At 74.9% G+C, this 99,923-nt stretch carries 79 protein-coding genes and 3 pseudogenes; 45 read left to right on the top strand and 37 right to left on the bottom strand.

All coding sequences use genetic code 11. The features are described from left to right. Positions 1–150 precede the first annotated feature (150 nt). A complete protein-coding gene (locus ABZ920_RS21845) occupies positions 151–552 on the bottom strand; it encodes a DUF5997 family protein (RefSeq protein ID WP_361507396.1) in 402 nt (133 codons plus the stop codon). Between the two features lie 58 nt (positions 553–610). Between ABZ920_RS21845 and ABZ920_RS21840 the strand changes: the two genes are divergently transcribed. Next, positions 611–1,381, top strand: a complete 771-nt coding sequence (locus ABZ920_RS21840; RefSeq protein WP_361507393.1) for a LysR family transcriptional regulator substrate-binding protein — start codon at positions 611–613, stop codon at positions 1,379–1,381. 334 nt (positions 1,382–1,715) lie between these two features. On the opposite strand, the gene ABZ920_RS21835 is transcribed toward ABZ920_RS21840, so the two are convergent. Beyond that, positions 1,716–2,192 carry an Lrp/AsnC family transcriptional regulator gene (locus ABZ920_RS21835; protein ID WP_361507414.1) on the bottom strand — a complete coding sequence of 159 codons (477 nt, stop codon included), beginning with the start codon at positions 2,190–2,192 and terminating at the stop codon, positions 1,716–1,718. 258 nt (positions 2,193–2,450) lie between these two features. Between ABZ920_RS21835 and ABZ920_RS21830 the strand changes: the two genes are divergently transcribed. Both ABZ920_RS21830 and ABZ920_RS21825 read left to right on the top strand, forming a co-directional pair. Then, positions 2,451–3,950 (top strand): FUSC family protein, encoded by a 1,500-nt coding sequence (locus tag ABZ920_RS21830; RefSeq protein ID WP_361507390.1) that lies wholly within the window; start codon positions 2,451–2,453, stop codon positions 3,948–3,950. 88 nt (positions 3,951–4,038) lie between these two features. Then, positions 4,039–5,079: a lactonase family protein gene (locus ABZ920_RS21825; RefSeq protein WP_361507387.1), complete on the top strand. Its 1,041-nt coding sequence runs from the start codon at positions 4,039–4,041 to the stop codon at positions 5,077–5,079. A gap of 89 nt (positions 5,080–5,168) precedes the next feature. On the opposite strand, the gene ABZ920_RS21820 is transcribed toward ABZ920_RS21825, so the two are convergent. The 4 genes from ABZ920_RS21820 to ABZ920_RS21805 all read right to left on the bottom strand — a co-directional run bounded on the left by ABZ920_RS21820 (position 5,169) and on the right by ABZ920_RS21805 (position 9,184). After that, the gene (locus ABZ920_RS21820) at positions 5,169–6,092 is read right to left on the bottom strand and encodes a hypothetical protein (RefSeq protein ID WP_361507384.1); all 924 of its coding nucleotides are present in this window, start codon (positions 6,090–6,092) and stop codon (positions 5,169–5,171) included. Positions 6,093–6,276: 184 nt separating this feature from the next. Then, the gene (locus tag ABZ920_RS21815; protein WP_361507411.1) at positions 6,277–7,227 is read right to left on the bottom strand and encodes a BadF/BadG/BcrA/BcrD ATPase family protein; all 951 of its coding nucleotides are present in this window, start codon (positions 7,225–7,227) and stop codon (positions 6,277–6,279) included. Between the two features lie 74 nt (positions 7,228–7,301). Next, on the bottom strand, positions 7,302–7,979 hold the full coding sequence (locus tag ABZ920_RS21810) for a uracil-DNA glycosylase (protein WP_361507382.1): 678 nt from the start codon (positions 7,977–7,979) through the stop codon (positions 7,302–7,304). A 119-nt stretch (positions 7,980–8,098) separates the two neighbouring features. Further along, positions 8,099–9,184, bottom strand: coding sequence for an exo-alpha-sialidase (locus ABZ920_RS21805; protein WP_361507379.1), 1,086 nt, complete (start codon positions 9,182–9,184; stop codon positions 8,099–8,101). Positions 9,185–9,478: 294 nt separating this feature from the next. On the opposite strand from ABZ920_RS21805, the gene ABZ920_RS21800 reads away from it, so the two are divergent. After that, entirely contained in the window at positions 9,479–10,066 is a 588-nt protein-coding gene (locus ABZ920_RS21800; protein WP_361507376.1) for a hypothetical protein, read from the top strand. Between the two features lie 654 nt (positions 10,067–10,720). Here ABZ920_RS21800 and ABZ920_RS21795 read toward each other — a convergent pair. Continuing rightward, positions 10,721–12,490, bottom strand: coding sequence for an acyl-CoA dehydrogenase family protein (locus ABZ920_RS21795; RefSeq protein WP_361507373.1), 1,770 nt, complete (start codon positions 12,488–12,490; stop codon positions 10,721–10,723). Between the two features lie 73 nt (positions 12,491–12,563). On the opposite strand from ABZ920_RS21795, the gene ABZ920_RS21790 reads away from it, so the two are divergent. The 3 genes from ABZ920_RS21790 to ABZ920_RS21780 all read left to right on the top strand — a co-directional run bounded on the left by ABZ920_RS21790 (position 12,564) and on the right by ABZ920_RS21780 (position 18,907). Further along, positions 12,564–13,313: a PaaX family transcriptional regulator C-terminal domain-containing protein gene (locus tag ABZ920_RS21790; protein WP_361507370.1), complete on the top strand. Its 750-nt coding sequence runs from the start codon at positions 12,564–12,566 to the stop codon at positions 13,311–13,313. Between the two features lie 626 nt (positions 13,314–13,939). After that, complete coding sequence (locus ABZ920_RS21785; RefSeq protein WP_361507367.1) at positions 13,940–14,584, top strand: hypothetical protein; 645 nt, start codon at positions 13,940–13,942, stop codon at positions 14,582–14,584. A gap of 12 nt (positions 14,585–14,596) precedes the next feature. Further along, positions 14,597–18,907 (top strand): cation-translocating P-type ATPase, encoded by a 4,311-nt coding sequence (locus ABZ920_RS21780; RefSeq protein WP_361507364.1) that lies wholly within the window; start codon positions 14,597–14,599, stop codon positions 18,905–18,907. Positions 18,908–19,290: 383 nt separating this feature from the next. Here the strand turns inward: ABZ920_RS21780 and ABZ920_RS21775 are convergent, their stop codons facing one another. Continuing rightward, positions 19,291–20,370, bottom strand: coding sequence for an NADH:flavin oxidoreductase/NADH oxidase (locus tag ABZ920_RS21775; protein WP_361507361.1), 1,080 nt, complete (start codon positions 20,368–20,370; stop codon positions 19,291–19,293). Positions 20,371–20,491: 121 nt separating this feature from the next. Here ABZ920_RS21775 and ABZ920_RS21770 point away from each other — a divergent pair, with 121 nt between their 5' ends. Then, complete coding sequence (locus ABZ920_RS21770) at positions 20,492–20,857, top strand: helix-turn-helix transcriptional regulator (protein ID WP_361507358.1); 366 nt, start codon at positions 20,492–20,494, stop codon at positions 20,855–20,857. Between the two features lie 116 nt (positions 20,858–20,973). On the opposite strand, the gene ABZ920_RS21765 is transcribed toward ABZ920_RS21770, so the two are convergent. Both ABZ920_RS21765 and ABZ920_RS21760 read right to left on the bottom strand, forming a co-directional pair. Continuing rightward, positions 20,974–22,323 (bottom strand): FAD-dependent oxidoreductase, encoded by a 1,350-nt coding sequence (locus ABZ920_RS21765; protein ID WP_361507355.1) that lies wholly within the window; start codon positions 22,321–22,323, stop codon positions 20,974–20,976. Between the two features lie 786 nt (positions 22,324–23,109). Further along, entirely contained in the window at positions 23,110–23,766 is a 657-nt protein-coding gene (locus ABZ920_RS21760) for a DUF305 domain-containing protein (protein WP_361507352.1), read from the bottom strand. 191 nt (positions 23,767–23,957) lie between these two features. Here ABZ920_RS21760 and ABZ920_RS21755 point away from each other — a divergent pair, with 191 nt between their 5' ends. Next, a complete protein-coding gene (locus ABZ920_RS21755; protein WP_361507350.1) occupies positions 23,958–25,475 on the top strand; it encodes a hypothetical protein in 1,518 nt (505 codons plus the stop codon). Here ABZ920_RS21755 and ABZ920_RS21750 read toward each other — a convergent pair. After that, positions 25,448–26,122, bottom strand: a complete 675-nt coding sequence (locus ABZ920_RS21750) for a helix-turn-helix domain-containing protein (RefSeq protein ID WP_361507347.1) — start codon at positions 26,120–26,122, stop codon at positions 25,448–25,450. The genes ABZ920_RS21755 and ABZ920_RS21750 overlap by 28 nt on opposite strands. Before the next feature lie 390 nt (positions 26,123–26,512). Here ABZ920_RS21750 and ABZ920_RS21745 point away from each other — a divergent pair, with 390 nt between their 5' ends. Next, the gene (locus tag ABZ920_RS21745) at positions 26,513–26,770 is read left to right on the top strand and encodes a DUF2630 family protein (protein ID WP_361507344.1); all 258 of its coding nucleotides are present in this window, start codon (positions 26,513–26,515) and stop codon (positions 26,768–26,770) included. Between the two features lie 393 nt (positions 26,771–27,163). Here ABZ920_RS21745 and ABZ920_RS21740 read toward each other — a convergent pair whose 3' ends face one another. Together ABZ920_RS21740 and ABZ920_RS21735 are read right to left on the bottom strand one after the other, a co-directional pair. After that, complete coding sequence (locus ABZ920_RS21740; protein WP_361507341.1) at positions 27,164–27,835, bottom strand: phosphatase PAP2 family protein; 672 nt, start codon at positions 27,833–27,835, stop codon at positions 27,164–27,166. 218 nt (positions 27,836–28,053) lie between these two features. Beyond that, positions 28,054–28,629, bottom strand: coding sequence for a DUF5134 domain-containing protein (locus ABZ920_RS21735; protein ID WP_361507339.1), 576 nt, complete (start codon positions 28,627–28,629; stop codon positions 28,054–28,056). Positions 28,630–28,830: 201 nt separating this feature from the next. Here ABZ920_RS21735 and ABZ920_RS21730 point away from each other — a divergent pair, with 201 nt between their 5' ends. Continuing rightward, entirely contained in the window at positions 28,831–30,513 is a 1,683-nt protein-coding gene (locus ABZ920_RS21730; RefSeq protein WP_361507336.1) for an FUSC family protein, read from the top strand. Beyond that, positions 30,510–31,121 carry a MarR family transcriptional regulator gene (locus tag ABZ920_RS21725; RefSeq protein WP_361507333.1) on the top strand — a complete coding sequence of 204 codons (612 nt, stop codon included), beginning with the start codon at positions 30,510–30,512 and terminating at the stop codon, positions 31,119–31,121. Before ABZ920_RS21730 ends, ABZ920_RS21725 begins: the two co-directional genes overlap by 4 nt. A gap of 50 nt (positions 31,122–31,171) precedes the next feature. Here the strand turns inward: ABZ920_RS21725 and ABZ920_RS21720 are convergent, their stop codons facing one another. Then, positions 31,172–31,936 carry a VOC family protein gene (locus ABZ920_RS21720; RefSeq protein ID WP_361507330.1) on the bottom strand — a complete coding sequence of 255 codons (765 nt, stop codon included), beginning with the start codon at positions 31,934–31,936 and terminating at the stop codon, positions 31,172–31,174. A gap of 317 nt (positions 31,937–32,253) precedes the next feature. Then, positions 32,254–32,646 (bottom strand): VOC family protein, encoded by a 393-nt coding sequence (locus tag ABZ920_RS21715; RefSeq protein WP_361507328.1) that lies wholly within the window; start codon positions 32,644–32,646, stop codon positions 32,254–32,256. 72 nt (positions 32,647–32,718) lie between these two features. Between ABZ920_RS21715 and ABZ920_RS21710 the strand changes: the two genes are divergently transcribed. Then, entirely contained in the window at positions 32,719–33,258 is a 540-nt protein-coding gene (locus ABZ920_RS21710; protein WP_361507325.1) for a GNAT family N-acetyltransferase, read from the top strand. 43 nt (positions 33,259–33,301) lie between these two features. On the opposite strand, the gene ABZ920_RS21705 is transcribed toward ABZ920_RS21710, so the two are convergent. Further along, a complete protein-coding gene (locus ABZ920_RS21705; protein ID WP_361507323.1) occupies positions 33,302–33,985 on the bottom strand; it encodes a glycerophosphodiester phosphodiesterase family protein in 684 nt (227 codons plus the stop codon). A gap of 467 nt (positions 33,986–34,452) precedes the next feature. On the opposite strand from ABZ920_RS21705, the gene ABZ920_RS21700 reads away from it, so the two are divergent. The 4 genes from ABZ920_RS21700 (at position 34,453) to ABZ920_RS21685 (ending at position 38,882) form a co-directional block, all read left to right on the top strand. Continuing rightward, positions 34,453–35,850 (top strand): DUF6421 family protein, encoded by a 1,398-nt coding sequence (locus tag ABZ920_RS21700; RefSeq protein ID WP_361507315.1) that lies wholly within the window; start codon positions 34,453–34,455, stop codon positions 35,848–35,850. 77 nt (positions 35,851–35,927) lie between these two features. Beyond that, a complete protein-coding gene (locus ABZ920_RS21695) occupies positions 35,928–36,680 on the top strand; it encodes an SDR family oxidoreductase (protein ID WP_361507408.1) in 753 nt (250 codons plus the stop codon). Next, entirely contained in the window at positions 36,677–37,747 is a 1,071-nt protein-coding gene (locus ABZ920_RS21690) for a low specificity L-threonine aldolase (protein WP_361507313.1), read from the top strand. The genes ABZ920_RS21695 and ABZ920_RS21690 overlap by 4 nt, the downstream gene beginning before the upstream one ends. Before the next feature lie 439 nt (positions 37,748–38,186). Further along, on the top strand, positions 38,187–38,882 hold the full coding sequence (locus tag ABZ920_RS21685) for a phenylalanine--tRNA ligase beta subunit-related protein (RefSeq protein ID WP_361507310.1): 696 nt from the start codon (positions 38,187–38,189) through the stop codon (positions 38,880–38,882). A gap of 66 nt (positions 38,883–38,948) precedes the next feature. Here ABZ920_RS21685 and ABZ920_RS21680 read toward each other — a convergent pair whose 3' ends face one another. Further along, on the bottom strand, positions 38,949–39,668 hold the full coding sequence (locus ABZ920_RS21680) for a lysophospholipid acyltransferase family protein (RefSeq protein WP_361507307.1): 720 nt from the start codon (positions 39,666–39,668) through the stop codon (positions 38,949–38,951). Between the two features lie 338 nt (positions 39,669–40,006). On the opposite strand from ABZ920_RS21680, the gene ABZ920_RS21675 reads away from it, so the two are divergent. The 5 genes from ABZ920_RS21675 (at position 40,007) to ABZ920_RS21655 (ending at position 44,595) form a co-directional block, all read left to right on the top strand. Next, positions 40,007–40,348 (top strand): thioredoxin family protein, encoded by a 342-nt coding sequence (locus tag ABZ920_RS21675; protein ID WP_361507304.1) that lies wholly within the window; start codon positions 40,007–40,009, stop codon positions 40,346–40,348. A gap of 223 nt (positions 40,349–40,571) precedes the next feature. Next, a complete protein-coding gene (locus ABZ920_RS21670) occupies positions 40,572–41,081 on the top strand; it encodes a flavin reductase family protein (RefSeq protein ID WP_361507405.1) in 510 nt (169 codons plus the stop codon). A gap of 242 nt (positions 41,082–41,323) precedes the next feature. Continuing rightward, entirely contained in the window at positions 41,324–42,109 is a 786-nt protein-coding gene (locus ABZ920_RS21665; RefSeq protein ID WP_361507301.1) for an electron transfer flavoprotein subunit beta/FixA family protein, read from the top strand. A gap of 56 nt (positions 42,110–42,165) precedes the next feature. Next, positions 42,166–43,128 carry an electron transfer flavoprotein subunit alpha/FixB family protein gene (locus tag ABZ920_RS21660; protein WP_361507298.1) on the top strand — a complete coding sequence of 321 codons (963 nt, stop codon included), beginning with the start codon at positions 42,166–42,168 and terminating at the stop codon, positions 43,126–43,128. Between the two features lie 162 nt (positions 43,129–43,290). After that, entirely contained in the window at positions 43,291–44,595 is a 1,305-nt protein-coding gene (locus ABZ920_RS21655; protein ID WP_361507295.1) for an aldolase/citrate lyase family protein, read from the top strand. Positions 44,596–44,618: 23 nt separating this feature from the next. On the opposite strand, the gene ABZ920_RS21650 is transcribed toward ABZ920_RS21655, so the two are convergent. Beyond that, positions 44,619–45,668, bottom strand: a complete 1,050-nt coding sequence (locus ABZ920_RS21650; protein WP_361507293.1) for a LacI family DNA-binding transcriptional regulator — start codon at positions 45,666–45,668, stop codon at positions 44,619–44,621. Between the two features lie 203 nt (positions 45,669–45,871). Between ABZ920_RS21650 and ABZ920_RS21645 the strand changes: the two genes are divergently transcribed. From ABZ920_RS21645 to ABZ920_RS21625, 5 genes are all read left to right on the top strand, one after another. Then, positions 45,872–46,822, top strand: coding sequence for an ROK family protein (locus tag ABZ920_RS21645; protein WP_361507290.1), 951 nt, complete (start codon positions 45,872–45,874; stop codon positions 46,820–46,822). Positions 46,823–47,140: 318 nt separating this feature from the next. Continuing rightward, positions 47,141–47,344, top strand: coding sequence for a hypothetical protein (locus ABZ920_RS21640; protein ID WP_361507287.1), 204 nt, complete (start codon positions 47,141–47,143; stop codon positions 47,342–47,344). Positions 47,345–47,517: 173 nt separating this feature from the next. Then, the gene (locus ABZ920_RS21635; protein ID WP_361507284.1) at positions 47,518–47,712 is read left to right on the top strand and encodes a hypothetical protein; all 195 of its coding nucleotides are present in this window, start codon (positions 47,518–47,520) and stop codon (positions 47,710–47,712) included. A 208-nt stretch (positions 47,713–47,920) separates the two neighbouring features. Beyond that, the gene (locus tag ABZ920_RS21630) at positions 47,921–48,961 is read left to right on the top strand and encodes an NUDIX domain-containing protein (protein ID WP_361507281.1); all 1,041 of its coding nucleotides are present in this window, start codon (positions 47,921–47,923) and stop codon (positions 48,959–48,961) included. A gap of 467 nt (positions 48,962–49,428) precedes the next feature. After that, positions 49,429–50,811, top strand: a complete 1,383-nt coding sequence (locus tag ABZ920_RS21625; RefSeq protein ID WP_361507278.1) for an APC family permease — start codon at positions 49,429–49,431, stop codon at positions 50,809–50,811. 195 nt (positions 50,812–51,006) lie between these two features. Here ABZ920_RS21625 and ABZ920_RS21620 read toward each other — a convergent pair whose 3' ends face one another. Further along, positions 51,007–52,362: a dipeptidase gene (locus tag ABZ920_RS21620; RefSeq protein WP_361507275.1), complete on the bottom strand. Its 1,356-nt coding sequence runs from the start codon at positions 52,360–52,362 to the stop codon at positions 51,007–51,009. Positions 52,363–52,574: 212 nt separating this feature from the next. Between ABZ920_RS21620 and ABZ920_RS21615 the strand changes: the two genes are divergently transcribed. Next, the gene (locus ABZ920_RS21615; RefSeq protein ID WP_361507272.1) at positions 52,575–53,819 is read left to right on the top strand and encodes a geranylgeranyl reductase family protein; all 1,245 of its coding nucleotides are present in this window, start codon (positions 52,575–52,577) and stop codon (positions 53,817–53,819) included. Here ABZ920_RS21615 and ABZ920_RS21610 read toward each other — a convergent pair. Beyond that, positions 53,809–54,084: pseudogene (locus tag ABZ920_RS21610) on the bottom strand (nitroreductase/quinone reductase family protein); the annotation flags it as partial. The gene ABZ920_RS21615 and the pseudogene ABZ920_RS21610 overlap by 11 nt on opposite strands. A gap of 8 nt (positions 54,085–54,092) precedes the next feature. Here ABZ920_RS21610 and ABZ920_RS21605 point away from each other — a divergent pair. Next, a pseudogene (locus ABZ920_RS21605) lies at positions 54,093–54,338 on the top strand (WHG domain-containing protein); the annotation flags it as partial. Between the two features lie 885 nt (positions 54,339–55,223). Beyond that, positions 55,224–55,775, top strand: coding sequence for a hypothetical protein (locus ABZ920_RS21600; RefSeq protein ID WP_361507269.1), 552 nt, complete (start codon positions 55,224–55,226; stop codon positions 55,773–55,775). Between the two features lie 604 nt (positions 55,776–56,379). On the opposite strand, the gene ABZ920_RS21595 is transcribed toward ABZ920_RS21600, so the two are convergent. Then, positions 56,380–57,534, bottom strand: coding sequence for an MFS transporter (locus ABZ920_RS21595; protein WP_361507402.1), 1,155 nt, complete (start codon positions 57,532–57,534; stop codon positions 56,380–56,382). A 177-nt stretch (positions 57,535–57,711) separates the two neighbouring features. Here ABZ920_RS21595 and htpG point away from each other — a divergent pair, with 177 nt between their 5' ends. Next, a complete protein-coding gene (gene htpG, locus ABZ920_RS21590) occupies positions 57,712–59,640 on the top strand; it encodes a molecular chaperone HtpG (RefSeq protein ID WP_361507266.1) in 1,929 nt (642 codons plus the stop codon). A gap of 222 nt (positions 59,641–59,862) precedes the next feature. Here the strand turns inward: htpG and ABZ920_RS21585 are convergent, their stop codons facing one another. Beyond that, a complete protein-coding gene (locus ABZ920_RS21585) occupies positions 59,863–60,642 on the bottom strand; it encodes a DeoR/GlpR family DNA-binding transcription regulator (protein ID WP_361507264.1) in 780 nt (259 codons plus the stop codon). A 118-nt stretch (positions 60,643–60,760) separates the two neighbouring features. Here ABZ920_RS21585 and ABZ920_RS21580 point away from each other — a divergent pair, with 118 nt between their 5' ends. Both ABZ920_RS21580 and ABZ920_RS21575 read left to right on the top strand, forming a co-directional pair. Then, entirely contained in the window at positions 60,761–61,642 is an 882-nt protein-coding gene (locus ABZ920_RS21580) for an SIS domain-containing protein (RefSeq protein ID WP_361507261.1), read from the top strand. A 58-nt stretch (positions 61,643–61,700) separates the two neighbouring features. Then, the gene (locus tag ABZ920_RS21575; protein ID WP_361507258.1) at positions 61,701–62,558 is read left to right on the top strand and encodes a ketose-bisphosphate aldolase; all 858 of its coding nucleotides are present in this window, start codon (positions 61,701–61,703) and stop codon (positions 62,556–62,558) included. A gap of 129 nt (positions 62,559–62,687) precedes the next feature. On the opposite strand, the gene ABZ920_RS21570 is transcribed toward ABZ920_RS21575, so the two are convergent. After that, positions 62,688–63,821 (bottom strand): methyltransferase, encoded by a 1,134-nt coding sequence (locus ABZ920_RS21570; protein WP_361507255.1) that lies wholly within the window; start codon positions 63,819–63,821, stop codon positions 62,688–62,690. Between the two features lie 280 nt (positions 63,822–64,101). Here ABZ920_RS21570 and ABZ920_RS21565 point away from each other — a divergent pair, with 280 nt between their 5' ends. Together ABZ920_RS21565 and ABZ920_RS21560 are read left to right on the top strand one after the other, a co-directional pair. Beyond that, entirely contained in the window at positions 64,102–64,752 is a 651-nt protein-coding gene (locus ABZ920_RS21565; RefSeq protein ID WP_361507399.1) for an alpha-ketoglutarate-dependent dioxygenase AlkB, read from the top strand. 284 nt (positions 64,753–65,036) lie between these two features. Then, positions 65,037–66,275 (top strand): ROK family protein, encoded by a 1,239-nt coding sequence (locus ABZ920_RS21560; RefSeq protein ID WP_361507251.1) that lies wholly within the window; start codon positions 65,037–65,039, stop codon positions 66,273–66,275. A 226-nt stretch (positions 66,276–66,501) separates the two neighbouring features. On the opposite strand, the gene ABZ920_RS21555 is transcribed toward ABZ920_RS21560, so the two are convergent. From ABZ920_RS21555 to ABZ920_RS21540, 4 genes are all read right to left on the bottom strand, one after another. After that, positions 66,502–67,086 (bottom strand): DUF4865 family protein, encoded by a 585-nt coding sequence (locus tag ABZ920_RS21555; RefSeq protein ID WP_361507248.1) that lies wholly within the window; start codon positions 67,084–67,086, stop codon positions 66,502–66,504. 78 nt (positions 67,087–67,164) lie between these two features. Continuing rightward, positions 67,165–67,734, bottom strand: a complete 570-nt coding sequence (locus tag ABZ920_RS21550; protein WP_361507246.1) for a TetR/AcrR family transcriptional regulator — start codon at positions 67,732–67,734, stop codon at positions 67,165–67,167. Positions 67,735–68,005: 271 nt separating this feature from the next. Then, positions 68,006–68,542, bottom strand: a complete 537-nt coding sequence (locus tag ABZ920_RS21545) for an ATP-binding protein (protein WP_361507243.1) — start codon at positions 68,540–68,542, stop codon at positions 68,006–68,008. A 185-nt stretch (positions 68,543–68,727) separates the two neighbouring features. Further along, entirely contained in the window at positions 68,728–69,051 is a 324-nt protein-coding gene (locus ABZ920_RS21540) for a hypothetical protein (protein ID WP_361507240.1), read from the bottom strand. A gap of 290 nt (positions 69,052–69,341) precedes the next feature. Between ABZ920_RS21540 and ABZ920_RS21535 the strand changes: the two genes are divergently transcribed. Then, positions 69,342–70,466, top strand: a complete 1,125-nt coding sequence (locus tag ABZ920_RS21535; RefSeq protein ID WP_361507237.1) for a PLP-dependent cysteine synthase family protein — start codon at positions 69,342–69,344, stop codon at positions 70,464–70,466. Positions 70,467–70,578: 112 nt separating this feature from the next. Here ABZ920_RS21535 and ABZ920_RS21530 read toward each other — a convergent pair whose 3' ends face one another. Further along, positions 70,579–71,424 (bottom strand): DeoR/GlpR family DNA-binding transcription regulator, encoded by an 846-nt coding sequence (locus ABZ920_RS21530; RefSeq protein ID WP_361507234.1) that lies wholly within the window; start codon positions 71,422–71,424, stop codon positions 70,579–70,581. A gap of 926 nt (positions 71,425–72,350) precedes the next feature. Between ABZ920_RS21530 and ABZ920_RS21525 the strand changes: the two genes are divergently transcribed. Continuing rightward, the gene (locus ABZ920_RS21525) at positions 72,351–74,636 is read left to right on the top strand and encodes a hypothetical protein (protein WP_361507232.1); all 2,286 of its coding nucleotides are present in this window, start codon (positions 72,351–72,353) and stop codon (positions 74,634–74,636) included. Here ABZ920_RS21525 and ABZ920_RS21520 read toward each other — a convergent pair. From ABZ920_RS21520 to ABZ920_RS21505, 4 genes are all read right to left on the bottom strand, one after another. Beyond that, positions 74,606–77,041 carry a right-handed parallel beta-helix repeat-containing protein gene (locus tag ABZ920_RS21520; RefSeq protein ID WP_361507230.1) on the bottom strand — a complete coding sequence of 812 codons (2,436 nt, stop codon included), beginning with the start codon at positions 77,039–77,041 and terminating at the stop codon, positions 74,606–74,608. The genes ABZ920_RS21525 and ABZ920_RS21520 overlap by 31 nt on opposite strands. Before the next feature lie 107 nt (positions 77,042–77,148). Beyond that, the gene (locus ABZ920_RS21515; protein ID WP_361507227.1) at positions 77,149–77,754 is read right to left on the bottom strand and encodes a hypothetical protein; all 606 of its coding nucleotides are present in this window, start codon (positions 77,752–77,754) and stop codon (positions 77,149–77,151) included. A 163-nt stretch (positions 77,755–77,917) separates the two neighbouring features. After that, positions 77,918–78,742: an MOSC N-terminal beta barrel domain-containing protein gene (locus ABZ920_RS21510; RefSeq protein ID WP_361507224.1), complete on the bottom strand. Its 825-nt coding sequence runs from the start codon at positions 78,740–78,742 to the stop codon at positions 77,918–77,920. Between the two features lie 40 nt (positions 78,743–78,782). Then, complete coding sequence (locus ABZ920_RS21505) at positions 78,783–79,214, bottom strand: DUF6643 family protein (protein WP_361507221.1); 432 nt, start codon at positions 79,212–79,214, stop codon at positions 78,783–78,785. Between the two features lie 244 nt (positions 79,215–79,458). Here ABZ920_RS21505 and ABZ920_RS21500 point away from each other — a divergent pair. After that, positions 79,459–79,899 (top strand): annotated as a pseudogene (locus ABZ920_RS21500) (Tellurium resistance); the annotation flags it as partial. Positions 79,900–80,089: 190 nt separating this feature from the next. On the opposite strand, the gene ABZ920_RS21495 reads toward ABZ920_RS21500, so the two are convergent. Then, positions 80,090–81,295: a glycosyltransferase gene (locus ABZ920_RS21495; RefSeq protein ID WP_361507218.1), complete on the bottom strand. Its 1,206-nt coding sequence runs from the start codon at positions 81,293–81,295 to the stop codon at positions 80,090–80,092. A 57-nt stretch (positions 81,296–81,352) separates the two neighbouring features. Here ABZ920_RS21495 and ABZ920_RS21490 point away from each other — a divergent pair, with 57 nt between their 5' ends. Continuing rightward, positions 81,353–82,138, top strand: coding sequence for an aspartate/glutamate racemase family protein (locus ABZ920_RS21490; RefSeq protein WP_361507215.1), 786 nt, complete (start codon positions 81,353–81,355; stop codon positions 82,136–82,138). Positions 82,139–82,255: 117 nt separating this feature from the next. After that, positions 82,256–82,798, top strand: coding sequence for a hypothetical protein (locus tag ABZ920_RS21485; RefSeq protein WP_361507212.1), 543 nt, complete (start codon positions 82,256–82,258; stop codon positions 82,796–82,798). A gap of 217 nt (positions 82,799–83,015) precedes the next feature. Here ABZ920_RS21485 and ABZ920_RS21480 read toward each other — a convergent pair whose 3' ends face one another. After that, the gene (locus ABZ920_RS21480; protein ID WP_361507210.1) at positions 83,016–84,086 is read right to left on the bottom strand and encodes a hypothetical protein; all 1,071 of its coding nucleotides are present in this window, start codon (positions 84,084–84,086) and stop codon (positions 83,016–83,018) included. A 416-nt stretch (positions 84,087–84,502) separates the two neighbouring features. On the opposite strand from ABZ920_RS21480, the gene lnt reads away from it, so the two are divergent. From lnt to ABZ920_RS21460, 4 genes are all read left to right on the top strand, one after another. Next, entirely contained in the window at positions 84,503–86,113 is a 1,611-nt protein-coding gene (gene lnt / locus ABZ920_RS21475) for an apolipoprotein N-acyltransferase (protein ID WP_361507207.1), read from the top strand. A 188-nt stretch (positions 86,114–86,301) separates the two neighbouring features. Beyond that, positions 86,302–86,781 (top strand): NUDIX domain-containing protein, encoded by a 480-nt coding sequence (locus ABZ920_RS21470; RefSeq protein ID WP_361507204.1) that lies wholly within the window; start codon positions 86,302–86,304, stop codon positions 86,779–86,781. A gap of 54 nt (positions 86,782–86,835) precedes the next feature. Continuing rightward, positions 86,836–87,636 (top strand): 3-hydroxybutyrate dehydrogenase, encoded by an 801-nt coding sequence (locus ABZ920_RS21465; RefSeq protein ID WP_361507201.1) that lies wholly within the window; start codon positions 86,836–86,838, stop codon positions 87,634–87,636. A gap of 77 nt (positions 87,637–87,713) precedes the next feature. Next, a complete protein-coding gene (locus tag ABZ920_RS21460) occupies positions 87,714–89,699 on the top strand; it encodes a helix-turn-helix domain-containing protein (protein ID WP_361507198.1) in 1,986 nt (661 codons plus the stop codon). Positions 89,700–89,744: 45 nt separating this feature from the next. Here ABZ920_RS21460 and ABZ920_RS21455 read toward each other — a convergent pair whose 3' ends face one another. Continuing rightward, complete coding sequence (locus ABZ920_RS21455; protein WP_361507195.1) at positions 89,745–91,145, bottom strand: MFS transporter; 1,401 nt, start codon at positions 91,143–91,145, stop codon at positions 89,745–89,747. Positions 91,146–91,669: 524 nt separating this feature from the next. Here ABZ920_RS21455 and ABZ920_RS21450 point away from each other — a divergent pair. Further along, positions 91,670–92,890, top strand: coding sequence for a cytochrome P450 (locus ABZ920_RS21450; protein WP_361507192.1), 1,221 nt, complete (start codon positions 91,670–91,672; stop codon positions 92,888–92,890). 54 nt (positions 92,891–92,944) lie between these two features. On the opposite strand, the gene ABZ920_RS21445 is transcribed toward ABZ920_RS21450, so the two are convergent. Then, positions 92,945–96,022, bottom strand: a complete 3,078-nt coding sequence (locus ABZ920_RS21445) for a beta-ketoacyl synthase N-terminal-like domain-containing protein (protein WP_361507190.1) — start codon at positions 96,020–96,022, stop codon at positions 92,945–92,947. Between the two features lie 58 nt (positions 96,023–96,080). After that, on the bottom strand, positions 96,081–99,923 hold a 3,843-nt coding region (locus ABZ920_RS21440; RefSeq protein WP_361507187.1), incomplete at its 5' end, for an SDR family NAD(P)-dependent oxidoreductase.

Here is a 99,923-nt window from a genome sequence, read left to right as displayed (position 1 = left end):
TCCCGCTGTCACGGCTGATCCGCGAGGATCTCCAGGCCGTCCTCGACCGCGACCCGTCCTGCTCCGGCCGCCTGGAGGCGCTGCTGCCTCCCCGGGCGCGAGGGCGAGGGCGGGGCCGCGTTCCGGGGCGAGCCACGGCCGCCGCGCCGGTCAGGACCGCCGGTCGCCCTGCTCGGCGCGCTCGGCGTCCCGCTTCTTCAGCCGAGCCGCCTCCTTGCGGGCCTCGGCCTGCGTGGCGCGCTCCTTCCGCAGCCACTCGGGGGAGTCGTTCTTCAGGGCCTCGATCTGCTCCGTGGTGAGCGGCTCGGTGACCCCGCCCCGGGCCAGGCCCGCGATGGAGACGCCCAGCTTGGCCGCGACCACCGGGCGGGGGTGCGGGCCGTTGCGCCGCAGCTCCCGCAGCCACTCGGGCGGATTCGCCTGGAGCTCGTCGAGCTCGGCACGCGAGACGACGCCCTCCTGGAACTCGGCGGGCGTGGCGGGGAGGTACACACCCAGCTTCTTCGCCGCGGTGGCGGGCTTCATCGTCTGGGTGGTCCGGTGCGACTTCATGGTGTCCAGACTATCGACCGCGCGCGGGGGCTCCGACCACGCCGGGTAACCTGGCGGGGTGACAGGCTCGGAAGCATCCCCTACGTTCCGGCTCGCGTACGTCCCCGGGGTGATGCCCGCCAAGTGGGTGCGGATCTGGAACGAACGCCTGCCCGACGTCCCCCTGGACCTGATGCAGGTCGCGGCCGCCGACGCGTCCGGGGTGCTGCGCCGCGGCGAGGCGGACGCGGCGATCGTACGGCTGCCCGTGGACCGTTCGTACTTCCACGCGATCCCCCTCTACACCGAGACGACGGTGGTCGTGGTGCCCAAGGACCACCTGGTGACGGCGGCGGAGGAAGTGTCGCTGAACGATCTCGCCGACGAGGTCGTCCTCCACCCCCTGGACGACGTCCTCGGCTGGGAGCGGCCGCCGGGCCTGCCCGCCTTCGAGCGTCCCGCCACGACCGCGGACGCCATCGAGCTCGTGGCCGCCGGCGTGGGAGTGCTCGTCGTCCCCCAGTCCCTCGCCCGTCTGCACCACCGCAGGGACCTCACCTACCGGCCGGTCGTGGACGCCCCGCAGTCCGGTGTGGCGCTGTCGTGGCCCGAGGAGGCGACCACCGACCTGGTGGAGGACTTCATCGGCGTCGTCCGTGGCCGGACGGTCAACAGCACCCGGGGGCGGAGCCGGCCCCAGCAGCCCGAGGCGGAGCCTGTGCGCAAGCGCTCCGACGCGGCCGGCGCCCGGCGCCAGCCCGCGGCGGGTGGGACGGCGGGCCGCAAGGCGCGCGGCGGCTCCGACACCGCCAAAGCCGGCCGGCGCGGACGCCCCCGCCGCCGGTCGTGACCGCTCCTGAAGGTGGACGCTCCCGCCGCCGGTCGTGACCGCTCCCGAAGGTGGACGCTCCCGAAGGCAGGCGGCGTCTTCCGGGCCGTCCCGCGCGTCGCGGGCCGGCGGTCCCGCGCCGGGCGAGGCCCCGCTGCGCCGGTTCGCCGACGCGCCCCCACCCGCACAGGGGCCCTGTCGCGTCGGTGATCCGCCGAGTCGGCGGGCGCGCACCGGGAGACCCCGGCCCGGTAGCGGTTCGGTGACGTGGCGGACCGGCAGGGCGCTCACCCGCGGTTCCGGCACCGCGCGCGCCCTCCGCGCGGCCGGGCGGCTGCCACCGGCGCCGGGCGGGTCACCTGCCAGCCGTACGCCCGACCGACTCCACCAGCGGCAGCAACCGGTGCGGGACGCGCTCGCGCAGCGCCACCTCCGTGCGGGTGCGCACCACGCCCGGCAGTCTGATGAGCTTCTGGATGACGTCCTCCAGATGGGCGTTGTCCCGTGCGACGACCCGCGTCAGCAGGTCCCCGCCCCCGGTGATGGAGAACGCCTCGACGATCTCGGGCACCGCGGCCAGCGCGTCGCCCACGTCGTCCAGGTGGCCCTGGGTGACCTCGATGTGCACGAACGCGAGCACCGGGTGGCCCAGCGCGGCGGGGGAGAGGCTCGGGCCCGTGCCGGTGATCACACCGTCCCGTTCGAGGCGGTCGAGCCGCGCCTGGAGGGTGCCGCGGGCGACACCGAGGATGCGGGCGTACTCGCGCACACTCGTGCGTGGCTGCTCCAGCAGCAGCCGCAGGATGCGCGTGTCGAGCTCGTCCACGGCCATGGCGGTACCGGCCTCCTCGTCGGTCGTGATCACCACGACAGTACCAATGGCTCATGCGGGCCCGATTCGGATGAGCCACGCCCGGCGTTCCATTGGCCTGTCGTCGGCCACTCGGGGTGGTCGTTCACTGTGCCAATGGCCCACTCGTGAACGAAGCACTTGAGCCATGGCCCGCCGTGATGCTGTGATGGACGCGTCGATGGCGCTGCGGATCCCGCGGCGCCTTTTTCGTGCCGTGGGTGAAGGGGGCAGTGCGCCGTGCTGAAGAGGGTGTTCGTGGCTCCGGACCCGGGGCGGGCGCGGCTGCGCTTCGCCGCCCGGGCCGTCCTCGGCATCGGCCTGGCGGTCGTGGTCTGCGGCCTGGCGGGGTTCTCGCTCCAGGGCGTCGTCACCGGCGGGCTCGCCGCGCTGCTGGCCCTGTTCACCGTCGCCGACCCCACGGTCCGGGCCCAGGCCGTCACCACCGCGCTGCTGCCCGTCGTCGGGCTGCCCGTCCTGGCCGCCGCCGCGGAGCTGCACGCCCATCCGGTGGCGCGGGACCTGGTCCTCCTCGCCGTGGTGGGCGCGGGCGTCCACGCGCGCCGCTGGGGACCGCGCGGACACAGCCTCGGCGTCTTCGCCTTCATGACCTTCTTCGTGGTGCAGTTCCTGCACGCCACGGCCGAGCGGCTGCCCGAGCTGTCCGCGGCCGTCGTCCTGTCGGTGCTCAGCGCGGCGGCCGTCCGGTTCGGGCTGTGGTGCTACGAGCGCCGGCTGCCCCCGGCCGCCGCACCGGCCCCGCCCGGCGGGACGGGGCTGGCCCGCGTGACCACCCGGCAGGCCGTGCAGGCGGTCGCCGGCTCCGCCTTCGCGCTCGCCGCCGGCCAGCTGGTGTCGGGGCAGCGCTGGTACTGGGCCGTCGGCGCCACCTGGTGGATCTTCGTCAACACCGTCTCCCGCGGGGAGACCCTGGTGCGCGGCTTCCGCCGGGTGCTCGGCACGCTGATCGGAATCGGCCTCGGCGTCCTGGTCGCCGTCCCGCTGCACGGGGCCGCGGCGCCCACCGCCGTCCTGGCCGCGGTGTGCGTCTTCGGCATCTTCTACACGGCCGCCGTGTCGTACACCTGGATGATGCTCTGGGTGACGCTCCTCGCGGAGTCGCTCTACGGCCTCCTCGGCGTGCTGAGCCCCGGGCTGCTCGCGCTGCGGCTCGCGGAGACCGGCGTCGGTGCGCTCGGCGCGGCGCTGGCGGTCCTCCTCGTCCTGCCGGTGACCACCCATGCCGTCACCGACGCGTGGATCCAGCGCGCCCTGCGCTGCGTCCACGCGTGCACCGCCGAGGCGGCCGCCCGGCTGGCGGGCGTCCCGGACGCCGACCCGGCACCGCGCGTGGCCGAACTGGAGCAGCTGCTCGGCCGGGTGCGGCTGTCCGTCGCCCCGCTCGTGCACCCGCTCAACCCGCTGCTCGGCCGCAAGCGGCGCGCCCGGCGGGTGCTCGGCCTGCTCGACGACTGCGCCCGCGAGATCCGCGGCCTGGTGGCCGTCGCCGCCGACCCCGAGGCCTCCCACGACGCCCGCCTGGCCGCCGCCTGCTGGCGGGTGGAGGCCGCGGTGGAGGCGCTCACCGCCGGCCGCCCCGAGCACATGGCGACGGCCGCCGCCCACCCGCCGGCGGCGACGGAACCCGCGCTCGCCCACCTGCACGGCCTGGAGCGGGCCCTGGCGGACCTCGCCGGGCCCCTGCGCGCGCCCTCGCGGTCGCCGCTGGTCGGCGCCTGACACGCGCGCTGCCGTACGCCGCTTGGTCTAGACCTGGCCTGATCGGCTGCTACCGTCGCCCGGACGGCACGACCGAGAGGGGACTGCGGTGGCAGACGGCGGCGGACGGCGGGAGCGGGCGTTCATCGGATCGTTCACGGCGGCGGGAGGGCCCGGCATCGTCACCGCGGCCGTCGCCGCGGACGGTGGCGCGCTGACCGTGCTCAGCGGCGCCGGCCAGCTCCGCGACCCGTCCTACCTGGCCCTGTCACCCGACGGCGGCACGCTCTACGCGGTGAGCGAGACGTCCGAGGGCGCGGTGGCCGCCTACCGTGTGAAGGACGGCACCCTCGAACCTGCCGGTCCGCCCGTGCGGGTCGGCGGCAGCGGCCCCACCCACCTGAGCCTGTTCGACGGGCACGTGCTCACCGCCAACTACGGCTCGGGCAGCGTCACGGCCGTCCCCGTCGGCCCCGACGGGCTCCTCGACCATGCCCCGTCCGACGTGCTCCGGCACACCGGTTCCGGCCCGCACGAGCGCCGCCAGCGCGGCCCGCACGCCCACCAGGTGCAGCCCGACCCGAGCGGCCGCTGGGCCGTCAGTGTCGACCTGGGAACGGACTCGGTGCGGGTGTGCACCCTGACGGACGGCCGTCTCCTGCTGCACCGCGAGATCGCCCTGCGCCCCGGCTCCGGGCCCCGGCACCTGGCCTTCCACCCCGGCGGCGAGCACGCCTACGTCGTCAACGAGCTCACCCCCTCCGTCACCGTCTGCCGCTGGGATCCGGCGGCCGGCGCGCTGGAGCCGCTGACCGAGACCCCCGTGCTGCCCGACGCGCCGGCCGGGGACGCCTACCCCTCCGGCGTCGTCGTCGCTCCCGACGGCCGCTTCCTGTGGACCGCGACGCGCGGCGAGGACGTCCTGTCCGTCTTCGCGGTCGAGGGGCACAGGGAGCGGCTGCGCCTGCTGGGGACCGTCTCGTGCGGGGGCCACTGGCCGCGCGCGCTCACCCTCTTCGACGGCCGCCTCTACGTGGCCAACGAGCGCTCCGGGGACGTGACCTGGTTCGCCGTGGACCCGGAGACCGGGCTGCCGCACCGTACGGGCGCCGTCGGCGTGCCCGCGGCCTCCTGCGTGGTGTTCGGCTGAGTCTGCGCCACGCACCCCGCGCGGCGGTGTACGAAGGGCCCGCTCCGGCATACGGAGCGGGCCCTTGGGCGTGCGGGTGACGCGGAGGCTCAGCGCACCGGGATGCCCTGCGCCTGCTGCGGGGCGATGCCCAGCGCCGTCGTGTACTTGGCCAGGGCGAGCTTGCCGATGGCCGGGTAGGGGCCGAGCGCCTCGGCGGCGGCGCAGCCCACCTCCTCGGCGGCCGCGGCGACCAGCCCGGCGTCGATCTCCGGGCCGATCAGGTACGGCGCCAGGGCCAGCTGCTGGGAACCGGAGGCACGCAGCTGCTCGGCGACGTTCGCGATCGAGCCCTCCTGGTCCAGGGCGGCCGCCATGACCGGGACGGCGAGGCGTGCGGCCAGCAGCATGCCGGTGATCCCGGCGGCCTGCACGGCCTCGTCGCCGCCCACGGAGGCGAGGATGATGCCGTCGGCGGCGGTCGCCACCGTGAACAGGCGGGCACGGTCCGCGCGGGCCAGGCCCGCCTCGGACAGCCGCACGTGCAGCGCCTCGGCGAGCAGCGGGTGCGGGCCGAGGACGTCGGTCAGCTCGGCGGCGACCCGGCTGTCCATGACGGCCTGGCGCACCTGGCGCAGCAGGGCGCTGTCAGGACCGGCCAGCAGCGGCACCACGACGGCGACGGGGCCCTCGGGCGCCCTGGTCTCCACGCCGGCGGCCAGCGCCTGCTCGTAGCGGGCGGTGCGCTCCTCGGCAGCGCGCGAGAGCACGGACTGCAGCGTGGGGTGGTCGGCGTCGTCCCCGTCCAGGTACCCGATCCGCGCGTCGAGGCCGGGGAGTTCGGAGCGTGCGATGCTCACGACCTCCTCGGCGAGGCTGCGCGTGGCGGCGCCGGGCGTGCCCGGCACCGCGAGGACGAGCGCGGGCGCGCCCTCGGGAGCCGCCAGCGGTTCCGGTCGGCGGTGCCGTCCGGGCTGGCGGGGGCGCGGCATTCGTACTGGCAGGCCGGACGCGGGCCCAGTGGGGGAGCTCATGGCGCCGCATGTTACTGGCTTTCGGGGTTCTCCTGTTCGGGGAGGGTGCAGGTGAGCGGTTTCCGTCCCCTTTTGTCTGATGAGTTACGTACGGGTCCGTGTCGATCAGTGCCCGGAACGGGACGCGCTGTGACAACTCGCGCGGCACATGGGGTACTTGTCCGGCACGTGCGGATCGCGGGGATCAGTCCGCCCCGGGCGTCGTGACGTGCAGCATCTTCTCGTCGGCCGGCAGGGCGAGGGTGCCGCCTGCCAGGTCGGCGGCGATCCGCACCGAGCCGTGCAGCGGGTCGCCCTGGGCGGGCACCCGCAGCGCGTGCGGCAGCCGCCGGGCCAGCTCCTCCTCCAGCGAGAGCAGCAGGGGGTCGCCCATCGTGAACAGGCCGCCGGTCAGGGCGATCCGGGGCTCGCCGGAGGGCGGGCAGACGGCGGCGGCCGACTCGGCCATGTGCCGCGCCGCCGCGCGCAGGATGCCCGCGGCGACCCGATCGCCCCCGGCGCTGGCGGCGACCCGGGGCGCGAAGGAGGCCAGGACGGCGGCGCGGTCGGAGCGCGGGTAGAGCTTGCCGGGCAGCGCGGACATCGGCCCGAACTCCTCCTGGGCCGCGGCCAGCAGAGCCGTCGAACCGCCGTCCCGCCCGTCGTGGGCGCGCAGCGCGGCCTCCAGGCCGGCCCGCCCGATCCACGCCCCACTGCCGCAGTCGCCGAGCAGGTGACCCCACCCGTCCGCGCGGCGCCAGCCCGTCAGATCGGTGCCGATCGCGATCAGGCCGGTGCCGGCCGCGACCACGGCACCGGGCCGCGCGCCCAGGGCGCCGGCGTAGGCGGTGACGGCGTCGGCGGCGAGCGCGACCGTCCGCACGCCGAACTCCCGCGCCAGGGCCCCGGGCAGTTCGGCCCGCAGCGCGTCCCCCAGGGTGGCGAACCCGGCGGCGCCGACGACCGCCGTGGCCGGGCGCCGAACCCCTGTCTCCTCCGTCAGCGCCCTGAGGATGGGCACCAGTTGCTCCATCAGGTGCCCCGGGTCGATTCCCCGGGCACCGGTGCGCACGGGCTCCCTGCAGTCCCGCCGCGCCAGTGGTCCGCGCCCGGCCGTGCCGACGACCACGCGCAGACCGGAGCCGCCGGAGTCCACGGCGAGGAAGCCGGACGCCTCGGCGGCGTCCCACTGGCCTGCCGCCGCCTCGTCCCGGGTGCCCTGGTGGGAGGTCACGGCAGGCGCCAGTCCACGGGCTGTCCGCCCAGCCCGGTCAGCAGGTCGTTGGCGCGGCTGAACGGACGGGAGCCGAAGAAGCCGCGATCGGCCGACATGGGGGAGGGGTGGGCGGACTCGACCGAGGGCAGGTCGCCGAGGAGCGGGCGCAGATTGCGGGCGTCCCGCCCCCACAGGATCGACACCAGCGGCTTGCCGCGCGCCGCCAGGGCGCGTATGGCCTGCTCGGTGACCTCCTCCCAGCCCTTGCCGCGGTGGGCGCCGGGCCGGCGGGGCGCGGTGGTCAGAGCCCTGTTGAGCAGCAGCACCCCCTGTCGCGTCCACGGCGTCAGGTCGCCGTTGGAGGGCTGGGGCAGCCCCAGGTCGCTGTTCAGCTCGCGGAAGATGTTGATCAGGCTGCCCGGCAGCGGGCGCACGTCGGGCGCCACCGAGAACGACAGCCCCACCGCGTGCCCGGGGGTCGGGTACGGGTCCTGCCCGACGATCAGGACGCGTACCTCGTCGAACGGCTGCTGGAACGCGCGCAGGACGTTCTGCCCGGCGGGGAGGTAGGTGCGCCCGGCGGTGATCTCCGCGCGCAGGAAGTCGCCCATTTCGGCGATCCTTCCGGCGACGGGTTCGAGGGCCTTCGCCCAGCCCGGTTCGACGATCTCATGCAAGGGTCGTGGTGCCACGGCCGTCACCCTACTGCCGCGCGCGGGGCGCCGATCAAGCGGTGGCCCGAGCCCGGCCGGTGACGGCCGGGGCCCGGGCGCCTCGTGAACGGGCCCCGCGGCGCGGTGCGTTGCCCTGCTCAACCGATCACCGCCGCCCGCACGCACAGCACGTCCGGCAGGTGGGAGGCGAGCTGCTGCCAGCTGTCGCCGTCGTCCGCCGACGCGTACACCTCGCCGTTGCGGTTGCCGAAGTACACGCCCGCCGGGTCGGCGTCGTCGGTGCACAGCGCGTCCCGCAGCACGGTGCCGTAGTGGTCCTCCTGCGGCAGGCCGGCCGCGAGCGGCTCCCAGCTCTTGCCGGCGTCCGCCGTCCGGAAGACCCGGCACCGGTGTCCCGCGGGCACCCGGTCGGCGTCGGCGTTGATCGGGAAGACGTACGCCGTGTCGCCGCGGTGCGGGTGGGCGGCCACCGCGAAGCCGAACGTCGACGGCAGGCCCTCGCCGATGTCGGTCCAGTGCGCCCCCGCGTCGTCGCTGCGGTACACGCCCCAGTGATTCTGCAGGTACAGCCGGTCGGGGTTCGCCGCGTCCCGCGCGACCTTGTGCACGCATTGGCCGAACTCGGGCTGGGGATCCGGCAGGAACACGGCGGACACCCCGGAGTTGGAGGGGGTCCAGCTGGCTCCGCCGTCGGAGGTGCGGAACACCCCCGCGGTGGAGACGGCGACCGTGACGGCCCGGGGGTCCCGGTGGTCGGTCAGCACCGTGTGCAGGCCCTCACCGCCGCCGCCGGGCACCCAGGAGGACCGGGTGGGGTGCTCCCACAGCGGCCGGACCAGCTCGAAGCTCTCGCCGCGGTCCTCGGAGCGGTACAGCGCGGCCGGTTCCGTGCCCGCGTAGACCACGTCCGGCTCGGCCGCCGCCGGGTGCAGCTGCCACACCCGCTCCAGCGAGGCGCCCGTGTCCTTGGGGAACCGCACGGCCGGCTGCGCCGGTTCCGTCCAGGTGCGGCCCAGGTCGTCGGAGTGGAAGACGGACGGGCCCCAGTGCGAGCTGTCCCCGCCCGCCAGCAGCCGCGGGGTGGCGCCGCGCGTGTCGAGGGCGACCGAGTAGACCGCCTGGGCGTTGAAGTGGGGACTGTCGTCGAACTTCCACGATCCGCCTCGCCGCCGGCCGATGAACAGGCCTTTTCGTGTGCCCACGGCGAGCAGTACCTCGGTCATGCCGATCACCTCCGCGACGTCTTCGTCGACGTCTTCGTCTCGGACATGGGTCAGTCTGCACCCCGGCACCGACAGTCACCTCCGATACGGCGTCGGTGCAGGCCGGCGCTGTGGTGTCTGGCGCCGCAGGGGGGCGAGTGGCCCGCTCGCGCGCGGGGCGCCGGACACCGCCGCGCGGGGCCGGACGGCCATGGGCCCGCGACGCCGGGGAAGACGACGTGAGCATCGGGGAGGCGTCTCCCGTATGGGAGGGCGGTCCGGCATGTCCGTGCGCTCGTGAGGAAGGTGCCTGCGATGGCGTTCCGTGGTCCGGAGGTGTGGCTGTGGCGGTGGCGCCGCAATCCGCTCAAGCGCCGCGCCGACACGGTCGAGGCGTGGATCGTGCTCGCCGCCTGGATGCTCACCGTTCTCGCCGGGCTGTCGGGCGGTACGGCGACGATGCGGGCGGTGGAACACGAACTGGCCCGCGAGCGTGCCGAATGGCGGCCCACGGCGGCCGTCGTGGAGGCCCCCGGCCCGCCGTCCGCGGACAAGGGCAACGGCCGGGGCTCCGACGCCTCACGGGGCTGGGGCAGGGTGCGCTGGACCGCGGCGGACGGCACCTCGCACACCGGGCAGGTCCCGGTGCGGCCGGGCAGCCCGGCCGGTGCCCGGGTCACCGTCTGGACCGACGCCCGGGGCCGGCTGGTGACCCGGCCGGCCACGGCCGTCCAGGCCCGCACGCGTGCCGCCGTGGTCGGCGCCCTGGTGGGGCTGAGCACCGCGGCCGTCCCCTTCGTCGCCGGCCGCCTGCTGCGCGACCGCCTGGAACGGGGCCGCATGCGGCAGTGGGACGCCGAATGGGCCCGCTTCGGCCCGCGGTGGAGCCGCGAGACCTGGTGACCCGCCCCGGCGTGCCGTCGTGCATGAGCCCCTCGGCCGCTCCTCGGCCCCGCGGGTGACGGCCGGCCGGCCGCCCCGAGGCGTGGGTGACGCCCCGCCCGGCGCGCCGCGCCGGGGGTGCGCCCCGACCGCCGGCGGGCCGTGGGGTTGTGCGCTCCGCCGACCACCCTGCGGCGGGTGACGCCCCGCCGGCCGCGTGCGCTGAGGCTGTGCCTGCCGGTCGCCCCATGGCGCGGCTGACGACGCGCCAGGCGTGCCCATGGCGCTGGTGACGCTCCGCAGGCCCGCACCGGGGCTGCGCCCGGCTGTTGGCCCGCACCGGGGTTGTGCCTGGCTGTTGGCCCGCGCCGGGGTTGTGCCCGGCCGTCGGCCCGCGCGTGCCCGGCCGTCGGCCCGCGCCGGGGCTGCGTGCCCCGCCGGCCGCCGTGCGGAGCGGGTGATGACCGGTCAGCCGTCACACAGCTGACGACCCGCCGGCTGCCTGCACCGGGCTGCGCCCTGTCGCCCGCCCCGTGACGCGCCCGACGACCCGCCGGGCGCGTCGCACTGCGGCCGGCGCCCCGCCGGCGCCCGCCACGCGGTGGCGCCCCGCCAGTCCCGCGGGCGCGCCGAGGCGGGCGTCGGGCGCGGCACCCCGCGCCCGACGTCCGCCGGTCAGGCCGTCGGCAGCGCCCGCTCCAGGATCGCGTCGACGTCGGCTGCCGCGGGCAGCGTGCCGAAGGCGTGACCCCAGTCGCCGCCGAGGCGGGTCCCGCAGAAGGCGTCCGCGACGGCGGACGGGGCGTGGCGGACCAGGAGGGAGCCCTGGAGGGTCAGCGCCATGAGTTCCACCAGGCGGCGCGCGCCCGCCGGTGAGCCCTCGGCCAGGCATCCCTTGAGGCGGGTCACGGCCGCGTCCAGCCGCGCGTCGGCGCCCTGCGCGAGCGCCAGTTCGGCGAAGAGCGCCTCCGCCGTGCCGGGGTCGCGACTCAGGGCCCGCAGCACGTCCAGGGCGTTGACGTTGCCCGAGCCCTCCCAGATCGACAGCAACGGGGCCTCGCGGTAGTGCCGGGGCATGCCCGACTCCTCGACGTAGCCGTTGCCGCCGAGGCACTCCAGGGCCTCCGCGGTGAAGGCCGGCCCCCGCTTGGTGACCCAGTACTTGCCGACGGCCGTGGCGATCCGCCGGAAGGCCGCCTCCGTGCCCGCGTCGTCGTCGCCGCGCACCGCCCGGTCGGCGGCGCCGGCCAGCCGCAGCGTGAGCGTGGTCGCGGCCTCCGACTCCAGGGCGAGGTCGGCCAGCACGTTGCGCATCAGCGGCTGGTCCACCAGCGCGGCGCCGAAGGCCCGGCGATGGCGTACGTGGTGCCCCGCCTCGACGAGGGTCTTGCGCATCAGCGTCGCGGACGACATCACGCAGTCGAGACGCGTGCAGTTGACCATCTCGATGATCGTCTTGACGCCCTGGCCCTCGGGGCCGACCAGCCAGGCCACGGTCCCGTCGAACTCGGGCTCGGACGAGGCGTTGGACCGGTTGCCCAGCTTGTCCTTCAGCCGCTGGATACGGAAGGTGTTGCGGCTGCCGTCGGGCAGCACGCGCGGCACCAGGAAGCAGGACAGCCCGCCGGGGGCCTGCGCGAGCACCAGGAACACGTCGCACATGGGCGCCGACGTGAACCACTTGTGCCCGCGCAGCGTGTACACGCCGGACTCGGCGGTGGGCGCGGCCGTCGTCGTGTTGGTCCGCACGTCGGAGCCGCCCTGCTTCTCGGTCATCCCCATGCCCGCGAGCAGACCCGGCTTCTCGGCCGGCACCCGCAGGCCCGGCTCGTAGACCCGGCTGGTCAGCAACGGCTCGTACACGGCCGCCAGTTCGGGCTGCCTGCGCAGCGCGGGGACGGCCGCGTACGTCATCGACGTCGGGCAGCCGTGACCGGCCTCGGTGTGCCCCCACACCAGCCCGCCCGCGGTGCGCGCGACATGGGCGCCGGGCCGGTCGTCCGCCCACGCTGCGCCGGCCAGCCCCTCGGCGACCGCGACCCGCATCAGGTGGTGCCAGCTGGGGTGGAAGTCGACCTCGTCGACGCGGTTGCCGTACCGGTCGTGGGTGCGCAGCTCCGGCTCGTGCCGGTTGGCCAGTTCGCCCCACTCCTGCGCCTGCGCGCTGCCGGCCCGCAGCCCGAGCCGCCGGACGTCGTCCTCGGCCCATCCGGCGCCCTCGCGGCGCAGGCCCTCCAGCAGGGCCGCGTCCTCGGAGGCGTCGTAGGGGGCCAGGGGAGGGGGCTGGTTGATGACGTCGTGCGTGGCGTACGGCCGCGGCGGCTCCTGCTCCCACGGTCGCTCGGGGCGTGGCCGGTCCCGCCCCTCCTGCGGTGCGTGCCCGTCCTGCTGCGGTGCCTGCCGCTCCTGCGGTGCCTGCTGGTCGTGCGCGAGTGTCGAGGCCATGCGGCGCAGTGTTGCACTTTCCCTGCGGCCGCAGCAATAGTGCAACAACGGGGTGTCCGTACAGTACGTGACCATGAACGTTCCCGGGGAGCCCGTCGCGGTCGGCCTGCGCCCGCTGTCCGCGCGGTCGGTCGTCCTGAGTCTGCTGCTGGGCACGCACCCGCCCGAGCTGCCGGTCAGGGACCTGGTGCGCGCCGTCGAGCCGTTCGGAGTCGGTGGCTCCGCCCTGCGGGCCGCGCTGAGCCGGATGGTGGCCGCGGGGGACCTGCGCCGCTCGGACTCCGTCTACCGGCTCAGCGAGCGGCTGCTGGAGCGGCAGCGGCGCCAGGACGCGGCCGTGCACCCCGAGACCGCACCCTGGAACGGCGAGTGGGAGATGGCCGTCGTGACGGCGACCGGCCGCGGTCCGGCCCAGCGCGCCGATCTGCGGGCCCGGCTCACCGCCCTGCGGCTCGCCGAACTGCGTGAGGGTGTCTGGCTGCGCCCCGCCAACCTGAACCGGCCCTGGCCCGGGGACCTCGACGGAGTGGTTCAGCGCTTCACCGCCCGCCCCGCTGAGCCGGCCCATGACCTGGCCGCGGGCCTGTGGCCGCTTCCCGCGTGGGCGCGCACGGCCCGGGCCCTGCTCGCCCACGTGGCGCGGGCGGAGCGGCCGGCCGACCACTTCACCGCGCTGGCGGCGGTGGTCCGGCACCTGCTGGCCGACCCCGTACTGCCCGACGAGCTCCTGCCCGCCGACTGGCCCGGGACGGCCCTGCGCACCCTCTACACGGACCACCGGCGGCAGTTGACGGAGCGGACCCTGGGGCACGCCGGGCGATGAGGGACGGCCGCCGTCCCGCGGCCCGTCAGGTCCCGTCGGGCGGCCACCCGACGGGACCTGACGAGCGGCCGCCGTCCCTCGGTCGCGTCAGCGGTAGGTGATGTCCGACGCCGCGTACATGCAGTAGGTGCCGTCCGGACCGGTGCCGTGCTGGGTCGGCTCCGCATCCGGTCAACGCCTCGCACAGGCGACATCCGGCCACTCCGCGACCGGGAGCGGCCTGTCCCGCCCCGGCGGGGGAGCGCTGTCCTTCCGCGGGGGTGCGCCCCGGCCGCAGCGGCGTCCATGCGCCCTGAGCGCGCTGTGTCCCCGCGCTCGCCTTTGAGCGTCGGTGTCTCCTCCGGCCCCCCGCCCCCCGCCCTCCCCGACCCTCCGGCCCGGCGGGCACGGCCGCGCCCGGCCCGGAGGGCCGGCCGATCGCCCGCGAGCCCGGATCCGCCGTCGGAAAAGGCCCGCCCGTGGAGACCCCTCTCCGGCCGGGGGCCGCCCCGCCGCGCCGGCCGCGCGGGACGTGTCCGGGTGGCGGGGGCGCGCTCCGTGCCGTTCCCTGGGAGGGATGGGGTGACCGGCGCGGACGTGGGCACCCGGCGGTCGGGAAAGCGATTCCACCGAAGGCGAGGAGCGTCATGGCTGAGCAGAAGTCGTCGGGTCTTGCGGCGCCGCTGCACAGCGCGGCCTCGGTGCTGCGGAAGGTGCCCGGCGCCGGCACGGTGGGCAGGGCCGCGCAGGGAACGCTGGACAAGGTCGGTGCCATGTCACCCCGCGGCCGGCGGCTCGCGGTGTACACGGGCGCGGGAGTGCTGGGCGTCACGGGCGTGGTCGAGTGGCCCGTCGCCGTGACCGGCGCGGCCGTGGCCTGGCTCACCCGGCCCCGGCCCGAGCACACCGGGAACGGCGGGCAGCGGGTACCGGCCCAGGACACCACCGAGGCGCGCCGGATCCCCGTGGAGGACGCCGGCACGGCGAGCCGGGACGCCGGGCCGGACTTGACCGGCGCACCCGCACAGGACGCCACGGGCGCGCCGGCGCAGGACACCACCGGCGCGAGCCGGGACGTCGGAACGGCCACCGCGGCGGAGCACGCGGCCGCGGAACCGGCCGGGACGCACCCGGCGGAGAGGACGGAACCGGGCAGGACGCAGGAGGCGAAGGAGACGGGAACGGCACAGGCGCACGAGACGTCCGCGGAAGGGAAGGGCAGGCCACCGACGAGCAGAGCGTCCACGGGACCGCTCGGCCCGACGGCGCGACCCGGCCGCACCACCCTCTGAGGACGCCCCGTGGTGTCCGGACTGCTCACGGCCCCGGCGGCCGCCGCCCGGCTCCTGCCGGCCGCCCCCCGGCTGCTCGCCCGGGCGGCCGCTCCGGTGGCCGGGGCGGTGGCCGGAGCGGCGGCGGGCACGGCGCGCGCCGGAGTACGCGGCGCGGACAGCGCGGTGCGGGTGGCACGGGTCGCCCGCACCGCGCTCCCCGGTGGGCAGGGCCACTGGCGGTCCGGCGTCCGGGCGCACCTCGCGCTGCGGCCGGCCGACCTGGAACGGGTACGGCACGCGGGGGGCCGGGAACACCTGGCGCGGCGGGTTGCCGCCGCACTCGCCGAGCACCCGGACGTCGTCTTCGCCTACTGGGACGACGGACTCGCCCGACTGATCGTGACGGTGGTCGAGGAGGAGGCCGCCGACCGGGTGGTGGACCACGCGGCCGGCCTCGCCGAACGCGAGGGACTGGTCCTGGCGGGCGGCGTCCCGGAGGAGACCGTCCATCCGGCCGATCCGGCGGGCGTGCGCGCCGCCGCCGCGACGCTCGCCGCCGACGTCTTCGGCATCGCCGTCGCCGTCACCGCGAACAGCCTGCGTCTGCCGCCGTCGCCCCGGATGGTGACCGCGGTCGTGACGCTGCTGCGCGAGAACCCCCGGGTCCGGGCCCGGCTGCGCGCCCGGCTGGGCGACAGCGGGATGGACCTGCTGCTGGCCTGGGCCAACGCGGCCGTGCACGGCGCCGGCCAGAACCCCACCGCGCTGGTGCTGGACGGGGCACTGCGGCTGTGCCGGCTGGTCGAGACGGTGGCCCGCGTGACCGCGTTCGACCGGATGCACGACGAGCTGTGCGCACCCCACCGCCTCAGCGTGGCGGCGGACGACGCGCCCCGCCCGCCCCTGCGCGTCTCCCCGGCCCAGGAGTACGCCACCCACGCCTCCGCCGGCAGCCTGCTGGGCGCGGCGGCGACGCTGCTGGTCAAGCACAACGGGGCCGAGGCGGCCGAAGCGGTGCTCGCCGGCTCGCCGAAGGCCGCGCGGTACGGGCCCGCCGCCTTCCACGCCGTGCTCGGCGCCGGGCTGGCCCAGACCGGCGTGCTGGTGCGGGACCCGGATCGGCTGCGGCAGCTGGAGATGGCGGGCACGGTCGTCCTGCACCCGAGCGCGCTGTGCACCCGCAGCGGTGAGGCGGACCCCTGGACCGAGCCGGTGCTGGACGCCGCACGCCGGGCCGGGCTGCGGGTCGTGGTGGTGGACGACCCGGCCCTGGAGGACTTCACCGCCCTCGCCGACCAGGTGGTGGACGCCCGCCGTCCGCTGGACGACGTGGTCTACGGGCTGCGGGACGAGCCGGGCGCCGTCGTCACGGTCGCCCGGATGCGCTCCGTCGAGGACCAGGAGGTGCTCGCCGGACTGCGCGCCAGTGACGTCGCCGTCGCCCTCACCGACCGGGAGGGCGCCGTGGTGTGGGGCGCCGACATCCTGGCCCTGCACGGCCTGCCCGACGTGTGGCGGCTGCTGGCCGCGGTGCCGGCCGCCCGCGCGATCGGCCACCGCGCCCAGATCCTGGCCCGGTCCGGCGCCGCCCTCTCCGGCCTTCTCGTGGCCGTGGGCGAGGCCGGGGGCGGCCGGGGCCGCCGCGCCATGCTGCCCGGTCTGCGGCACGCACCGGTCGACGCCGCCGCGGCGGCGGCCCTGCTGTCCGGGACACGGGCGGCCCTCGCCGTCGTGCTGGCCCGAGCCCCGCACCCGCACCCGCGGGTGCACTGGCACGAACTGGACGTGGCGGAGGCGCGGGAGCGGCTGGAGCACCTGCCCGCCGCCGAGGATGAGGACACCTTCGTCGGGCAGACCGCAGGGCGCGCGCGCAGGGCGGCCGCGGCCGCCCTGCGGCTGCCCGCCCTGGCGCCGGCGCGATGGACGCTGCAGCTCGGCCGGGCCGTGCGCGACGAACTGGACGACCCTCTCACCCCGGTCCTGGCGGTGGGTTCGGCCGCGTCGGCGATCCTCGGTTCCATGGTGGACGCCCTGCTCGTCGTCGGCGCGCTGGACCTCAACGCGCTGGTCGGCGGCATCCAGCGGCTGCGTGCCGAACGGGCGCTGTCCGGGCTGGTCGCGGGCCAGAAGCAGATGGCGCGGGTCCGGCCCCGCGAGGCGGCGGGGCAGGGCGCGCCCAGGACCGTGGAGGCCGGAGAGCTGCGGCCCGGCGACGTGATCGAGCTCCAGGCGGACGACGTGGTCCCCGCCGACGCCCGCGTGCTGTGGGAGGACGGCCTGGAGGTCGACGAGTCGGCGCTCACCGGGGAGTCCCTGCCGGTGCAGAAGCAGATCGCCCCGACCCCGCACGCCCCGGTCGCCGACCGGCGCTGCATGGTGTTCGAGGGCACGACCGTGGTGGCCGGGCACGCCCGGGCCGTAGTCGTCGACACCGGCGACCGTACCGAGGCCGCCCGGGCCGTCCACCTCGCCGCCCGGACGCCCGCGGCCGCGGGCGTGCAGGCGCGGCTGCAGGAGCTCACCGGCAAGGCGATGCCGCTGACGCTCGCGGGCGGCGCCGCGGTGACGGGGCTGGCGTTGCTGCGTGGCACCCCCATCCACGAGGCGGTCAGCGGGGGCGTGGCCGTCGCGGTGGCCGCCGTGCCCGAGGGCCTGCCGCTGGTGGCGACGGTGGCGCAGCTGGCCGCCGCGCGGCGGCTGAGCCGCGGCGGCGTCCTCGTCCGCACCCCGCGCACCCTCGAGGCGCTGGGCCGGATGGACACCATCTGCTTCGACAAGACCGGCACCCTCACCGAGAACCGGCTGCGCCTGGTGCGGGTGTCCGACGCCGCCGGAACGGTCCGTGGGGTGGGCGACGCCGGCTCCGCGGACACGCTGCGGACGGCGGCCCGGGCCTGCCCGCGGCTGAACGGCTCCTCCGACCGCCCGGTGCACGCCACCGACGAGGCCGTCCTCGACGCGGCCGGCCCCGATCCGGACTGGGTGCAGCTGGAGGGGCTGTCGTTCGAGGCCGCCCGCGGCTACGCCGCCGCCGTCGGCCGGGCCGGGGAAGAACCCGCGGTCCTCGTTATCAAGGGCGCGCCGGAGACCGTCCTGCCCGCCTGCGCGGGCCTCGCCTCCGACGCCCTGGACGCGGCGCACGCGCTGGCCGGCGGCGGGCTGCGGGTCCTGGCGGTGGCCGAGCGACGGCTCGGCAGCGGCGAGAACCCCGCGGACGTGATCGAACAGCCCCTCGGAAGGCTGGAGTTCACCGGCCTGCTGGCCCTGTCGGACGTGCCGCGGGAGACGTCCACGGCCCTCGTCGGCGGCCTGTACGAGGAGGGCGTGCGGCCGGTCATGCTCACCGGCGACCATCCGCAGACCGCCCGGGCCATCGCCACCGAACTGGGCTGGCCCGAGGACACGATCGTGGTCACCGGGGACGAGCTCGCCGCCGCGGACCGGTCGGCCAGGGCCCGGATGCTCCGGGACGCCGGTGTCGTGGCCCGGGTCGCGCCCGAGCAGAAGCTCCAGGTCGTCGAGGCGCTGCGGGACGCCGGCCGGGTGGTCGGCATGGTGGGCGACGGCGCCAACGACGCCGCGGCGATCCGCGCCGCCGACATCGGCGTGGGCATCAGCGCCCGGGGATCGGCGGCCGCGCGCAACGCCGCCGACATCGTGCTGACGGCCGACGACCTGACCGTGCTGATCGACGCGATCGCCGAGGGCCGCGCCCTGTGGCACAGCGTCGCCGACGCCATCGCCATCCTGATCGGCGGCAACGCCGGCGAGGTCGGCTTCGGCATCCTGGGCACCCTGATGTCGGGAACCGCCCCGCTGTCCACCCGTCAGATGCTCCTGGTGAACCTGTTCACGGACCTGTTCCCGGCCATGGCCGTCGCGGTGACGCCGAGGGAGGACACGGAGCAGGCCAGGGCGGGCTCACCCGAGGACGTGGCCGGCGGCGTCCTGGGGGCGCCCCTGATCCAGCAGATCCGGCACCGGGCGCTGACCACCTGCCTGGGCGCCGTCGTGGCCTGGCTGATCGGCCGGTTCACCCCGGGCACCGCCCGCCGCTCCAGCACGATGGCCCTGTGCAGCGTGGTGGGCACCCAGCTCGCCCAGACCCTGCTGGACCGCCGCGGCAGTCCGCTGGTCCGGGTCACGGCCGTGGGTTCCGCCGTCGCGCTGGTCGCCCTGGTCCAGAGCCCGGCGGTCAGCCGCGCCCTGGGCTGCACCCCGCTCGGCCCGGTCGCCTGGGCGGGCGTGACCGTGGCGATCGCCCTGGCCCTGGCCGGCCAGCGGGCCCTGCCCCACCTGGAGGAGACCGTCACCCGGCTGGTGCCGACCGGACGGTCCTGACCCCCGGGAACGCCCCGACGGCCGCCGGTCCGGACCGGGGCCCCGGACGAGGCCGTGACGCGCGGGGCGGGGCGTCCCCGCGATGACCGGGCGGGCGGAACCGTGAGCCCGGTGGTCCGGGAGAGCCGCTGACATGCGGGACGGGCGACAGGCCGTCCCCGGCGTCCGGCCGTCCGGTCCGTCCCGCCGGACGGACCGGACGGCGCGGGTCGGGCGGGGGAGCGTCGCCGCCATCGATCGGGCAGGCGTCCGGCCGGCCGGCCGGACGTGCGGGCCCGGCGGGAGAGCCTCGCCCCCGGCCCGCGACGGACATCCGCCGCGTCCGGCCCGGGACGGACCGGCCCGCGCCGCAGGCTCGGCGCGGGCCGGTGCGGCCTCCGTGCTCAGACGGACCGGTGGTACTGCTGCGGCACGTGCACCGGAGCGCCCAGCTCCCGAGCGGCGCGCTGGGCCCAGGACGGGTTGCGCAGCAGCTCGCGGCCCAGCAGGACCGCGTCCGCCTCGCCGTTGGCGACGATCTTCTCGGCCTGCTCGGCCTCGGTGATGAGGCCGACGGCCGCCACCGGCATCGGCGTCTCCGCCTTCACCCGGGCCGCGAACGGCACCTGGTAGCCGGGGCCGGTCGGGATGCGCACGCCCGAGGCGTTGCCGCCGGTGGAGACGTCGAGCAGGTCGACGCCGTGCGCGTGCAGCTCGGCGGCGAACCGTACCGTGTCGTCGGCCGTCCAGCCCCCGTCCTGAAGCCAGTCGGTGGCCGAGATGCGGAAGAACAGCGGCTTGTCCTGCGGCCAGACCGCCCGCACCGCGTCGACGACCTCGAGCGCGAAGCGGACGCGGTTGTCGTAGGAACCCCCGTAGGCGTCGGTGCGGTGGTTGGAGTGGGGGGAGAGGAACTCGTTGATCAGGTAGCCGTGGGCGCCGTGGATCTCGGCGACCTCGAAGCCGGCGGCCAGGGCGCGCCGCGCCGCGTCCGCGAACTGGGCGACGACCTCCTGGATCTGCTCGGCCGTCAGCTCGTCCGGCACGGGGTGGCGGTCGTCGAAGGCGACCGGGCTCGGGGCCACCGGCTGCCAGCCGTGGGCGTCCGGCCCGACCGGCCCGCCGCCCTTCCACGTGCGGTCGGTCGAGGCCTTGCGGCCGCTGTGGGCGAGCTGCACGCCGGGGACGGTGTCCTGGCTCTTCAGGAAGCGGGTGATCCTGCGGAACGCCTCCACCTGGGTGTCGTTCCAGATGCCGAGGTCGTACGGGGAGATCCGGCCCTCCGGCGACACGGCCGTGGCCTCCACGATGATCAGTCCCGTGCCGCCCGCCGCACGCGCCGCGTAGTGGGCGAAGTGCCAGTCGTTCGGGGCGCCCGTGGACGGGCCCTCGGGGTCGGCCGAGTACTGGCACATAGGAGGCATCCAGACGCGGTTGGGGATCGTCAGCTCACGCAGGGTGTAGGGCTCGAAGAGCGCACTCACGGCGGACTCCATTTCGTCTCGGGACCGATGGCCGACTCGTACGATAGTCCTCGTAGTACGGGACATGTCAAACTACGAGGTCTCTCGTATCATGAGAGCTCTCGTCCGAAGTGGAGCCGCCGTGACCCCCACCGCCCCCGCCACCTCCGTCGGCAGTCGCGCCCTCCCGCACCCGGCCCGTGAGGAGATCCGCCTGGAGGGTGTGCTGCACGCGCTCTCCGACCCGCTGCGGCTGCAGATCGTCCGGGAGCTCGCCGCCGACGGCGACGAGCTCTCCTGTTCGCACTTCTGTCTGCCGGTGACCAAGTCCACGAGCACGCACCACTTCCGGGTGCTGCGCGAGAACGGCGTGGTCCGCCAGGTCTACCGGGGCACGGCCAAGATGAACGGCCTGCGCCGAGACGACCTCGACGACCTCTTCCCCGGGCTGCTGGACAGCGTCCTTGCCGCCGCCGACCGGCAGGCCGCCCGCCCCGGGAACAGCTGAACCATCCCGCGCGGACGGCCGGGGCGGGGGCCGGCGGCCGGGGCGGTCGGGCAGGCACCCACGGGTGAACGGTGGGCGCGCTCGGACCCGCCCACGCGCGTCCGGCCCCGGTCCCGTTAGGAGGCCGCCCCCCGGGCCGCCGTCAGCAGCGACTGCCAGTCCGGCAGTTTGACCGTGCCGCGCCCCAGCGACACGCCGAGCTCCGCCTCGGCCTGCTCGATGGCCTGCCACCCCGCCCACGGCACGGGTTCGATCCCCGCGGCGCGCAGCCGGACGAGCGGGTCGCCGGGCGGCGGCCTGCGGGCCAGGACGGCGGCGTCCGCGAGCAGCGAGGCCACCGTCTCCTTGGCGCACGGGCGGTTGGTGCCGATGACGCCGGTCGGGCCGCGCTTGATCCACCCGGCCACGTACTCGCCGGGTGAGACCACCCCGTCGCGCAGGACCCGGCCCTCCCGGTTCGGCACGGTGCCGGCGGCCGCGTCGAACGGCAGTCCCTCCAGGGGCACCCCGCGGTAGCCCACCGACCTCAGCACCAGCTGGGCCTCGACGTCCTCGTACCGCCCGGTCCCCGACACGCCGCCCCGGCCGTCGGGCGCCGTCCGCTCGAAGCGCACCGCGCCCACGCGTCCGCCGCCGTCGGCAAGCAGTTCCACCGGTCGCAGGTGGAAGCGCAGCCGGATCCGCCGGGCGGCGCCGGTCGGCGGCGTGCCGGCCCAGCCGCGCAGCACCTCCACGTTGCGGCGCTGGGCGGCGGGCAGTCCGGAGGGGTCCGCGTACCCCGGGTCCAGCGCCAGCTCCTGCGGATCCACGACGACGTCGGTGTCCGGCAGGGTGCCCAGCTCCCGCAGCTCCTTGGTGGTGAAGCGGGCCTGCGACGGGCCGCGCCGGCCCACCATCTGGATCTCGGTCACCCGGCTGGCGGCCAGCGCGTCGAGCGCGGCCTGCGGCAGGTCGGTGGGACTCAGGTCCGCGGCGGCGCGGGCCAGCATCCGGGCGACGTCGACCGCCACGTTCCCGACGCCGATCACCACGGCCGCCCGGGCGTCCCGCAGGAAGGCGCCGTCGACGGCGTCGGGGTGCGCGCTGTACCAGGAGACGAACTCGGTGGCCGACCAGCTGCCCGGCAGGTCCTCGCCGTGAATCCCCAGGCGGCGGTCGGTCGCCGCGCCCACGCAGTACACGACCGCGTGGTACAGCTCCCGCAGCCGCGCGGCGGGCAGCCCGCCGGCGCCGCCGACCTGGACGCCGCCGAGAAAGCGGACCCGCTCGTGCTCCAGGACCGCCCGCAGGGTGTTCTGCAGCGACTTGATCTTCTCGTGGTCCGGCGCGACGCCGTAGCGGACCAGGCCGTACGGGCACGGCAGCCGGTCGAGCACGTCGACGCGTACGGAGGAGTCCTGCTGGACGAGGCACTGAGCGGTGTAGCACCCGCTCGGCCCCGAGCCGACGACGGCGACACGCAGCACGGCGGAACTCCTTATCCCAGGGACTCCAGGAGGTCGCTGATGGCTCCAGCATCGCACCGAGCGGCCCGTCGGGGGAGAGCGGCCGCGCGGGAGGTCCGGCCTGTCGCCTGGACGGTCCACCACACCCGCCCGTTCGCCGGTGCCCCGGCCTCGCGGCCCACGCTCGCGGGGCATGCCCGCGGGGCGCGGCCCGTGGCGTCCCGGTCTCGTGCCCCGTGCTCGCGGGCAGGCTCCGCGGTGTCGCGGCCTTGCGGCGCACGCCACGAGCAGGCCCTCCGGTGTCGAGCCTTCGAACGGTCCACGCCGGTGCCCCGGCCTCGCGGCCCACGCTCGCGGGGCATGCCCGCGGGGCGCGGCCCGTGGCGTCCCGGTCTCGCGCCCCGTGCTCGCGGGCATGCCCCGCGGTGTCGCGGCCTTGCGGCGCACGCCACGAGCAGGCCCCCCGGTGTCGAGCCTTCGAACGGTCCACGTCGGCGCCCGGCCTCGCGGCTCCGCGCCCGTGGGCTGGCCGCCTCGCTGCCGTCGGTCCGCGCCCGTGGGCCGGCCACTCCGCTGCTCCGGCCCCGCGCCGGTGCCCAGGCCGCCCCGGTGGCGTGGCTCCGCACACACGTCGCGCCGGTACTGGCCGCCCGCCGGCCCCGGGGCCGACTCGGGGCGGGCCGGCCCCGCTGCCGGACGGCCCCGAGGCACGCCGGCACGAGGCCGGGCAGAAGCCCGCTGGCCTGCGTCACCCACCCGGCCGGGCGGGCCCGCGAGGGGCGGTGACGGGCGGCCTCCCGCGGCCCGTCACAGCATGTCGCGCATCCGTGTGATCTCGCTCGTCTGCTGGGCGACGACGTCGTCGGCCATCTCCTCCACCTGCACGTTGTTGCCGTGCGCCTTGACGTCGGTGGCCATGGTGACGGCGCCCTGGTGGTGGGTGATCATCAGCTTCAGGAAGAGCTCGTCGAACGCCTCGCCCCGGGCGGCGCGGAGCTGGTCCAGCTGCTCCCGGGTCGCCATCCCCGGCATGGCGGCGTGGTCGTGGTCGTGCCCGCCGGCCGCCTCCTCGCCGCCGTGGGTCTTCTGCCAGCTCCGCAGGGCGGCGAGCTCCGGCCCCTGCGCGGCGGCGATCCGCTCGGCGAGCCGCCCGACCTGCGCGGATCCGGCGCGATCGGGGACGAGCCCGGTCATCAGCAGGGCCTGGGAGTGGTGCTCGATCATCATCCGCACGTACGCCTTGTCGGCGGAGTTGGGGGAGTCGTCGTCGGCCCGCTGCCGCTCGGCGTCCTCGGCGGACATGGTCCGGTTGGCCCCGCCGGGTTCGCCGGGCACGATCACCGCGGGACCCTTCGCCGGGGACGACGTGGTGTCGGGTTCCGAGTCGCACCCGCCGAGCGCGAGCACGACGAGGCACAGCGACGCCGTGGCGAGGGACGCGCGCGACGAACGGCGGATGAGCACAACAACCTCCGGATGCTGGGGGGTCGGGGCACCTCGGCGTGCCGGCGAACCTGCCGGCAGGCTTCCGCGCCCTAGGGCGAGAAAACCTTCATGACGAGTGTGTTGCCATCTGTTGATCTGTGCATGATGAAGACGATACTTCGGAGGACCGTGAACCGTTCCCCCACGAACGGCATCCAGGGAGGACCGCAGTGACCCTGTCGAACGATCCCCGAACACGACGCAGACGTCTGGGAGCCGCCACCGCGGCTGCCGGACTCCTGGCCGCCCTGCTGGGCACCGCCCCGGCGGCCGCCATCCCCGATCCCGGGGACAGCCCCGTCACACAGCGGCAAGTGAGCGGCAGCGCACAGGCGGAGGCCAGGAAGGCCATCGGGAGCGGCGAGATACCCGCTCAGGACGAGATCGTCCACTCGGCGAACATCCAGCACGTCGCCAACGTCCCCAAGGACGCCCTGGCCGGCACCAACTCGGACCTGGCCTTCCAGGGCCACTACGCCTTCGCCGGCAACTACGACGGCTTCCGCATCTTCGACATCAGCAACCCCAGGGCGCCGAAGACGGTCGCCCAGGTGCTGTGCCCGGGCTCCCAGAACGACGTCAGCGTCTCCGGCGACCTGCTGTTCCTGTCCACCGACTCCTCGCGCAGCGACAGCAGTTGCAACAGCACCACGCAGCCCGCGACCGAGAAGTCGTCGTGGGAGGGCATGAAGGTCTTCGACATCAGCGACAAGCGGAACCCGAAGTACGTCGCCGCGGTCGAGACCGCCTGCGGTTCGCACACCCACACGCTGGTGCCCGAGCGCAGGAACGTCTACCTCTACGTCTCCTCCTACTCGCCGAGCGCCACCTACCCCGACTGCCAGCCGCCGCACGACGGCATCTCGGTCATCAAGGTGCCGCGCGACGCCCCCGAGAAGGCGGCCGTGGTCAACTTCCCCGTCCTCTTCCCCGGTGAGGGCCCGGACGGCGGCGGCAACCCCGGCGCGCCCACCAACCCCGGCGTCTCCAAGACCACCGGCTGCCACGACATCACGGTCCTGCCCTCCGAGGACCTGGCCGCGGGCGCCTGCATGGGCGACGGCATCCTGTTCTCCATCAAGGACCCCGCGCACCCGAAGGTGATCGACCGCGTCCAGGACAACGTCAACTTCGCCTTCTGGCACTCGGCCACCTTCAACCAGACGGCGAAGAAGGTCGTGTTCACCGACGAGCTGGGCGGCGGCGGAGCCGCCACCTGCAACGAGGCGGTCGGCCCGAACCGGGGCGCCGACGGCATCTACGACATCGTCGGCAAGGGCGACCACCGCAAGCTGGTCTTCCGCGGCTACTACAAGATCCCGCGTCACCAGGCGGACACCGAGAACTGCGTGGCCCACAACGGCTCGCTGATCCCCGTAGAGGGCCGGGACCTCATGGTCCAGGCCTGGTACCAGGGCGGCGTCTCCGTCTGGGAGTTCACCGACTCGGCGCACCCGAAGGAGATCGCCTACTTCGAGCGCGGCCCGCTGACCACCGACGTGCTCAAGGTCGGCGGCTCCTGGTCGGCGTACTACTACAACGGCTACATCTACTCGAACGACATCGCCAAGGGCTTCGACGTCCTGAAGATCCGCGACCGCCGCACGGACCAGGCCCAGCGCGTGCGCATGGGCGAGCTCAACGTGCAGACGCAGCCGGACTACTTCGACCGGCGCTCCGGGCGCTGACCGGTAGCGAAGAAGCGCGACAGATCCGCGTCGCAGCTCCCGCCGGGCGCCTCGGCGTCCGGCGGGAGCCCCATGTCCCAGTCGAGCCGGTAGCGCTTGAACAGCTCCGCGCGCAGCACCGGCACCGCCATCGGCACCCCCGGCACCAGTGCCGCGTAGACCGCGCCCATCAGCAGGGCGCGCATCATCGGGTAGTCGGTGTCCACGTCACACGAGCCGTGCCGGGCCACGGTGTCCCGCAGCAGGTGGGACAGGCGCTGCTGCTCCGGGCACTGCACGAACCCCTCGGCCTCGAGGATGCCCGCCATGTGCTGACGCATGAGCACCGGCCAGTCCCTGGCCAGGCCCAGGATCGCGTCGATGGCCCGCGCCATCCGCTCCCGGCCGTCGTCGGTGCGCGGCTCGCCCTCCAGCGCCTCCTCCAGCGTCCGGTGCATCAGCCGGTGCACCGCGGACTGGACCAGCCGGCGCTTGCCGGGGAAGTAGTACGACACCAGGCCGCGCGCCGTCCCCGCCCGGTCGGCGATGTCGCCGAGCGTCGTCGCCCCGTACCCGCGCTCGCCCACCAGCTCCACCGCGGCCTGCAGCAGCCGCTCCCGCGAACGCCGCCGCAACTCTTCATTGACCGAGGCGCTGCGCGGGGACATCCTGTAACTCCTGCGTTGACTGGCTGCCAGCCAACTATACTCAACGCAGTCCTGACCGGCCCCTGCGCGGGCCGGTCGGCTTGCCGTCCCGCCTCGGGCGACGCGGGGGATCGTCCGGGGCGGGCGCTTTTCGCCCCGATGGTGTACTGAGGCAACTTTTCGGCCGGTCCCTCGCGGGCGTTCGTTCCTCGTTCCTCCGTCCTTCCACCTGCCGCCTCGTCGCCCGTCCGCCGGGCCCGGCGGCTGCCGGTGCCGACGCCGTGTGTGCCTCCGTACGGCGGGCCGCGCGCCCAGCACGGCTGTCTCCGCGCCGCCCTCACCGCACCTGTCGCACAGCGCCTGAAGCGTCCTTAGAGTGGGCTCGGGTGCCCAGCCGAGGAGGCGTACGGAATGGCACAGAAGGAACAGGACCAGCGCATCCTGGCCCGGATCACGGAGATGGTCGAGGACGAGCGCAGGCTGCGCGCCGCCCTGGCGTCCGGACAGATCGACGGCTCCACGGAACAGCGGCAGCTGGGAGAGCTGGAGCGCGAACTCGACCGGTGCTGGGACCTGCTGCGGCAGCGCCGCGCCAAGGAGCAGTACGGGGAGAACCCCGACGACGCCCAGGCCCGGCCGTCGTCGCAGGTGGAGGGCTATCTGGAGTGACCTCGACGCGTCGCGGCCGCCCCGGGTGACACCCGGCGCGGAACCGTCGGCCCGGTCGGCGGGGCGGGGGCGAGCACCGGTCGCGGTGCGTCCGGCCGCCCGGCCACCGGCAGGCGGTCCGCATGCGCGCCCCGCGTCCCCGGGCCGCCGCACCGCCGTCGGCGCACCGGTCGCCCCCGCCGTCAGCGCGTCCCCGGGTCGCCGCCGAGCGCACCGCACGGGGTGGCGAAGCAGCCGTGCGTCGAGTCGGGCCGGTTGTCAGGAGCCGAGCGGGGGCGGAGCGCCCGCGAACCGGAACGGACCGACGGCCGGCCGGACTCCGTTCCGGTCACCCGTCCACGACCGTGTTCGGCGGGCCGCCGGTCGTCCCCCGCGCCGTCCGGACAGAGCCGGTCATGCCCCGCGCCGTCCGTACACAGCCGTCGCCAGCCACACCGCCCACGCCCCCAGCAGCCAGCCGCCGAGGACGTCCGAGGGCCAGTGCACGCCCAGCCAGATCCGGGTCAGGCCGACACCCACGACGGACAGCACGCCCACGGCCAGGGCGACGCGCCACAGGGCGCGGCCGGGGCCGTGGCGGTGCAGCAGCCACAGCAGCAGGCCGCACACCACGGTGGCGGTCATGGCGTGGCCCGAGGGGAAGGCCGCGTAATGGGCGGAGTCGACGGGATCGGCGAAGACGGGCCGGGGCCGGTCGACGGCCGCTTTCAGCCCTTGTTGCAGCAGCGTTGCCAGCGCGGTCGCGGCCACCAGCCACAGTGCGGTCCGCCATGCCGACCGGCGCCACACCAGCCACACCGCCACCGCGGCGCACAGCAGGCGCATGGTCAGCGGGTCCCACACCCAGTCCGTGAGGATGCGGAACACCTGGGTGACGCCGCTCTCGGCGACCGCCCACCGGTGCGTGGTGCGGGAGACCCCGCCGTCGAAGGCCATCAGGGGATGCCACCGCAGCGCGACCAGGGCGATCAGCAGCGCCGAGCACGCTCCCAGCACCAGGGGGGCGCGCACGCGGACGCGGTGGGCCGGCGGGCGGGGCGGTGAGGCGACGGGCGGCGGACGCATGGTGCGATCCTCGCCGACCCGCGGGCCCGAAGGCCAAGTCCCGAGGCCGGTTCGTCGGGGCCGCGGTCCGGGGCCGGCTCGGCCGGCCGGGTGCGGACCGCGGACCCGGCCCGGCGGAGGCGCAGCCCGGGCCGGCCCCCAGGTGACGGAGGGCGTGCAGCCCCGGTACGAGCGGCGAGGGACCGCAGACCAGGCCGCCCGGTGCCCGTCCGCCGCCCTCACATCGTCAGCAGCATCGCCACCGTCCCCATCCCCATCGACAACCGGCACGCGTGCGCCAGTTCGGGGCGGTCGCCCCATCCCGCCGCGCCCCCGCCCGCCGTACCGGCCGCTCCCGCCGCCGTGGCCGCGGGCACCAGCCGGACTCCGGACAGCAGCACGTAGGCGGTGAAGTACAGCAGCAGGGCACCGGTGAGCAGGGGCACCTCCGGACCGCCGTGGCCGTGGCCCTGGTCGTGTCCGGGCGCCGGCGCGGCCGCCATCACGACCGCCATGTAGACCATGGCCGACACGCCGACCAGGTGGTGCAGATGGTGCGGGCTGCGCCGCGCCGCCCACAGAGCGTGCACCCCGGCCGCCCCGAAGACCGCCGCGCACGCCGGCCAGGTCCAGACCGGCGGGCTGAACACCGCCGTCGGCACGGCCATGCCGGCCATGCCGAACCCCATCAGCGCCTCGCCGCCCGCGGCGCGGCGCTGTTCCTCCACGGTGCTGCGCATCCGCAGCAGACAGTAGGCGCCGGTCGCCGCGCACAGCGCGACCAGCAGCCAGCCTGCCGAAGCCGGTCCGTGCACGCCCACCTCCCCGCTCGGCGGTCTCCCGGCCGCGGCCCGGCGATCCCGGCCGCCGCCAGGTGGTCGGTCCAAGAGATGCCCGCGGCACGCGGTGCGCACGCGAGCGCACAGGCGTACACGGGGTGCACTCGGCGGAGCGCGGCGTCGCGGGCGGCACGGCGCACATATTTTACTAGTAAAACACCTGTTAAGCTTGTGCGTATGAGCAGTGAGTCCCCCACCCCCACCCAGCGAGTCCGCCGCCTCCGGCGGCTGCCGCTCACCGGCGTCCTGCGCCTCGGCCGCCCGCCGGAGATCTGGTTCAAGCCGGCCCTCAGCGTCGTCGCCTCGGTGGCCCCGCCCAACCTCACGCTGCTCGCGCTCGGCCGCCTCGACCTGGCCATGTACACGATGGCCGGCTCCCTGTGCGCCCTGTACGCCCACAACCGCCCCTACGCCGCCCGCGCCCGCGCCCTGGCCTGGGTGGTGCTCGGCATGCTCGCCGGTCTCGCTATCGCCCTGGTCGCCGCGTCCCTGACCACCGACCCGGTGGTCCTGGTCACCGTCGGCGCCCTGATGGCCGCCGCGCAGAAGGTGATGTGCGACGCCACCCGCATCGGCCCGCCCGGCAACGTCATCCTCGCCTTCGTCGCCACCGCCGCCCTCTTCGCCCCGCAGACCCTCGGGCAGGTCCCCGGCCACATGGCGCTCGCGGCGGCGGCCGGAGGCTGGGCGTGGCTGGTCGGCATGGCGCCCGCGCTGCTGCGGCCCCACGGCCCGGAGCGCCGTGCCACCGCCCAGGCGCTCAACGCGGCCGCCGTGTACGCCGCCGCGCACGGCACCGACGGCGACGACGCCCGGGCCCGCGCCGGCGCGGCCGCCGCCGTGCAGGCCGCCTGGCAGGCCCTGCTGTCCACCGGCGCCCGCGCCACGCACCGGCGCGCCCTGGAGCGGCTCCTCGTCCGTGCGGAGGTCGCGCTCGCCGCACCCGCCGACACGGACCCCGAGCGGCTGCGGGCCTGGGCCCGCGACCTGCGCGGCTCCGGACCCGTCCCCGCGGCCGGCGAGTCGCAGGAGGCCGCCGACGAGCTCCTCGGCGTGGACGCCGAGGCCGCCGCGCCCCACCGGCCGTGGTGGCGCCGGCTCGGCCCGCTCGCCCCGATCGCCGGCCGGACCGCCCTCGGCTGCGCGCTCGCCGGCTACGTCTCGCTCGCCCTCGGTGTCGGCCGCCCGTACTGGGCCCTGGTCACCGCCGCCTCCCTCTACCAGGTGAACCTCACCCTCACCTGGAGCCGGGCCGTCCAGCGCGTCGTCGGCAACCTCGTCGGCGTGCTCGTGTTCGCCGCGATCGCCCCGCTCGCCCACGCCAGCGCCGTGGCGCTCGTGCTGATCTGCCTCGCGTGCAACTTCGGCGCCGAGGCGCTGATCGGCCGCAACTACTGGCTCGGCACCATCTGCGTGACCCCGATGGCGCTGCTCATCACGGAGTTCGCCGGCCTGCACGAGCCGGGCGAACTGATCACCGAGCGGGTCCTGGACACCCTCGTCGGCGCCCTGGTCGGCCTCGTCGCCGCCGTCGCCGTCACCAACCGGCGCGCCGCCGACCGCCTCGAGCAGGCGCTGGCCGCCGTGGAACGGGCCCGCGAGCGCGCCGCCCGCCTGCTCGCCGAGCAGGCTCCCGCGCCCGCCGCGCTGGAGTCCGCCCGCCGCGGCCTGGCCGCGGCGCTGATCGACCTGCGTGCCACCGCCGACGCCGCGGCCGGCGAGTGGTGGCAGCGCGCCCTGCCGCAGGAGCGGGTGGTGCTCACCGAGCAGGCCGGACACCGTACGCTCGCCGCGACGGTACGACGCCGGGGCCCGCACGCTCCGGCGGCCGGCGACAGCAGGGAGGACGTGCGGCCATGACGGCGATCGGACAGCCGGCCGGCGGGGGAGCGCCGGCCGTCGGCGGGGCGCACGGACGGCCGGAGGGCGCGGCGCCGGCGCGGACGGTGCCCTCCGCCGCGCTCCCGGACGACACCGTCGCCGCCGTCGTCCGCCAGTGGCGGGCCGTCCACCCGGACCTGGACACCGGCCCCATGGAGATCATCGGCCGCATCAACCGCTGCTCCGCGCTGCTCCAGCAGGCCGAGGACGCGCCGCTGCGCCGGGCGGGACTCAGCCGGCCCGAGTTCGACCTGCTCGGAGCGCTGCGGCGCACCGGGCACGAGCTCACGCCGAGCGAGCTGGCGCGCGAGACCTTCTCCTCGGGCGCCGCCGTGACCAAGCGCCTGAAGCAGCTGACCGAACGCGGCCTGGTGGACCGGCGGGGCGACACGCGCGACCGCCGCGTCGCCCACGTCCGCCTCACGGACGCCGGGCGCGACCTCGTCGACGGCATCCTGCCCGAACAGCTCGCCTACGAAAGGGCCGTCCTGTCCGGCCTGGACACCGGCGGGCACGACTCACTGGCTGCCCTTCTGGGCGAACTGCTGGGCCGCCTGGAGGGCCGCCTGGGCATGCCGCGAGGGTGAGGCCCGTTTATTCGGAGCCGGGCGACGGCGGACTCCGGCGCTCCCTGTCCTCAGCGCTCCCTGGGCGCCTGGTAGACGCCGAACGGGGCGCCCTGGGGGTCGCGCAGCACCGCGATGCGCGGACCGTCGCGGACGTCCGTCGGCTCCACCAGGGCCTTGCCGCCCTCGCGCAGGGCCTTCTCCGCCGACGCGTCCACGTCCGACACCGCGAAGTACGGCAGCCAGTGCGGCGGCACGTCCGCGGGGAAGCGGTCGTCCATGGTCGTGACGCCGCCGAAGTCCTCGCCCTGCACCCTCCACTGCGTGTACCACTGGGAGGAGTTGACGCTCCAGCCGAACGCCTGCGTGTAGAAGTCGCGGGCCCTGCCGACGTCGCGCGTCGCGAGCTCGACCCAGCCCAGCGCACCGGGCGAGTTGAACAGGCCTGCGCCGCAGAAGGCCCGGGACTGCCACATCTGGAAGGCCGCGCCGCACGGGTCCAGCGCCACGACCTGACGGCCCTCGTCGAGCACGTCCAGCGGGCCGGTGATCACCGTGCCGCCCGCCTCCGCGATGTTGTTGGCCGCCTCGTCCGCGTCCTCGACGGCGAACGACACGCTCCAGGCGACCGGCTGGGAGGGCTGGCGCAGCGGGCGCAGCGCGGCCACCGTCGTGTCCTTCACGTAGGCGATGGTGTATCCGTGCATCTCCGGCCGGGGATCGACCCGCAACAGCCAGCCGAACAGGTCCGTGTAGAACCGCTTGGAGGCCTCCAGGTCGTTGGTCCCCAGCTCCGCCCAGCAGGGCCCCCCGGTCACCGGCTTGTCGAACTTCATGGCATCCTCCGGGCAGAGTGCTCTCACCAGAACGCTAGCCCCGGCCCATGGCTGCGGCCATCCGGAGCCGTACGGACCGGGTACCGCCCGGCCCCGGCCCCGCTCGCGGACGCCCGCGCAGGCCGGCCGGGGCCCGGACCCGACGCGCGTACCGCCACGGCTGCGGCGGTCCGGGGCGCATCGCGGCGGAGCGTGCCACCGGGCGGCGGCACCACGGCGGCCTCCCGCGGCCACCGCCCTCCTTCCGGACCCGCGCAGACGTTGCGTCATCCCGGTGACGTCCGCGCCGGCCGGGACGGCGCAGGCTTTCCTCCCGCTCAGATACCGGCCCGGAACCTCAGGGGGTGGTCCGCCGGCACCTCCACGAGCACGACCGGCGTGCCGTCCGGGTCCTCGATCCACAGCTCGATCAGACCCCACGGCTCCCGCACCGGCGGGCGCACGATCGCCACGCCCCTGGCGCGCAGCTCGTCGTGGGCCGCGGCCGCGTCCTCGACCTGGAGCCACAGCCGCGCGGCCGGCGGCGAGGCGGCCTCGGAGCGGCCCGACACCTCCAGGAACCCGCCGCCGAGGAAGTAGACGGTGCCGCGCTCCGGACCCGTGCCGAACTCGCGGTAGACGGCGAGGCCCAGCTGCTCGCCGTAGAAGGCGCGGGAGCGCTCGGGGTCCGTGGGGCGCAGCAGGATCCGGCTGCTGAGTACGTGCACCATGCGGCGGAGCCTAGCGGCAGCGCTACGCTCGTCCCTGCTCAGCCGCGCACGAGAACCGAAAGGCACGCCGCCATGGACACCTCCGCCTCCGACCCGACCTTCCGCGACGCCACCGACGCCGACGTCGACGCCCTGGTGGCCCTGATCGAGTCGGCGTACCGCGGGGACGCCAGCCGGGCCGGGTGGACCACCGAGGCGGACATCCTCCAGGGGCAGCGCACCGACGTCGAGGGCGTGCTCGCCGTGATCAAGTCGCCGGACAGCCGGCTGCTGACCGTCGAGAGCGACGGCCGCGTGATCGCCTGCTGCCAGCTGGAGCACCGCGGCGACCACGCCTACTTCGGCATGTTCGCCGTCAGCCCGGCGCTGCAGGGCACGGGTCTCGGCAAGCTGATCCTCGCGGAGGCGGAGCGCCGGGCCCGCGAGAACTGGGGCGTGCGGGAGATGCGCATGACCGTGATCTCCGTGCGCGAGGACCTGATCGCCTGGTACGAGCGCCGCGGCTACCGCCGGACCGGGCGGATGGCGCCGTTCCCGTACGGCGACGAGCGCTTCGGCATCCCCCAGCGCGACGACCTGGAGTTCGAACTGCTCGTCAAGGAACTCGGCTGACGTCCCGCACCGGAGGGGTCCCGGCCGGCGTCCCGCACCCGGCTCACGCGGTGAAGCGGCCGGTGCTCCTGATCTCCGGATAGTCGGTGGTCGCCCCGTCCAGCTCCAGCGCACGCACCAGCCGGAGGTGGTCCAGTGTGTTCACCACCCAGCCGATGATCCTCAGATCGGCCTCGCGCGCGTGCTCGACGACCTCCAGGGTCAGCCGGCGGATGTTCAGGCAGACCGTCCGCGCCCCCACCGCCGTGGCCCGCTCCACGACGTCCGTGCCGTAGCGGCTCGCGATCAGCGCGGTGCGCACGCCGGGCACCAGACGGGCGATCTCGGCGATCGCCTCGTCGTGGAACGAGGACACCTCCACGCGGGAGGCCAGGTCGCGGGCGCGCATGACCTCGGCCAGCGCCCGCGCCGCCGCCACGTCCTTGATCTCGGCCTGCAGCGGGGCCTCCACCGCGTCGAGGACCTCCTCGAAGACGGGGACCCGCTCCCCGTGGCCGGCGTCCAGCGCGCGCAGCTCGGCGAGCGTCTTCTCGGCGATCGGGCCGCTGCCGTCGGTCGTGCGGTCCACCTCGGTGTCGTGCATGACGACGAGCGCGCCGTCCTTGCTCAGGTGCAGATCGAGTTCGATGGCGTCGAGGCCGGCCTGCTGGGCGGCGACGAAGGAACGCAGGGTGTTCTCGGGCTCGGCACCCATGACTCCGCGGTGACCGATGGTGAGGAAGTTCAAGACTCGACTCGCTTCCGTCGACGGCGGCCGTGGCGCCCGCGCGAACCAGGCCGTGCGGGGCGGGCGCGTGCGGACGCAACGGGCGCGGGCCGTCCGCACGGCGGTTGCCGCAGCCTAACCTCCCGGGCCGCCGGTGCACCCGTGCACGGGGGCAGTGGGGTGACGGCCGGGTCCGCGGGCCCGTGACGGTGCTTCCACCGGGGTGGCGAGCCCCTGGGACGACATCGAGGTGGGCAGCCGGCGCCTCTCGCCGCTGCCCGCGAGCCTGCCGGCCCGTGCCGAAAGCCGGACGGAGCACGGCGCTTCACCCGGAAGGAGCAGTGAAACGCGCTTTCGGCGGTGGGCCGCAGCAAAATGCGCGGCGAGAAGGAGGTGGTGCAGAATAATCTGCGGAAGTCCCCCTTGCTGGGAGGAAGCTCGTGTGTATAACGTCTGCGTACGCGAGGTTCTCCTGTGGAGGATGGGACATGACGGAAATTCTTGTGCAGATGGGTTCGGAGGAACGGGTTCCTCCCGTGGCCAGGGTGGTCGAGCACCCGGCATGGCCCGTGCTCAAGGATGCGGTGGAGCGGATCCGGCCATGGCAGTCCAAGGACGGGTCGATCGACTTCGGGGCCGAGGGCGCCCCCGCCCCCGCTCAGGCCGAGGCCGCCGTCCGCCGCGTGGCCGAGGCCGTCCAGGAGCTCTCCCCGCTGCTGCCCCACGACGCCGCCTACCACGAGGCCCTCGTGAGCGACCTGCGCCGCTGGGCCGACGGCGGCTTCCAGGTGCCCGACTTCCTCGACTCGCTGCTGGCCTTCCAGCCCGCCGCCGGCCGCGAGGACGGCCTGCAGCACCTCGTCGTCTTCCCGATGTACACCCAGAACGGCAACCCGGACCGTAACCTCGAGGCGGTCGTGCTGCGCATGGTGTGGCCGGACTGGCTGGCCGAGCTGGAGCGCACCCGCTACGACAACCCGCTGTTCTGCGGCATCAAGTTCGAGGACTTCACGGCCGGCTACGACACCAACTCCGCCGTCCTCTTCCCCGAGACGATCGCCGTGCGCGAGGCGCCGGAACGATTCTCCTGGGGTGGCATCTTCTGCGACCGCGAGGCCGCCCGCTTCCGCCGGGTCACCGCCGCCGCCGTGGACATCCTCGGCCTGAGCCTGCCCGAGGACATCGCCGCGATGGTCCACGACCAGAAGCGCTGCGAAGAGGCCTTCGTCCTGTGGGACATGGTGCACGACCGCACCCACAGCCACGGCGACCTGCCGTTCGACCCCTTCATGATCAAGCAGCGCCAGCCGTTCTGGATGTACGGCCTGGAGGAGCTGCGCTGCGACCTGACCGCCTTCAAGGAGGCGGTGAAGCTCGAGGCCGACGGCGTGCCGCAGGCCCGTGACGTGCAGTACGCCGTACTGCTCGACCGCATGTTCCGCTTCCCGGTCACCGGCGAGCGCGTGCGCAACTACGACGGCCTCGGCGGCCAGCTGCTCTTCGCCTACCTGCACCGGCACGACGTGGTCCGCTGGACCGACAACAGGCTGTCCATCGACTGGGAGCGCGCTCCGCAGGTCACCAACCGGCTGTGCGCCGAGATCGAGAAGCTCTACCGCGACGGCATCGACCGTCCGAAGCTGGTGCACTGGTTCGCCGGCTACGAGCTGGTGTCCGCCTACCTCGCTCCGCACCCGGGCTCCAAGTGGGCCAAGGGCCCCGACGCGCTCGACCTGACCCAGCCGCCGCGCAAGCTCGTCGACGACGTGCTTCCGGACGAGTTTCCGCTGAGCATGTTCTACGAGGCGCTGTCCAAGAAGATGAAGAACGTGATCGCCTCCACCAAGGGCATCACGGCGGACGACGCCGAGCGGGTGGCCGCGTGAGCGACCGCGCGGACGAGCCGCACGAGGCTCCCGGCAAGCTCACCCGAGGAACCGCGAACACTGCTCAGGAGGCGAAGATGGGGAACGGGAACGGCGTACTGAGCGGCGCGGTGATCGCGGTGGCCGGAGCGGGCGGACCCGCCGGCCGGGCGACCATGCGGCGGCTCGCCGAGGCGGGGGCGACCGTCGTCGGCTCGGACAACAACCCGGAGCGGCTGGCGGAGGCCGTGGAGGCGGCGCGCTCCGCCGGCGGCGGCGCCGGCATCACCGGCGAGAAGGTCGACCTGCTCGACCTCGCCTCGGCCCGGGACTGGGCCGACCGCATCGAGAAGGACTTCGGCCGGTGCGACGGCCTGGTCCACCTCGTGGGCGGCTGGCGCGGCAGCAAGGGCTTCGCCGAGACGGACCCCGGCGACTGGGACCTGCTGGAGCGGCTGCTCGTGCGCACGGTCCAGCACACGTCCCTGGCGTTCTTCGACGCCCTGCGGCGCAGCGACCGCGGCCGGTACGTCCTCATCAGCGCCGCGGGCGCGAGCAGGCCGACGGCGGGCAACGCGGCCTACGGCGCCGCGAAGGCCGCCGCCGAGGCGTGGACACTGGCCATGGCCGACGCCTTCCGCAAGGAGGGGGGCGAGCAGGGGCCGACGTCCGCGGCTGCCATCCTGGTGGTGAAGGCGTTGGTGCACGACGCGATGCGCGCCGAGCGCCCCAACGCGAAGTTCGCGGGCTTCACGGACGTCACGGACCTGGCCGAGGCCGTCGCCGGCGTCTGGGACAGGCCCGCCGCGGAAGTGAACGGAAACCGTCTGTGGCTCACCGAGAAGCCGTGAACCCTCCCAAGACCGACGCGCGCCGCCGTCACGACCCGGAGGTCCGCGGTTTCGCCAGCGACAACTACGCCGGGGTCCACCCGGAGGTGCTCGCCGCCCTGGCCGTGGCCAACGGCGGGCACCAGGTCGCGTACGGCGAGGACGTCTACACCCAGAACCTCCAGCAGATCATCCGCAGCCACTTCGGGCCGACGGCCGAGGCGTTCCCCGTCTTCAACGGCACCGGTGCCAACGTCGTCGCGCTGCAGGCGGTCACCGACCGCTGGGGTGCGGTGATCTGCGCCGAGAGCGCGCACATCAACGTCGACGAGGGCGGCGCCCCGGAGCGCGTGGGCGGGCTGAAGCTGCTCACCGTGCCGACGCCGGACGGCAAGCTCACGCCCGAGCTGATCGACCGGCAGGCGTACGGCTGGGAGGACGAGCACCGCGCGATGCCGCAGGCCGTGTCGATCACCCAGAGCACCGAGCTGGGCACCCTCTACACGCCCGGGGAGATCCGGGCGATCTGCGAGCACGCGCACGCCCACGGCATGAAGGTGCACCTGGACGGCTCCCGCATCGCCAACGCGGCCGCCTCCCTCGACGTCCCCATGCGGACGTTCACCAACGCCGTCGGCGTCGACATCCTCTCCCTGGGCGGCACGAAGAACGGCGCGCTGGGCGGTGAGGCGGTCGTGGTGATCAACCAGGACGCCGTCCGCCGCATGCGGCACCTGCGGAAGCTGTCCATGCAGCTCGCCTCCAAGATGCGCTTCGTCTCGGTGCAGCTGGAGGCCCTGTTCGCCAAGGACCTGTGGCTGCGCAACGCCCGCCACTCCAACGAGATGGCCCAGCGCCTGGCGGAGGGCGTCCGCGCCGTGCACGGCGTCGACATCCTCCACCCGGTGCAGGCCAACGGCGTCTTCGCCCGGCTCCCGCACGACGTCGGCGAGCGGCTGCAGAAGCGGTTCCGGTTCTACTTCTGGGACGAGGCCGCGGGCGTGGTGCGCTGGATGTGCTCCTTCGACACGACGGAGGAGGACGTGGACACGTTCGTGGCGGCGCTGAAGGAGGAGATGGCCCGCTAGGCCCTGTCTGACCATTCGCGTCTGCCGCGCGACGCCATGCACGCTCCCCCGAGCTCTCGGCTTCGCTCGAGCAGGGGGTCCCCCGCTCGCCGCACCGGGCGAAGTCCCGAGTACATCCCGCACGAGGGACTCCGCCCGGCACGCCGAGAGCACGCACCGGACGCCGCAAGGCCCGTCCTCCGGGCGGACGACGGGACTTCGCTGACAATGACCTGGGCCCTGGGCCGGGCGTCCTCACACAGCGGTACGCGGTCACGCGGGGGTCTCACCGGCCCCTGGGTGACCGCTTTCCCTTCCCCCCGAAGTCCAGCAAGGTGCACTGCCCGGTCCTGTAGGCTGGACCGGACCGGGCCCCACCCGGCCGCGCTGGGCGCCCCGACGGCGCGTCCGGCCGGCGGCCGTGCGGCAGACGCTCCCCACGCACTCCGAGGCGAGGCAGATGACGATCCAGCTCACCGTGTCCGACGAGGTGCGCGCACTGGCGCCGGGCTTCACGCACGTCGCCGTCGAGGCGCGCGGGCTGGTCAACGGGCCCAGCACCGAGGCCAGTTCGGCCCTGCTCGACGACGCGGCCCGCCGCCTCGCCGCCCGCCTGGCCGGGCGCACGCCGCAGGAGGACCCGCACACGGCGGCCTGGCGCGAGATGTACACGGCGTTCGGCGCCAAGCCGTCGCGCACCCGCAACTCGGCCGAGGCGCTGGCCAGGCGGGCCCTGACGGACGCCGGCCTGCCCCGCGTCAACGTGCTCGTCGACGTCTACAACGCGATCAGCGTCGCCCACCTGGTGCCCGTCGGCGGGGAGGACCTCGACCGCGTCGACGGCGGCATGCGCCTGGTGCGTGCCACCGGGGACGAGGACTTCCTCACCGTCTCCGGCGGCGTGGAGACCGTCGAGCACCCCGACGCCGGTGAGGTCGTCTGGCGGGACGGCTCCGGTGTGACGTGCCGCCGCTGGAACTGGCGCCAGGGACCGCGCACCCGGCTCACCGACCGGACGACGTCGGGCATCTTCCTGCTGGAGACCCTGCCGCCCTTCCCGGTCGCCGAGGCGGAGGCGGCGGCCGCCGAACTCGCGGAGCTGCTGGAGAAGTTCAGCCCGGGCGCGGACGTCACGGTCCGGCCGGCGGCCTCCTGAGGCACCCGGCCCCGCCCGGACCGCGCTGCTCCGCCACCGGACCGAGCGACGCGTCCGGCTGCCCGGCTACGCCGTGCGGAGCTGATCCGCGGTCGGGGCCGTGCCGCCGAGGTGGGCGGGCAGCCACCAGGTGTCCTCGGGGCCCCTGGGGCGCCCCGGGTAGGCCCGCTGCGCGGTCTCCAGGAGCTCCTGGACGCGCTCGCGCAGGCGCCGGGTGATCGCGCCCGCGTACTGGTCGCGGGAGGCTTCGAGCGCCTCGCCCACCCGGATGGTGATCGGCAGGTGGCTGCGCTTGAAGTTGCGCGGGTGCCCCTTGGTCCACAGGCGCTGGGTGCCCCACAGGGCCATGGGGACGAGCGGCACGCCCGCCTCCTGCGCCAGGCGGGCGGCGCCCGACTTGAAGCTCTTCAGGGTGAAGGACTCGGAGATGGTGGCCTCCGGGAAGACCCCGATGACCTCGCCGGATCTGAGGGAGTCCAGTGCGTGCGCGTAGGCGGCCTCGCCCTGCGCGCGGTCCACCGGGATGTGCCTCATGCCGCGCATGAGCGGACCGGAGATCCGGTGCCGGAAGACGGACTCCTTGGCCATGAAGCGCACGAGGCGCTTCTGCGGGAGCGCCGCCAGGCCGTCGAAGACGAAGTCCAGGTAGCTGATGTGATTGCTCACGAGCACGGCGCCGCCCGAGCGCGGGATGTTCTCCGAACCCCGGCAGTCGATCTTGAGGTCCCACACCTTGAACATCGTGCGGGCGAGACCGATGACGGGACGGTAGACAAGCTCTGCCATGGACGGAGTGGACCCTTCTCTCTGCCGGGGAAGGGGCTCCCGGCGGAAGTTACGGAGCCGTAGGTTTACGGTTCCCGCAGATCGTGCCCCAAGAACGGCCGGGTAGCCAGCCCGCGTGCCCCCGGGCGGCGAGATTCTCGTCACGTCACACGGGTGCGCGGGCATCCGGGTCAGGGCCGCCACCGGTACGGGGCGGACGGCCGCGCCGGCGGGAATGCGCGCGGGCGTCCGCGCGCTGAAGCGGGGCAGGGCCGGCAGGACCGGACCGATGACGACGGAGCGGAGCGCGCGCGACAGCGGGCGCCGGGTGCGACCGCCAGGGCGGCGGAGCGGGAGGAGTGCGGGTGCGCGGGCGGGACGACGGCGACCGGGACGGGCGGCTCGGCCCGGCGGAGCTGGGCGCGGACCTGGGTGAGCGGGCCACGCTGGTGCAGTTCTCCAGTGCCTTCTGCGCCCCCTGCCGGGCGACCCGCAGGGTGCTCGGCGAGGTGGCCGCGATGGTCCCCGGGGTGGCGCATGTCGAGATCGACGCCGAGGCCCGGCTGGAGCTGGTCCGCGCGCTCGGCATCGTCAGGACCCCCACCGTGCTGGTGCTCGACGCCGGGGGCCGGGTCGTGCGCCGTGCCGCCGGTCAGCCGCGCAGGGCCGACGTCGTCGCGGCCCTGGGGGAGGCGGTGTGAGCCCCGTGCCCGTGACGGTGAGACGTGTCCCACGTTCCCAGGGCGACTTGACTGCCCCGGCCGCCTGTCGTCAGCCTGCCCGTATGTCTTCGGAACTCCTTCTCCCCGGGCGGGCACGCCGTCGCACGGGTGGCCCCGTCCGCGCCGCGGCAGCACGCGGACGGGGCCGTTGACCACCCCCGACCGATCACCGCTCGTCCGTACCAGCAAGAAGGACAACTCCATGACGGCCACGCCCGGACTCGGCACCCCCCGCCTCGCGTCCCCCGACCTCCTGCGCTCCGTCTTCCGGCGGCACGCCGCGGGGGTCGCGGTGATCACCGCGCGCGGCGGCTCCGGCCCGGTCGGTTTCACCGCCACCTCCCTCACCTCGGTCTCCGCCGAGCCCCCGCTGCTCTCCTTCGGCGTCGGCACCGGCGGCTCGAGCTGGCCGGTGATCGCGCAGTCCGGCCACGTCGGCGTGCACATACTCGGCGAGCACCAGCAGGACCTCGCGGCGACCTTCGCCCGCAGGGGCGCCGACCGCTTCGGCGCGCCCACCGCCTGGCACGAGGGTCCCGAGGGTGTGCCCGTGCTCGACGACGTCCTGGCCTGGCTGGTCTGCCGGGTCGTCGCGCGGGTCCCCGCCGGGGACCACCGCATCGTCCTCGCGGAGGTCGTCGTCGGCGACCCGGAGGGCGCCGGGCGGCCCCTGCTGTACCACCAGGGCCGCTTCACCGCCCTGCGCGACTGAGCCCCGCACCGCACCTGCCGCGGCTCGCCGCCCCCGCCTGCGACGGAAGCGGGTTCCGGTTACGCTGCGTTGCGAAGGTCACAGTTCAAAGCGCTTGCTTAGCGGGCACGAACTGGGTGTACTGGCGAGTAATGTTTCGACCGGAGCGCGGGGTCGCCCCGACCGGGATCGGCCGCTTGAGGCGCCTATGCTGCCTTGCAAGAAGGCCAGCACTGAAATGACGATGCAGTAGGAGAGCCGGCGTGAGCTTGAGGATCGTTGTCACTGTGAAGTACGTGCCCGACGCCACTGGCGACCGGCACTTCGCCGATGACCTGACCGTCGACCGCGACGACGTGGACGGTCTGCTCTCCGAGCTGGACGAGTACGCGGTCGAGCAGGCCCTGCAGATCGCGGAGAACGCGGACGACGCCGAGGTCACCGTGCTGACCGTGGGCCCGGAGGACGCGAAGGACGCACTGCGCAAGGCCCTGTCCATGGGTGCCGACAAGGCCATCCACGTCGAGGACGACGACCTGCACGGCACCGACGCCATCGGCACCTCGCTGGTGCTGGCCAAGGCCGTCGAGAAGGCCGGATACGACCTCGTGATCTCCGGCATGGCCTCCACCGACGGCACCATGGGCGTCGTCCCGGCCCTGCTCGCCGAGCGCCTGGGCGTCCCTCAGGTCACCCTGCTGTCCGAGGTCTCCGTCGAGGACGGCACCGTCAAGGGCCGCCGCGACGGCGACGCCGCCTCCGAGCAGCTCGAGGCCCAGCTTCCGGCGGTCGTGTCGGTCACCGACCAGTCGGGCGAGGCGCGCTACCCCTCCTTCAAGGGCATCATGGCGGCCAAGAAGAAGCCGGTGGAGTCCTGGGACCTGTCCGACCTGGACATCGAGGCCGACGAGGTCGGCCTGGAGAACGCCTGGACGAAGGTCGACTCCGCGGCCGAGCGTCCGGCCCGCACCGCCGGCACGATCGTCAAGGACGAGGGCGAGGGCGGCAAGCAGCTCGCTGAGTTCCTCGCGAGCCAGAAGTTCATCTAAGGCTCCCAGCCTGACCGCCCCTCAGACTTCGCAATCCGCAAGGAGATTCCGTTCCCATGGCTGAAGTTCTCGTCTACGTCGACCACGTGGACGGCGCCGTCCGCAAGCCCACCCTGGAGCTGCTGACCCTGGCCCGCCGCATCGGCGAGCCCGTCGCCGTCGCCCTCGGCGCCGGTGCCGGGAACACCGCGTCCGCGCTCGCCGAGCACGGCGCGGTGAAGGTGCTCACCCACGACGCCCCCGAGTACGCCGACTACCTGGTCGTGCCGAAGGTGGACGCCCTGCAGGCCGCCTACGAGCAGGTCTCCCCGGCGGCCGTGCTGGTCCCGTCCTCCGCCGAGGGCAAGGAGATCGCCGCCCGCCTGGCGCTGCGCATCGGCTCCGGCATCATCACCGACGCCGTCGACCTCGAGGCCGGCGACGAGGGCCCCGTGGCCACCCAGTCGGTGTTCGCCGCCTCCTACACCACCAAGTCCCGCGTCTCGCGGGGCACGCCGGTCATCACGGTCAAGCCGAACTCGGCCGCCGTGGAGGCCGCCCCGGCCGCCGGCGCGGTCGAGGCCCTGTCGGTGACGTTCTCCGGCCAGGCGACCGGCACCAAGGTCACCGCCCGCACGCCGCGTGAGTCGACGGGCCGCCCGGAGCTGACCGAGGCCGCGATCGTGGTCTCCGGTGGCCGCGGCGTCAACGGCGCGGAGAACTTCGCGATCATCGAGGCGCTCGCCGACTCGCTCGGCGCGGCCGTCGGTGCCTCGCGCGCCGCCGTGGACGCGGGCTGGTACCCGCACACCAACCAGGTCGGCCAGACCGGCAAGTCGGTCTCGCCGCAGCTGTACATCGCCAACGGCATCTCCGGCGCGATCCAGCACCGGGCCGGCATGCAGACCTCCAAGACGATCGTGGCCGTCAACAAGGACGCCGAGGCCCCGATCTTCGAGCTGGTCGACTACGGCGTGGTCGGCGACCTCTTCGACGTCGTCCCGCAGCTGACCGAGGAGATCAAGGCCCGCAAGGGCTGACCTCCCCGCACACGGTGCGAGGCCCCCGTGACCGCCCGGTCACGGGGGCCTTCGCGTGTCCCGAGCGGGCGGCGGGGGTGTTGACCCGCGCGAGGACCCGGCACTACTGTCGTTCAACAGATTGTTGAATCAGGTGGGCGGCGGGACACGGAGGGTGCCGGCATGGGCCAGGTCCGGGAGAAGGTCTCGAGAAGCCTCGCGGGCGCCGTCACCGAGGAGATCAGCGCCTCCCTCGCGCCCGTCGACGCCGAACTGGAGCGCCGCTACCCCGGCGACCCCGGCACCCGCCGGCCCGTGCACACCGTCTACGTCCCCGGCGACGCCTTCGCCGCCGGCACCCCCCGCTCCTGGGGAGACCAGGCCCTCGCCGCCCTGGACGAGCACGCGCCGGACGCCGCCGCCTTCGCCGCCGTTCTCGGCCTGGACGAGGAACTCGCCGTACCGGTGTACGACCGGGTACGCGCCAAGCTCGCCCGCGAACCCGTCGAGGACCTCCGTGTCGACTTCGAGGACGGCTACGGCCTGCGGCCCGACGCCGAGGAGGACCAGGCGGCCGCCCGCGCCGCCCGGCTGATCGCCGAGGCGTGCGCCGCCGGCACCGCCGCGCCCTGGACGGGCATCCGGATGAAGAGCCTGGAGGCGCCGGTGCGGGACCGGGGCATCCGCACCCTCGACATCTTCCTCACCGGCCTGATGGAGGCCGGCGGCCTGCCCGGGGGACTGGTCCTGACCCTGCCGAAGGTGACCTGTCCCGAGCAGGTGACCGCCATGGTCCGGCTCCTGGAGGCCTTCGAGAACGCCCACGGGCTCACGGCCGGGCGCCTCGGCTTCGAGATCCAGATCGAGACCAGCCAGGCCGTCCTCGCCGCCGACGGCACCGCCACCGTCGCCCGGCTGATCCAGGCCGCCGAGGGCCGCGCCAGTGGGCTGCACTACGGCACCTTCGACTACAGCGCCGCCCTCGGCGTCTCCGCCGCCCACCAGGCCGCCGACCACCCGGCCGCCGACCACGCCAAGGCGGTCATGCAGGTGGCGGCCGCGGGCACCGGCGTACGCGTCTCGGACGGCTCCACCAACGTCCTGCCGGTCGGCCCGCCCGAGCAGGTCCACGCCGCCTGGCGGCTGCACCACGGGCTCGTCCGCCGCGCCCTGGTCCGCGCCTACTACCAGGGCTGGGACATGCACCCGGGCCACCTCCCGACCCGGTACGCCGCCGTGTTCGCCTTCTACCGCGAGGGCTTCGAGCAGACGGCGACCCGGCTGGCCCGTTACGTCGACCGGGCCGGCGGCGACGTCATGGACGAGCCCGCCACCGCCGGCGCCCTGGCGAGCCATCTGCTGCGCGGCCTGGACTGCGGGGCCCTCGACGCCGACGAGGTGAGCCGTGCGGCCGGCCTGACCGGTGCGGACCTGGAGGGCCTCGCCGCGCCGAGGAGGCGGCGGCACACCACGGCGCCCGGCCGGTGAGAGCCGGGCGCCGCCCGGTCCGCTCAGTCCGCCGGCGGGAGTTCGCCGGAGCCGCGGGTGATCAGCCGCGTCGGCAGTTCGATGCGTTCCGGGGCCGTCAGGGAGCCGTCCAGCTGGCGGAACAGCCGCTCCGCCGCGGTCCGGCCGAGTGCCGCGGCGTCCTGCGCGACGACGGTGACGCCCGGCCGCAGCAGGTCGGCGAGCTCGATGTCGTCGAAGCCGACGAGGGCGACCCGGCGGCTCCGCTCGGCCAGGACGCGGATCACCGTGACCGTCACGCGGTTGTTGCCCGCGAAGATCGCGGTGACCGGGCAGGGCCCGGACAGCATCTCCTCGGCGGCCCGGCGCACCCGCTCCGGGTCGGTGACACCCAGCGACATCCAGGCGTCCTCGACTGCTATCCCGGCGTCCTCCATGGCGGCCCGGTAGCCGCGCAGCCGCTCGGCGGCGGTGTGGATGCGCGGCATGTCGCCGATGAAGCCGATCCGGCGGTGGCCGTGGGAGATCAGGTGCGCGACGCCGTCCCGGGCGCCGCCGAAGTTGTCCGACAGCACCACGTCGGCCTCCAGCTTCCCGGCCGGGCGGTCGACGAACACCGTGGCCACGCCCGCCCTGATCTCCGGCTCGAGGTAGCGGTGGTCGTCACCGGCCGGGATGACGACCAGCCCGTCCACGCGCCGCGCGCACAGCGCCAGCGCCAGCTCCTGCTCACGCTCGGGGTCCTCCGCGCTGGAGCCGTTGATCAGCAGTGCGCCGTGGGCGCGGGCGACCTCCTCGACCGCGCGGCTGAGCGGACCGTAGAACGGGTCGGCGAGGTCCTCCAGGACCAGGCCGATGCTCGCCGTGCGGCCCTTGCGCAGCACCCGCGCGCTGTCGTTGCGCCGGAAGCCCAGAGCCTCGATGGCCTCCTGGACGCGCCGCTCCGTGTCGGGGGTGACCCCCGGCTCGCCGTTGACCACGCGGGAGACGGTCTTCAGGCCGACACCGGCGCGTGCGGCCACGTCCTTCATGGTCGGGCGGTTGCCGTAGCGGCTTCCGGGGAGGCGCTCCCCCTGGCGGGCGGTCTCGGGCACGATGCGCTGTCCTGTCTGTCGTCCACGCGGATGCGGCCATCCATGGGGTGGTATGGGATTGTGGCGTCGAGCATAGAGCCTGGACAACGTTGTCATGGCCGGGAGAGACTGTCCACCGCACACTCCGGCCTGCGCCCCACCGCGAGACCGGCCTGCGCCTTCTTCGTGGTTTCTCAAGGTTTTGACGGGGAGAACTGACTCTGATGCACACCCATCTCGTGGCGGCGCTGGACATCGGTGGTACCAAGATCGCCGGAGCGCTGGTGGACGGCCACGGCGGCATCCTGGCGCGCGCGCAGCGCGCGACGCCCGCGCAGGAGGACGGCGACACCGTGATGCGGGCCGTCGAGAAGGTGCTGGCCCAGCTGACCGCGTCGCCGTTGTGGGGGCGTGTCACGGCGCTCGGCATCGGCAGCGCCGGCCCGGTGGACGCCTCCGCGGGCACGGTGAGCCCGGTGAACGTGCCGGGCTGGCGCGGCTATCCGCTGGTCGAGCGGGCCCGCGCCGCGGTCGGTGGCCTGCCCGTCGAGCTGATCGGCGACGGCGTCGCCATCACGGCGGCCGAGCACTGGCAGGGCGCCGCCCGGGGCCACGACAACGCGCTGTGCATGGTGGTCTCCACGGGGGTCGGAGGCGGCCTGGTCCTGAACGGCCGGCTCCACCCCGGCCCGACGGGCAACGCCGGCCACATCGGCCACATCAGCGTCGACCTCGACGGCGACCCGTGCCCCTGCGGCGCGCGGGGCTGCGTGGAGCGCATCGCCAGCGGTCCCAACATCGCCCGCCGGGCGATCGGGAACGGCTGGCGTCCGGGCCCCGACGGCGACACCTCGGCCGCCGCGGTGGCCGAGGCGGCCCGCGCCGGGGATCCGGTCGCGGTGGCGTCCTTCGAGCGCGCCGCGCAGGCCCTGGCCGCCGGGATCGCCGCCACCGCGACCCTGGTCGAGATCGACGTCGCCGTCGTCGGCGGGGGAGTGGGCAAGGCGGGCGACGTGCTCTTCGTACCGCTGCGCCGGGCCCTGCGGGAGTACGCGACCCTGTCCTTCGTGCGGCGGCTGACGGTGGTGCCGGCCCAGATGGGCACGGACGCGGGGCTGGTCGGGGCGGCCGCGGCCGCGCTGACGGGGCGCGCGGGGGCGGCGGCTGGGGTGTGACGGCCGCCGGGAGCCGGCGGGGCGCCCGGCCGCGACCCGACGCCCGGCCGGGGCCTGGCGGGCGCCGGGAGCCGGCGGGGGTGGGAGCCTGACGGCGGCCGGGCTGCGACCTCGTGCGGTTCCACGCCGCCTCCGTACGCGCCGCGGCCGGCTGGGCGCGCCGGCCCGCCGCGTCACCGGGCTGCCGGCCCGGGCCGCGGGCGTGGCCGTCCTCGCGGCCGGTGTGCACACCCCCGCCCTGTGTGTTCCTGCTGGGCGGCATCGCCGCCGACGCGGGGGCGGGGTGCTTTCGAGTCCGCGGCCGCGTCCGTCGCCGCCATGGCCGCACCGGCCCGGCGCGGGGAGGCCCTGGCGGGGCTGTTCCTGGTGTCCTGCCTCGGCCTGGCGGTGCTGCCCGTGGGCCTCGGCCTCGCCACGCGGTACACGAGCCTGACCGTCGCGATGACGTGGTTCACCGGGGTCGTGCTCGCGCTGCTGGGCGCCGTCGCCCTGCTCGCCCGCCGCGGGGGCACGCGCGCGTGATCCCCAGAGGGGGCGACCCCGACCTCACCGGTACCTTCACCTGACCTGACCGGCTTCCTCCACGGCGCCCGACGGTGCACCGGGGGCTCCCGAGCCGCGGCGGGAAGGACGAGGTGGCCGGGTTCCGCCCGCGGGAGCGTGACCTGAGGGCCGTCGCGGCGGTTGAGACGGTCATGAAGAAGCGCAGCATGCTGGCCCTCGCCTCCCTCGCCACCGGGTTCGTCGTGGCCGCGATCACCCCGTCCCACGCCGCCGGCCACGACGCCCTCGGCGCGGTGGACGTCGAGGACGCGTTCGGCACCGTCGAGCACACCGTCAGCCCCGACAGCCTCGCGCTGCCGGACAGCCCCTTGGAGCAGCTCGACTGACGGGCCGACCGCCCGCCCCCCATGACGGTCCGGCGACCCCCACATGACGGGCCGGCGCCCGCGCGCGCCGGGCCGACCGTCCGCACCACGCGCCGGTGCCCCCTTTGAGGGGCACCGGCGCCGTCGTGAGCGCGTCCTCAACTGGGGCTGGTTTCCGTGGCAGGGTGGAGCGGGCAAGCCACTGGGGGTCAACAGCAGAGGGGGACTCGTGATCGTCTGGATCAACGGTGCGTTCGGTGCGGGTAAGACGACGACCGCACGGGAACTGATCGAGCTGATCCCGAACAGCGCGCTCTTCGACCCCGAAATCGTCGGCGGGGCGCTCGCGCACCTGCTGCCGCCCAAGCGCCTCGCCGAGGCCGGCGACTTCCAGGACCTGCCGATCTGGCGACGGCTCGTCATCGACACCGCTGCCGCGATGCTCGCCGAGCTGGGCGGCACCCTCGTGGTCCCCATGACCCTGCTGCGGCAGGAGTACCGCGACGAGATCTTCGGCGGCCTCGCCGCCCGCCGCATCGCCGTCCGGCACATCCTCCTGGCACCGGCCGAAACGATCCTGCGCGAGCGGATAGCCGGCCGCGACGTCCCACCGGACCTGCCGGACGGCGAGATGCGGATTCGCCAGTGGTCCTACGACCACATCGAGCCCTACCGCGCCGCCGTCGCCTCCTGGCTCACCGCCGACGCGCACCTCGTCGACACCAGCGCGCTGACCCCGTACGAGACGGCCGTCCGGATCGCCGGGGCGCTCGGCGACGGCACCGTGCCCGTCTGCGACATCGTGCAGACCGCGGAGCCCACCGCCGAGACGCTCGCCTCCGGGGTGCTCCTCTTCGACGAGCAGGACCGGGTGCTCCTGGTCGACCCCACCTACAAGGCCGGCTGGGAGTTCCCCGGGGGCGTCGTCGAGCCCGGCGAGGCCCCGGCCCGCGCGGGGATGCGCGAGGTCGCCGAGGAGACCGGGATACGGCTGGGGGAGGTGCCGAGGCTGCTCGTCGTCGACTGGGAGGCGCCCGCACCGCCCGGCTACGGCGGCCTGCGCCTGCTCTTCGACGGCGGCCGGCTCGACCCGGCCGCGGCGGGCAGCCTGGTGCTGCCGGGGTCCGAGCTGCGCGACTGCCGCTTCGTCACCGAACGGGAGGCCGCCGACCTGCTGCCGCCGGTGCGCTACGAACGGCTGCGCTGGGCACTGCGCGCACGGGAGCGCGGGGCGGCGCTGTACCTGGAACGGGGCGTGCCGGTCGGCTGAGCCGGCGGCGCGCCCGCACGGCCGGTGTGCCGTCCCGTCCCGCGGCGGCGGACACGACGGGCCGGGCCCCCGCTCCGGGTGAACCTGGTGAGGGCGCGCCCGAGCACGGCGCGCCACCGGGCTCAGGAACCGGGCAGGCCCCAGGGTTCGGACAGGGTTCCGGGCCCCGGGAGGAACGGCACGGACCAGGTCGGGGACAAGCCGGAAGAGGTACGCAGGCGCCTGGAGGAGGGGCGGTCGCCGAACGGCGGGAGCCGGTGAGGCGACGACGAGGGAACGCACCGGACGGGTGCCGGGGAGGACGCCGGCGGCGGCGCGACGGGCGCGTGGGCGGGGACGGGCGGCGGCCGCCCGGCCGGCGGGCCCGGGCGTCCCGCACACCGCTGCCGCGGCACGCGGAGCCCCATGGACGGAGAACACGTCCGCTCCAGCGCGTGGTTTCGGCCAGGCGGGACAGACGAGGCGACATGTCGACAGTCAAGGAACAGCAGCCGGCGGCGGCGTCCGGTCCGGTCCTCGCGCGGGCCCTCACCACCCCGCTCCTGTACTTCTTCATCCTGGGCGACGTCCTGGGAGCGGGGGTGTACGTCCTGGTGGGCCAGATCGCCGCGGACGCCGGAGGGGCGGTGTGGGCGCCCCTGCTCGTCGCGCTGGTGCTCGCGCTGCTGACGGCCTCCTCGTACGCCGAACTGGCGACGAAGTACCCGAGGGCGGGCGGGGCCTCCCACTACGCCACGCGGGCGTTCGGGCCGTTCGCCGGGTTCGTGGTGGGCTTCTGCATGCTGGCGGCGGGCGTCGTCTCCGTCGCCGCACTGGCCCGCGGCTTCGGCGGCGACTACCTGTCGGCGTTCGTCACGCTGCCCGTCGCACTCGTCGCCGTGGTCTTCCTCGTCCTGCTCGCCCTGGTGAACGCGCGGGGCGTCAAGGAGTCGACCCGCGCCAACGTCGTGGCCACCGTCATCGAGGTGGGCGGCCTGGTCCTGATCGTCGCGCTCGGGGCGTGGCTGCTGCTGCGCGGCGACGGCGACCCCGGCCGGCTCACCCGGCTGGGCACCCCCGAGAAGGGGGCGGCCACCGCCGTCCTGAGCGGCTCGGTGCTGGCGTACTACTCGTTCGTCGGGTTCGAGACCTCCGTGAACGTCGCCGAGGAGACCCGTGACCCGCGCCGCTCCTATCCGCGTGCGCTGTTCGGCGCGCTGGCCACCGCGGGAGCCGTGTACGTGCTCGTGGGGATCGTGGCGTCCGCGGCCGTGCCGACCGGGCGGCTCGCCGCGTCGAGCGGGCCGCTGCTCGAGGTCGTGAAGGCGGCGGGGGGCGTGCCGGTCCGGCTGTTCAGTGCCGTCGCGCTCGTCGCCGTGGCGAACGGCGCGCTGCTCACCGGGATCATGTCCTCCCGCCTCGCCTTCGGGATGGCCCGTGACGGGCTGCTGCCGTCGGCGCTGACCAAGGTGCTGCCGGGCCGCCGTACGCCCTGGGCCGCGATCGTGGCGACCACCGCACCGGCGCTGCTCCTGGCGCTCACCGGCAGTGTCGCCGCTCTGGCGTCCACCCTGGTGCTGCTGCTGCTCGTGGTCTTCCTCGTGGTGAACGCCGCCGTGCTCGTGCTGCGCCGCGATCCGGGGGAGGGGGACCACTTCCGCACCCCGACCGCGCTGCCCGTGCTCGGAGCTCTGTCCTGTGTCGCGCTCGCCACGCAGATCGAGGCCGAGGTGTGGCTCCGCGGGCTGGCCGTGCTGGCCGTCGCGGTGGTCCTCGCCGGCGTCGCGGCCGTGCGTCGGTCCAGGGCTGCCGGCACCACCGCGCCGGACCCGGCGCGCGGGGCGGGTCCGGGCGGGGCGTCGGTCTCGTAGGCCTCGCGCGGACCCGGCTGTCGGGCCCGGCGCGGTGGAAGGCCCGCGCCGCCCGGTGGCCGGCCGTCCCCGTCACGCCGTCACACCGGTGTGCGGGCGGCCGGCGCGGGGGAGCGGTTCGCCGACGGCCCTCCAGGGCTCCCGGGATGCCCGCCCGTGACGTCGCGGGCGGGCATCCCGTCGTGGCGGAACGGTTCAGCCGGCCGCGAAGTTGCGCAGGAACAGCGCCTCCGCCACCGAGAGCCGCTCCAGCTCCTGCGGCGACACGCTCTCGTTGACGGCGTGGATCTGCGCCTCCGGCTCGCTCAGGCCGATGAGCAGGATCTCCGCGTTCGGGTAGAGCGCGGCGAGGGTGTTGCACAGCGGAATGGAGCCGCCCTGGCCCGCGTACTGCATCTGCCGGCCCGGGTAGGCCACCGCCATCGCGTCGGCCATGGCCTGGTAGGCCGGGCTGGTGGTGTCCGCGCGGAAGGGCTGGCCCTGGCCGATCTGCTCGGTGCGCACCCGCGCCCCCCACGGCGTGCGGGTCTCCAGGTGCGCCTGGAGGAGCTTGGTGGCCTCGGCGGCGTCGGCGCCCGGCGGCACGCGCAGGCTGATCAGCGCACGGGCGCTCGCCTGCACCGACGGGGTGGCGCCGACGACCGGCGGGCAGTCGATGCCGAGGACGGTGACGGCCGGGCGGGCCCAGATGCGGTCGGCGACCGTGCCGGAGCCGATCAGTCCGACGCCGTCCAGCACCTTGGCGTCCTGGCGGAACTGCTCCTCGTCGTACTGCAGCCCGTCCCAGGAGGCCGTGCCGTCGAGTCCGTCCACGGTGGTCGAGCCGTCCTCGGCGCGCAGTGAGTCCAGGACGCGGATCAGCGCGGCCAGCGCGTCGGGGGCCGCGCCGCCGAACTGGCCCGAGTGAAGGTTGCCTTCGAGGGTGTCGACCTGGACGCGCACCAGGGTCATGCCGCGCAGGGTGGTGGTGACCGTCGGCAGACCGGCCCGGAAGTTTCCGGCGTCCCCGATGACGATCGTGTCGGCCTCCAGCAGCTCGGGGTGCTCCTCGGCGTACCGCTCCAGGCCGCCGGTGCCCTGCTCCTCCGAACCCTCGGCGATCACCTTGACGTGCACCGGCACCCCGCCGTCGGCCTTCAGCGCCCGCAGCGCGAGCAGGTGCATGATCACACCGCCCTTGCAGTCCGCGGCCCCGCGCCCGTACCAGCGCCCGTCCCGCTCGGTCAGCTCGAACGGCGGGCTCGTCCAGCCGGCCTCGTCCAGCGGCGGCTGGACGTCGTAGTGGGCGTACAGCAGGACGGTCTTCGCGCCCTCGGGGCCGGGCAGGCAGCCGTAGACGGACTGGGTGCCGTCGGGGGTGTCGAGCAGGGCCACGTCCTCGAACCCCTCGGCGCGCAGCGCGTCCGCGACCCAGCGTGCGGCGCCCTCGCTCTCGCTGCGCGGGAACTGGTCGAAGTCCGCCACCGACTTGAAGGCCACCAGTTCGGCGAGCTCCTCCTTCGCCCTGGGCATCAGCGAGGCGACGGTCTCGGCGACCGGATTCGACGACATGGGCACGCTCCTCGGTTAGGTGCGACGTTGTACGGACGAGTACCTGAGCGGTGCTCCGGGCACTCGCGTCCCGGACGATCGTCTCACTGTGGGCGCGGCCCCCGGTGGGGGGCGCGCACAGCCGATCCTCCCACAGCGGCCCGTGGCGACCTCGGTCGTAGGATGCGTGGGACAGCAGCGCCAGGCGGCTTGATCGGAGGCAGCGAACCATCGTGAGCAGCGAGAAGTCTTCAGCGGACGACGTGCGGCAGGTGTGGGACGTCGTCGTGGTGGGCGCGGGGCCCGCGGGGGCCTCGGCCGCCTACGCGGCGGCGGTCGCGGGGCGGCGCGTGCTGTTGCTGGAGAAGGCGGAGCTGCCCCGGTACAAGACGTGCGGCGGCGGCATCATCGGCCCCTCGCGCGACGCGCTGCCGCCCGGTTACGAACTGCCGCTGCGGGACCGCGTGCACGCCGTCACCTTCTCCCACAACGGCCGTTTCACCCGCACCCGCCGCTCCCGGCAGATGCTTTTCGGGCTGATCAACCGGCCCGAGTTCGACCAGCAGCTCGTCGAGCACGCGCAGAAGGCGGGCGCCGAACTGCGCACCGGCGTCACCGTCTCCCGGGTCGAGCAGCACGGCTCGGCCGTGCCGGACCGGCGGACGGTCGCCGTGGTCCTGCAGGGCGGCGAGACGGTCCTCGCCCGGGCGGTCGTGGGCGCCGACGGCAGCGCCAGCCGCATAGGAGCGCACGTCGGCGTCAAGCTCGACCAGGTCGACCTCGGCCTGGAGGCGGAGATCCCGGTCCCGGACACCGTCGCCGAGGACTGGAAGGGCCGCGCCCTCATCGACTGGGGCCCGTTGCCCGGCAGTTACGGCTGGGTCTTCCCCAAGGGGGACACCCTGACGGTCGGCGTCATCTCGGCGCGGGGCGAAGGCGCCGCGACCAAGCGCTACCTGGAGGACTTCATCGCCCGGCTGGGTCTCGCCGGGTTCGAGCCCAGCATCTCCTCGGGGCATCTGACCCGCTGCCGGGCCGACGACTCGCCGCTCTCCCGCGGCCGGGTGCTGGTGTGCGGCGACGCGGCGGGGCTGCTCGAGCCGTGGACGCGCGAGGGCATCTCGTTCGCCCTGCGGTCCGGGCGGCTCGCCGGGGAGTGGGCGGTGCGCGTCGCCGAGGCGCACGACGCCGTGGACGCCCGCCGCCAGGCCCTGAACTACGCCTTCGCGATCAAGGCGGGGCTCGGGGTCGAGATGGCCGTCGGCAAGCGGATGCTGGCGGTGTTCGAGCGCCGCCCCGGTGTGTTCCACGCGGTGCTGACCGGGTTCCGTCCCGCCTGGAACGCCTTCCGGGACATCACGCGGGGCTCGACGTCGCTGGGCGAGCTGTTCCGCAGCCACCCGATGGCCCAGCGCGCGCTGAGCGCACTGGACCGGCGGCCCGCCGCGGCCGCCGCTCAGGACCCGGTCAGTTCGTGACCGTGATGCGGAAGACCGGGTGGTCGGGGGCGGCCGCGAGGATCTCCTCGTCGGTGGAGGCGGCCGTCACCCCCTGGAAGTACTGGTCGACCTCCCAGCCCCACTTCCGCAGGTAGGTCCGCAGGACGGGGAGCTTCTCCTCGTCGGGGAGCTCCACCGCGGTGAACGCGCGGACCCTGCGCCCCACGCGCAGTTCGCCGCCGCCCGCGGCGCGCATGTTGCGCACCCACTGCGAATGGCCGCGCGCCGAGACGAGGTACCGCGCGTCGCCGTGGGTGCGGTCTGGCCGGACCGCCGCTGCCTGCCGGCCTGCGCCAGGAGGCCGCGCGGATGACGGCCGGCCTCGCTCCCGACCTGCCGCCCGAGGTGGTGGCCGTGCTCGTCGCCGCCTGGGCTCAGCTGTACGGCCTGGTCGGGTTCGAGGTGTTCGGGCAGTTCCACCGGGTCGTGGAGGACCGCGAGCCGTTCTTCCGGCACGCGGTGGTCCGGCTCGCGCACGGCGTCGGCCTCACGTCCTGAGCCACTCCGGGGTCGAGCCGGGCGCCCGCGATCGGGCTCAACCGGTCTTCCTGGCTCACGAGTTGGCCCCGGTCGGCCGGGACTGGCCGAGCTGGCGGCGTCCCCGCCGGCGCGGGGCCCCGGCGGCGACAGCGGGGCCCGCCGGTCGGACGCGAGCCCCCTGGGCGACCGGCCGCCCAGGGCGCGGCATCCTGAAGGGGCACTATCACAGAAGGACCCGTTCCCTCTGCGCGCCACGCCGTGAATTGCGTACCGGTCCGCGAGGCTGACGGGCTGTTATCACGCCGGACTCCCACCTGACGCGGCGCCATGCCGGGACCCCTCGCATGGCCGTCAGGGCTGACGACGCATTACCACGTAAGGGCGTGCGTCGTTTCCACGCCACGCCGACGACCTCCTCGCGTTGACCTCGAATTGTTGTGCGGACACCCAAGCCGGGTGACGGCTTGTCACGGGCTTGCTCGCTGTCCTCGTCGTCGACCCCGGTGCGATGGCCTGTCCGCACCGGACGCGCCACGTCATGGGTGCCGAGGCCCGGCGGGCCGGGGTGGCTGCCGTGACCTGCGCTGCGACCTGTGCGTCCCGGTTGCCCGGGGGCGTCCCGCAGGGGTCGCTGCAAGCGATTCGCTGCCGCACGGGTGAGCCGCCGTCAGACATCACCTCGAAAGCCTAATCGCGCGTCAACCGACGTTCCGCATGCGTCATTTGAGAAAGCTCCTGTCGCCGGCGGGCGAGCGCTCGGACGCTCGGAGTACCCCGATTGGCCCCCTGGTGCGAGCACTTCCGGGCTGACCGAAATGACAGCCTTGGGGGCGATTAGTACGTTAATCACACGCCGGCTCTCACAAGCCGACTTCTCTGACTGCGAGACAGGAGAGCAGTGCCATGATCATGACCCGTTCCTCTGCGATCACCGCGGCCGTGGCGGCCGCCGCGGCGCTGACCGCGACCGGCATCACCTACGCCTCGGCCTCGGCCGCGCCGGTTCCCCAGGCAGCCCCGGCCGCCGTGCGCCAGGCCGTCGCTCCCGCCCAGGTGCCCACGGGCGGCGACGTCGGCGGCAACAACAACAACGACAACGACAACGACCGCGGCGGCGACCGGGGCAACGACCACGGCGGAAAGGACAAGGACTACGACGAGGGCTGGATCCACATCAACGAGCGGTCCTACAACGCCCGCCCGAGCGGCTGCATCACCATCGTGAGCGGCCTCGGCTCCAGGACCCTCAACATCCGCAACGACAGCAAGAAGACCGTGGAGGTCTTCCGCGGAGTGACCTGCGACAACGGCGCGCCCATCGCCACCGTCGGCCCCCGCAGCTCCAGCAACGGCGTCAGGCCCGGACGCACCGAGGGGCTGCGGGTCCACGACGGAGTCGCGGGCAGCTTCCGCGTCATCCACGACCACCGGGGCGGCGGCAAGGGCGGCTACTGAGCCGACCGCATGACGCACCCCACCTGATGCAGAACCCCGGCCCGCCGTAATCGGGCCGGGGTTCTGGTCTCGGTCTCGCCGAGGGGCATCCCCGCGCCGGGACCCCTGATCACGGGGATCCGCTCGCGGTGCCCACACCGGCCGCTGCCTGACGGTCCTGCGCCTGCGAGCACCATCCTAGAACCGGACCGAAGCCGCTGCGCGCCTGCCCGGACGGCCACCTGCCGGCCCACCGGGCCGCCCCGGGGTCAATTCCCCGTGGAGCGCGCCCTCTTGCCGCCGCTGCCGGCCGCGCCCACCGGTCCGTGGCGTAGACATCCGACACACCCGAACGGGTGAAGAACCCGCACCGCGTGCTGAAGACGACGGGGCCGACACGGCTTCCCCCCGCCCCGCCCGGCGGCTTGCCCGACGCCCGGCCGGCGTGGGCGCCGGGCCGACCCGGGCCCGCGTGGCGAGGGCGTCCGGACGGACCGGAGCGCCTCCCGCTGCGCACGCACGCCCCACGACAGGCCACCTCCTCGCCGTCGCCGCCGGGTCCTGTCCTCCGGCTCGCGGCCGCCGATCCGCCCGTAGGCGCCCGCCCGCCTGGTCGAGCCGGGCCTCAGCCGGACCCGGTGCGCCGGGTCAGGAACCCGACGACGGCGGCCGCGGCCGCCAGGACGGCGACGCTGGTGAGCGCGGCGGGCAGGGAGAGCCAGTCCGCCATGAACCCGATGGCGGGTGGCCCGAGGAGCATGCCGCCGTAACCGAGGGTCGAGGCCACGACCACGCCGCTCGGGCCGGCCAGCATGCCCGCGCGTTCGATGGCGACCGGGAACAGGTTGGCGAGACCGAGGCCCGTGACGGCGAAGCCGGCGAGCGCCGCCCCCGCCGACGGCGCCAGCGAGCCGAGCAGCATGCCGGCCGAGGCGGTGCAGCCGCCGGCCACGATCGTGCGGGTGTGGCCCAGCCGTTCCACCAGCGCCGTCCCGCTCAGCCGCCCCACCGTCATCGCGAGGGCGAAGAGGGAGTAACCGGCCGCCGCGAGGCCCGCCGAGGCGCCCAGGTCCTGCTCGACGTGCAGCGCGCCCCAGTCGGCCATGGCCCCTTCGCCGTACGCGGTGCACAGCGCGATCAGGCCGAAGACGACGACCGGCCCGCGACCGCGGCGCGTGGCGGGGTGCTCCCTGGCGGGTATGCGTTCCGGCGGTGCCGGAGGCGCGTGCCGCAGCAGGCCGCGTCCGGCGACGGCGGTGACGAGCAGGCCGATCACGGTCAGCCCGAGCAGATGGCGGCCGGGCGACAGGGCTCCCGCGACCAGCCCGCCGAGGCCGGCCCCGAGCATCCCGCCCAGGCTGAAGGCGGCGTGGAAGCTCGGCATGACGGGCCGGCGCAGCGCGGCCACCAGGTCGACGGCCGCGCTGTTGAAGGCGACGTTGAGGCCGCCGTACGCGGCGCCGAAGACCAGCAGGACCGCGCCTAGGGCGGGGGCGGAGTGGGCGAGCGGGGGCAGGGCGACGCTGAGGGACAGCAGGACGGCGCAGACCACGGTGACGGGATGGCTGCCGTAGCGGCGGCACAGCCGTCCGGTGAGGGCCATGGTGACCACCGCGCCGGCGGACACGCCGAGCAGGGCGAGGCCGAGGGTGCTGGCGGAGGTGTGGGTCTGGTGCTTGATGGCGGGGATGCGGACGACCCAGCCGGCGAAGACGAAACCGTCCAGGGCGAAGAACGCGGTGAGGGCGATCCGGAGGCGGGTGAGGTCGTGGCCCGGCACGACGCTGTGCGAGCGGGCTTTGTTCAGTAGCGGCACAAATGCAGGCTAGGGGTGCGCGGGCGCCCCGGCAAGGGAGCCCGCGCTTTCGGTCACCCACCGCTACATGGTGTTTTACAGTGACTCCCGTCCGTTCCACCCGTTCCGGCGACTGAGCGACCTGTGAGGAAAGCGCGAACCATGCCGACCGAAACGTTTGAGTTCCAGGTAGAGGCCCGCCAGCTGCTCCAGCTGATGATCCACTCGGTCTACTCGAACAAGGATGTCTTCCTGCGCGAGCTCGTCTCCAACGCCTCCGACGCGCTGGACAAGCTGCGGCTCGCGGCGCTGCGGGACGACACCCTCGAAGCCGACGTCTCCGACCTCCGCATCGAAATCGAGACCGACGGCGACGCCCGCACCCTCACCGTGCGGGACAACGGCATCGGAATGTCCTACGACGAGGTCGGGCAGCTCATCGGCACCATCGCCCACTCGGGCACGGCCGAGTTCCTGAAGGAGCTGCGCGAGGCCAAGGACACGGCCGGGGCCGAGGGCCTCATCGGCCAGTTCGGTGTCGGCTTCTACTCCGCCTTCATGGTGGCCGACGAGGTCACCGTGCTGACCAGGCGCGCCGGCGAGAGCCGGGGCACGCGGTGGACGTCCCGCGGCGAGGGCACGTACACGCTGGAGACGGTCGACGACGCGCCGCAGGGCACCTCGGTCACCCTGCATCTGAAGCCGGCCGACCCCGAGAACCAGCTGCACGACTACACCTCCGCCTGGAAGATCAAGGAGATCGTCAAGCGGTATTCGGACTTCATCACCTGGCCGATCAGGCTCATGCCGAACGCCCCGGCCGGGGCGGAGAAGGCGGACGGCGAGGCGGACGCCGACGCCCCCGGGCCCGAGACGCTCAACTCGATGAAGGCGCTGTGGGCCCGCTCGCGGGACGAGGTGAGCGACGACGAGTACCACGAGCTGTACCAGCACATCGGCCACGACTGGCGCGACCCGCTGGAGACGATCCGGCTGCGGGCTGAGGGCACCTTCGAGTACCAGGCCCTGCTGTTCCTGCCCGCGCACGCCCCGCACGACCTGTTCACGCAGGGCTACCGGCGCGGACTCCAGCTGTACGTGAAGCGCGTCCTGATCATGGAGGACTGCGAGGCGCTGCTGCCGCCGTACCTCCGCTTCGTCAAGGGCGTCGTCGACGCGCAGGACCTCTCCCTCAACGTCTCGCGCGAGATCCTGCAGCAGGACCGGCACATCCGGATGATCCAGCGCCGGCTGACGAAGAAGGTCCTGTCCTCGGTCAAGGACATGAAGGCCACGGCCCCCGACCGGTACGCCACGTTCTGGCGGGAGTTCGGCGCCGTCCTGAAGGAAGGACTGGTGACCGACGCCGACAACCGCGACGCCCTCCTCGCCGTCGCGTCCTTCGCCACCACGCACGGCGACGACGAGCCGACCACGCTGAAGGACTACGTGGAGCGGATGAAGGACGGGCAGGAGGACGTCTACTACCTGACCGGCGAGTCGCGGGAGAGCATCGAGAACTCGCCGCACATGGAGGCCTTCCGCGACCGGGGCATCGAGGTGCTGCTGCTCACCGACCCGGTCGACGAGGTGTGGGTCGACGCCGTCGGTGCCTACGAGGGCAAGCGGCTGCGCTCCGTCGCCAAGGGCGAGATCGACCTCGGCCCGCGGGAGGACGGGAAGGCCGGTGAGGACCGGGAGAAGCAGGGCGAGGAGTACGCGGCCCTGCTCGGCTGGATGGAGGAGCAGCTCCAGGAGGACGTCAAGGAGGTGCGTCTGTCGTCCCGGCTCACCGTCTCCCCGGCCTGCGTCGTCTCCGACGCGCACGACCTGACCCCGGCCCTGGAGAACATGTACCGGGCGATGGGCCAGGAAGTGCCCCGCGCCAAGCGGATCCTCGAACTCAATCCCGAGCACCTGCTGGTGAAGAACCTGAACCAGGCGTACAAGGAGCGGGAGGACCGTACGGCACTGGCCGAGACCGCCGAGCTCCTGCACGGTCTGGCGGTGCTCGCCGAGGGCGGCCAGCCCAAGGACCCGTCCCGGTTCGTCAAGCTGGTGGCCGAGCGCCTGGAGCGCACGCTGCAGTGACCGTGGGCGATGCCGGTGGCCGTCGTGCCGCCGGCAGGCATCGTCCGGCTGTGTGAACGCGCGGCCGCGGCCCGCGGCCGCGCAGCCGTCACCGCGCCGTCCTGGCGCCGGCGCACCGGCATGCTCCGGTGCGCCGGCGCCAGGCGAGCAGACCGGAGCCGGGCGGATGCACGGCCCGCCCTTTCCGCGATCGACGTGCCCTCCGCGGCCCGCGGCGCGCCGTCACACGGCGACGACCTGGATGCCCGCCTCCTCGAACCGGCGCACGCCCTCCTGTCCCGCCGCCGCGTCCGTGACCAGCGTGTCCACCGACTCGGCCGCGCAGATGCGGGCGAAGGCGCGCCGGCCCAGCTTGCTGGAGTCGGCGGCCACGACGACGCGTTCGGCGCGCTCGCACAGCAGCCGGTTGACGGCCGCCTCCGCCTCGTCGTGGGCCGCCGCGCCGTGCGTGACGTCGAAGGCGACCACCCCGAGCACCGCCACGTCGAGCGTGATCTGGCCGAGCACCCCGTCCGCGAGCGGTCCGACGAGCTCGTAGGACTGCGGGCGCGCCACCCCGCCCGTCACCACGATCTTGAACTGCGGCCGCACGGCGAGCTCGTTGGCGATGTTCAGCGCGTTCGTGACCACGGTCAGGGCCGGCGAGCCCGCGGCGAGGTCGTCGCGCACCGCCAGGGCGCGGGCCACCTCGGTGGTGGTCGTGCCACCGGTCAGGCCCACCGCCTCACCGGGGGCCACCAGGTCCGCCACCGCCCTGGCGATCCGCTGCTTCTCGGAGGCGCGGCGGGCCGTCTTGTAGCGCAGGGGCAGTTCGTACGAGACGCCGTGCACCACCGCGCCGCCGCGGGTGCGCACCAGCATCTGCTGCTCGGCGAGCTGGTCGAAGTCCCGCCGGATCGTCGCGGCCGACACCGCGAGCTCGGCCGCCGCCTCCTCGACGTCCAGCCGGCCGCGCTCGACGAGCAGCTCCAGCAGCGTCTTCCAGCGGGCGTCGCGCGACATCGGCGCCTCCGTTCCTCGATCCTCCGCGACCCTAACGCACCCCGCATGGCACAGCATGCTTGCTTGTGCTCGGAAGTCCGCTCTATCTTGCAGGAACAATCACCACGGGAGGCGCGGCATGACGCATGTCGAGGACGAGCTGAACAGCCAGCCCGAGTGCTGGGAGCGTGTCGCGGCCGAGGCCGCCGGACACGCCCCGGCCCTGCCGGCGCCGGGGGAGCGGGTCGCCGTCGTCGGCTGCGGCACCTCCTACTTCATGGCCCAGGCCGCCGCCGCGCTGCGCGAGAACGCGGGGCAGGGCGAGACCGACGCGTTCACCGCCTCCGAGTTCCCCGAGCAGCGCCCCTACGACCGGGTCCTCGCCCTCACCCGCTCCGGCACGACCACCGAAGTGCTCCAGCTGCTCGGGCGGTTGAGGGGCCGCACGCGCACCACCGCCGTCACCGCCGATCCGGACACGCCCGTCATGCGCGCCGCCGACGACGTCGTGGTGCTCGGCTTCGCCGACGAGTACTCCGTGGTGCAGACGCGGTTCGCGACCACCGCCCTCACCCTGCTGCGCGCCCACCTCGGCCTGCACACCGACGCGGTCGTGGCCGACGCCCGCACCGCGCTCGCCGCTCCGCTGCCCGAAGGGCTCGTCGACTGCGGGCAGTTCACCTTCCTCGGCCGCGGCTGGACCGTGGGGCTGGCCAACGAGGCCGCGCTGAAGATGCGGGAGGCCTCACTGTCCTGGACGGAGGCCTACCCGGCGATGGAGTACCGCCACGGCCCCATCAGCATCACCACCCGCGGCACGGCGACCTGGATGCTCGGCGGCGCTCCCGAGGGGCTCGCCGAACAGGTGCGCGCCACCGGCGGGTTGTGGATCGAGGGCGGCCTGGACCCGCTCGCCGAACTCGTCCGCGCCCAGCGGCTCGCCGTCGCCGTCGCCGCGGCCCGGGGCCTCGACCCGGACCAGCCCCGTCACCTGACCCGCTCCGTGATCCTGACCCCCTGACGGACGGACCCGTCCCGCTCCGCATGCCGTGCCCCCCGATGCCCGGAAAGGACAGGCCGTGCCGCTTGCAGCCACCGGCGAGCTGGTCACCCGCGCCGCCGCCGCACGCTCCGCCGTCGCCGCCTTCAACGTCATCACGCTGGAACACGTCGAGGCCGTCGTCGCCGGCGCCGAGGCGGCCGGTGCGCCCGTCGTCCTCCAGGTCAGCGAGAACGCCGTCAGGTACCGCTGCGGACGGCTGCTGCCCCTCGCGCGCGCGGCCGCCGCCGCGGCCGAACACGCCGCCGTCCCGGTCGCCCTGCACCTGGACCACGTGCAGAGCGAGGATCTGCTGCGCCAGGCGCCCGGCGCGGGCTTCAGCTCCGTGATGTACGACGCCTCCCGGCTGCCGTACGCCGACAACCTCACCGCGACCAGGGCGGCCGCCGAGTGGGCCCACTCCCGGGGCCTGTGGATCGAGGCCGAGCTGGGCGAGATCGGCGGCAAGGGCGGCGCGCCCGCCCTCGACGCCCACGCGCCCGGCGCCCGCACCGATCCCGTCGAGGCGCACGCCTTCGTCACCGACTCCGGCGTGGACGCCCTGGCCGTGGCCGTCGGCACCGCGCACGCCATGACCACGCGCACCGCGGCCCTCGACCACGACCTCCTCAAACGCCTCGCCGACGCCCTGGACGTCCCGCTCGTCCTGCACGGCTCCTCCGGCGTGCCCGACGGCGAACTGACCGCCGCCGTCGCCGGCGGCATCGGGAAGATCAACATCGGCACCGCCCTCAACCAGGCGATGACCGGCGCGATCCGTGACTTCCTCGCCGCCCACCCCCGCGCGGTCGACTCCCGCGCCTACCTCGGCGTGGGCCGGGAGGCCATGGCGCGAACGGTCGAGCGGCTCATCGGCGTGCTCGGCCGGCGCGAGTGAGGACGGCCGGGACGCCCTGTTCCCGAGCAGGGACTTCCGGCTCCGGTGCCGGTGCCGGGACTCCGCCGGACCGGGCTGCCGACCGCGCCGGCATCGGTCGCGCCGGCGCGGCGGCACCCGGTCGCGCCGCTACCTCCTGACCGCCTTCAGCACCACGAACTTGGGGTCGCCGGCGACGAGCCGGCTGTTGCCGAACAACCGCCGCAGCTTCACCTGGTAGCCCAGGTGCCGGTTGCCGACGACCCAGAGCTCGCCGCCGGGGCGCAGGACACGCCGGGCCCCGGTGAACATGCGCCACGCCGTCGCGTCCGTCGTCGCCTGGTGCGAGTGGAACGGCGGGTTGTTGAGCACCAGGTCCGCGCTGCCGGCCGGCACCCCGGCCAGCCCGTCGCCGACCCGGAACTCGGCGTGCCCCGGCGCGCCGCTCGCCTTGTACGTCGCCTCGGCGGAGGCGACGGCCTGGAACGACTCGTCGACGAACAGGACCTCCGACCCGGGATGGGCCAGCGCCGCGGCCGTGCCGACGATCCCGTTGCCGCACCCGAGATCCACGATCCGCCGGGGGCCGCCGCCCGCCGGCAGGTGCCGGAGGAAGAACCGGGTGCCGATGTCCAGCCGGTCGGCGCAGAACACCCCCGCGTGGTTGACGACGGGCCGGCCCGAGACGGCGCCGATGCCCTCGGGCAGGGTGTACGTGTACGGCCACGGGTTGGGAGGCCGCTGCCGGGACGGCTCGGGGGTGCTGAGGATCAGCCGTGCCTTGCGCTCGGCGAGCGAGGTCCGGGTCGGTCCGACGACACGCTCGAACACCTGCAGCGTCGAGGTGTGGATCTCCTTGACCATGCCGGTGCCGACGACGACCGTGTCCTCGTGCAGCGCGGGCGCCAGCCGCAGGAGCTGGTCCTCCAGGAGCGCCAGGCTCTTGGGCACGCGCACCAGCAGCACGTCCACACGGTCCGGGACGGGGTCCCGCGTGGTGAGCAGCCGGACCGAGCCGGCGGCCACGCCGTTGCGGGCGAGGTTGGCGCGGGTCGCCTCCTGGGTGAGGAACGAATCGGTGATCTGCACCGGCCGGTGCGCCGCGAGGGCGGTCACCAGCGCTCCCCAGCGGTCCCCGACGACCGCGACCGTCCCGGACAGGGCCGCGTCCCGCTCGGCGAGGTGCCGCAGGAGGTACTCGTCGGAGGCGTCCCAGGCACGCAGCCGGTCACGCGGGTCCTCGGGGAACCGGGCCAGCTCCAGCTCGCCCCAGGGAGTCGTCATTCGGTCGTTCATCGTGCGTCAAGGCTAGCCGAGCCGCAGCTCAGGGCACCGGTCGCACCGGAGGAGTGCCTCCGCCGACCGCGGCCGCGCACGTCCGGCCGCAGGTCGTCGGCCCCGGCCGCACAAGGGCTCCCGTACGTCACCACGGCTCAGCCGCGTCCGGCACCGCAGTCGGGTCACCGTACCGCCGGGCCGGCCGCCCCCTCGCCGCGACGAGGGGGCGGTCAGAACAGGCGCGCGCCCCGGCGGGGACGGCCGGAGGTGCGCGAGCATGGACGGCATGGACGCCGAGTTGTTCCCCCGGCCGCGCACCGAGGTCGCTCCGGGGGCCGTGCACGTGCCGGACTGGCTGGAACCGCGACAGCAGCGCGAGCTGCTGTCGGCCTGCCGGGAGTGGGCCCGCCCGCCGGCCGGCCTGCGCACGGTGCGCACCCCCGGCGGTGGCACGATGACCGCGCGGCAGGTGTGCCTGGGCTGGCACTGGTATCCGTACGCCTACGCCCGCACGGTCGTCGACGGTGACGGCGCCCCGGTGAAACCGTTCCCGGAGTGGCTGGGCGCGCTGGGCCGCCGGGCGGTGGCCGACGCCCTCGGCGAGGAGGCGGCCACCGCGGCCGTGTACGACATCGCCCTGATCAACTTCTACGACGCCGACGCGCGCATGGGCATGCACCGTGACGCCGACGAGAAGTCCGACGCGCCCGTGGTCTCGCTGAGCCTCGGTGACACCTGCGTGTTCCGCTTCGGCAACACCGAGACCCGGGCCCGGCCGTACACCGACGTCACCCTGCGCAGCGGGGACCTGTTCGTCTTCGGCGGCCCGTCCCGGCTCGCCCACCACGGCGTGCCGCGCGTCCACGCGGGCACCGCGCCGCCCGGACTCGGGCTGACCGGACGCCTCAACATCACCCTGCGGGTCAGCGGCTTCTAGACCCCGTCCGTCGTCCGGGCCGGCCCGGCGTCGCGGGGCCCGGCACGCACGTCCGCCGCGTGGTCGCCGGCTGCCGACGCTCCGCGTCGGCGCCCTCCTTCGCCGTGCAACCGGACGCGCCGGGTCCCGCTCGGGTCGGCAGGAACGCACCGCGCGTCCTGGCCGGCCCCGTCGGAACGACAGGACCCGGACGGCCTCCGAGCGTGCCGGTGGGACCGCCGGCGGGGCGGGCCGGGGCCGGTCGCCCGGTCACAGCACCCGCGGATCATGCGAGACTCGCCCTCATGAGCGGCAAGACGGACCCCCGGGCGGCGGGGGACGGGACCACGTCGAGGACGCGGCTGGACCGGGGGCGCGGTGCGCTCGGCCCCGCGTTGGAGCTCGTGCACACCGGGCGCGCACCGACCCGGGCCGTGCTCACCGCCGAACTCGGCGTGACCCGCGCGACGGCCGGCGCGGTGGCGGCCGAACTGGAGGCACTGGGCCTGATCCGGGTGGACGCCCGGCCGGGGGCGGCCGCCGGTTCGCAGGGGCGGCCCTCCCACCGGCTCGCCGTCGCCGAGGACGGCCCCGTCGCCCTCGCCGCGCAGGTCCACGCCGACGGTTTCCGCGCGGCGCTGGTCGGCCTCGGCGGCCGGATCGTCGCGACCGCGCCCGGCTGCGAGGACGTCGACGCCGACCCGGCCAAGGTGCTCGTCTCCGTCGTCGAGGCGGGCGCGGAGCTGCTGCGCACGACCGGGCGGCGCTGCGTCGGCGCCGGACTCGCCGTGCCGTCCGCCGTCGCCGAACCCGAGGGCCTCGCGCTGAACCCGCTCCACCTGGCCTGGCCCGCCGGAGCGCCGGTTCGCCGCATCTTCGAGGAGTGCGTGCGCGCGGCCGGGATCACCGGGCCGGCGTTCGCGGCCAACGACGTCAACCTCGCGGCGCTCGCCGAGCACCGGCACGGCGCGGGCCGGGGCGCCCGCGACCTGCTGTGCGTCGCCACCGGGCACCGGGGCGTGGGCGGCGCGCTGGTGCTGGACGGGCGGCTGCACACCGGCAGTTCGGGCCTGGCGCTGGAGGTCGGCCACCTCACCGTCAACCCCGAGGGCCGCCCCTGCCACTGCGGCAGCCGCGGCTGCCTCGACGTGGAGGCGGATCCGCTGGCCCTGCTCACCGCCGCGGGCCGCGACCCGGGCCCCGAGGTGTCGCTGCTGCAGCAGGCCAACGACCTCCTCCGCAACCACTACGGCGACCCCGCCGTCCGCGCGGCCGCCGAAGCCCTCGTCGACCGCCTGGGTCTCGGCCTCGCCGGCCTGGTGAACATCCTCAACCCGGACCGGATCATCCTCGGCGGACTGCACGGAACCCTGCTCGACACCGACCCGGAGCGGCTGCGCGCGGTCGTCGCCGACCGCAGCCTGTGGGGCCAGAGCGGCAGCGTCCCCATCCTGGCCTGCACGCTCGACCACAACAGCCTGGTGGGCGCGGCCGAGCTGGCCTGGCAGCCGGTCCTCGACGACCCGCTGGCCGCGCTCGCCTGAGGCCGGCCCCGCCCGCTCGGCGCCGACCGGGCGGCGGGGACGCTCCGGGCGCCGCGGGAGGATCGGAGGTACCGCGCCGTTCCCTCGCCGTGGGAGCAGCCGGCGCACGCGCGCCCGGTCACGGTGACGACCACGTCGCCCGACCGGAGGCCGGCGCAGGCGTGGGCGAGTCGCGCGATCCGCGGCAGGTCGCCCGTTTCCGCTCCGGCGCACGCCCGTCGCGTCGTCACCAGTGCCGGTTCCGCGGCAGCGCGTCGCGGCCCGGCGCGGACAGGTGCAGCACCTGGAACACGTCGCCGGGGGCCTTCGGTGCGTCGTGCTCCCACAGCGAGAAGTGCACCAGCTCCCAGCGGCTCGTGTCCACGACGGCCGCCGCGAGCATCGCGCCGTCCTGAGCGGCCAGCCGTCCGGTCTCCGCGACCGCCTCCCGCACGGCCTCGGACAGCACCGCGCCCTCGGGCACGCGCTGCCGATGGCGCACGGCGACGAGGGCGGGCGAGCGCGCGGCGCCCGCCTCCTCGTAGGCCAGGCCCGTCCACTGCCGCACCGAGGGGCGCCCGAAGTCGTCCACGATCCTCTGCAGTCCGCCGTCCCAGAGGAACGAGTTCATGCCCTCCACGGTGTTCCACAGGTAGAACGGCGCGTACTGGTTGACCGGTGAGCCGTGCACTCCGCGCTCCCGCACCAGGTACGCCTTGAAGCCGAGGCCGCCCCAGTCGTCGAGCAGGTGCCCGACGCGGGCCACCCGGTCGCGGATGACGCCCATGTCGTAGTCGGCGGGCAGCGTCAGCTCGTACTGCATGGCCTGCATGAGGAGCCGTCCTTCCTCGGTCAGGGGTGTACCGCCGGTGCGATGGCCGGCGTTCGGTGGGCGCGCGGTGCGACGCCTTCAGTTCGGCCGGCCGTGCGGGGCGAGGAGCGACAGCAGCCCCCTGACGCCGGCGTCGAAGGCGGCGGGAGAGCCGGAGGCGCGGGCGAGCACGTAGCCGCCCTGGACCGTCGCGACGATCGTCGCCGCGATCTCCCCGCCGTCCAGCGAGGGCGCCAACTGGCCTTGTTCCTTGCCCTCTTCGACGACTCCCGCCAGGCGCTCGCGCAGCCAGTCGAGCGTCTCGTCGACCGGCGCGCGCAGCTCGTCACTGGCGACGACGTCCGGGTCCATCGTCAGCCGGCCGACCGGGCAGCCGCGCAGGACGTCGCGCTCGCGCCGCAGATAGGCCTCGATGCGCTCGTACGGGGTGCCCGGGCCGCCGAGCACCGCCTCGGCCGCGGCCCGCAACTCCTCGGCGGTCCGCCGGATCGCCGTCAGGGCGAGATCGGGCTTGCCCTTGAAGTGGTGGTACATGCTGCCCTGGCCGGCGCCCGCCCGCTCCAGGATCGCCTTCGGGCTCGTGCCCACGTAGCCGCGCTCCCACAGCAGCTCGCGCGTGGACTCGATCAGTCGCTCGGGAGTGCCCATGACAGGAAGTGTACATACTGGTAGGTACAGAGAAGGAAAACATCGGAACGCCCACCGCAGGCGTCGTCGAATGATCCGTCCTGTCACCGGACGGGCGGAGGGGGACGGCGAAGGGGGGCGGCGGCCGCCGCGGGCCGTCGCCGGGAGCGTCAGGCGCACTCCCCGCCAGGTACGGCCGCGCCGCCGGCCGTACGGCAACGGCCGGGGGACCGCGCCGCTGCGGGGGCGGCCACCCGCGAGGTGGTCGTCCCCGGGCGGCGGCCCGCGCCGGTCAGCCGACGACGGCGGACCGGGCGGGCGCGTGAGCCGGAGTGCGGGCGCCGAGCACGGGCTCGACCTCCGCGAAGCGGCGCGCCGGGTGCTCGGTGCCGGCCAGGAGCGGCACGTCCCCCGCCGGGGTCGCCGGCGCGGTCGCCGGGGCCGGCAGGGTGAACCAGACGACCTTGCCCTGGTCGCCGTCCGGGCGCGCGCCCCAGCTCTCGCTCACGGCGGCCACCATCGCCAGCCCACGACCGCCGGTGGCGAGCGGCTCCACGTCCCCCACCACGGGAAGGCGCGGATCGTGGTCGCGCACCGAGACCATCAGCCGGTCGAGCAGCAGCTCGATCCGCACGGTGCACATCTTGTCGGGCCGGGCGTGCTGGTGGACGTTGGTCAACAGCTCCGTCACACCGAGCGTCGCCCGGTCTATCAGTGGGTCCAGATGCCAGTAGCGCAACTGCGCCGATACGATTCTGCGGACCTGGCCGATCCGCGACGGCAGGGCTTGGAGCTCCACCGTGCAGTGCCTGCTTGGGTGACTGATCACGGCTGCGACTCCCCGACGTTGAGGTCCGGAAGAACACGAAGGTTCGGATCCAGCAGGACGCCTGCGTGACACTGCCGCCTGCTGTCGTGGCCGGCGGGCTGGTTCGCAGCGTTATCGCCGGTAAACCCAGAGTGACGTGAGACAAGCGTGGCGCAAGGGGTGAGGCACCGCAACTCGCGGCCTCCTCAGCCGCCGCGCCCCGCCGCCCTGCGGACGGCCTCGACGAAGCGGCGCGCCGGGGGCGGTCCCGGCGCGCCCGGCCCGGGGTCGTCGCCGCCGAGGGTCAGCACGTACCGCCGGCCGTTCAGCTCGGCCAGCGCCCGGTCGTCGGGCGCGAACCAGGGCCGCGAAGCGCGCACGGCGCGCACCGGGGCGCTGTCGATCTCGCTGCCGTAGCTGGTCAGCAACTCCAGCCTGCCGTCGTTGATCCGGACCTGCCCGGCCCGGGTGAGTGAACGCAGCCGCTGGCCGATCCGCACGCCCGTGACCCTGAACTCCGGTTCCGCCATCCTTCCTTGCCCCCTCGTGCGCGCCACCGGGCCCCGTCGGGACCCTGGGTCGTCCCGGTGCAGTCTGCCCGCCCCCGGCGCGCCGCACCAGTACGCGCAGGCGGCTCCCGACCGGCGCCCGAAGCACTCGCGCGAATGCGCCCCCACCCCCGCGCGCACCGCGGCCCAGGGTGGCCTTTGAGCCGCTCAAAGTCCTGTTTATGCAGGTGAGGCGGGTGCGAAGGGTGTCTATCATCGGGTGCGTCCGGCCGCGCGACGCGCCGTCGGCGCTCAGCGTAAGGAGTCCTGCCGTGAGCACCACCCAGCAGCGCCCGACCGGCGGAACCCTCGACGTCGACCGCAGCGACGCCGACTACCGCGGCTGGCTGAAAGAGGCCGTCCGCAAGGTGCAGGCGGACGCCAACCGCTCCGCCGACACGCACCTGCTCCGCTTCCCGCTGCCCGAGCAGTGGGGCATCGACCTGTACCTGAAGGACGAGTCGACCCACCCGACCGGAAGCCTGAAGCACCGGCTGGCGCGCTCCCTCTTCCTCTACGGCCTCTGCAACGGCTGGATCCGGCCGGGCCGCCCCGTGATCGAGGCATCCAGCGGCTCGACGGCCGTCTCCGAGGCCTACTTCGCGAAGCTGATCGGCGTGCCCTTCATCGCGGTCATGCCGCGCACGACGAGCGCCGAGAAGTGCCGCCTCATCGAGTTCCACGGCGGGCGGTGCCACTTCGTCGACGACCCGCGCACCATGTACCAGGCCTCAGCCGCCCTCGCGGCGGAGACGGGCGGCCACTACATGGACCAGTTCACCTACGCCGAGCGGGCCACCGACTGGCGCGGCAACAACAACATCGCCGAGTCGATCTTCCGCCAGCTGGAGCTGGAGCGGTTCCCGGAGCCGGCGTGGATCGTCGCCACCGCGGGCACCGGCGGCACCTCCGCGACGATCGCGCGCTACGTCCACTACATGCAGTACGACACCCGCGTCTGTGTCGCCGACCCGGACAACTCGTGCTTCTTCGACGGCTGGAGCACCGGCGACCCGGACGTGACCTGCGACTGTCCCTCCCGGATCGAGGGCATCGGCCGGCCCCGCATGGAACCCAGCTTCGTGCCCGGCGCCGTCGACCGGATGATGAGGGTGCCGGACGCGGCGAGCGTGGCCGCGGTCCGCGCGCTGGAGCAGGCCCTGGGCCGCAAGGCGGGCGGCTCGACCGGCACCGGGCTGTGGAGCGCCCTGAAGATCGTCGCCGAGATGGTGGAAAAGGGGCAGCGAGGCAGCGTGGTGACGCTGCTGTGCGACCCGGGGGACCGCTACCTCGACAAGTACTACTCCGACACCTGGCTGGCGGCACAGGGCCTGGACATCACGCCGTACACGGCGGTGATCGAGTCCTTCCTGGGCACCGGCGTGTGGCTGGACTGAGCTCCGGCAGCCCGCCCGCGCTCCTGGCGCCATCGCCACAGCGCCCTCCCCGTCGGCGTCGCGTCGGCCGGCGGGCCCGGCCACCCCGGACCGCCGTCCCGGTGGACGCCCGTCAGGCCTCCGAGACCTCCGCCGCGGCCTCGGCCGCCTCGGGTTCGCCCGCCACGACGAGCCGCAGGTGCTCCGAGACCTCGGCGCGCGCGTCCTCCGGCAGCCCGGCGTCGGTCACCAGCGTGTCGATCTGTTCCAGACCGGCGAAGGAACTGAGGCCGACCACGCCCCACTTGGTGTGGTCGGCGATCACGACCACCCGCCGCGCGGACTGCACCAGCCGCCGGTTCGTCTCCGCCTCCGCGAGGTTCGGCGTGGACAGGCCGGCCTCCACGGATATCCCGTGCACCCCGAGGAACAGCACGTCGAAGTGGAGCGCGCCGATCGCCTGGTCGGCCACCGGTCCCACCAGGGAGTCGGAGGGCGTGCGCACGCCGCCGGTCAGCACGACCGTCGCCGCGCCCGGCCGCCGGCCGGAGCTGCGCTGGGTCGTGTGGAAGACGTCCGCCACCCGCACCGAGTTGGTGACCACCGTCAGGTCCGGCACGTCCAGCAGATGGTGGGCCAGCGCGTACGTCGTCGTGCCGCCCGACAGCGCGATCGCGGTGCCGGGCGCGACCAGCTGGGCCGCCGCCCGCGCGATGTCCTCCTTGGCGGTGAGCTCCAGGCCCGACTTCGCCTCGAAGCCCGGCTCGTGCGTGCTCGCCTCGACGACGGGAACCGCGCCGCCGTGCACCTTCTCCAGGACGCCCTGGCGGGCCAGCGCGTCGAGGTCGCGGCGGACCGTCATGTCCGACACGCCGAGCTTGCGCGTCAGCTCGTTGACCCGGACGCCGCCGCGGCGCCGGACCTCTTCCAGGATCAGGGCGCGCCGCTGCTCCGCGAGGAGGTTCTGATTCTCACTCACGTGTGCTCCGGTTCCTTTCGCCTCAAGCCGTCCGACACGCCCTGCGCACCCGCTGTGACAAGGTGGTTCGCCCCGTCCGGGTGCGCGGGCGTCCCATCCTCGCACGGGTCGGCGCAGGCCGCGCCACCGCCCGTCTGGACGCGCACATGCCACACGTGTCCCGTTCGTTCGGTTGCCGTCACCCGGATCGGAGGAATTCGGTGCGATCAGGTGTGCGGAGGGCCGCGGGCGGGCATCCCCGTGCCCGCGAGACCGCGGGCCGACGGCGTGGCACGGGGGAAGGGGGAGCGATGGAACGCACACAGCGGCGGGCTGCGACGAACGGGGCGGAGGGCGCGCCCCGGCACTCCGGACCGGCCGGCAGAGCCTCGGGCCCCGGACCGGCCGGCACTGCCTCGGGTCCCGGACCGGCTGGTACTGCCTCGGGTCCCGGAGCGGCTGGTACTGCCTCGGGTCCCGGACCGGCCGGCACTGCCTCGGGTCCCGGACCGGCTGGTACCGCCTCCGGCCCCGGACCGGCTGGCCCCTTACCGCAGCCCGGCCCCGCCCCGAGTCCCGGCCCGGACGGTCCCGTCCCGGGCGGTCCTGCCACGGATCCCGGCGCGGGCGGTGCCGTCCTGAATCACCACGGCCCGGGTAGTCGCGGTCCGAAGCCCGGCGCGGGTGGTCCAGCCTCGAGTTTCGGCGCGGGCGGTTCCGGCCGGGGCGGCCGCACTCCGAGTCCCGGCCCGGACGGTCCCGTCCCGGGCGGTCCTGCCACGGATCCCGGCGCGGGCGCGCCCGGCGCGGGCGGCCGCACTCCGAATCCCGGCGAGGGTGGTCCCGCCCCGCGCCCCGCTGCGGCCCGTCCCGTCCCGCACCCCGGCCCCGCCGGAGCCGCCCTGGAACTGCTCGTCCACGGAGTCGGCGGCACCACACCCGACAGGATGCTGGACGACCCGCGCACCGTACGGATCACCGGCGACGACACCGCGGCCGTCTTCCGGCGCGCCGCCGACGCCGACGCCGACTCCGATCCCGGGGCGCGCCCCGGCAGGCCGGTGCCCGAGGCGTACGTCTGGTGCAACCTCACCTCCGGCGACGGCACCCGGGCCCTGTGGCTGTTGCTGCTGCCCTTCATGGTCGTCAACCTCGCCCACTGGATGCGCCCGGCAGCGCCCGGCCGCGTCCGCACGGTCCGCCTCTACGGACTCCTCGTACGGCTCGCCGGCCTGACCCTGACCGTGCTGCTCGTCGCCGCCGCCTGCGAGGTCGCCCTGGACCTCGCCGCCTGGCAGTGCGCGGGCACCCGCGCGTGCGCCCGACGGCACTCCTGGCTCGGCTTCCTGTCGCCCGCGGACGGCGGCTGGTGGAGCGCCCCCGGGCGCCGGCTGGCCCTGGCGGCGCTGGTGCCCGGCGCGCTCACCGGCCTGCTCTGGTACCTGTCCCACCGCACCTGGAGCGCCTACGAGTCCCAGCAGCCCCTGTCCCACGGCCCCGGGCCCGACGTCGAGAGCGGCCGCACCCCCCTCGGCCGCCCCGGCTTCTGGTACGGCCGACGCCTGGTGGCCCGGCTGCGTGCCGCCCACACCGCCGCCGGCCTGCTGACCGTCGCCGCGGCCGTGGCCACGCCCGCGGCCCGTTTCGACCGCCGTCCCGGCGGGTCCGCCGCGCTCGACACCCTCGGCTGGCTGCTGCTCGCGGCGCTCGCCGCCGTGGCGGCCGCCGTGGTGGCCGTCGTCTGCCGCCGCGGGCGCAGCGAGCACCGGCTCGACCGGGAACTCGACCACCACCTCGTACGGCGGCTGCCGCTCGGCGCCCTCCTCCTGCTCATGCTCGCCGCCGCGTACGCGGGGTGGTCGCGGCCGGGATGGGAGTCGGCCGGGCGGCTGCCCGGGGACGCCACGTTCGGCGGCCTGGCCCTGGCACAGGGCCTGCTCGTCGTCGTCCTCGCCGGCGTCGCGCACTCCCTGCACCGGACCGCCCGCACCTCCGCGGCGGCGGAGGACGCCCCCGCGCGGCCCCGTACGGCACTGCGCGGCCTGGGCGGCCCCGCGGTCGCCGTGCTGGCGTGCGCGCTGGGCGCCGTGATGTCCGGCGGGGTCGCGCAGCGCGTCGCCGACTGGCTCGACGGCACCGGAACCTCGATCCCCGGTCCGCCGGTCCTGCTGACGTGGCAGGCGTCCGCGATCCCGCTGGTGCTCGTCGTGCTCCTGGCGCTCTGCGGGCGCCTCGCCGCCCGCACCTGGCGGCTGGCCCGCACCCTGCGCGTCACGGTCGAGCAGGACCATCCGGGGGAACCGGCGGACCCGCAGCGCACCCGCCGCATCGCCAGGACGCGCGCCATGGCGACGCTCACCGACGACGGGCCCCTGGTGGTCGGCGTCACCTCGGCGGCCACGCTCCTGCTGGGGGCGGCCGCGCTGGTGGGCGCACTCGGCACGGGCGACACGCCGGCCCGGGCCGCCGAGGGCGCGTTCGCCGTGGTCGAGGGTGCCGCCGAGACGGCGCAGGCGCTGGGCTCCTGGCTGGTGGGCCTGGGCTTCCTCCTCTTCGTCACCTGGGGGCGCCGCGCCTACAAGGACGCCTCCGCCCGGCGCACGATCGGCATCCTGTGGGACGTCGGCACGTTCTGGCCGCGCGCCGCGCACCCCTTCGCGCCGCCCTGCTACGCCGAACGGGCGGTGCCCGACCTGACCTGGCGCATGGCGACCTGGACGGAGGCCACCGGCGGACGGCTCGTGCTGTCGGGGCACTCCCAGGGCAGTGTGCTCGCCGCCGCCGCGGCCTGGCAGCTCACCCCGGCCGTCCGCGGACGTGTCGCCCTGCTGACGTACGGCTCCCCGCTGGAGCGCCTGTACGGCCGCTGGTTCCCCGCCCACTTCGGCCCGGCCGCCCTCAGCGCCCTGCACCGCGACGTGGACTGCTGGCGCAACCTGTACCGGCTCACCGACCCCATCGGCGGCCCGGTCCGGCTGCCCGGCGACTGCGGTCCGGCCGTGGACCGCGACCCGCTGAAGGACCCCCTCGCCTACGGCCGCACCGGACGCCATCCGCTGCCCGCCCCGATCCTCGGCCACTCCGACTACCAGGCGGACCCGGCCTTCGCCGAGGAGAGGCAGCGGCTCCTGGCCCGGCTGCACCCCGATCTGCCCGGCCCACGGCACCGGGACGGACATCCGGCCGAGCCGGACTGCGCGCCTCAGGGCAGCTCGGGCAGGTCCTCCGCGTAGAGGAGCGTCAGGTCGTCCGTGCTCGGGTCGGCGAGCTGGGCGACGCGGCCCGCGTGGCGCTCCACCATCGCCTCGAACGTCTGCCGCGCGGTACGCCCGTTGCCGAAGGCCGCGCCCTTGGGGATCGCCGTGAAGTACTTCAGCAGCGCTTCGGCCGCACCCGGCGCCAGCCGGTACTCGTGCTCCTCGGCCTGCTGTTCGACGATCCTGAGCAGCTCGTCGGGCCCGTAGTCGCCGAAGGTGATCGTCCGCGAGAAGCGGGACGCCACACCGGGGTTGACGGAGAGGAACCGCTCCATCTCGGCGGTGTACCCGGCCACGATCACCACCACCGCGTCACGGTGGTCCTCCATCAGCTTCACCAGCGTGTCGATGGCCTCCTTGCCGAAGTCACGGCCGGCGTCCTCCGGCGACAGCGCGTACGCCTCGTCGATGAACAGCACACCGCCCCGCGCCCGTTCGAACGCCTCCTGGGTGCGGATCGCGGTCGAGCCGATGTGCTCACCGACCAGGTCGACCCGGGACACCTCCACGAGATGCCCCTTCTCCAGGACACCGAGCGAGGCCAGGATCTCGCCGTACAGGCGGGCGACCGTCGTCTTGCCGGTGCCGGGGGAGCCGGTGAAGACCAGATGCCGCTTGACGGAGGCCGCCTTCAGACCGGCCTGCTGCCGGCGCCTGCCCACCTCGATCATGTCGGTCAGGGCGCGCACCTCGCGCTTGACGCTCTCCAGGCCGACCAGCGCGTCGAGTTCGCCGAGGACGTCCTTCGCACTCCGGGTGGGCTGTTCCGGCTCCCCGGCCGTCACCGACGGCTCCAGATCGATGGCGCGCTGCCCGGGGATCGCGCCCAGCAGACCACCGGACGTCGCGTCCGCGCTCTGCACGGCCGTCTCCCGGGCCGCGGGCGGGCGCGGCCCTCCGCTCTCGTCGCTGGTGCAGTCCTCCACCACGGGTCCCGCGCCGGCGTCCGGACCGCCGTCCGCGAACTCGTACCCGCCGCGCGCGCAGCGCTCCGTACGGCACTTCCGCAGCGTCGCACGGCAGCCGTCTATCACGTGGAAGCCGTAACCGTCGCTGCCCGTCACCCGGCAGCCGAGGAAGCTGCCGCGGCCTCCCGCCGACACGTAGAAGCCGGCTTCGGCGGGGGAGACGACCGTGCAGCGCTCGATCGTCGGGTCGGCGCCCTTGGTGACGATCACGCCGGTCTGCGTGCCGTCCAGCGTGCAGCCGTTGAGCGTGCCGCCGCTGCCGTGGTCGCGGAACCAGGCGCCCGTCGCCGCGTCCTTGATGCGGCAGTCGTCGAGCTGCGCGGTGGCGCCGTCGCTCACCGACACGGCCGTGTTGCGCACCTGCGACAGGTCGCTGTCGACCACGTCCGCGCGGGAGCCGCGGTCCAGGACGAACAGCGCGTCCGGCACGTCGTGCACCCGGCAGGAGTCGAGGACCGCGGTGGCGCCGTCACTGACCCACACCGCCGGATAGTCGCCCGTGCTGTCGAAGATCTCGCACTGGTTGGCGTCGACCCGCGTACCCGGGTCCCACACCGACAGCCCGTTGCGCCCGAACTGACGCACCGTCGTGCGGGTCAGCGTCAGCACCGCGCGCGAGCGCAGGTCCACCGCGTTCTCCGGGATGTCGTGGATGCGGCAGTCGGCGAGGGTCAGCACGGCGTCCGTGTCGAGCGTGACACCGTCCGCGGTGGTGCGGTGCACGTCGCAGTCGGTCAGGTGCGCGGACGCCCGCCCGGTGACCTGCACGCCGCTGCCGCGCACCTCGTAGACCTCGCAACCCACCGCCTCGAGGACCGAGTTGTCGCCGGTGACCGAAAGGCCCGCACCCGAGGTGTGGTGCACCCGGCAGCGCTCCAGCCGCGGATGGGCGCCGCCCCGCACCGCCACGCCCGACTGGCCGGCCGCGACGATCTCGCACTCCTCGAACACGCCACCGCCGCCGTCGAGGACGGCGATGCCGATGCCCGCCGGATTGTCGACCGTGCAGCGCCGCACGGTCGGCCGGGCGCCGCCGCGCACCTCCACTCCCGCCGCGGACCGGGTCACGATGCGCAGGTCCCGCAGCTCGGGCGTGCCCTCCTCGACGAGGACCGCCGGGGCGGACGCGTCCTGGCCCTCCACGTGCACGTCCTGCACCACCGCGGAGGCGTGCACGGTGAGGGGCACTCCGTCGGCGGGCGCGATGCGCACCGAACCGGGGGAGCCCTCGGGGCCGCGCAGGGTCACCGCCCGCTCCAGGACGAGGTTCTCGCGGTAGGTGCCGGGGGCGACGGTGAGCACGTCGCCGTCGGCCGCCGCCTCCAGGGCCGCGGCGAGCGATGCGTACTCACCCGTGCGGCGCCGCCACCGCGACGTGCCGGTGTGCGTCACCTGGACCGTGCCCTGTGCCATGGCGTTGCCGTGCCCCCACCTCGTCGTACGCGGGTCGATGCCGATGCGTTCGGCCGGTCCACCGTAGCGTGCGCGGGGACGGTCGGAAGACCGGAGCCGGAAGGCGGTCAACTGCCGGTGCCGGTACGGCCCCAGTCGGGACCCGCGCGCTCCCAGGCCCGGTCCCACCGGGCGTACCGGCGGCGGACCATGCGCCAGACGATCAGCCGGCGTATGCCCTCGACCAGGCCCGCGGCCGTCATCGCCGCGCCGGCTCCGGCCAGCACGGCGTGGGTCGTGGCCGTCGCGGAGTCCAGCGGAGGGGTCACCGCCCTGCCGTGCCGGTCCGTCCAGAGCGTGAAGTGGTCCCCGGGGGCGGGGGACTTCAGGGTCGTCGTGACCGGGCCGTGTCTTCGGGTGCCGTCCGGTGCCGTCCAGTCGGCGGCGACACGGGAGACGATGTCGCGCCCGGAGGGCGTCTCGGGATCAGGGGGCGGCGTGGCCCGGCCGAGCCGGCCGGCCACGGTGGCCGTCACGGGATGCCGGGCCTGGCGCTGGTCCCGCACGGACCGCTGCAGGGCGTCCTGGGCGGCGGAGCCCACGAGGACGCCGGCCAGGGGCGCGGCGACCACCATGAGCAGCAGGGCGACGAGCGCCACCCAGCACTCGGCGAGATCGGTCGCGCGGCGCAGCGGATTGCGCCGCCAGCGCCAGAGCCCCCTGATCGCTCGCACGGTCCCGCACCCCCCTTCCGCTCCGCGAGGCCGTCCACGGAGCCGTCACCCCCGGACCGCGCGCGGGGGAAGCGATGTCACCCGCGACCGGATCCTCCGGCCTCTCACACACACCGTCCACAACGAGCGTATTCGCGCACGGGGTTCCCGCTCGGCGCGGATGTCAGCCGAGGACCGTGACGGGGTCGCCCACCCGGATGGTCCCGGTCGACTCGGGCACCAGGTTCTGCCCGAAGACGAGCCCGTCCGCGAAGCGGCGGTGCCGGCCGAGGGTGTACAGGGGCTCCTTGCCGCGCCGGGCGGTGGCCTGGTCGGTCGTGGTCACCACGCACCGGCGGCACGCCTTGGCCACCCGGAAGGCGACCTCGCCGATCGCGACGCGGGACCAGTCGTCCTCGGCCCAGGCGGGGGTGCCGGCCACGACCACGCTGGGCCGGAAGCGGTCCATGGGCAGCGGCCCCTCCTCGGCGTTGGGGCCCCGCGAGACCAGTGAGTTGAGGGCGTCGAGCGAGGACACCGTCGTGAGCAGCAGCGGATAGCCGTCGGCGAAGCTGACGGTCTCGCCCGGCAGGGCGTGATCCGGGTCGACGGGCCGCCGCGTGGCGGGGTCGTCCAGATGGACGAGCCGGACGTCCGCACCAAGGTGAGCGCCGGCCCAGGCGTGCGCGGCGGGGTCGGCCGGGACGGCCTCGACCTTGTCGCCCAAGACGTCGATCGTCACCGTGGCGCGCGGCTCCGGGACGGCCACGGTGATCGGTTCACAGCCCGGTGCGGACAGGCGGAGGCCGCCGCCGGGCAGCAGCTCGGCGGCGGCCAACGCCAGGCGTGGCTCCTGGCGTTGGGTGACGACCTTTCCCCCGTCGTCGATCAGCGCCCAGCGCCGGTCCCCGGCCAGACCCCAGGGCTCCACGACGGCCTGCCGGGGCGCGAGGCCCCGGAACGCCTTGACCGGGTGGACGTGGATCGACCACAGCTCTGCGTTCCCCATGACGCCATCGTGCCACGCGGCCCCGACGGCGCCGGATCACTCAGTAGCCGCGGTACTGCTGGTTGTTGTACGGGTCCTGGTACGCCGCGGGGACGGGTCGCGGCGCGGCGGGACGCATGGCCTCGTAGCCGGTGCCGTTCCCCATCGGGCGCGGCGGCTGCGGCTGCTGCGGGCCGGGGTACCCGCGCGGCGCGGTGGCCTGCTGCGGGATGTACGCCGCGGGCGCCTGCTGCAGCGGAGCGGGCTGCGGCGCCTGCGGGTAACCGTAGGAGGGCTGGGACGGGGCCGCCGGGAGGGCGGGCAGCGCCGACGGGAGCGCGGGAAGGTGGCTTCCCGTGTCGTACGGCGCGGGGACCCGGATCGGGGCGATCTGCGGGGTACCCCGCTCGGCCACGAGCGAGTCGTAGATCGGAGTGTCCGGGAAGGAGGCGGAGTAGTAACCGCCGCCATAGGTGGAGCGGGGGGAGGTCATGGCACATAAGTTAAGCCCACGATGTGCTGGTTGGGGAGACCGATAAGAGGGTTGTTTTCCGTTCCCGTGGTGACCCGGAGTCCCCAATGCGAGCGAATTTGGCGAAAAGGGACGACGATCGGCGTTGAGATCCTGTAAAGGCCAAGTTCCCAGGGGGTTACCGGCGGTTGGCCGGAAGTCCCGGGCCGCCCCCACGGGCGCCCTGGTCCTCGTGGGGAACAGAGCGGGCGGACGCACGGTCGGAGCGGACGGCCGCGAGGGTGTCGTGCAGGCCCTCGGCAACGCCTTCGGTGCCCTGAACCGGCCGCCGTACATCCACCTGGACGGCGACGACCGCACCGGCGCGGTGACCACCGGCGAGAACCTCACCGTCAATCTCGACCACCGGCGCGACTTCCGGCGGATCCTCGTCTTCGTGACCGTCTACGAGGGCGCCCGGTCCTTCGCCGACCTGCACGTCACCGTCACCCTCCAGCCCGAGCACGGCGCCGCGATCGACTTCTCCCTCGACCAGTGCACCGTCCCGTCGACGGTGTGCGCGCTCGCCCTGATCACCCACATCGGGGGCGACCTCGTCGTCCAGCGGGAGGCCCGCTACCTCGTGCCGGAACGAGGAGTGAGCCCCCAGCGGACGGTCGACCACGCCTACGGCTGGGGCATGAACTGGACGCCGGGCAGGAAGTGACGCCTCGGCCGGAAGCGGGGCAGTAGGGACGCCCGGCGAAAGGGGGCGTCGGACACGAGGGGGAGGCGGAGGAGAGCGGCACCCGGCGGGAAGTGACGGCGGCGGCAGCAGGCGCCCGGCCGCCGACAAACGCCCCTTCCGCCGCGGCACCTCCCGGGCGGCGCCTCCCGGGCGGCGCCTCCGCGGGAGCTCAGCCCCCGCCGGGTACGGCCTCGCCCTCGTCGCCCACGATGTCCGGGCGGGCGTACGTGCGTCCCTTCCACGCCGCGCCCCTGCCCCGGTGGTGCTGCACCGCCGAGTCGACCGTCATCAGCAGGTACAGCAGCGCGGTGCAGGGCAGCAGCGGAGCGAGCCACAGCGGCTGGCGGTAGTAGCGGAGCATCGGGACGTACGTCGCCGTCATCACCAGCCAGGCCAGGCCCCCGGCTAGTGCGGCCGCCGCATCGCCTGCCGCCGACCCGGCCACCAGCGCCGCGGGCGGCGCCAGGTAGACGACGGCGAGCCCGGCGACCGTGCCGATCAGCAGCAGCGGCTGGTGGCGCAACTGGGCGTACGCGCTGCGCGACACCATCCGCCACAGGTCCCGCAGCCGCGGGTAGGGCCGCACGCTGTCCACCCGCTCGGCGAGCCCCAGCCAGAGGTGCCCGCCGCTGCGCTTGACGGCCCGCGCGAGCGCCACGTCGTCGATGACGGCGTGCCGGACGGCGTCCGGGATCCGCGCGCGCTCGGCGGCCTCGGTGCGCAGCAGGACGCAACCGCCGGCGGCGGCCGCCGTCCGGCCGCCCCTCCGCCCGATCCACCGGAACGGGTACAGCTGGGCGAAGAAGTAGACGAACGCCGGCACGACCAGGCGTTCCCACGGGCTCTCCACCCGCAGCCGTGCCATCTGCGAGACGAGGTCGAAGCCGCCCGCCCGTGCCGCTGCCACCAGCCGGCGCAGGCTGTCGGGGCCGTGGGCGATGTCCGCGTCCGTCAGCAGCAGGTACTCGGGGGCTCGCCCGCGGGCCAGGCCGATGCCGTGCCGCACGGCCCACAGCTTCCCCGTCCAGCCCGCGGGCGGTTCCCCCGGCGAGGCCGCCACCGTCAGCGGCAGGCCGCCGTGCCGCCGCGCCAGCGCGCGCGCCACCTCCCCGGTGCCGTCACGGCTGCCGTCGTCGACCAGGAAGACCTCCGCCCGCCCGGGGTAGTCCTGCGCGAGCAGCGACGGCAGGCTCCCGGGCAGGACGGCGGCCTCGTCCCGCGCGGGGACGACGACGCACACCGGCGGCCAGTCCTCCGGGTCCGGCCCCTCGTGGGGCGGCAGCCTGACGTCCGTACGCCAGAAGAAGCCCTGTCCGAGCAGCAGCCACAGCCAGGCGGCGAGTGATGCGACGGCGATCCATGCGATGGCGCTCACCCGCGCAGTCTGCCCCACCGCGCCGGGCCGCCGGAGGGCATCGTCTATCGTGACCGGGTGAAGATCGCGCTCATGGACTCCGGAATCGGGCTGCTGGCGGCCACCGCCGCGGTACGGCGCCTGCGACCCGACGCAGATCTCGTGCTCTCCCTGGACCCCGAGGGAATGCCCTGGGGGCCCCGCACACCGGAGGATCTCACCGAGCGCGCCGTCGCCGTCGCCGAGGCGGCGGCCGCGTACGGCCCCGACGCTCTGATCGTCGGCTGCAACACGGCCACCGTGCACGCCCTGACCACGCTGCGCAGCCGCCTCGAACCGGACGTGCCGGTCATCGGCACGGTGCCCGCCATCAAGCCGGCCGCGGCCGGCGGCGGCCCCGTCGCGATCTGGGCGACGCCCGCCACCACCGGCAGCCCCTACCAGCGCGGCCTCATCCGCACCTTCGCCGACGGCGTCCCCGTCGCCGAGGTGCCCTGCTGGGGACTGGCCGAGGCGGTGGAGCACGCCGACCAGGCCGCCATCGACGAGGCCGTCACCGCGGCCGCCGCGCTGACCCCCGACGACGTGACGACCGTCGTCCTCGGCTGCACCCACTACGAACTGGTCGCCGAGCGCATCCGGACCGCCGTGCAGCGGCCCGGCCTCGCGCCGCTGGTGCTGCACGGGTCGGCGGGAGCCGTCGCCGCCCAGGCGCTGCGCCGGATCGGCGCCCGACCGGTGCCGGACGCCGCGGCCGAGGGCACCGTGACCGTGCTGCTGAACGGGCGGGAGGCCGCCCTGCCCGCGCCCGCGCTGTCGTACCCGGAAGGCCGCCTGCTGCAGACGGTCACCTCCGCGAGCTGACCCGGAGCGCCCGCACGGACGGGGTGCCCGCGCGGCGTGCCAGCGGTGGCGCCGCCCGGCCCCGTCACGCTCAGCGACGCGCTACCGGTACGGCGAAACATGAGTAATCTCGTTGCCATGAGGGACGACTCCCGCAGCGAGAACAGTCCGCACCCCGACGTCTGGACCGGACGCGCCACCAACCGGTTCCAGTGGCTGCTGGCCCTCTCCGGCGCCGCCTGCCTGGCGCTCGGGATCAAGCTGGCCGTCGACTCCGCGTGGACGTCCGGCATCGTCCCGCTGGTGATGTCGGTCGTGGGATGCATCGCGGCCGGGCTGCTGGTCCTGTTCGGCACCCTCGCCTTCGTCCACGTCGCTCTGCGGGTCGACGCGGACGCGCTGGAGGTGCGCTGCGGCCACATCGGGGTGCCCCGCCGCCGCATTCCGCTCTCCCATGTCGCGGGCGCCGAGTTCGCACCGCTCGTCACCCCGTGCCACTGGGGCGGCTGGGGCTACCGGTGGCGTCCCGAGAAGGGCACGGCGGTCGTCGTCCGGCGCGGCGAGGGCGTCGTGCTGCGCCTGTGGGACGGCCACACCTTCACCATCACCGTGGACAACGCCGAGACGGCGGTCCGCGTGATCAGGGACCGGCTGCGGCCGTCGACGCCCGGGCCGGTCTGAGGCCCGTCCCGGACACGGCCGGTCCGTCCTCTCGCGCGACGGCCGTCACCCGATCGGCCCCCCGCGCGCGACGGCCGTACCGAACCCCCGGCGGCGCCCGTTCGGCTCAAGCTGCCGCGCCGGCCGGACGCCCGCGTGCCGGGCACGGGCGAAAGGCAGCTCCTCAACAAGCCGTGCGCTCGAGTCCTGTGCGCGACGAACCGGCCCCGCGTGGTCCTCACGGCGTCAGCCGGTCCCGCCGCGGCCGCGCCGCCGGCGTCGTCGGCCTGCTCTCGTCCGCCCCGGCCAGTGGCCGCGCGGTCGCCAGGCCCGCCAGCAGGCCCGTGCCCACCGTCACCGCGGTGAAGCTCAGCGCGTCGCCGACCGCGGCGATCGCCGCCACCGCCGTCAGCGCCGCGCCCGCGGTGAGCACCACGGGCGTGGGCCTAGGGGCCCGCCACAGGGTGTACAGCATCCAGCCGTACGCCGCGGCCAGCAGGACGACACCCACCAGGCCCTGCTCGGCCGCCTGCTGGAACAGCGCGGAGTGCGGTTTGCCGTCGGGCTGCAGCGACTCGGCGGCGCTCGGGCTGAACTCCCCGAAACGGCCGGGCCCGACGCCCAGTCCCAGGTTCCGGCCGGCGAGGCCGGCGGCGTCCTCCCACAGTGCGACGCGGTGCCGGGTCAACCCGTGCTCCAGGAGCGCGGCGAGCCCGCCGGGCAGGACGCGCGCGGCCACGGCCCAGCTCCCTGCCGTCAGCACGGCCGTGGCCAGGAACAGGACCGCCAGGCCGGGGCCGCGGTGCCGCATCCGCCCGGCCGCCAGTGCTGCCAGCAGCACCGCGGCGCAGCAGACGGCGCCGGCAACCGAGCCGACCGTGGCCGCCGTGCCCGTGACGGCGACGGCCAGCGCGCACAGCAGGAACCGCAGCGGCGGGGCGGACGCCGCCCAGGCGGCGCAGCAGGCGGCACCCGCCGACAGGGTGAGCAGAGCGGCGGTCGCACCGGCGTGTCCCAGCGGCACCGCGAACGGCGGTCCCGGGGCGAGTCCCGGCACGGCCACCGTCAGGCCCAGTCCGGCGAGCGCCCCCGCGCAGGGCGCGGCGACTGGCAGCAGCGCGCCGCAGATCCGGCCGGTGGTGTATCCGGCGGCAACGGCCAGCACCGCGAGCAGCACACCCTCGGGGCGGCCGTCGTGCAGCGCGCCGGCGATCAGCGACCAGGCGGCGCAGGCGCCGAGCACGGCGACGCCGGCCGCGTCGGAAACGTTTCCTCTGTCACTGCCGTCGGCCCCGTCCGCAGACGCCATCTCCGTCGACCGCATGCCTCGCCCCCGCACCCCGGCCCCCGACCCGTGCAACGGAGCCCCGCCGCCGCACCGCGAACGGCCGTACGACTGAGGCTCCGGCACACCGTAACGGCTGATGGCCGGTTTGTGGACGTCCGGCGCAGGAACGATGAAGCCCGGTGCCGGGGGAGTGGCGGAGTCCGGCCGGGGGCGTGGGTGGTGAGCCGAATGGCCGGGGCGCTGGAAGACGGTGGGGTGGCGACGCCGAACGGTGACGTCGAGCGGCGGGGCAACGGCCGGGGAAGCCGGAAGGCCCGGGAGTCGCGGACCGCGCCGGCTGCCGGCCGTGTGTACCCGCAACGCGCTGACCACGGGCACCCCCTGCCCCCACCGGTCCACGCTGCCGTCCCCGTCGTCACGCGCCGTAGACTCCCGGAGTGACCGCCACCGCTACTTCCGCCGACACGTCGCCCCGGCTGCGACCGCAGACCGTGCCCCAGGGCTGGGGCCCGAGGCTCGTCCGGCTCGTCCCCGCCGGCGTCGCCGCACTGTCCGGCGTGCTGCTCTACCTCAGCTTCCCGCCGCGCCCCCTGTGGTGGCTGGCCCTGCCCGCTCTCGCGGTCCTCGGGTGGGTGCTGCACGGCCGCGGCTGGAAGGCGGCCCTCGGTCACGGCTACCTGTTCGGGCTCGGCTTCCTGCTGCCGCTGCTGGTGTGGACGGGCGTGGAGGTCGGTCCCGGTCCGTGGCTGGCCCTCGTCGCGGTCGAAGCGGTCTTCCTCGCACTGGCCGGAGTGGGCGTCGCCGCGGTGTCGCGGCTCCCCGCCTGGCCGGTGTGGGCGGCGGCGGTGTGGATCGCCGGTGAGGCGGTGCGCGCCCGCGTGCCGTTCCGCGGCTTCCCCTGGGGCAAGATCGCCTTCGGCCAGGCGGACGGGATCTTCCTGCCGCTGGCCGCGGTGGGCGGTACCCCGGTCCTGGGCTTCGGTGTCGCCCTGTGCGGCTTCGGCCTGTACGAGGTCGTCCGCCAGGCCGTGGCGGGACGGCGCGCCGGGGCCGTCCGGCGGTCCGCCGCGGCCGCGGCGATGCTGAGCGTCGCCGTCCCGGTGGCGGGGGCGGCGGCCGCCCGGTCGCTGGTGAGCGACGCCGCCGAGAACGGCACCGCGACCGTCGCACTCGTCCAGGGCAACGTGCCGCGGGCCGGACTGGACTTCAACGCCCAGCGGCGCGCCGTCCTCGACTACCACGCGCGCGAGACCGAGCGGCTGGCCGCGCAGGTCGCCGCGGGCAAGGTCGCCCGGCCCGACTTCGTGCTCTGGCCCGAGAACTCCTCCGACATCGACCCGTTCGCCCACACCGACGCGCGCTATGTCATCGGCAGGGCGGCCGCGTCGGCCGGCGTGCCCATCTCCGTGGGCGGCGTCGTCGAACGCGACGGCAAGCTCTACAACGAGCAGATCCTGTGGGACCCGGACAAGGGTCCCGTCGACACCTACGACAAGCGGCAGATCCAGCCCTTCGGCGAGTATCTGCCGCTGCGCTCCCTCCTCGGGGCGGTCAACAAGGACTGGACCACGATGGTCCGCCAGGACTTCACCCGGGGACGCGACCCGGGCGTGTTCACCGTCGGCGGCGCCAGGATCGGCCTCGCCACCTGCTACGAGGCCGCGTTCGACTGGGCGGTGCGCGACACGGTCACCGGCGGCGCGCAGATGATCTCCGTGCCGAGCAACAACGCGACCTTCGACCGCAGCGAGATGACCTACCAGCAGCTCGCCATGTCCCGTGTCCGCGCGGTCGAGCACAGCCGGACGGTGACGGTCCCGGTCACCAGCGGCGTCAGCGCGATCATCATGCCCGACGGCAGGATCACCCAGCGGACCGGCATGTTCGTGCCCGGTCACCTGGTCCAGAAGGTGCCGCTGCGCTCGTCGAAGACCCCCGCCACACAGCTCGGCGTCCTGCCGGAGGCCGCCCTGGTGCTGCTCGCCGCGGGCGGCCTCGGCTGGGCGATCGGCTCGGGCCTGCGCGGTCGGCGCACCGGCGGGGCGTGAGCGGACGTCTTCCGTATTCCGTCCGTGGTGCGCCGGTGACGCCGTAACTCCGTCCGTGGTGCGCCGGTGACGCCGTACCGGAACGTCTTGCGTGCGCTCCCGCGCCGCGCCGGTGACGCCACGATGGAACCTCTGCCGAGCCCCCGCGGCGCGCCGGGGCGGCACGGCTCGCCCGTTAGGGTCGGGGCATGGGCACTCCCGACTTCATCCGCGAGATCCGGGCCCGTGCGGGTCACCAGCTGCTCTGGCTGCCGGGAATCACCGCCGTCGTCTTCGACGACGAGGGCAGAGTGCTGCTCGGGCGCCGCACCGACACCCGCAGATGGTCGGTGATCGGCGGCATTCCGGAACCGGGGGAGCAGCCGGCCGCCTGCGCCGTGCGCGAGGTCTTCGAGGAGACGGCGGTGCACTGCGTCGCCGAGCGGGTGGTGCTCGTCCAGGCCCTGTCGCCGGTCACCTACGGCAACGGCGACGTCTGCCAGTACATGGACGTCACCTTCCGCTGCCGGGCCGTCGGCGGCGAGGCCAGGGTCAACGACGACGAGTCGCTGGAGGTGGGCTGGTTCGCGGTGGACGCGCTGCCCGGCCTCGACGAGTTCGGGCGCTTCCGGATCAAGCAGGCCCTGTGTGACGCACCCACGTGGTTCGACCCCACGGCCCCAGGCTGAAGTATGGGCCGCAGCCACATGTGGTGGGGCGATGGCCGTGCCTAGGGTCGAGTCATGACCTCGTCCAGCGCCCTCCCCGGCCCCCACGCCCCCTCGCTCGACCTCGGCGGCCGCACCGCTCTCGTCACCGGCGCCGCCGGCGGCATCGGCCGCGCCTGCGCGCTGCGGCTCGCCGCGGCCGGAGCCAAGGTCAGAGCCGTCGACCGGGACGCGGCGGGCCTGGACACCCTCGCCGAGGCGGCCCACGGCCTCGCGGGCACCGTCGAGGCGCACGTCCTCGACCTCACCGACCTGGACGCCGCCGAGGAGGCGGCCGCCGGCACCGACGTCCTCGTCAACAACGCCGGGCTGCAACTGGTCCGCCCGATCGAGGAGTTCCCGCCCGAGGTCTTCCACACCGTGCTGACCGTGATGCTGGAGGCGCCCTTCCGGCTCATCCGCGGCGCCCTGCCCCACATGTACGGGCAGGGGTGGGGGCGCGTCGTGAACATCTCCTCCGTCCACGGCCTGCGCGCCTCCGCGTACAAGTCGGCGTACGTGGCGGCCAAGCACGGTCTGGAGGGGCTGTCGAAGACCACCGCCCTCGAGGGCGCGCCGCACGGCGTCACGTCGAACTGCGTCAACCCCGCGTACGTGCGCACGCCGCTGGTCGAGAAGCAGCTCGCCGACCAGGCGCGGGCGCACGGCGTGCCCGAGGAGCGCGTGCTGTCCGAGGTGCTCCTGCAGGACAGCGCCGTCAAACGCCTGATCGAACCCGAGGAGGTCGCCGAGGCCGTGGCGTACCTCTGCGGCCCGCAGGCGTCCTTCGTCACCGGCACCTCGCTGGTCCTCGACGGCGGCTGGACCGCCCACTGAACGAGCCGGCGACCCCGGCCCCGCCGAGTTGTCCACAGGGCTCACCGCGCGGCCGGGCGATGGGGAATCCTGTGAGCATGTCCAGCGATCACGTGCAGTCCGACCGGCGTCCCGCCGACGGCGCCGCGGCCCCGGCCGGCAGCGCCGCGGCGCCCGGCGCGGCCGTCCCCGCGCCGGGCGGCGTCGAGACGCCCTTCCTCGCGCTGCTGGCCCGGGGCGCGCCCGCCGACGCCTACGAACAGCCGGTGCTGCTGGCACGCGCCGAGGGCCGGCCGCCCGAGCGGATCGCCGCGCTGGAACACGCCAAGCTGATGGCCCTGCGCGTGCGCGCCGAGCTGGAGGGGCGCCGCCGGCGCGAGGCGGAGCTGTCCGCGCTGTTCGAAACCGCGCACGACCTGGCCGGCCTCAGGGACCTGGACGCGGTGCTGCAGGCCATCGTGCAGCGCGCCCGTTCCCTGCTCGGCACGGACGTCGCCTACCTGACCCTGCACGACCCGGCCCGGGGCGACACCTACATGCGCGTCACCGAGGGCTCGGTCGCGGCCCGCTTCCAGCAACTGCGCCTGGGCATGGGGGAGGGCCTCGGCGGTCTGGTCGCCCAGACGGCCCGCCCCTACGTCACCGACGACTACTTCCAGGACGCCCGCTTCCAGCACACCGGCACCATCGACACCGGCGTACGGGACGAGGGCCTGGTCGCCATCCTCGGCGTGCCCCTCATGCTGGGCCCCCACGTGATCGGCGTGCTGTTCGCCGCCGACCGCCGCGCCCGGGTCTTCGAGCGGGAGCAGATCGCGCTGCTCGGCTCCTTCGCCGCCCTGGCCGCGGCCGCCATCGACAGCGCCAACCTCCTCACCGAGACCCGCTCCGCCCTCGCCGATCTCGAACGGGCGAACGAGATCATCCGCGACCGCAGTGCCGTCATCGAGCGCGCCTCCGACGTGCACGACCGGCTCGCCGAACTCGTCCTGCGCGGCGGCGGGGTGCACGACGTGGCCGCCGCGGTCTCGCAGGTCCTGGACGGCACCGTGGAGTTCACGGAGGCCACCGCCGCGCCCGCCGGCGCCCTGGAGGCGTCCCGCGCCGACGGGCACGCGATGCCGCACGGCGACGACTGGATCGCCGCGGTCGCCGCAGGCGGCGAACTGCTCGGCGCGCTCGTGCTGCGCGGGCACCCCGGCCTCGACCCCGTCGACCAGCGCACCTTCGAGCGCGCCGCCATGGTCACGTCGCTGCTGCTGCTCGCCAGACGGTCGGCCGCCGAGGCCGAGCACCGCGTCCGCGGCGAACTGCTGGACGACCTGCTCGACGCCCGCGACCGCGACCCGCGCCTGCTGCGCGAGCGCGCCACCCGGCTGCACGCCGACCTCGACGCCACCCACGTCGTCCTGGCCGCCCGCCTCGCCGGCACGGCCGCCGACGCCGACCAGGAGGCCGCCGCCCGCCGCCGCCTGTGGTCCGCGGCCTCCCACCTGGCCGCCACCCGGCACGGCCTGGCGGCCGCCCGCGACGGCGGCACGGTCCTGCTGCTGCCCCTCGACGCCGGCGACACCGCGACCGGGCTGGCCCGCCGCACCGCCCGCCACCTCGGCACCGCCGTCCACGAGCCGGTCACGGTCGGCGCCTCCGCCCCCGTCGGGGACCTCGCCGCCCACCCCGACGCCGTCGCCGCCGGCTACGCCGAGGCGCGCCGCTGCCTGGACGCCCTCGGACTGCTCGGCCGCAGCGGCGACGGCGCCGCGGCGGAGGACTTCGGTTTCCTCGGCCTGCTCCTCGCCGGCGACCGGGATGTCACCGGGTTCGTCGAGCGCACCATAGGCCGCGTCGTCGGCTACGACGAGCGTCGCGGCACGGACCTGGTCCACACCCTGGAGGCGTACTTCGCCTGCGGGATGAGTCCGGCCCGCACCAAGGACGCGCTGCACGTCCACGTGAACACGGTCGCCCAGCGGCTGGAGCGCGTCGGCCGCCTGCTCGGCGACGACTGGCAGCACCCGGCCCGCGCCCTGGAGATCCAGCTCGCCCTGCGCCTGCACCGGCTGTCCGCACCCGCGCAGCACTGACCCCCGCACGCACGGGCGTACGGGGGCCGGGTGTGCAGCGCGGGATCAGACAGGACGGGCGTCCGCCGTCCTGGCCGCGCGCTCGCCGTCGCCGGCGCCGTCGCCGGATACCTCGACCGCGGCCAGGTCGCGGTGGCGCGTCTCCTTGGCCACGCCGACGGCGACCAGCGTCAGGAGGGACGCCGCGATCACGTACAGGGCGATCGGCGTGGGGCTGTGGTACTCGGACAGCAGCGCGGTGGCGATCAGCGGGGCCGGCGCGCCCGCGGCGACCGAGGAGAACTGCGCGCCGATGGAGGCGCCGGAGTAGCGCACCCGGGTCGCGAACATCTCGGAGAAGAAGGCGGCCTGCGGCGCGTACATGGCGCCGTGCAGCACCAGGCCCACGGTGACCGCCAGCAGGAGGTTGCCGAAGGTGCCGGTGTCGATGAGCGAGAAGAAGGGGAACGCCCACAGGCCGACTCCGGCCGCGCCCAGCAGGTAGACCGGCCGGCGCCCGATCCGGTCGGACAGCGCGCCCCAGGCGGGGATGACGGCGAAGTGCACGGCGGAGGCGATCAGGACGGCGTTGAGCGCGGTCTGCTTCGAGACGCCGGCGGAGGTGGTGGCGTAGACGAGGATGAACGCGGTGATGACGTAGTAGCTGATGTTCTCCGCCATGCGCGCGCCCATCGCGACGAGCACGTCACGCCAGTGGTGCCGCAGCACGGCCACGAGCGGCATCTTCTCGGCCGCACCGTCGGCCGCCTGCGCCGCCCTGCGGGCCTCGGCCTGCGCCAGCGCCTGCTGGAAGACGGGGGACTCGTCGACCGACAGCCGGATCCACAGCCCGACGATCACGAGGACACCGGACAGCAGGAACGGGATGCGCCAGCCCCAGCTTCCGAAGGCGTCGTCGGACAGGACGGCGGTCAGCAGCGACAGCACACCCGTGGCGAGCAACTGCCCGGCCGGCGCCCCGGTCTGCGGCCAGGAGGCCCAGAAACCGCGCCGTCGCGCGTCACCGTGCTCGGACACCAGCAGCACGGCCCCGCCCCATTCGCCGCCGAGCGCGAAACCCTGGACCAGACGCAGCGTGGTGAGCAGCACCGGAGCGGCGGTGCCCACGGTCGCGTGCGTGGGCAGCAGGCCGATCGCGAACGTCGCCCCGCCCATCAGCAGCAGGCTCAGCACCAGCAGCTTCTTGCGTCCCAGCCGGTCGCCGTAGTGCCCGAACACCAGGGCGCCCAGCGGCCGCGCGGCGAACCCGACCGCGTACGTCAGGAACGACAGCAGGGTGCCCACGAGCGGGTCGGACTCCGGGAAGAACAGCTTGTTGAAGACGAGCGCGGCGGCCGAGCCGTACAGGAAGAAGTCGTACCACTCGATGGTGGTGCCGATGAGGGACGCGGCGACGATGCGCTTGAGGTTGGCGGGGGGTGGGGGAGCGGTTGCTGCGGAGGCCATGTGCGCCACTTCCTCGTGTGCGGTGGGGACGGGTAGGTGTCGGAACACCGTAGGAAGGTGCAGGTCAGGGGCACATGTGGTGGGGCGACATAGTTCGGGGCGTCGTTGTGCGTGGGGCCACCATGCCCGTTCATGGAGCGCCGGTTCAGGGGCTCGAAGAGGGGCGAAGTGACTGCTGTCCTGCGGCTCGCACCTTCGGGGCCTGCGGGCGCGCATCCCAACTCGCGGAACCGACGGTCGACGGCCGACGCGTCGGTGGTTCCGGTCCCCGCACGGCTCGGTTCTCTCCATCCGGCTGTGGCTGCGTTCAAGGACGATGACGGACAGCTGGTTGTTCCCGCGCAGCAGGCCGAGGTCGTGGCGGACGCGGGCCTGGCCGGCGATGACGCAGGTGTCCCGGTCGGTCCTGCCTTCGCCCCGGCTTTCGCATGGCGCCCGTAGAGGCCGGACTGACGTGTTTAGAACGGCTTTAACCAGGCTTCGGATGATGCCGCCACCACACGCGCCGTCGCCGAGGAGGCCCCATGAACACGGCCGCATCCACCGCCGCAGCACTGCCGAAGTTCCCCATGGCCAGGGGGTGTCCGTACCACCCGCCCGCCGGCTATGCGCAGCTGCGGGAGGAAGGGCCGCTGGCGCGCGTGGAGTTGTACGACGGGCGGCAGGCGTGGGTCGTCACCGGATACGCGGAGACCCGGCAACTGCTTGTCGACCCGCGCCTGTCCTCGGACCGCAGCCGGCCCGACTTCCCCGTGCTCGTGCCCCGGATGGCCGCCGCGAAGCTGACCGCCCTCGTCGGCATGGACCCGCCCGAGCACGACGTCCAACGCCGCATGCTCATCGGCAACTTCACCGTCAAGCGGGTCAACGGGCTGCGCCCGGCGATCCGGCGCATCGTCGGCGAGCGTATCGACGCCCTGCTGGCCGCGGGGCCCGGCACGGATCTGGTGCCCGCCTTCGCGCTGCCCGTGCCGTCCACCGTCATCTGCGAACTGCTCGGCGTGCCCTACGACGACCACGAGTTCTTCGAGGAGTACACCCGGCGCATGCTGCTGGCCACCGGCACGGCGCAGCAGGCGGCCGACGCGAGCGCCGCGCTCGTCGGCTACTTCGACGAGCTGGTCGTCGCCAAACAGGGCCGGCTCGCGGACGGCGCGCCCGCCGAGGGGCTGCTCGACGAGCTGATCACCGAGCGGCTCGCCACGGGCGAGCTGGACCGCGCCGAACTCGCCTCCATCGCCATGTTCCTGCTCGTCGCGGGGCACGAGACGACCGCCAACATGATCGCTCTCAGTGTGCTCACCCTCCTCGAACACCCTGAGCAGGCCGACCGGTTGAGGGCGGACGCGGCCACCGCGCCGGGCGCCGTCGAGGAGCTGCTGCGCTTCCTGTCGGTCGCCGACGAGCTGCAGCGGGTGGCGGCGGCCGACATCGAGATCGGCGGTGTCACCGTACGGGAGGGCGACGCGGTGTATCTGCCGAACGCAGCCGCGAACCGGGCCGGTGAGGTCTTCGCCGACCCCGACACGTTCGACGTGCTGCGCGGCACCCGCCACCACCTGGCGTTCGGCTACGGCATCCACCAGTGCATCGGCCAGAACCTGGCCCGCGCCGAGCTGGAGATCGCTCTGCATGAGCTGTTCACCCGCATTCCGACGCTGCGGGCCGCCGAGCCCGTCGAGGTGCTGGGCACCAAGCCCGGCGGTTCCGTGCAGGGCATCGTTCGCCTGCCCGTCACCTGGTGACCGAGATGCGGGAAGGGGGCGGAGCCCGCCGGGCCCCGCCCCCGTTTCGCATGCTCAGGCCGCCGCCAGCTGCTCCTCCAGAAAGCCGGCCACGGCCGCCGGTGTCGGGTAGTCGTAGAGCAGGACCGGCGGCAGCAGCAGACCCGTCACCTCGCACAGCCGGTTGCGGACCTCCAGGGCCGTGAACGACGAGAAGCCGATGTCGAGGAAGTTGTCCTCCGCGGCGATCGACTCGGGTGAGGCGTGACCGAGGACGTCCGCCGCGTGCTCCCGCACCAGATCGAGCAACGACGCCTGCGGGCCCGCCGGTTCGAGCGCGCGAGGCTCAGGGCGCGGCGCCGCCGCACCGGCGGGCACGTCCGACGCGGGCCACCAGTGGCGCTCGTGCTGGAACGGATACGTCGGCAGGTCCAGGACCGGGCCGGTTCCGGCGCCGTACCAGGCGTCCCAGCGCACCTCGGCGCCCGCCGTGTGCAGCCGTCCGACGAGTGCCGCCAGCGTCTCCGCCTCCCGCCGGTCCCGTACCAGCGACGGCACCACCAGGGGGGCCGCCTCCGACAGCGCCTCCGGCACCATCGACGTGAGCACCGCGTCCGGGCCCACCTCCACATACGCGCGAACCCCGGCCGCGTCCAGGGACGACACGACGTCGGCGAACCGCACCGGGGAGCGCAGCTGGCGCACCCAGTACTCCGGCTGCCGCAGCTCCTCGTACGACACCGGGGCGCCCGTCAGATCGGAGACGACGCCGAGCGCGGGCGGGTGGATGTCGAGCGCGGCGACCACCGCGCGGAACGGGTCGAGCGCGCCGTCCATGTGCGGCGAGTGGAACGCGTGGCTCACCCGCAGCGGCTTCGTGCGCCGGCCCCGGTCCGCGAAGAGAGCTGCGACCTTCGCGACCGCCTCCGTGTCCCCGGAGAGCACCGCGGCGCGCGGGCCGTTGACCGCTGCGAGCGCCACCCGGCCCGCGAGGTCGGCCCCGGCGTCGGCCAGCGCGTCGAGGACCTCCCGCTCCGCCGCCTCGACCGCCACCATCGCGCCGCCCGACGGCTGCGCCTGCATCAGCCGGCCCCGGGCTGCCACCAGGCGTGCCGCGTCCGCCAGCGAGAACACCCCGGCCGCGTACGCCGCCGACACCCCGCCCAGCGAATGCCCCGCCACCTGGTCCGGTGCGCCGACCAGGCCGGTGAGGCACCGGTACAGGGCGCTCTCCACGGCGAACAGGGCAGGCTGAGCGTACTCCGTGCGCTCCAGGAGAGCCGCCCGCTCGCTGCCAGGACCAGCCCGCAGCAGGTCGTGCAGCGACACCTCCAGGTACGGCGCGAACGCCTCGCACACCTCGTCGAGCGCCGCGGCGAAGACGGGATGGGACGCGGCCGCCCCGACGCCCATGCCGGGCCGCTGGCTGCCCTGACCGGTGAACAGGAACGCCGTCGGTACCCGCCCGGCCGCGACGCCGCGCACCGCATGCCGGGTGGTCCGGCCCGCCGCCAACGCCCCCAGCGCGCCGAGCTGTTCGGCCCGGGTGCCCGGCAGCACCACCGCCCGGTGCGCGAACGCGGTCCGGCCCAGCGCCAGGGTGCGGCCCACGGCCACCGCGTCGGCGTCCGGCCGCTCGGTCAGCCGGTCCAGGAGCCGGGCGGCCTGCTCACGCAGCGCCTGCTCGGTGCGGCCCGACAGCGGCCACACCGGGGCGACGTCGGAGCCGGGCGCCTGCTCGACGACGGGCGCCTCCTCGATGATCACGTGGGCGTTCGTGCCGCTGATGCCGAACGACGACACCCCGGCCCGGCGCGGCCGGTCCGCCACGGCCGGCCACGGCACGTCCTCGGTGAGCAGTTCCACCCCGCCGCGCGCCCAGTCGACCTGCGGGGTCGGCTCCTGCACGTGCAGGGTGCGCGGCAGCATCCCGTGGCGCAGCGCCTGCACCATCTTGATGACGCCGGCCACGCCCGCAGCGGCCTGGGTGTGACCGATGTTGGACTTCACCGAGCCGAGCCGCAGCGGCCGTTCGGCCTCACGTTCCGCCCCGTAGGCGGACAGCAGCGCGTGCGCCTCGATGGGGTCGCCGAGCCGGGTGCCGGTGCCGTGCGCCTCCACCGCGTCCACGTCGGCGGGGCGCAGCCGCGCGTCGTCGAGCGCGGCCCGGATCACCCGCTCCTGGGCGGGCCCGTTCGGCGCGGTCAGACCGTTGCTCGCCCCGTCCTGGTTGATGGCCGAACCCCGCAGCACGGCAAGGACCGTACGGCCGGCGCGCACCGCGTCCGTCAGCCGCTCCAGCAGCACCAGGCCCACCCCTTCGGAGAAGCCCGTGCCGTCGGCGTCCGCCGCGAACGCCTTGCAGCGGCCGTCCGCCGACAGGCCGCGCTGCCGGCTGAACTCCACCAGGAGCACCGGTGTCGCCATCACCGTCACCCCGCCCGCGAGCGCCAGATCACACTCGCCGCGGCGCAGCGACTGCGCCGCCAGGTGCATCGCCACGAGCGACGACGAGCAGGCCGTGTCGAGCGTGACGGCGGGCCCTTCGAGGCCCAGGTGGTAGGCGATCCGGCCGGAGGCGACGCTGGTGGCGTTGCCGGTCATCAGATGGCCCTCGAACCCGTCGGGCACACGGTCCGGCGGCGGGACGTACGCCTGCGACACCACACCGGCGAACACCCCGGTGCGGCTGCCGTGCAGCGAGCCCGGCGCGACACCGGCCCGTTCGAACGTCTCCCAGGCCACCTCGAGGAGCTGGCGGTGCTGCGGGTCGGCGGCCACCGCCTCCCGCGGCCCCATCCCGAAGAACGCGGCGTCGAACCCGGCCGCGTCACGCAGGTAGCCGCCCTCCCGCGTGTATGCGGTACCGGGCCGGTCGGGGTCCGGGTCGTACAGGTTCTCCAGGTCCCAGCCGCGGTCGTCGGGCAGGGCGCCGACCGCGTCGCCGCCGTCCGCGACCAGCCGCCACAGCGCCTCCGGCGAGTCGACGCCGCCGGGGAAGCGGCAGCCCATCGCCACGATCGCGACCGGCTCGTGCCGCTGGTCCTCCAGTTCCTGGATGCGGCGCCTGGCCTGACGCAGATCGGCCGTTGCCCGCTTCAGGTAGTCGCGTAGCCTGTCCTCGTTGCTGCTGTGGCCGCTGTTGTCGCTCATCGTTCCTCTCCCGTACGTGCCAGGGGGGCCTGCACCACACATGCCGAAGCGGCCCGCACTACGCGTCCAACTCCTCGTCGAGCGCCCGGAACAGCTCCTCGTCCGTGGCCGAGGCGAGGTCCTCCCGCGGTGTGTCACCGGCGGCGGCCTCCCACTGCCGCAGCGCCGCCCGCAGCCGCTCACGGACCGTGGGCAGCTCCGCGCTGTCGGCCGTGACCGTGGCGAGCAGCCGGTCCAGCTCCGCCACCGGGTCCTCGCGCGGCACCAGCAGGGCGAGCAGCTGCCCGGCCAGCGCCGTGGGCGTCGGGAAGTCGAAGGCGAGCGTCGTCGGCAGCCGCAGACCGGTCGCCGAGCCGAGCCGGTTGCGCAGCTCCACCGAGGTCAGCGAGTCGAACCCGATCTCCTTGAAGGCCCGTTCGGCGGCGACGTCGTCGGCCGTGCCGTGCCCGAGCACGGCCGCCACCTGCTCCCGGACGAGCGCGAGCACGACCTGCTCCCGCTCAGGACCGCGGAGCGCGGCGAGCGCCGCGCCGAGCGAGGCGGCGTCGCCGCCACCGCGCGCGCCCTGCGCGGCCCGGCGCACCGGCGGCGCCTTCACCAGCGATCGCAGGACCGCCGGCAGGTCGCCCGCCGCGGCGCGGGCGCGCAGCGCGGACCGGTCCAGCGGGGCCGGGGCGAGCAGCGCGGCGTCGGCGTCCAGCGCCGCGTCGAACAGGGCCATGCCCTGCTCGAACGTCATGGGCGCGAGACCGCCGCGGGCGATCCGCGCCAGGTCCGTGGAGTCGAGATGCCCGGTCATGCCGCTCGCGTCGCCCCACATGCCCCAGGCCAGCGAGGTCGCGGGCAGGCCGAGGGAGCGGCGGTGTCCGGCGAGGGCGTCCAGGAACACGTTGGCCGCAGCGTAGTTGGCCTGCCCGGCGCCGCCCAGGAGCCCGGACATCGAGGAGAACAGCACGAACGACGACAGGTCGTGGCCCTGGGTCAGCTCGTGCAGATGCCAGGCGGCGTCGGCCTTGGGCCGCAGCACCGACGTCACCTTAGCCTCGGTCAGCGAGCCGAGCACACCGTCGTCGAGGACACCCGCCGCATGGATCACCGAGGTCAGCGGATGCTCGGCGGGCACCGAGGCGAGGAGTCGGGCGAGCGCGTCACGGTCGGCGACGTCGCACGCCGCCACCCGCACCTCGGCGCCGAGCGCACCCAGTTCGGCGGCCAGCTCGGCGGCGCCCGGCGCTTCGGGGCCGCGCCGCCCCGTCAGGAGCAGCCGCCGCACCCCGCGCTCGGTCACCAGATGGCGGGCGAGCGCGGAGCCCAGGGTGCCCGTGCCGCCGGTGATGAGCACGGTGCCGTCCGCCGGGCGTGCGGCGGGCAGCGTCAGCACGATCTTCCCGACGTGCCGGGCCTGCGCGAACCAGCGGAACGCCGCCGGTGCCCGCCGCACGTCCCAGGTGGTGACCGGCAGCGGCTCCAGCACGCCCTGCTCGAACAGGCCCAGCACCTCGGCCAGCACCTCGCCGACCACGCCCGGATCCATGTCGAGGAGTTCGAACGGCTGGTACGTCACTCCCGGGTGCGCCGCGCCGATCGCGTCGGCGTCGCGCAGATCCGCGATGCCCATCTCGACGAACCGTCCGCCGCGCGGCAGCAGCCGCAGCGAGGCGTCGATGAACTCCCCGGTGAGCGAGTTGAGGACGACATCCACCCCGCCCCCGCCGGTCGCGGCGGCGAACGCCGCCTCGAAACCGGTGTCGCGGGAGTTCGCGATCCGTTCCTCGGGCACGCTTAGAGACCGCAGCACGCCCCACTTCCCGGGGCTCGCCGTCGTGAACACCTCCGCGCCCAGATGCCGGGCCACCTGCAGCGCGGCGAGCCCGACGCCGCCGGCCGCCGCGTGGATCAGCACCCGTTCCCCGGCGCGCAGCCCGGCCAGCCGCACCAAACCGTAGTAGGCGGTGGTGAACACCGCGGGCACGCCCGCGGCCTGCGCGAACGACCAGCCGTCCGGCATCCTCGCGAGCAGCCGACGGTCGGCGACCGCCACCGGCCCCACCGCACCGGGCACCAGGCCGAACACCCGGTCCCCGACCGTGAGGCCCGTGACCCCGGGCCCGGTCTCCAGGACGGTCCCGGCCGCCTCGGTGCCCAGCGGCGCCCCCACCGGGACCATGCCCAAGACGGTCAGCACGTCACGGAAGTTGATGCCCGCCGCCCGTACCGCGATGCGCACCTGCCCCGCCGCGAGCGGCGCCTCGGCGGCCGGGTGCGGGGCCGCGTGCAGGTCGTCGGGCGACCCGCCGGGCGTCTCGAGCCGCCACGCCGAGCCGTCGCCGGGCACCTCGATCCCGCCCGCCGGATCCGTCCTCATCAGCCGCGGTACGTACAAGTCGCCGCCTCGCAAAGCCAGTTGCGGCTCACCGGTGGCGAGCGCGGCGGGCAGAGCACGCAGCGTCGCGGCGCTCTCGTCCCAGTCCACGACGACGACCCGGCCCGGGTTCTCCGTCGCGGCGGACCGCAGCAGCCCCCACGCCGGGGCCGCCGCAAGGTCCACGGTGTCACCCGGCCGCGCACCGACCGCCCGGGCCGTCAGCACCACGAGCCGCGCCTGCGGCCGGTCGTCGGCCGCCAGCCACTGCTGAAGCCGCGTCAACAGCGCCCGCACACCCGCTTGGACGGCCCCCGACAGCGCCTCGCCGGCCTCCGGCGCACGCCACACCAGCAGATCCACCGCAGCGATGTCCGCCGCGACGGGCGCGCCCAGCACCGCCGCGTCCAACACGTCGGCGGCCGCGGGATCCAGAAGCGTGTACGGCGGCAACGGTCCCGCTTCCTCGGCCGGCCGGGGCAGCGGCGTCCAGTCGAGCGCGAACAACGCGTCGCCCGGCGCGGACACGGAGGAACGCGCCGGAAGCCGGTCCCGCGCCACCGGGCGCAGCGTCAGCGACTGCGCCGTCAGCACCGGGGCGCCCTCCGGGTCCGCCACCGACAGGGTCACCGTGTCCTCGCCCGTGCCCCGCGCCAGCGTCACCCGCAGCGCGGTGGCCCCGACGGCGTGCAGCGTCACCCCGGACCAGTTGAACGGCAGGTGCACGCCCTCACCGAGGAACGAGCCGAGCGCCATGGTGTGCAGCGCGGAGTCCAGCAGCGCCGGGTGCACCCCGAACCGGGCGGCGTCCGCGTGCAGTTCGGGCGCCAGCTCCACCTCCGCGTACACCGTCGCGCCGTCGGCGGAGCGCCAGGCCGCGGTGAGGTTGCGGAAGGCGGGACCGTAGGCGTAGCCGAGCGCGGCCAGGTCCTCGTACAGGTCGTCGGTGTCGAGCGGCGACGCGTCGGACGGCGGCCAGGCCTCGTCGCCGCCGGGATCCGCGGAGGGGGCGGCGGGCGCGAGGACGCCCGTCGCGTGCTGCGTCCACCCGCCGCCGTCCCGGCCGTCGAAACCGTCGGTGCCGTCAGGCCGGGAATGGACGGTGACCCGGCGCCGCCCGGAATCGTCCGGCCCGTCGACCCCCACCTGCACCCGCACTCCGCCGTCGGCCGCGAACACCAGCGGCGCTTCCAGCGTCAGCTCCTCGACCACGAACCCGCCCGCCGACTGCCCTGCCTCCAGGGCGAGTTCGAGCAGCGCGGTACCCGGCAGGAGAACAGTGGTATCGAGGCCGTGATCGGCGAGCCACGGGTGGGTGCGCGGGGAGACACGCCCTGTCAGCAGCAGCGCGTCACCCTCCGCCACCGTGGTCACGGCGGTGAGGAACGGGTGATCGGCGGCGTCCAGTCCCAGACTGCCCGCGTCACTGTGCGCGGCGGGCCCTTCCAGCCAGTAGCGGTGGTGTTGGAAGGGGTAGGTGGGGAGGTGGTGGGGTGGGGTGGTGGGTTGGGGGTGGTGCCAGTGGGTGGGGTGGCCGTG

Source organism: Streptomyces sp. NPDC046831, from assembly GCF_040645305.1.
GTDB lineage: Bacteria > Actinomycetota > Actinomycetes > Streptomycetales > Streptomycetaceae > Streptomyces.
The sequence above is the reverse complement of the archived record's forward strand: the minus strand, read 5'-3'. Positions and strand labels throughout refer to the sequence as shown.

Coding starts and splice junctions, on each gene's coding strand:
- ABZ920_RS21710 (WP_361507325.1), top strand. CDS start 32,719: ATGGACACCTCCGCCTCCGACCCGACCTTCCGCGACGCCACCGACGCC.
- ABZ920_RS21645 (WP_361507290.1), top strand. CDS start 45,872: ATGCACACCCATCTCGTGGCGGCGCTGGACATCGGTGGTACCAAGATC.
- ABZ920_RS21685 (WP_361507310.1), top strand. CDS start 38,187: ATGACGATCCAGCTCACCGTGTCCGACGAGGTGCGCGCACTGGCGCCG.
- ABZ920_RS21795 (WP_361507373.1), bottom strand. CDS start 12,490: ATGGCCTCGACACTCGCGCACGACCAGCAGGCACCGCAGGAGCGGCAG.
- htpG (WP_361507266.1), top strand. CDS start 57,712: ATGCCGACCGAAACGTTTGAGTTCCAGGTAGAGGCCCGCCAGCTGCTC.
- ABZ920_RS21750 (WP_361507347.1), bottom strand. CDS start 26,122: ATGTCCCCGCGCAGCGCCTCGGTCAATGAAGAGTTGCGGCGGCGTTCG.
- ABZ920_RS21600 (WP_361507269.1), top strand. CDS start 55,224: ATGATCATGACCCGTTCCTCTGCGATCACCGCGGCCGTGGCGGCCGCC.
- ABZ920_RS21805 (WP_361507379.1), bottom strand. CDS start 9,184: ATGACCGAGGTACTGCTCGCCGTGGGCACACGAAAAGGCCTGTTCATC.
- ABZ920_RS21505 (WP_361507221.1), bottom strand. CDS start 79,214: ATGACCTCCCCCCGCTCCACCTATGGCGGCGGTTACTACTCCGCCTCC.
- ABZ920_RS21485 (WP_361507212.1), top strand. CDS start 82,256: ATGAGGGACGACTCCCGCAGCGAGAACAGTCCGCACCCCGACGTCTGG.
- ABZ920_RS21635 (WP_361507284.1), top strand. CDS start 47,518: ATGAAGAAGCGCAGCATGCTGGCCCTCGCCTCCCTCGCCACCGGGTTC.
- ABZ920_RS21525 (WP_361507232.1), top strand. CDS start 72,351: ATGCTGGACGACCCGCGCACCGTACGGATCACCGGCGACGACACCGCG.
- ABZ920_RS21520 (WP_361507230.1), bottom strand. CDS start 77,041: ATGGCACAGGGCACGGTCCAGGTGACGCACACCGGCACGTCGCGGTGG.
- ABZ920_RS21845 (WP_361507396.1), bottom strand. CDS start 552: ATGAAGTCGCACCGGACCACCCAGACGATGAAGCCCGCCACCGCGGCG.
- ABZ920_RS21580 (WP_361507261.1), top strand. CDS start 60,761: ATGACGCATGTCGAGGACGAGCTGAACAGCCAGCCCGAGTGCTGGGAG.
- ABZ920_RS21700 (WP_361507315.1), top strand. CDS start 34,453: ATGACGGAAATTCTTGTGCAGATGGGTTCGGAGGAACGGGTTCCTCCC.
- ABZ920_RS21560 (WP_361507251.1), top strand. CDS start 65,037: ATGAGCGGCAAGACGGACCCCCGGGCGGCGGGGGACGGGACCACGTCG.
- ABZ920_RS21455 (WP_361507195.1), bottom strand. CDS start 91,145: ATGGCCTCCGCAGCAACCGCTCCCCCACCCCCCGCCAACCTCAAGCGC.
- ABZ920_RS21450 (WP_361507192.1), top strand. CDS start 91,670: ATGAACACGGCCGCATCCACCGCCGCAGCACTGCCGAAGTTCCCCATG.
- ABZ920_RS21510 (WP_361507224.1), bottom strand. CDS start 78,742: ATGGGGAACGCAGAGCTGTGGTCGATCCACGTCCACCCGGTCAAGGCG.
- ABZ920_RS21790 (WP_361507370.1), top strand. CDS start 12,564: ATGAACGTTCCCGGGGAGCCCGTCGCGGTCGGCCTGCGCCCGCTGTCC.
- ABZ920_RS21820 (WP_361507384.1), bottom strand. CDS start 6,092: ATGAGCTCCCCCACTGGGCCCGCGTCCGGCCTGCCAGTACGAATGCCG.
- ABZ920_RS21465 (WP_361507201.1), top strand. CDS start 86,836: ATGACCTCGTCCAGCGCCCTCCCCGGCCCCCACGCCCCCTCGCTCGAC.
- ABZ920_RS21670 (WP_361507405.1), top strand. CDS start 40,572: ATGACGGCCACGCCCGGACTCGGCACCCCCCGCCTCGCGTCCCCCGAC.
- ABZ920_RS21640 (WP_361507287.1), top strand. CDS start 47,141: ATGGCCGCACCGGCCCGGCGCGGGGAGGCCCTGGCGGGGCTGTTCCTG.
- ABZ920_RS21730 (WP_361507336.1), top strand. CDS start 28,831: ATGAGCAGTGAGTCCCCCACCCCCACCCAGCGAGTCCGCCGCCTCCGG.
- ABZ920_RS21585 (WP_361507264.1), bottom strand. CDS start 60,642: ATGTCGCGCGACGCCCGCTGGAAGACGCTGCTGGAGCTGCTCGTCGAG.
- ABZ920_RS21460 (WP_361507198.1), top strand. CDS start 87,714: ATGTCCAGCGATCACGTGCAGTCCGACCGGCGTCCCGCCGACGGCGCC.
- ABZ920_RS21720 (WP_361507330.1), bottom strand. CDS start 31,936: ATGAAGTTCGACAAGCCGGTGACCGGGGGGCCCTGCTGGGCGGAGCTG.
- ABZ920_RS21550 (WP_361507246.1), bottom strand. CDS start 67,734: ATGGGCACTCCCGAGCGACTGATCGAGTCCACGCGCGAGCTGCTGTGG.
- ABZ920_RS21740 (WP_361507341.1), bottom strand. CDS start 27,835: ATGCGTCCGCCGCCCGTCGCCTCACCGCCCCGCCCGCCGGCCCACCGC.
- ABZ920_RS21565 (WP_361507399.1), top strand. CDS start 64,102: ATGGACGCCGAGTTGTTCCCCCGGCCGCGCACCGAGGTCGCTCCGGGG.
- ABZ920_RS21655 (WP_361507295.1), top strand. CDS start 43,291: ATGGGCCAGGTCCGGGAGAAGGTCTCGAGAAGCCTCGCGGGCGCCGTC.
- ABZ920_RS21570 (WP_361507255.1), bottom strand. CDS start 63,821: ATGACGACTCCCTGGGGCGAGCTGGAGCTGGCCCGGTTCCCCGAGGAC.
- ABZ920_RS21445 (WP_361507190.1), bottom strand. CDS start 96,022: ATGAGCGACAACAGCGGCCACAGCAGCAACGAGGACAGGCTACGCGAC.
- ABZ920_RS21725 (WP_361507333.1), top strand. CDS start 30,510: ATGACGGCGATCGGACAGCCGGCCGGCGGGGGAGCGCCGGCCGTCGGC.
- ABZ920_RS21620 (WP_361507275.1), bottom strand. CDS start 52,362: ATGTCGTCGAATCCGGTCGCCGAGACCGTCGCCTCGCTGATGCCCAGG.
- ABZ920_RS21715 (WP_361507328.1), bottom strand. CDS start 32,646: ATGGTGCACGTACTCAGCAGCCGGATCCTGCTGCGCCCCACGGACCCC.
- ABZ920_RS21470 (WP_361507204.1), top strand. CDS start 86,302: ATGGGCACTCCCGACTTCATCCGCGAGATCCGGGCCCGTGCGGGTCAC.
- ABZ920_RS21540 (WP_361507240.1), bottom strand. CDS start 69,051: ATGGCGGAACCGGAGTTCAGGGTCACGGGCGTGCGGATCGGCCAGCGG.
- ABZ920_RS21745 (WP_361507344.1), top strand. CDS start 26,513: ATGGCACAGAAGGAACAGGACCAGCGCATCCTGGCCCGGATCACGGAG.
- ABZ920_RS21480 (WP_361507210.1), bottom strand. CDS start 84,086: ATGGCGTCTGCGGACGGGGCCGACGGCAGTGACAGAGGAAACGTTTCC.
- ABZ920_RS21555 (WP_361507248.1), bottom strand. CDS start 67,086: ATGCAGGCCATGCAGTACGAGCTGACGCTGCCCGCCGACTACGACATG.
- ABZ920_RS21625 (WP_361507278.1), top strand. CDS start 49,429: ATGTCGACAGTCAAGGAACAGCAGCCGGCGGCGGCGTCCGGTCCGGTC.
- ABZ920_RS21680 (WP_361507307.1), bottom strand. CDS start 39,668: ATGGCAGAGCTTGTCTACCGTCCCGTCATCGGTCTCGCCCGCACGATG.
- ABZ920_RS21695 (WP_361507408.1), top strand. CDS start 35,928: ATGGGGAACGGGAACGGCGTACTGAGCGGCGCGGTGATCGCGGTGGCC.
- ABZ920_RS21785 (WP_361507367.1), top strand. CDS start 13,940: ATGGCTGAGCAGAAGTCGTCGGGTCTTGCGGCGCCGCTGCACAGCGCG.
- ABZ920_RS21660 (WP_361507298.1), top strand. CDS start 42,166: ATGGCTGAAGTTCTCGTCTACGTCGACCACGTGGACGGCGCCGTCCGC.
- ABZ920_RS21800 (WP_361507376.1), top strand. CDS start 9,479: ATGGCGTTCCGTGGTCCGGAGGTGTGGCTGTGGCGGTGGCGCCGCAAT.
- ABZ920_RS21835 (WP_361507414.1), bottom strand. CDS start 2,192: ATGGCCGTGGACGAGCTCGACACGCGCATCCTGCGGCTGCTGCTGGAG.